Genomic DNA, 92,506 nt, shown 5'->3' on the forward strand with positions numbered 1-92,506 from the left:
GCTGACGACCCAGTTCCGACGTGATCGAGCCAAAAAGCTCGGGATCACGATCAGCAAGGGACTGGGTGAAAAATCCGGTGTCACGAAGATTGGCGTTCATGGGCGCTCCACATGGCTGGGTAAAAAACTTGCGGATTTCCTATCGGAAACGCCACATTTGCAAAAGGCTTAAAGCGACGATTTGGCCCGCTGCGGCGTCAAGACTGGCCTATCGGGGAAAGGTATGTTTGTTTCGGAACCAAATGTGCAGCACCGGAAACCGGAAAACATGAAAAAAAGAATCGCCTTTCTTGCCAGTGAGGTCAAAGTGGCGCAAACGGCCCGGGATATTCTGGTGTCCAAACACGGTAATGCGGCGCCCCGCGACGCAGATGTTGTGGTTGCTCTTGGGGGGGATGGCTTCATGTTGCATACCCTGCACAACATGCAGCACCTTGATACACCGGTATACGGGATGAACCGTGGCACGATCGGGTTCCTGATGAACGAGTATCACGAAGACGACCTGATGGCCCGCCTGGAAGATGCCGAGGAAGAGGTCATCAATCCGCTGGCGATGCGGGCGATGGATCAGTCCGGAAAGCTGCACGAGGCGTTGGCGATCAACGAAGTATCGCTGTTGCGCGCTGGGCCACAGGCGGCTCGTTTGAAGATCAGTGTTGATGGCCGCGAGCGCATGGATGAACTTGTCTGCGATGGAGCGCTACTGTCCACTGCGGCAGGGTCGACGGCGTATAATTACTCGGCACACGGGCCTATTCTGCCGATTGGCTCGGACGTTCTCGCGTTGACCCCAATCGCCGCATTCCGCCCCCGCCGGTGGCGTGGTGCATTGCTGCCGAAAATCGCGAAGGTACGGTTCGATGTGCTGGATGCGGACAAGCGACCCGTAATCGTTGCCGCTGATTCCGTAGCTTTCCCAGACATTGACTGGGTCGAGATCCGATCCGATCCCACGATCTCACACCGCATTCTTTTTGACCCCGGGCACGGTTTGGAAGAACGACTGATTTCCGAACAATTCACATAAATTTTCGTTTCTGCGAGCTTTTTTGAGCCTGTGTGAAGCAGTTCACAGGGGATTTGCTCACAATTGGATAGTGTGGACTTGCCCGGAGAACACGCCAAGGTGGGAGTGAGTGGCCACCTGAACGGCGTATTCGAATGATTGCGCAGATTTTGCGCTGGCGAGGGTGGGTGGTGCTACGCTCGTCATCAGAAATCCGGGCTTATTTTAGCAGTCGGGCCCCGGGTACAATGTCCCGGGGTCTATTTTTTGCAGCCACCCTGCAACTCTGTCTTTTCCCAAAGCGGCAGGCACATTTGCCCCACGCGTGCCTCGATGGCCGCGGCCGCATCCACCGCCAGATCTTCGCGCCAGCGCTGAGCGGCAATCTGAACACTGATCGGCTGAGGACCCTTCGGCAATTCAGCCAGCCGGGCCGGGACACATGCCGCAGGCAGGCCCAGAAAGTTCATCGCATAAGAATATACGGCGCACCCCAAAACCTCGTGCACACCCTCAGCGCCTTCGGTGTCCCGGTCGGGTTTGAAGAACGGTTGTGGCAGGAAAGGCGACAGCACCAAAGGGTAATCCTGCAAAAACAGGGACCATTCGCGCGCATAGTGGCTTCGTTTGGCCAGCATCCGAACCATCTCGGTTTCGACAATTGGCGGGAATTCCTGAAAATACACCGCAAAGATATTCTGAATCGTTTTCGAACCAGCGGCTTCGATATCTGATTTCATAAGCGTCAGCACTTCGCCCATCAGCGTACGATAACCGATTCGACCGCATTCAAAAACGTCAGGCGGGTCAATCTCTTGCACCACATATCCCGCATCAACCAGCGCCTCTCGTGCCGTGTCGAGTGCTTTCTCGACCTCGGGGTGCAAGGCATAGCCGAATGTGTTTTTCGTAAAGGCCACCTTGACGGGCGCGTCGGGGGCAGGGCCACGCCAGGGCATCGGCACGTGAAACGGATCACGCGCGTCGGCGGCGATCAGGCTGGGCATGGACAGATGCAGGTCAGCGGCCGACCGGGTTATCAGGCCCTGAACAGACATCGACTGCGCCAGCAAACCGCGTTCGGCTTTCTGGCTTGGGTTCCATGCCGGGACGCGCCCCAGCCCGGGCTTCACCGTCACGGCTCCGTTGGCCGCCGCGGGAAAGCGCAGGCTGCCGCCGATATCGTTGCCGTGGGCCAGCGCGCCGATTCCGGCCATGACCGCAGCGCCAGCCCCGCCGGAAGAGCCGCCGGGTGAGATATGCCGCCCCCAGGGGTTGTGCGTACGGCCATACAGCGGATTGTCCGTGTCGGCGCGGAAAGAGAACTCGGGCGTGTTGGTCCGTCCGACAACAACAGCCCCTGCCTTTTGCAGATTGCTCACAACCGGGGCGTCATCCGGTGCAATTACATCTTTCAGTGCGACGACACCGTTGGTTGTGGCGTGGCCTTTTTGGTCAACATTCACCTTGATCGTGACCGGCACGCCATGCAGCGGACCCGTGGGTTTACCGCCAGCCCGCGCATTGTCCAGCGCTCTGGCGCGTTCCAACGCCTGCTCGCGAAGGTCTTCCACCACCGCATTCAAATCCGGGTTGACCTCATCCATTCGCTCGATCGAGGCCTGAACCGCCTCGGTCGCACTCAGGTCGCCGCGTCTTGTCAGGGTGGTCAGGTCTGTGGCGCTGAGACGCCAGATATCGGTTTGTGTCATGGGTCCTCACTGTCTTAACGTGACAGTAGGGAGGCTGCTTCCGGTTGCAAGAGAAGACACGATAAAGGGCGGCTTGCGCCGCCCTCGGGTTACTTGGCGTAACCGATTGTCTGCAAGGCCTCTCTGATCTCGTCAAGAATGGCTGGATCATCGATCGTTGCAGGCATTTTATAGTCCTGACCGTCTGCAATCGACACCATCGTACCCCGCAGGATTTTACCCGAACGTGTCTTGGGCAACCTGTCGACGACGACGGCCAGTTTGAAGGCCGCCACCGGGCCGATCTTTTCCCGCACCATCTTGACGACTTCCTGAACCACGTCGCCATGATCCCGATCAGCGCCGGCATTCAGGCACAGGAACCCAACGGGCATCTGACCCTTTAGCTGATCCGAAACACCAATCACCGCGCATTCGGCTACGTCCGGGTGAGCGGCAAGCACTTCTTCCATCGCCCCGGTCGACAGGCGGTGGCCCGCGACGTTGATGACATCATCGGTGCGGGCCATGATATAAAGATATCCGTCCTCGTCGATCATTCCGGCGTCGCCGGTTTCATAATACCCGGGGAAGTGCTCCAGGTAGGATTTCCTGAACCGCTCCTCGGCGTTCCACAGGGTTGGCAGGGTGCCCGGAGGCAGCGGCAGCTTGACCGCGATGGCCCCCAGTTCGCCGGCTTTCATCGGGTGGCCACCTTCGTCGAGAATTTGCACGTCATAGCCGGGCATCGGTTTCGCGGGCGAACCCAGCTTGATCGGAAGCTCTTCGATGCCCAGCGGGTTTCCGGCAATGGCCCAACCGGTTTCGGTCTGCCACCAATGGTCGATCACTGGAACCTTCAGCGCATCCTGTGCCCAGATGATAGTGTCGGGGTCAGCGCGTTCGCCCGCCAGATACAGCGCCCGCAGATGAGACAGATCGTATTTGGCGATCAATTCGCCCTTTGGATCTTCACGTTTGACGGCACGGATCGCCGTAGGGGCGGTGAAGAAGCTTTTCACCTTATGTTCAGAGATCACGCGCCAGAAGGTTCCCGCATCAGGGGTGCCGACCGGTTTGCCTTCGAACACGATCGTCGTGTTCCCGTGGATCAGGGGTGCGTAGCAGATGTAGGAATGTCCAACGACCCAACCCACATCGGATGCCGCCCAGAATACGTCACCGGGATCAACGTTATAGATGTTCTTCATGGTCCAGTTCAGCGCCACCAGATGCCCGGCAGTGGGGCGCACGACGCCCTTGGGTGCCCCTGTGGTGCCCGAAGTGTACAGGATGTACGCCGGATCGTCTCCGTCGACGGGAACACATTCCGCCGGTTCGACACCGTACTGGAACCCGTGCCAGTTGTAGTCGCGCCCTTCGATCAGCTGAGCAACTTCTTGTTCGCGCTGAAAGATGACGCAGAAATCCGGCTTGTGTTCAGCAAGTTCGATGGCGCCGTCCAGAAGCGGCTTGTAGTGCACGACCCGGCCAGGTTCCATACCGCAGGACGCCGCAATGACGGCTTTGGGTTTGGCGTCGTCGATACGGACCGCCAGTTCATTGCTGGCAAATCCGCCGAACACAACGGAATGTACAGCGCCCAGACGAGCGCAGGCCAGCATCGCCTCAAGCGCCTCGGGGATCATCGGCATGTAGATGATGACGCGATCACCTTTCTCGATGCCTTTCGCCCGCAGCGCGCCGGCAAGATTGGCCACGCGGTTGCGCAGCTCGACATATGAAATCTCGCGCTTGGTATGGGTGATCGGGCTGTCATAGATGATGGCGGTCTGCTCGCCGCGCCCGTTTTCCACGTGGCGGTCCACGGCGTTCCAGCAGGTATTGACCCGTGCGTCGCTGAACCATTCGTACAAGGGCGCGTTGTCGTCGAACAGAGCTTTGCTGGGTTCTTTGACCCAATCGATCCCCTTGGCTGCGTCCATCCAGAACGCCTCGGGGTCTTTCTTCCAACTGTCATAAACGTCCTGATACGCCATCTCGTCCTCCTCACAACGACTTGGTCTTTGTGTTAGGACCCAGAAAACTATCGGGCAAGCGCGTCAAATGACGACGCGTCAGTTTATCGCAAAATATTTGCAGTAATTCGCGCAACGACTTGCAAATTTTTGCAAACTTCTTTCTCAACATTGGATTTTCTGCGCCGAAGAGGCCATTTTGCAAACTTGCAAACTCGACCATGCAAAAGATCACGTCCGAGGCGACTCGGCACAATGCCAATTCGCCATTCTTCCGCGTGCCCCAGGGTTCCCACGGAGATGCCACGACATATAGCCGTCAAAGTGTGAGAATTGTGTTAACCGCACCCCCGCGGGGGATGCGGTTCAGGATGTTAGGCGACCGGCTTACCCGTAATGCGCCACCGGCGTCCCCGCGATGGCAGCCATGTTCAACAATCCGCGTGCGGTAATGGATGGGGTGACGATATGCGCCTTGTTGCCCATTCCCATCAGAATGGGGCCGACTTCGATCCCGTCCGCTTTCATTTTCAGGATATTGCGCACGCCGCTGGCCGCATCCGCATGGGCAAAGATCAGCACATTTGCCGCGCCCTGCAGGCGTGAACCCGGAAAAATCCGCGCCCGAAGATCCGCATCAAGGGCCGCATCCAGGTTCATTTCGCCTTCATAGACAAAGTCGCGCGGTTTCTGGTCCAGGATGTCCAATGCGGCGCGCAGGCGTTTTCCCGATCCTTCCGCCTGATTGCCGAATTGCGACTGCGAGCAGAACGCGATCTTGGGTTCGATCCCGAATCGGCGAACATGCCGCGCGGCGCCAATGGTCGATTCGGCCAACTCCTCCGGTGTCGGCAATTGCCGGACATGCGTATCGGCGATGAACAGGGGGCCGTCTTCCAATATCATCAGCGACAACGCGCCGTGCGGGCGCAGGTCGCCGTCGGCCAGCACCTGTTCAACATAGTTCAGATGCCAGCGATATTCGCCGAACGTGCCGCAGATCATACTGTCAGCCTCGCCCCGATGCACCATGATCGCGCCAATGGCGGTTGTATTTGTGCGCATGATCGCTTTGGCCAGATCCGGGGTCACACCTCGGCGCTGCATGATCTGATGATACGAGCTCCAGTAATCGTAATAACGCGGATCGTTTTCCGGGTTCACGATCTGGCAGTCCGTGCCCGGGCGAATGGTCAGGCCCAGTTTTTCGCATCGGGATTCGATGACTTCGGGGCGTCCGATCAGGATCGGTGTTTCCGTTGTTTCCTCAAGAATGGCCTGTGCAGCCCGCAGCACCCTTTCATCTTCGCCTTCGGCAAATACGATGCGACGGGATGCGACGGCCGCGGCCTCGAATACGGGGCGCATCAAAAGCGCCGACTTGAAAACAGACTGGTTGAGTTTTTCCTTGTAGACCTCAAGATCCTTGATGGGGCGCTTTGCGACGCCGCTTTCCATGGCTGCCTTGGCAACGGAAGATGAGACGACGCCCACCAAACGCGGATCAAAAGGTTTCGGAATCAGATAATCCGGCCCAAAGGTCAGTTGCTCGCCCTTGTAGGCGGCAGCCGCCTCGGCGCTTGTCGTTGCGCGGGCCATTTCCGCAATGCCGTCAACGCAGGCGATCTGCATCGCGTCATTGATCTCGGTCGCACCCACATCCAGAGCGCCCCGGAAGATGAACGGAAAGCACAATACGTTGTTGACCTGATTGGGAAAATCGCTGCGCCCCGTGGCGATGATCGCGTCCGGTGCAACCTCACGCGCGGCCTGAGGCAGAATTTCTGGCGTCGGGTTGGCCAGTGCGAAGATGATCGGACGATCGGCCATTTTCTGAACCATTTCAGGCTTCAGGACATTCGGGCCGCTAAGGCCCAGAAACAGATCCGCATCGCCGATTACATCATCCAGAGTCCGCAAGTCCGTTTTCTGCGCGAACTGCGACTTGTGCGGGTTCATATCCTCGGCACGCCCCTCGTAGACGAGCCCGTGAATATCGCACAGCCAGATGTTTTCCTGTTTCACACCCAGTTTCACCAGCATGTTCAGGCAGGCAATCCCCGCGGCCCCGCCGCCGGTTGATACGACCTTGATGTCTGCAAATGTCTTGCCGGCTACATGCAGAGCATTCTTCGCAGCGGCCCCCACGACAATGGCGGTTCCGTGCTGGTCATCGTGGAAAACGGGAATGTTCATGCGCTCGCGGCACAGCTTTTCGACTATGAAACAATCCGGCGCCTTGATGTCTTCCAGGTTGATGGCCCCGAATGTCGGCTCCAGCGCGCAGACGATATCCGCCAGCTTTTCCGGATCGGGCTGATCGACTTCGATATCAAAACAGTCAATGCCTGCGAACTTTTTGAACAGAACGGCTTTGCCTTCCATCACCGGTTTCGAGGCCAGCGCCCCGATATTGCCTAAACCAAGAACCGCAGTGCCGTTGGACACCACGGCGACAAGGTTGCCGCGCGCCGTATACTTTTCCGCGTTTGCGGCGTCGGCTTTGATTTCAAGGCTGGCCTCGGCAACGCCGGGCGAATAGGCGCGCGCCAGATCGCGACCATTGGCCATCGGTTTTGTGGCCTTGATCTCGAGTTTTCCAGGTTTCGGATGGGCGTGATAGTCAAGCGCGGCCTGTCGCAGGCTGGGGGTGTCAGACATTGGAGATTCAGTTCCCTCTGAGAATTTGATTTAACATTAAACTATTCGTCCGAGCTTGGCTACGTTGCGTAACAATGCCGACGTGTCGCAGTTGCGAGCCGGACATGGGTTGAATTTTGACACATTTTTTTTACATCTAGGTAACTTTGCGAAACGCACAAACACTCAGGCAAGACGAAGCAGCAATGACATACAAGACAGATGATCAGGCCCACGGCCTGTCCAACGGTCCTGGGGCCGGCACTGGACTTGGGCGGCTGACCATATGGTTTGCGGCGGTGGCGGGAGTTATGCTTCTCGGTGCGATTGTCATCTGGCCGGAACAGGCAGCGTTCTTCAACCAGGAAGGCGGATTGTTCGAAACGGTTTCCGCGGTTTGTTTGTTTGTTGCGGGGCTGGTGGCGTTGTGGCGATACCCGGGTGTCACCCGGCTGTATATCGGGCTGACATTCCTATTGTTGGCCGAGCGTGAGCTGGAAGCAGGCGTTTACCCTGAAGGCAGTTTGCCGTTCCTGATCCTTGACGGTCTGGATGTCGTGCTGGACGTCAATGTGGTCAGGGTCTTGCTGGCCTGCGTTATCCTGGGCGGCGTCATCTGGCATGGGGCCCCGACGGGATGGCGTGCTGTCAAACGGCGCGCTCCCTTTATGATCTCGTTCATGGCGGCCGGCTGTCTTGCCGTCATCGCTCAGCTTCTTGAGGAATATACCGGGCTGCACAGCGACGCTTTGTCGACAGTTATGAAAACGCGACTTTTCGTCATGGAAGAAACGCTCGAGATGTTCTTTTCGATTGGCATTTTGGCCTCCGTTCTGATCGGATGGCCAAAATCGAAATCTGACGAGACATCTCATGACAAAGACAGCCGAGCCTTCGCAGACCCAAGCTGAATTTCGTTTGCCAACCCAGGAAATTCGAAACGACATCCCCTTTTATACCAAGGTGTTGGGGATGCAGATGGACATGATCTATCCCGCAGACGATCCGCGCGTCGCAGTGTTTTCAGGGCACGGTCTGCGGTTGCGGATCGAAAAAGACGCGCCCGAAGGTCCGGGAACATTGCGCATCCTGACAGATGACCCGGAACGCTTTGCAGATGGCCAACGCGTTCTTGTCGCGCCGAATGGGACCCGGATCGAAATCGAAGAGCGAAATCCGCCGCTGGTGATGCCTGAAACAGTTCATTCCTTCGTGGTGCGCAGGCTCAAGGATCAGGCGCCCTGGATCATCGGTCGAGCGGGGATGCACTATCGCGATCTGGTGCCGGATCGTCTGGGCGGATCGATCATCGCCAGCCATATCCGCATCCCGGACGGGGGCCCGGTGCCCGATATGGTGCATTTTCACAAAGTCGGGTTCCAGCTGATATTCTGCATTCATGGCTGGGTGGATGTCGTCTATGAGGATCAGGGAGAGAGAATGCGCCTGACCGCAGGGGATTGCTTTATCCAGCCGCCGGAAATCCGTCATCGCGTGCTTGAGGCGTCGGACAATGTTCAGGTCATCGAGATAGGTGTGCCAGCGGAACATGTCACGGAAATCGACCATGACATGCAGCTTCCCACGCCGCATTTTCGCCCGGACCGCGAATGGCAGGGACAACGCTTTGTCTACAACCGGGCCAAGGACGCCGAATGGGTACCGTTCCGCCTTCCGGGTTACATCTGCCGCGACACGACAATTGCCGAGAACACCAAAGGGGTCGCAGGCGTTCAGGTCGTTCGCAAAGGGCAGGGCGATACCGAATGGGCCAGCCACGATACGGACATTCACTTTACCTTCGTGATGGACGGAGCGGTCACACTGGAAGGCGAAGGACGCGAGCCCTACCGGCTGGAGCAAGGAGACGCCTTTGTCATCCCGCCCGGGATGCGCACGCGCTTGTCCTCGCCCTCGGACAACATCGAGTTGCTGGAAGTCACCTTGCCCGGTACGTTCACGACAACACTGGGCTGACTGAAAAACATTGGCTGGGGGCTTCAATTCCTCTGCCTTTTTACTTAACGGTCCAAATTTCTGACCAGATGATCAAAAAAACGGGGAATCGCCATGTCGCTCAAAGACGCTGCCTTGTCAGTTCGCGAAAACGCCTATGCGCCTTATTCGAATTTCAAGGTTGGCGCAGCGCTTCGATCCTCCTCGGGTCAGGTCTATTCCGGGTGCAACGTTGAGAATGTGGCATATCCCGAAGGCACTTGTGCCGAGGCCGGTGCAATCGCCTCGATGGTTGCTGCGGGCGAGCAGGAACTGACAGAGGTCTACGTGGTTGCCTCCAGCCCTCAGCCTGTGCCGCCTTGCGGTGGGTGCCGCCAGAAACTGGCCGAGTTTGGCAAGCGCGATGTGAAAGTTACACTGGCAACCGTGGACGGTGCCGAATTCGAGACAACCATCGGGGATCTGTTGCCGGGCGCATTCGACGCGTCACACATGGAGGATGTCTGAACGCATGGATGCCCGCTCGATCATAGCAAAACTGCGCAGGCAGGAGGTGCCCGGTCGCGAGGAGCTGATCTGGTTTGCGCAGGGGCTTGCGGACGGAAGCGTCAGCGACGCGCAGGCCGGGGCTTTTGCCATGGCCGTCTGCATGGGCGGTTTGGGCCCTCGGGGACGTGCGGATTTGACGATCGCGATGCGCGACAGTGGAGACGTACTGACCTGGGATGTGGACGGATCGGTGGTCGACAAGCACTCGACCGGTGGTGTCGGGGACAGTGTCAGCCTGGTTCTTGCCCCGGCGCTTGCGGAATGTGGGGCGTATGTCCCAATGATCTCGGGCCGGGGCCTGGGGCACACCGGTGGAACGCTTGACAAGCTTGAGGCTATCCCGGGGGTCAGCACTCAGATCGGGCAGGGCCGTCTTTCGCAGATTTTGCGCGAAACCGGCGCCGCCATCGTCGGAGCGACGGGCCAGATCGCGCCCGCAGACAAGCGCCTTTATGCGGTGCGGGATGTGACCGCGACGGTCGAGAGCCTGGATCTGATCACAGCGTCGATCCTGTCCAAAAAGCTGGCCGCCAGCCCGGACGCGCTGGTTCTTGACGTCAAGGTCGGCAGCGGCGCTTTCATGAAAACGATGGAAGATGCCCGCAAATTGGCCACCGCATTGACCGAGACCGCCAACGCAGCAGGGTGTCGCACGTCGGCGGTGATCACTGACATGAATCAACCCTTGGCCCCGGCGTTGGGGAATGCTTTGGAGATCGCTGAGGTGATGAAAGTGCTGACCACGTCGGATATGTCACCTTTGGCAGACATTTCTGCCGAGTTGGGGGGCGTCTTGCTGACCGATGCAGGAATGTGCGGTTCGGTCGAGGAGGGGCGTGATAAAATCTTTGAAATCATCCGAGACGGACGCGCCGCAGAGCGATTTGGTCGCATGATGGCAGCTGTTGGTGGCCCCGTTCAGTTCGTCGAGACCTGGGCTCGGTTCCTGCCTGAGGCGAATGTCATCCAAGAGGTTCCGGCCCCGCAGGACGGCTTCATCTCGGCCGTCGATGGCGAAGCTCTGGGTCTTGCCGTGGTTGCGCTGGGCGGTGGCCGTCAGGTCGAAAGTGATGAGATCGACCCCGCCGTCGGGATATCCAGTATTCTTCGGCTTGGCGATCGCGTGTCCAAAGGCGCGCCGATTGCCGTGATCCATGCTGCGCGGGAAGATGCCGCGCGCCGAGCCGCAGAAACCGTGCTGAGCGCGATTGAGATCAGCGATACGGCTCCGACGCTTCCAGATCTGATCCACGAAAGGGTTCGCGTATGAGCCGTGCTTTTCTCGTCGTCATGGATTCCGTCGGAATAGGCGGTGCGCCTGATGCCGATCGTTTTTTCAATGGTGACGTCCCGGATAGTGGGGCAAACACGCTGGCTCATATCGCGCAGGCCTGTGCCGAAGGGCGGGCCGAAGACGGTCGCTCGGGTCCTTTGAACCTGCCGAACCTCGACGCGCTGGGGTTGGGTGCGGCTGCGCGGCTGGCGTCTGGGGACGCAACCCCCGGATTGGACGCCGAACCCAATGGGTTGTGGGGCTGCGCGCGCGAGCATTCGCCCGGCAAAGACACGCCCTCGGGCCATTGGGAGCTGGCAGGTCTGCCGGTGCCCTGGGATTGGCACTATTTCCCGGATACGGTTCCAGCTTTTCCAGCGGACCTGAGCCGCGCAGCGGCCCAAGCCGCCGGGACCGAAGGCATCCTTGGCGATTGCCATGCCTCGGGCACGGCGATCATCGCTGAACTGGGTGCCGAGCATATGCGAACCGGCTGGCCGATCTGTTACACCTCAGCCGACAGTGTGTTTCAGATCGCAGCCCATGAAGAGAGTTTCGGGCTGGACCGTTTGCTGGGTATGTGCCGCGCGCTTGCCCCGCGCTTGCACGAGATGAAAGTGGGTCGTGTCATTGCGCGCCCCTTTGTCGGCACGCCAGAGGCGGGATTCAGACGGACAACCAACCGCAAGGATTTCGCCATTCAGCCGCCCGCTCCGGTTCTGACCAATTGGGCGCAGGATGCCGGGCGGAAAGTGCACGCAGTGGGCAAGATCGGCGACATCTTTTCCATGCAGGGTATCGACACGCTGCGCAAAGGGTCGGACGCTGAACTCATGCAGCACCTTTCAGATCTGGTGGATGACGCCGAAGAGGGCAGCCTGACTTTCGCCAATTTTGTTGAATTCGACAGTCTTTATGGCCACCGCCGCGATATCAGTGGTTATGCCCGAGCATTGGAATGGTTCGACCACGAGATCGGCGAGATTCTGCCCCGGCTCCGCCCCGGCGACCTGTTGGTGTTGACCGCCGATCATGGCAATGATCCCAGCTGGACCGGGACAGATCACACACGTGAACAAGTACCGGTTCTGATTTCCGGGTCAGGCACGGGGCAGATCGGCCAGGTGGACTTTGCCGACATTGCCGCCAGCATCGCCCATCACCTGAACATTCCGGCGCAAGGACCGGGAAGGAATTTTCTATGAGCGTCGCCGATCTGCCGAAAATAGAACTGCACCTGCATCACGAAGGCGCCGCGCCACCGGCGTTCATTCGTCAGCTTGCGCATGAAAAACGGGTGGACCTGAGCGGTATCTTCAAGCCGGACGGATCTTATGATTTCCGCGATTTCGCGCATTTCCTGAATGTGTATGAAGCGGCTTGCGAAGTCCTGAAAACGCCTGAAGACTTCCGGCGGCTGACATTGGCCATTCTCGAAGAAAGCGCCGAAAATGGTGTCGTCTACTCTGAGACTTTTCTGAGCCCCGATTTTTGTGGCGGCGGCGACCTGCACGCCTGGCGGGACTATCTGAACGCCATTCAGGACGCGGCGGACGAGGCCGAGCGCAAGTTTGACATTACTTTGCGCGGTGTCATTACCTGTGTGCGCCATTTCGGTCCCGATCAAGCCAAGCGCAGCGCCAATTGCGCGGCAGAGACTGCGGGCGACTGGATCACCGGTTTTGGCATGGGGGGAAATGAATCCGTTGGCACTCAGGGCGATTTCAAATGGGCGTTTGACTGCGCGCGCGAGGCCGGGTTGCGGCTGACGACACATGCCGGAGAGTTCGGCGGCCCTGAAAGCGTGCGCGATGCAGTGCGCGATCTGGGGGTCGAGCGCATCGGGCACGGTGTTCGCGCCCTCGAGGATCCAGACCTTGTTCGCGAACTGGTCGACCGGGACATCACTCTTGAGGTCTGTCCTGGATCGAATGTGGTTCTGGGGCTTTTCCCCGATTTTGCGGCCCACCCGATTGCGAACCTGCGCGATGCAGGCGTGAAGGTCACGGTATCCACAGACGATCCCCCGTTTTTTCACACGACCATGCGACGGGAATATGAGATGTTGAACGCAGCCTTCGGCTGGGAGGCCGAAGATTTTGCGGCCCTGAATCTGACCGCCCTGGAAGCGGCCTTTTGTGATGATGATACCCGTGCGCGGGTCAAGAAAAGACTGGAGAACACATGAGCGAACATCTGACCGTCGTCGATCACCCGCTGGTGCAACACAAACTGACGCTCATGCGGGACAAGGGGACCTCGACCGCCGTGTTCCGGCAGTTGCTGCGCGAAATTACGCTGCTGCTGGCCTATGAGGTCACGCGCGAAATACCGTTGACCACGCGCCATATCGAAACACCGATGGAAGAAATGGACGCCCCCATTCTGGCGGGCAAGAAAATGGCGCTGGTGTCGATCCTGCGCGCTGGAAACGGGATGCTGGATGGGGTGCTGGAGCTGGTTCCTTCCGCGCGCGTCGGTTTTGTCGGTCTGTATCGCGACGAAGAAACGCTGAAGCCCGTGCAGTATTACTTCAAAGCACCCGAGAGCCTTAAGGACCGTTTGGTTATCGCGGTGGATCCAATGCTGGCCACCGGCAACAGTTCGGCTGCGGCGATTGACCTGCTGAAAGAGGCGGGGGCGACGGATATCCGCTTTCTCTGTCTGTTGGCCGCGCCGGAAGGTGTGGCGCGCATGAAAGAGGCGCACCCGGATGTGCACATCGTCACCGCCGCACTGGACCACGAACTGAACTCGAAAGGCTATATCATGCCGGGGCTGGGCGATGCGGGCGACCGGATGTTTGGAACCAAGTAATCCGGATTATTCGCCGCATATGTTTTGCAGCCGGACCCAGTCGCGGTCCGGCAACACCTGTTCCAGGGTACGGCCAGCCATGGGATCAGCCTCGATCAGACCCAGTACTGATTCACCGGTAATGTCCTGAGCATAGGCGTAAGGGGTAGAGGGCAGGGCGCTTTGTGAGAACATCGCCAGCAAGTCGTCGTCCGGAAGGGATGGTCGGGGCTGCGAGAGGACCTGTTCGGTATAGGTGTCAATGATCTCAGGTGTCAGTTCCCCGGTCGTCAACAACCGAAAGGCCGAGGATGCCCCGGTTCTGTCCAGCAGATCATCCAGCGGGTCCTTGAGCGCCGTCCGCGCGCGCTCTGCGATAACATAACCTGCTGCGACCGCAGGGTCTTCGTGGTCTTCTACCAGGGCACGATTCAATAGAACGGTGCCACCCGGCAGGCTGAGGCTGTCCTGAACGCCCGCGGGCAGAATAACGATCTGCCGGACGCCCGTACGACTGGCCAACCGATCCAGTGAAGCCTGCGCATCCACAGACGTGCAGGCCGGGCCCGAGACGCGCTCGATCCGCCGCAGGATCGTGTCTCCGATCTCCTGTCGTTTGATTTCGGGCACGACCGAGACAACATGGTTTTGCAACGCACCGGGCAGCCAAAACAACAATACCGCCAGAACCGCGGCCACAACGCCTCCGACGCTCATCCAGCGCAAACGACCGGGATGAGGACGAGAGCGTTCGATGGCACGTTGCAGCCGGTCGATCGCTTCAAGCATCGTGGTTTCGGATTCTCCCAGTTCCAGTGTCTCATCCGGATCGCCATCGGGGCAAAAAACAGCCGGAAAGACACCGGGGTTCTGCCGTTCAAGCGCTGCCAAAGACCAATGAGTCAAAGCCCTGTCATTGAAATCGGAAATGGTCAGGGTCGCCTTGCCAATCGAAACCACAACTTCGCGCCGCTGTTCATCGGGCGAAGGGCGCCACAGACCGGTGGCTTCGATCCGCTGGTACTGTTTCAGGGCCGTCATCTGGTTGGGGTCTGCTCGAAATTGTTTTGCCACAGCTTAGCATGGTGAAATCGCCGGGCGCAAACCTGTTGCGCAGGTATTCCGATTTGTGCTGGATACCCGTCAGGAAAAATTTGATCGCAACAAAGGCGCGGACATGCAGCAAGACACGACCACCTCTCCGGTGCTGGCTTCGGTCCTTATGGTGGCTGCAATGGCGATCATCGGCGTGATCGACAATGTTGTGATCCTGCTGGCCGAGACGGTCGGGCTGTGGCAATTCCATTTCATGCGTGCATTGCTGATGCTGCCGCTGATTGTCGGCCTTTCCCTTATGGGGCTGGGCGGGCTGAGGCCGCAACGGTGGGGAGCGGTCACCTTACGCAGTCTTCTGATTACGACGGCCATGTTTTTCTATTTTGCGTCGCTGTCGATGATGCCGATTGCGCAAGCCCTGGCAGGGTTGTTCACCTCGCCGATTTTCGTGCTGTTGATTTCGTCCATAGCGCTCGGGCAAAAGATCGGGCCGTGGCGCATTCTGGCCGTTCTGGTCGGTTTTTCGGGCACTCTTCTGGTTTTGCAGCCAAACCCGGTTGCATTTGACATGCGTTCGGTTTTCCCGGTTGCCGCTGGTTTTTTCTATGCCTTGAGTTCGATCATGACGCGGACATATTGCGCGCGTGAAAGCACGGTAGCGATGCTGGCAGCCATGGTCATTACCCTTGGGCTGTCAGGGGCCGTGGGTGCCGCCTTGTTCACAGTTGCACCCGTTGCCACGCTGGACGGGCCGGACGGCTTTGTTACACGGGGTTGGGTCTGGGAAGTGGGGCCCGCGCTGCAATGGATTGTTGTTCAGGCCGTCGGGTCAACGATTGCCGTCTTCATGCTCATCAAGGCCTATCAGGTAGGCGAGACCTCTTACGTGGCCGTGTTCGAGTATTCGGTGATGATCTTCGGGCCGCTCTTTGCATTCGTCGCACTGGGTCAGGCCCTTGATTTGATGCAAGTGTCCGGGATTGTCCTGATCGCGGCGGCAGGGGTTTTGCTGGGCTGGCGGGCCAGGCGGTCATCCACCCAGCAGGAACTTGCCTGAAACGTACAACAGCGCACTGCCAACGGATTTTGCGGCTGCAACCTCAACAAGCGGGTTCATTTCAACGGATCAGGTGTAGATGGATTCGTAAGTTCCATGCATGCTGACCGTTTCGAAAATCGCACAAAAGCCTGTTTAAGCCTTGTGAGTGTTTACCAAATCGCCCTGAGAACGCGCTGAGACGGCCTAAATTGGGCATAAATATGTCCGAAATAAGACAGCCCCGATTTTTGATGTTAGCTGTTTGGCATAGTGAGTTTGTGCCAAAGGGGGTTAGGCACGTGTCTGAAGTTACGAGTATTTCTGTATATCTTGATCAGTCGTCCGAAACTGATCCATCCAGTTTGAACCACGCCGTGAATGCGCGCCGTGGCGGATTTTTGAACGGCACGAAGGTTGCGACAACCAGCGGGTGGAAACCGGTTGAACGCATTGCCGTCGGCGATCTGGTCCGAACTCTGGATCACGGGTTCAAAGAGGTGCGCCGCATCTCGACCAGCGTCGTGGTCATTCCTGCCGAAGAGCGCCGTTCCGAGTATTTGCCGGTTTTCGTACCTGCACGCGCCGCATACAACGGGCGCCCCGTCTGGCTGATGCCCGAGCAGGGCATCGCTCTGAACCTGTCGCAGATTGATGCCAGTGTCAGCGGGTGTTCCGTTGTCTCCGCACGATTGCTGAATGGCGTGGGTCGGTTTATGTCGCAGGCACCGGGATCGTCGTTTGAGGTCCGTTCCCTGTTTTTCGACGAAGATCAGGTAATTTTTGTCGAGGGCGGCCTGCAAGCGTACTGCCCTTCCGGCCTGTTCAACATGCGCGGCACAGCCAGCGGGGCTGGTTACGATGTCGCCGACGAAGACACCGGCACAGAGCTGGTCAACCAGATTGCAAGCAGGGGCGATATGTCGGCCCTTGCCAATCCATTGGGTGCCCTGCCTGCACCCATTCCGCAGGAACCGATATTTCCGATCCGTCCGCCCTCTGGGGTCAGGCGGCCGGGTCGACCGGGGCGTCCAAACGCACCGGTGCTGTTTTTGCGGCCCGAATGGCAGATCTAACCAAACACTGACAAAAACGATGCAGGCGCGTGAACTCACGCGCCTGCATCACTGTTTCAGGCAGCTTTTGCTTCGGGGTTGAAGCGCCCGTAGAAGGTTTGCCCCTTCTCGGCCATCTCACGCAGCAGCGGCGGGCAGGCAAAGCGTTCGCCATATTTCTCGGCCAGCTGATCGCATCGTTCGGCTGCGTAGGGCGTGCCGATGATGTCGAGCCAGCTGAGCGGACCACCGGACCAAGGCGCAAAGCCCCAGCCCAGAATGGCGCCTACGTCGCCTTCACGGATGTCTTCCAGCACACCTTCTTCCAGCGCCCGAACCGCTTCCAGAACCTGCGCGAACATCAGGCGCTCCTGTACTTCGATCAGGTCGGGCTGGTCTTTGGCAAGTGGATACTTCTCTTGAAGACCCTTCCAGTATTCGACGCGTTTGCCCTTTTCGTCATAGACGAAGAAGCCGGCGTTTGCCTTGCGCCCCAAACGGCCCTGTTCTTCCATCCAGAAGATCAGATCGTCCGAGGGGCTTTCCGGATAGGCATCGCCCATGGCTGCCTTGGTCGCACGGGCGATCTTGGCACCCAGATCAATCGAGGTTTCGTCGGTCAGCTGGATCGGACCAACCGGAAAGCCCAACTGACGCGCCGCGTTGTCGATCAGCACGGGGCTTACGCCTTCGGTGATCATCCGTGCACCTTCGTTGATGTACGGAATGATGCAGCGGTTGGCGTAGAAGAAGCGCGCATCGTTGACCACGATCGGCGTCTTGCGGATCTGGCGCACATAGTCGAGCGCCTTGGCAACGGCGCGATCACCGGTTTCCTTGCCCTTGATGATCTCGACCAGCAACATCTTCTCGACCGGCGAGAAGAAGTGGATGCCGATGAATTGGTCCGGACGCACGCTTGCCTTGGCCAGATCCGAGATCGGCAGGGTCGAGGTGTTCGAGGCAAAGATGCAGTGCTCGGGGATGATCGCCTCGACCTTTTTGGTCATCTCGGCCTTTACGCCCATGTCTTCAAACACGGCTTCGATGATCAGGTCACACCCTTTCAGATGGTCCAGATCCGGTGTCGCCGTGATGCGCGCCAGCATGGCCTCTTTCTTTTCGGCCGTGACCTTGCCGCGCTTGATACCCTTGTCCAGATAGGTTTCGGTATAAGCTTTGCCTTTGTCGGCCGCCTCCTGATCACGGTCGATCAGAACGACCTCCATGCCAGCTTGGGCAGAAACCAGTGCGATACCGGCCCCCATCATGCCAGCGCCCAGAACGCCGATTTTCTTGACGCGTTGATCGGGCACACCTTTCGGACGGACCGCGCCTTTTTCAAGCGCTTCCTTGTTGAGGAACAGTGTCCGGATCATCGCCGACGAGGACGGGTTCATCAGAACGTTGGTGAACCAGCGGGCTTCAATTTTCAAAGCGGTGTCAAAATCAACCAACGCGCCCTCATAGATCGCGCTCAGAAGGGCTTTGGCCGCAGGAAACGCACCTCGCGTTTTTCCGTGAACCATGGCGCTCGCGCCCACGAAGGTCATGAAACCGGCAGGGTGGTAGGGCGCACCACCGGGCATCTTGTAGCCCTTCGCGTCCCAGGGTTTCACCAGATCAGCGTCCTTGGCATTCAGAACCCATTCCTTGGCCGCGGCAACCGGATCGTCGGCAACCGCGTCGATCAACTGCGCGCCCTTGGCCTTGGCCGGGTCCATCATCTTGCCTTCAAGCAGTACGGGGGCCGCCGCCATTGCACCAACCATGCGGCTGTAACGGATGGTGCCGCCGCCGCCGGGGAAGATGCCCAACAGGATTTCGGGCAGACCGATCTTGGACTTTGGATTGCTGGTCATAACACGGTGATGACACGCCAGTGCGATCTCGGTCCCGATCCCGGCGCAGGTTCCGTTGATCGCGCAGGCGATGGGTTTGCCGCCTTTCTTGGTCTTGGGGTCCATGCCCGCCAATTCCAGCTTGCGCAGGATGTGATGCCCGCCCATGACGAAATCAAACAACGCCTGTGCGGGTTCGTCACCCGCTTCCTGACGGATAGTCGCCAGTGTGTTCAGGTCCATGCCACCGGCAAAAGAGCCTTCCTTGCCCGAGGTGATGACAATACCTTTGATCTCGTCGTCGCTCAGGGCCTGATCAATCAGTTGGCTGACTTCCTGAAAAGCTTCGCGGGTCAGCACGTTCATGGATTTCCCCTGGGCGTCCCAGGTAACGAAAGCGACGCCGTCCGCGTCTTTGGTCAGAGTGAAATCAGTCATTGTCATCTCCAATCTGGTCAGCCGTCAGCGGGCTGCCGTCTTTCCGGGTGAAAGAGAATCCGTTCTCATCATCCTTCACCATCATGTCTATGTCGCTGTAATAGCCGGTCTCGGTCGGGGTCCGTGTGCCCACCACCAAAAAGGTCGCGGGCGCATCGGTTTTGTTCACAAGGTGGTGGCCGTTGGCCTCACCAGCGGGCCAAGCGGCGCAGTCACCGGGCAGCATCTCATGCTCACCATCGTCATCGATCAGCACGCATTTGCCGCTGAGCATGATGGCAAATTCGTCCTGCTCCATATGGTAGTGGCGCAGCGACGAAAGGCCCCGGGGCTCCAGCCGCACGATGTTGACCCCGTACTGGGTCAGCCCGCCCGCATCCCCGACGCGCTGCACGAAACGACCAGCGGTCGCCTCGGCCAGCTTGCCCGGATAGGACGAGCCCCCCTTGAACGGGATCTGAGAGAGATCCAGCTTGGGCATCAGACCCGCTCGATAATCGTTGCCGCACCCATGCCGGACGCAATGCAGAGCGTGGCCAGACCGATTTCCTTGTCCTGGCGCTCCAGTTCGTCCAGCAAGGTGCCGATGATGATCGCACCGGTTGCGCCCAACGGGTGTCCCATCGCGATCGAGCCGCCGTTGACATTGACCAGGGCCGGATCGACGTCAAACGCCTGCTGGAACCGCAGCACGACCGAGGCAAAGGCTTCGTTGACTTCGAACAGGTCCAGATCGCTGATCTTCATGCCGTTGTCGGCCAGGATCTTCTCGGTCACCGGAACCGGGCCGGTCAGCATGATGGTCGGGTCGGTGCCGATCTTGGCGGTCGCCTTGATGCGGGCGCGCGGTTTCAGGCCGTATTTTTCGCCAAATTCCTTGTTGCCGATCAGGACGGCCGCAGCCCCATCCACGATGCCCGAGCTGTTGCCGGCATGGTGGATGTGATTGATCCGCTCTAGATGCGGGTATTTCAACATTGCTACCTTGTCGAAGCCGGGCATCTGTTCGCCCATCATCTGGAAGGACGGGTTCAGCGCGCCAAGGCTTTGCATGTCGGTGCCGGGGCGCATGTATTCGTCACGGTCCAGAATGGGCAGGCCGTTCTGGTCCTTGACGGTGATGACCGACTTTTCGAACCGGTTGTCGGCCCAGGCTTCCGCCGCGCGCTTTTGCGATTCAACCGCAAGAGCGTCTGCGTCATCGCGGCTGAACCCGTATTCCGTTGCAATGATATCGGCCGAGATGCCCTGCGGCACAAAGTAGGTCTCCATTGCCAGAGAGGGGTCAACGGCAATCGCCGCGCCGTCGCTGCCCATGGGAACACGGCCCATCATCTCAACGCCACCTGCGATGTAAGCGTCGCCTGCGCCGCCCTTGACCTGGTTTGCGGCCAGGTTCACGGCTTCCATTCCGCTCGCGCAGAAACGGTTGATCGCCAGGCCGGGGATTGACTGGTCCAGGTCCGAGGCCAGAACAGCCGAGCGCGCCAGACAGCCGCCTTGCTCCATCACCTGCGTGACGTTGCCCCAGATCACGTCTTCGACGGCGTGGCCTTCCAGGTTGTTGCGTTCTTTCATCGCGTTCAGGGTCAGGGCGGACAGGCGCACCGAGGTTACCTCGTGCAGGCTGCCATCCTTGCGGCCCTTGCCGCGCGGTGTGCGCAGAGCGTCATAAATATAAGCTTCGGTCATGGGTCTTCTCCTCAAGCTCGATCCGACGGGTTGCCGGGCATCAGGTCATAGGGGTGTTTCCAGCCGGGCTGCTCGGACAGGCGAGTCAGCCAGGCGTCGATATTGGGCCAGTCGGCACGGTCAAAGCCGAATGGTTCGGGGTAGTAAAGGTAGCCGCAGCAGCTGAGATCAGCGTTGGTTACGCCGTCGCCGACGATCCAGTCGCGGCCTTCCAGATGCGTGTTCAGCACCTGATAGGCAGCCTTCAGGCGGCCCTGGTTAAAGGCGATCACATCCGGGTTGCGATGCTGTTCGGGCAGAAAATTGATCAGGAACCGGGTCAGGCCCGCCATCGAGCTGAGCTTGTGATTGTCCCAAAGCACCCAGCGCAGGATGTCATAGTTCTCTTCCCGGTTTTTGCCGCCGAACTTGCCGGATTTTTCAGTCACATAGGCCTGAATGGCACCAGATTGGGAGGTTTGGAAGTCACCATCGACCATGAAGGGTGCTTCGCCCATCACGTTGAGTTCTGAACGGAACTCGGGGCTGCGGGTGACACCTTTGAAGAAGTCGACAAAGACAGGCTCCCAATCGAGACCGGACATTTCCAGCGCCAGAGCGGCCTTGTAGGAATTGCCGCTTTCTCCGAAACAGTGCAGTTTTATGCTCATGCAATCGCCCCTCCCGTGGCGCACGTGGCTAAGCCGGAATTGAGTATTTTTGAAAAGATGAAGGTCAGTCGGTAACCTTTGATCAACCATCTTCCTATTCAATGGTCGCGCGGTACAGGCTGGAGAGCCGATGACCGCAAAAGGTGAAGTCGTCCCTGTCCTGATGGCGAGTGCGCCCGGTGGCAGGGACGCGTCGCAGCTTCATCTTTTCATAAATACTCCCGCCGGAGGCACCCGGCATCCAAGTTAGCGGTTTCGTAATAAATCGCCGCTGGCATTCACTTTTTCCGGGCTTCCAGTTCGGAATTGAAGATTCGCAGGCGATGGGTCAGGTTGTCCTCGTTGATTACGCTGTTGAAGTTTTCGAACAGAAACGACAGCGCCTCTCCCTCGTCCAGACCGGCTTCGCGCGCGAACGCTTTGAGCTTGCGGTACCCGTCCTCGGTCATTGCCACGGGAAAGCGGCGAGTCAGGCGGAAACGTTTTGGCATGTTGTTCCTCCGGTAAGCTGGGTCCAGTCAATGTTGCCCGGACCCAGATTGAGATCAGAAGCTTGCCGCGTCCAGCGCCATGACCGTGTCCGCACCGGTTTGAATGCGCGACAGGTGCAACGCCGTGGCGGGGAGGCGCCGGGCCATGTAGAAGCGGCCGGTGTTGATCTTGGTCTCGTAGAACTCTTTGTCCGACGTGCCATTGTCCAGCGCTTCTTGCGCGGCCTTGGCCATACGCGCCCACATCAGGCCCAGGCAGACATGGCCAAACATGTGCATGAAATCGTAGGAACCGGACAGCGCGTTGTTCGGATTCTTCATGCCTTCCTGCATGAAATACATGCCGGCAGCCTGCAGATCCTTGGACGCGGCTTTCAGCGGTTCGATGAAGGCTTTGTCATACGCCTCGTTCTGGCCCGCGTTTTCCTTGCAGAAGGTTTTGACCATGTCGAAGAAGGCCATGACATGCTTGCCGCCATCCTGCGCCAGTTTGCGGCCAACAAGGTCCAACGCCTGTACGCCGTTGGCGCCTTCATAGATCATGGCGATCCGGGCATCGCGGGTATATTGCGACATGCCCCATTCCTCGATGTAGCCATGGCCGCCATAGACCTGCTGCGCCTGAACGGTCATGTCGTAACCTTCATCCGTCAGGAAGCCCTTGATGACCGGGGTCAACAGTGAGATCAGGCCGTCTGCGTCCTTGTCGCCCGACCTGTGCGCCTTGTCGATCATCGTGGCACCCCACAGAATGAATGCGCGCGCACCTTCGGTGAAGCTTTTCTGGTCCATCAGGTTTCGTCGGATGTCAGGGTGAACAATCAGCGGATCGGCCGGGCCGTCCGGGTTCTTTGTGCCAGTAACATCACGGCCTTGCAGGCGATCCTTGGCGTATTCGACAGCATTTTGATACGCAGCTTCGGCCTGAGACAGGCCTTGCATGCCCACACCCAGACGCGCTTCGTTCATCATGGTGAACATGGCGCGCATGCCTTTGTGCTCTTGGCCCAGCAGCCAGCCGGTGGCCTCGTCATAATTCATGACGCAGGTCGAGTTGCCGTGGATGCCCATTTTCTCTTCGATCTTGCCGACCGATACGCCGTTGCGTTCGCCCAAAGAGCCGTCTTCGTTGACGATGAACTTGGGAACGATGAACAGCGAGACACCCTTGATACCCTCGGGGCCGCCGGGGATTTTCGCCAACACCAGATGGATGATGTTGTCGGCCATGTCGTGATCGCCAGCCGAGATAAAGATCTTCTGGCCCGAGATTTTATAGCTTCCGTCACCCTGCGGTTCCGCTTTGGTGCGCATCAGGCCCAGATCGGTGCCGCAATGCGGTTCCGTCAGGTTCATGGTGCCGGTCCATTCACAGCTGACCATTTTGGGCAGGTACTTGTTCTTCTGTTCGTCCGTTCCATGCGCCAGAATCGCCGATGCAGCACCGTGCGTCAGGCCCTGGTACATTGTGAAAGCCTGGTTGGAACCCGAGAACATCTCGCCCACGGCGGTGCCCAGCACATAGGGCATGTTCTGACCGCCATACTCTTCCGGCATGTCGAGGCCAGTCCAGCCACCTTCCTTCATCTGCTCGAAGGCGTCCTTGAACCCGGTCGGGGTGTACACAATGCCGTTTTCCAACCGGCATCCTTCGGTGTCGCCGACAACGTTCAGCGGATGCAGAACATTGGTGGCAACCTTGCCGGCTTCTTCCAGAACCGCGCCGGTAAACTCGGCTTCCAGTTCGTTGTAGCCGGGTATGTCCGACTGCGAGACATTCAGTACGTCGTGCAGGATGAACTGCATGTCTTTGGTTGGCGCGTTGTAAACGGGCATGTGAAGCTCCCTTAATTCATATGTCCGGATGACAGGTCGAGGTTACTCGGCTGCCTTCTTTTCCTGTTTCATCGAGGCGATGACTTTCTCGCCCCAGCGCAACTGCTCTTTCAGATCGTCGATGGCCTGCGTCAGCTCTTCGCGGCGCGATTCCATGTCCTCCAGACGCTCGCACGCGATTTCATAGGTGCGGGTCATCTGCGTGACCTGCTGGTCGCCGACATGGTACAAATCCAGCAGTTGCCGAATTTCTTCCAAGCTGAAACCAAATCGTTTGCCGCGCAGGATCAGTTTGAGCCGCGCCCGATCACGCTTGGTGAACAGACGTTTCTGGCCTTCACGGATCGGGAACAGAAGTTCCTTGGCCTCATAGAACCGCAAGGTGCGTGGTGTGACATCATAGGTCTCGCACATCTCGCGGATGGTCATCACATCTTCGGTCATTCGTCATACTCTCGTCACTGGCGTCATGAGATATGAGTTGCGCAGTTGATACGCGCTTTACAACACGAGAGTGACGTTTACGTAATCCAGACGCTGCGTCATTTCGAAGTTGACGTAACATCCGGTCACGTAAGCATGGTCTGACGCAATTTTCTTTCCGTTACGTCATGCGGTTTTTCCCGCCAAAGCAGTCGCAATTGCGGAAACACTGCGCATCTGTTTGCGCGGATTCAGGGTGATAAATTTGGTTTTTCGGACTCGGAAGGCGCGGCTATCCCAACGACTTGGCCGTCTGGTCGCGCAGACGCTTGAGTTCGTCCATGGCTTCATCCAGTTGCTGGCGCTGCTGCTGAAGCTCGTTCATCTGGCGATCCGCCATCTCGACGAACGTAGCCATTTGCGCCTCATTGCCCTGATCTTCGTAGATCAAAAGCCATTGGCGAATCTCTTCCAGGGGGAATCCGAACTTGCGGCCGCGCATGATCAGTTTCATCCGCGCGCATTCACGCGGGCCGTAAAACCGGGACCGACCTTCACGGTCCGGTTGCAAAAGTTCGATGTATTCGTAATAGCGCAGAGTGCGCGGGGTCACGTCGAACTCGGCGCACATCTCTTTGAATGACAAACGGTTGTTGGACATTCCCGATCTCCTTGTCAGCAACCTAGGCGGTCCCGATCCCGAGCGCAACAGGTGGGCTTGCCCTTTGCGGAAACAGCGGCTCATAAAGGACGGGCAGAGAACAGGACGCAAACCTATGGTCGACAAGACAGTTTTAGCCCGCCAGTTTATCGAGGCGATCCCCCACGCGCGGGCATTGAACCTCAAGCTCACGCAGATCGGCGAGGGCGAGGCAGAGATCACGTTGCCCTACAATGAGGATCTGATCGGTGATCCGCGCACAGGGGTGATTCACGGTGGGGCGATTTCCACAATTCTGGACACTTGCTGCGGTGCTGCTGTGATGAGCCACCCCTCGGCCCCCGGCGGGACAGCCACGATCGACCTGCGAATTGACTACATGCGCGCGGCGACACCGGGTCAGACGGTTACGGCGCACGCCGTCTGCTATCACATCACGCGGAACGTGGCTTTTGTACGAGCGACGGCTATGGACGACGACAAGGACCTGCCGGTGTCCACGGCCTCGGGGTCTTTTACGGTTGAGGGGAAATAACATGGCAAGACCTCGTCCCGAACCAATGCAGGTGGTCAAGCAGCGACGCGATGCAGCGTTGCGTGCGCTGGTTGACGGTGTGCCTTACATCCGCTTTCTCAATATCAGCTTCGACCGGCGCGGGGATGAACTGACCGGTGTTCTGAACTTCGATGACAAGTTGATTGGCAACCCGTTCCTGCCTGCGATTCACGGCGGTGTAACCGCGGCATTCCTCGAAGTGACCGCTGTCATTACCCTTAGTTGGGAGCATTTGTTCCCGCGTATCGAAAGTGGCGAGATCGACGGAGAGGCCATTGTGACCGACCCGAATATCCGCTTTCCCAAAACCATCGACTTTACCGTCGACTACCTGCGTTCGGGCCTTCCACGGGACGCATATGCGCGTGCCTTTATCAGCAGATCTGGGCGGCGGTATGCCTCGGTCCGGGTCGAAGCCTGGCAGGACAATCATGCGAAACTGTTTGCGCAGGCTTCCGGACATTTCCTGATGCCGCAACCCCCCAGAGACAAGAGCTGACCGTGCAGGACGCCTCGGCGCCCATTACGCACAGGCGGGTGTTGAAGATCGCGGTGCCGATTGTCCTGTCGAATGCCACCGTGCCCATTCTGGGTGCGGTGGATACGGGCGTGGTCGGGCAGATGGGCGAGGCGGCCCCAATCGGGGCGGTCGGCATCGGCGCTGTGATCCTGTCCACAGTCTATTGGATTTTCGGTTTCCTGCGGATGGGAACCACCGGGATGGCGGCGCAGGCACGCGGGGCAGGCGATATCGTTGAAACCCGGGCGCTGCTGATGCGCGGCCTGATCCTGGGAGGCGCGGCAGGGCTGTTCTTTATCCTTGCGCAAGTGGCCGTGTTTGCGGGTGCGTTCGCGCTTTCCCCGGCAAGCCCCGAAGTCGAAGCCCTGACCCGGTCCTACCTGGAGATTCGCATCTGGGGGGCACCCGCCACCATCGCGTTATATGCCGTTACCGGCTGGCTGATTGCCGTCGAGCGTACGCGCGGCGTGTTCGCCCTTCAGGTCTGGATGAACGGGTTGAATATCGTTCTCGACCTGTGGTTCGTTCTTGGGCTTGGCTGGGGGGTCGAGGGAGTTGCCATTGCCACCCTGATTGCAGAATGGACAGGATTGGCATTGGGGTTATGGCTTTGCCGGGATGGGTTCGCAGACGGAATCTGGCGCGATTGGGCGCGGGTGTTCGATGCTGCCCGGCTGCGGCGCATGTTGCAGGTCAACGGTGATATCATGCTGCGTTCGGTTCTGTTGACCGGATCGTTCACGACATTCCTTTTTGTTGGCTCGGATCTGGGTGACGTGAATCTGGCCGCCAATCAGGTCTTGCTTCAATTTCTTGAAATCACCGCCTTTGCGCTTGATGGGTTTGCCTTTTCCGCCGAAGCGCTGGTCGGAGGCGCAGTCGGGGCCAGAGACAGGTATCAGGTGCGTCGCGCCTCGGTCATGGCCTCGCAATGGGGTGTTGGGGGGGCGCTGTTGCTGGGAACGGTTTTCTTCTTGGCCGGCCCGGCGCTGATCGACCTGATGTCAACTTCACCGCAAGTGCGTGAGGCCGGACGCGAATACCTGTTCTGGGCTGCAATCGCCCCGGTGATCGGAGTGGCAAGCTGGATGTTCGACGGTATCTACATCGGTGCCACCTGGACCCGCGCCATGCGCAACGCGATGATTCAGTCAGTGGCGATCTATGTGGTTGCACTTTTCATACTGGTGCCGAGTTTCGGCAATCACGGCCTGTGGGCCGCGTTGATGGTTCTCAATATTGCACGCGGCGTGACAATGGGCTGGCGCTATCCCAAGCTTGAGGCACAGGTCGCCTAGAGCAGCGTCAACAGGTTTTCCGGCGGACGTCCGATGGCGGCTTTGTTTCCGGCAATTGCCAAAGGCCGCTCGATCAGGATCGGGTTTTCGGCCATGGCACGGATCAGGTCTTCGTCGGGCGAGGTTTTGGCCAGCCCCAGTTCCTTGAACCGTTTTTCGCCCGTCCGCATCATTTCGATGGGCGACAGCCCAAGGGCGGATTGCGCAGCGCGCAACTCGTCTAATGACGGCGCGTCTTCCAGGTATTTTCGCACAGAGATCTGCGCACCGTTTTCTTCCAAAAGCGCCAGACCGGCGCGGGATTTGGAACAGCGGGGGTTGTGCCAGTATTCGATCACAGCCAATCCTCTCGTTTGCTGCCGACAGCTTGCGATACGGTGTCAAAACCGTCACGCGCCAGCAAGTCATCCAGCCCTTCGGCGATGTCGGCAGCCAGGGAAATGCCGCCATACACCATCGCGGTATAGAACTGCACAGCCGATGCCCCGGCACAGATCTTGGCATAGGCCTGCTCGGCATTGCTGATGCCGCCCACGCCTATCAGGGGGATATCCCCGTCCGTCAGTTTGCTCAGCCGCGCCAGTACACGGGTGGACTTTTCAAACAATGGGGCGCCCGACAAACCACCGGTTTCGTCTTTGTGTGCGCTGCGTAAACCGTCGCGGGACAGGGTGGTGTTGGTGGCGATCACAGCGTCCACCCGGGTTTCGCGGGCGACCTCGGCGATGTCCTGCAACTCCGCCTCGGTGAGATCCGGTGCGATTTTCAGGAAGATCGGCAACGGGCGCGGCAGCGCATCGCGCGTCTCGATCACACCGCTCAAAAGCGCGGTGAGTGCGGCTTTGCCCTGCAAATCCCGCAACTTTTCCGTGTTCGGGGATGACACGTTGACGGTCGCAAAATCCAGATACTCGGCACAATGGGCCAGCACTTTGACAAAGTCGCCGGCGCGGTCTTCGCTGTCCTTGTTCGCCCCCAGATTCAGGCCGATGACCGCGTCTTTGGGGCGGTGTGCCAGCCGTTTGGCCATCACCTCCATGCCTTCGTTGTTGAAGCCAAAGCGGTTGATGGCTGCCCTGTCCTCGGTCAGGCGAAACAGGCGGGGTTTGGGGTTTCCCGGTTGCGGGCGCGGCGTGACCGCCCCGACTTCGACAAAACCGAACCCGGCGCGGGACAGCGGGGTCAGAACCTCGCCGTTTTTGTCGAACCCGGCAGCCAGCCCGACCGGGTTCGGCAGGTTCAGCCCGGCAACGACGGTTTTCAGGCGCGGCGTCGTTACCGGCCCCGGTGCGGGTGCAAGCCCGGACTTCAACGCCTTGATCGACATCCCGTGGGCGGTCTCGGGGTCCATGCGGTGCAGGGCGGCAAGGCCCAGTTTCTCCAACAGTTTCATCCGAATGTCGCCCCGGCTTCACCTGAACCGCATCGGATCAGGCGCGACGTTTCCACCGCCGCCTGACGGTGGATCACCGCCGCCCGATAGACCGGGTCAGTGACCATTTCCAGAAATGCATGTGCCGTCGGATAGCGGGCAATGAAAACGACATCCCATGCCTCGTCCGCCGGTCCAATCAGGGTTGCTTCAAACACCCCACGCCAGAGGATGCGCGCCCCGATACGTTCAATGATCGGAGCGGTTTCTGCCCCGTAGTTCTGATAGGCTTGCGCTCCGGTCAGCCCTGCATTTGCCAGCTCATGCGCGGTTGGGTACTGCGCCTTGGCCCGAAACTTCACCAGATTGAGCATTTCGATCGGCATGTCCCGATCCAATGCCTTGAAGGCCTCGAACTGGTCGCGGTCCGGGTCGATGTAAGATGTCATGTCATGTCCTTTGGGAACTGGTGCGCGGTGCCGTCAAAGGGCAGAGGGCGTGACCAGACGACATCGCTCATCCGGATCTGGCGATAAAGGTGCGGGAACAGGGCACCCCCGCGCGAGACCTCCCATTTCAAGTCGTCGCCCATCGCGTCTGCGTCACAGGCCAGCAAAACCAGACCATCGACACCGGCAAAATGTTTGGCTGCGGTTTCAGCGGCTTGTTCAGCGGTGGAAAAGTGGACAAACCCGTCAGCGACATCAATCGGTGCGCCGTCCGAGGCACCCTGGTTCTGCAAGGCGGCCCACTCTTCGGCTCGGAAAATCTTGTAAATCAGCATACGGACCTGATGCCCCGCGCCGAAGATGGAATCAAGTCGGATTTCTTCTTTGACTCTCTGCCGTCATGCGCGCACGATCACCACAAATAACAACTGGGAGTACCATGATGCAGACCCGAATTTTGACTTCAGTCGCGGTTCTGGGCCTGACCGCCGGAGTTGCGGCAGCCGACTACAAGTTGACAATTTTGCACACCAACGATTTTCATTCTCGTTTCGAGCCGATCAACAAATACGACAGCGGATGCGACGCGGAAGACAATGCCGAAGGAAAGTGCTTTGGTGGATCGGCGCGCCTGGTCACTGCCGTGAAAGACGCACGTGATCGTGCCGACAATTCGATTCTGGTGGATGGCGGCGATCAGTTTCAGGGGTCTCTTTTCTACACGTATTACAAGGGCAAGGTCGCTGCCGAGTTCATGAACAAGCTGGGCTATGACGCCATGACCGTGGGCAACCACGAGTTTGACGACGGCCCGGAAGTGCTGCGTGGCTTTATCGACTCGGTCGATTTCCCGGTCCTGATGTCCAATGCCGATATTCGCGACGAAGAGCTTCTGACCGACCACATCAAGAAATCCACCGTGATCGAGGTGGGTGGCGAACAGATTGGCCTGATCGGGCTGACGCCGATCGATACGCATGAACTTGCGTCGCCCGGTCCCAACGTGACCTTTTCAGACCCGGTACCGGCGGTGCAGGCCGAGGTCGACAAGCTGACGGGCGAAGGCGTCAACAAGATCATCGTGCTCAGCCATTCGGGCTATGGCGTTGATCAGCGTGTCGCGGCAGAGACAAGCGGGGTCGACGTGATCGTTGGCGGGCATTCGAACACCTATCTTTCGAATGCATCGGACAAGGCCGTGGGCCCGTATCCCACGGTGGTCAACGGTGTGCAGATCGTTCAAGCCTATGCCTACGGCAAGTTTCTGGGCGAACTGAACGTCACGTTTGATGACGACGGCAATGTGGTCGAAGCCGTTGGTGAACCTTTGATCATGGACAACACCGTGACCGAGGATCAGGCCGCATTGGATCGGATCGCCGAACTTGCTCAGCCTCTGGATGAAATCCGAAACAAGGTTGTCGCCAGCGCGGCCGAGGCCATCGAGGGGGACCGCTCTGTATGTCGTGTACAGGAATGCCAGATGGGTAATCTTGTTGCTGATGCGATGCTGGCGCGGGTTGCCGATCAGGGTGTACAGATTGCCATCGCGAACTCGGGTGGTTTGCGGGCGTCTATCGACCCCGGAGACGTGACCATGGGTGAAGTGCTGACCGTGCTGCCGTTCCAGAACACGCTGTCCACTTTTGAGATCAACGGGCAGACCGTTATTGACGCGCTGGAAAATGGCGTCAGTCAGGTGGAAGACGTGAAGGGGCGTTTTCCTCAGGTCGCTGGCCTGCGATTTACCTGGGATCCCAGTGTAGCGCCGAACGAAGGGCGTATCATTGATGTGATGGTCGCCGAGGGCGATGGGTTTGTTCCGATCGACCCGAACAAAACCTACCTGGTCGTAACCAACAATTACGTCCGCAATGGTGGCGATGGGTATTCGATGTTCGAGGGCGATGACAAGAACGCCTATGATTTCGGTCCGGATCTTGCGGATGTAACCGCGGAATACCTGGCGGCAAATGCTCCGTATCAGCCTTATGTTGATGGGCGCATCAAGCAGAAGTGACTCTGTTTTCGAAAAGGACAAAAGCCGCGTCATCATGATGCGGCTTTTTTGCTTCCACGGATCAACTGAAATCGTATTCCGGCCAGAGTTCCGAGCCCAGGCCGTCAAGCATCGGTTTGATCTGATCCGCGACCTCGCGCCAGCCCCTGATTGACTTGGACGAACCCCTGGCGGTTGGCAAGCTTGCACGCGTTTTTGCAGGCACTTCCGGGTTGTCGGAGTTTGAGGCCAATTTGCGGGTGGTGAACCGGGCAATTGACCTCCAGTTTCCCCCTCACGCCTACTCTCGTCCATGACCCGCACAAGGTCCCGGTGGTCTGGGAATTGTATTTCCTTTTCGGGTATCAGCCAAGGCACGCGTTACCTGATCCGTGTGTATCAGCGCGTTCGCCGATTTCTCGGCAAACTGCGGATCATCGGGCTTTGTCCACGAGGCTTCAGTGAAATGTGAGCAGGGCTTTCCTTACAGCTTCACCCCGGTCAAAACGAAGCCGGAAAAGGCTTGATAGTCCGAGTTCTTCGGGAACTTTTTGAGCCCCCGTGGGGTCTTTTCAGTACCTGTGGACGCTTGTCAGCCTCCCAAAAGGCCGCCGCTTTGCTCTTGTGGGATCGCGTTTTCTGGTTTTCCATGCAATCCAGTAAGGTCCTGTGTCAGAACCAGGATTGGAACGGTGGTCCATTACCATGTGCGGACGGTTTGCAATAACTCTTCCCAATGACGCGATGGCGCAGCTGTTTTCCGCGCGCCCGGCTAATGCGTTGCCAACCGTCCCGAATTTCAACGTGTGTCCGACAAATCAGGTGCATGTGGTGCGGGGTGGTGAATCAGGCCGTCATCTGGATGCGCTGCGCTGGGGGTTTTTGCCACATTGGTACAAGACGGAAACTGCCGGCCCGTTGCTGATCAACGCACGTGCCGAGACTTTGGCGGAAAAGCCCGCCTTTCGCGATGCCTGCCGATCACGCCGCTGTCTGATTGTCGCAACAGGGTTTTACGAATGGACCAAGACGGACGAGGGAACGCGCTTGCCCTGGTACATCCATCGCAGGGATGGCGCCCCGATTGCTTTTGCAGGGATCTGGCAGGACTGGGGGGTGGATGAAAACCGTCAGGGCACCTGTGCCATCGTGACAACGGCGGCCAACGAAAACCTTGGCACCATCCATCATCGGATGCCGCTGATCCTTGAACCCGAGCACTGGTCATTGTGGCTGGGTGAAGCGGGAAAGGGGGCTGCTCGTCTGATGCAGCCGGGGGCAGAGGATGTGCTGACGTTTCATCGCGTTGATCCGGTCGTGAACTCGAACCGGGCCAGCGGGCCTGATCTGATCGAGCCTTTGCACGTGTGAGGGCGTGCGGCCTTTCCTTTGCAAACGCGGCAAGCTAGACCTTCGGCATGGCTCTGAACTTTCCTGATCTGACACAGCTTTATGCTCATGGTTTTGACACAGTCATCGATGTGCGCAGCCCGGCAGAGTTCGCTGAAGATCATCTGCCTGGCGCGATCAACCTGCCGGTTCTTAACAACGAGGAACGCGCCCGTGTCGGGACCATGTATGTACAGGAGAGCCCGTTTCTGGCGCGTAAACTCGGGGCCGCTCTGGTGTTCCGCAATGCGGCCAACCACATCGAGCAACATCTAAGCCACCATGAAGGCAGCTGGCGCCCTCTGGTCTATTGCTGGCGCGGCGGACAGCGTTCCGGGTCGTTCACATGGATGCTGCAACAGATCGGCTGGCGGGCGGATGTGATCGAGGGCGGCTATCGCACCTACCGCAGGCTGGTGAATGCGTATTTGTACGATGATCCGTTGCCACATCGGTTGGTGGCGCTGGATGGCTATACCGGAACGGCCAAGACAGAATTGCTGGCACTTTTGCAGTCACGCGGGGTGCAGGTTCTGGACCTCGAAGCACTGGCCAATCACCGAGGGTCCCTGCTGGGGGAAAGACCGGGCGGGCAGCCCAGCCAGAAAGCTTTTGAATCGGCTCTGGCTGGGGCGCTTTGTGCGATGGATACGGCGCGCCCGGTTGTCATCGAAGCGGAATCCTCCAAGATCGGCAGCCTGATACTGCCACCCAGCCTGTGGAACGCTTTGTGCGCAGCCCCGAGGGTGAACATTTCGGCTCCGCTCGAGGCGCGTACCGCCTATCTCGTTCAGGCCTATGACGACATCCTGTCTGACAGCGACCGTTTGAAGGACCGGTTGTCGCCGCTGCGCTTTCATCGCGGGCACGAAGTTGTGGATGGTTGGATGCAGCTGATCAATGCAGGTCAAAAACAGGTGCTGACCCGGGCCCTGATGGAGCAGCATTACGACCCGGCATACGCAAAGTCGCGGCGGTCTCGTTCCGTCGAGGTGCTGGCCGATATTGAGATCGCCGTTCTGAACGACACCGGCCTGAGCGAGGCTGCGACCCGGATCGAAACCCTGCTGGATCAGCTTTGAAGACGCAGCCCCGGTGCTTCGGTGAGTTCGCCGATTGCCCTGGCTGGATAGCCAGCGTTCTTGAGGTCTTGCAGGACGGTATCGGCATCCTTTGCCGCGACCGCGGCCAGCAGGCCGCCTGCTGTCTGCGGGTCGAACATCAAGGCGGCTTTGCCCTCGGCGGGCAGGGCAGGTGCTATTGCCCGGTTGTCTGCAAAAAGGGTTGACCGAACACCCCGGTCCGTCAGCTCCTGCGCACCATCCATCACGTCCACGGCACCCAGGTCCAACATGGCCCCGCATCCGGAAGCGTCACAGATGCCTTGCAGATGTCCGGCCAGACCAAACCCGGTCACGTCGGTCATCGCATGGGCCCCGGCCAATATGCGGGCCGCCTTGCCCTGCGGCTGCACCATCTGCTGGTAGGCTGCGGCGACCCAGGCACCATTGGCCTGGCCGGCCATCTCGGCCGCCATAAGAACACCGCTTCCTATGGGTTTGGTCAGGATCAGACGATCCCCCGGTTGCCCGCCCGCCAGTGTGATCGGGGCGGATTCGCACAACCCGGTCAGTGTGAAGCCGATCGTCATCTCGTCACCCATGGAGCTGTGTCCGCCCACAATCTCGGCACCGGCGTCCCGCATGACGGCTCCTGCGATCGACATGATTTCCGACATGGTTCGGCTTTGCAGGGCAGAAGACATGCGCGGCAAGATGATGGTTGCCGTGGCTGCCTGAGGCGTGGCCCCCATGGCCCAAATATCGCCTAAGGCGTGAACAGCCGCGATACGCGTCATAAGCGCAGGATCCTTGGTGAAAGCCCGCAGGTGATCGGAAGTCATGACCTGCTGAACTCCGCCTGGCTGAAGCAGAGCCGCGTCATCGCCGGGCAGGGGGGTGATGTCCGGGCGAATGGGCGCGGGCTGCGATTTCAGCGCAACCTGCAATGCACCACGCCCGACTTTGGCACCGCATCCGCCACACATCGGTTTTTCACCCAGCGCCTCGACAAGTCCGGCGGCACGTGCGCGCGGCAGCGCAGGGGGCCTCATCTGCGGCAGGTCCCGGAACTTGTTCATGAAGGTCTGGTCGATGTGGTTCTTCCATTGCCACATCATCGCTCCGCTGTAGGACAACCCAAACCGCTCACCCAGCGCTGATTTGCCGCCCAGCGAAATCAGCTTCAGGTAATCTTTCTGCGGGACAAATTTGCGCATCCGCCCAGCCCCCAGCGCCGCGCGCAGATTGTCGAACAGAACCGGCGCTTCGCGCACTGCATAAACTCCGGCCTTGGGTCTGGGATTGTCCGTCAGATGGGCGCAATCACCGGCGGCAAAAACCACGGGATCGCTGGATTGCAGGTAGCTGTTCACCCGGATGAAGCCATCCTCAAGGTCCAGCCCGGTCTTCTCGATCCAGTCATACGGGCGGGCTCCGGCCGCACCTGTCACGAAATTGGCGGGAATTGTGCGCCCGTCCTGCAATGCGACGTGATCCGAAGCGATCCGGCTGATTGCCGCGTTTTCGATCACCTCTACACCAAGATTCTGCATGGCTTGCCGGATCGTCGCTGCCGCCTTGGGTTTGGTGGCCGTCAGGGCGAAGGCATTGTCGATCAGTGTAACCTGTGCTGTCCGACCTTTGGCCCTGAGCGCGTGAGCCATCGCCATGACCAGTTCAACCCCGGCGACTCCACCGCCGATTACGACGACCGAGGCAGGGCCGCTGCCTTCCAGATAAGCGGCCCACTTTGCCGCGAATGGCCCCAGTGGTTTGGCCGGCACCGCATGTTCCGCAAAGCCGGGCATTGCGGGCATGTCCGACGTGATGCCAACATTGACCGATGCCACGTCGAAACCAACCGGAGGATGCCCGGGAACATGGATTTCCTGACGATCGGTATCGAGTCCGTCGGCCGAGCCCAGAATGACCCGCGCGCCTGCAAAACGCGCCAGTTTGACAAGATCGATGTCCAGTTCCCACCGGTCATAATGCCCTGCGATGTAACCTGGCAACATTCCGGAATAAGGGGCCGTCGGGCCGGGGTTGATCACGGTCACCCGTGCCCCGGGCAAAGGGTTCATCCCCCATTTGCGCAGCAGCAGCGCGTGGGTGTGACCTCCGCCAACAAGAACCAGATCGCGGGTCAGGGGCAGTGGGGGAATATGCATAGGTTTCAATTCGCGCTATGGTCCGGGACGTCCTCGACCTGCTCGACGGCGTGGGTGGCCCAAAGCTCATCCTCGCCAGCATCCGGCAGGTCTTCTGGTTTTTCATGACGGTGTATGTGCCATTTTGCAATGAACAGGGCCGTGATCGGAGCGGTCAGGAACAGGAATAGCGTGATGAGCAGTTCGTGCAGGGACAGCTTTCCTTCCAGAAAAACAGAATGTGCGATCGAGGCCAAAAGCACGCCACCCACCCCCAAGGTCGTTGCCTTGGTCGGCGCGTGCAGGCGGGACATTGGGTCTTTCAACTTGATCATCCCAAAAGACCCGACAAAGCCGAAGATACCCGAGACAATCAGGAAAAAGGCGATCAGCAGTTCCACGATGAATGTCATCCCGCCCTCACTCGATAATATTGCCGCGCAACATGAAGCGCGCGTAGGCCACGGTGGAGACAAAACCAAGCATGGCTATGATCATGGCGGCCTCGAAGAAGATCTCGGTGCCCTGATCCAGCCCATATAGGATCATCAGGGCGATGGTGTTGATCACCATCGTGTCCAAGGCCAGAACCCGAGTGCCAACCCCGTCAGCGGTGATGATCCGCCACAGACACATCATGATCGCCGCACCGAAACAGGCAAATGCAAAATAAATCGCGTAGTCGATCATTCGAAAATCTCCTTCAGGCGACGTTCATAGCGCTGCTTGATCTGGTCTCGCACCTCGTCAGGGTTCGGTGCGTCGAGGCAATGTACCAGCAGGTTGTGCCCCTGCGCCGAAAGATCGCAACTGACGGTGCCGGGAGTCATCGTGATGGTCCCGGCCAGAAAGGTGATTGCTTCGGGGGTGCGCAGCTCAAGCGGGACACAGACCCAGTTGGGCTGGCGGTCATCATTGCGCTTGAACAGGATGATCCAGGCCACTGTTACGTTTGCAACCACGATATCCCAAAGCACCACCAGCATGTATTCCACAACCATTGGCCAGTTGCGCACTTTGGGACGATCCGGCCAGTATGGCTGTGTGATGAAGGGAATGATGATCCCGAGGATCAGGCCAAAGACCAGAGAGTTCAGCGAAGGCTTGTTCGCCAGCAGAATCCAGACCAGCGTCAGCAAAATCGTCAGGTGGGGGTGCGGGAAAATCCGGCGCAGCAGTTTCATCACTCTTCCCTTCCCAATACGGCAGAGATGTAATTTTCAGGCGTAAACAACTGCTCTGCGGTTTTGCTCGTGTACTCCAGAGCCGGACCTGCGAACAGGGTCAGCAGGATCAGACCTGCCACGGCCCCGAACACAGCCGTAAAGGCAAGGCCGGGTTGCGGTTCGGGGGCGGCGGGGGCAGGCGCCTCATCGCCTTCGGCGGTTTCATCGGCTGTGACAACCTCAGCGTCGTAGCTTTTCCAGAAAATCAGCGTCCCGGCGCGGGCGAGCCCGACGATGGTGACGAATGATCCAATCAGGATAACCGCCCAGACCGTGGTGGCATCGGATGCATCGCGCGAAGCGTCCAGAACCAAAAGCTTGCCTACAAAGCCGGACAGCGGCGGCATTCCAGCCATCGCGATGGCGCCGACAAAGAACAATGCAGCTATCAACCCGCTTTGCGGCATCGGTGGCTTGGGGGCTATGGCACCTCCCTGCCGTTCCATGATCAGGTCAGCAATGAGAAACAGCAACGCGGTCGCAAGTGTCGAATGGAACACGTAATAAAGGGCGGCTGCCGTCGCGCCGGGCGTGAATTGAGAAATCGCGATCAGCAAAGTACCCATGGACGCAATGGCGCAGAAGGCAACCATGCGGGCAATATGCTGCGATCCCAGAATGCCGACGGCGCCGACCGCAAGCGTCAGCAGCGCCGCAGGTTGCAGCCACTCGCCAACCAGACCCTGCGTGACTTCGACGTCGGGGCCGAAGGCCAGCGTGTACATTCGCAGGATCGAATAGGCCCCGACCTTGGTCATGATTGCAAACAGGGCCGCAACAGGCAGCGGAGCGTTGGCATAGCTGGCGGGCAGCCAGAAATGCAGCGGCAGAACGGCAGCCTTGATGCAGAAGACCAGCAGCAACAGCACTGCGCCAACCCGCAGCAATGCGGTATCTTCGGCCGGAATTTCTGCAACGCGCACGGCGATGTCCGCCATGTTCAGCGTGCCGGTCACGCCATAGATCGTACCGAGGGCAAACAGAAACAGGGTCGACCCCAACAGGTTATACGCCACATACTGCACACCCGCTTTCAACCGCACCGCGCCACCGCCATGTGTCATCAGGCCGTAAGAGGCGATCAGCAGAACCTCGAAGAACACGAAAAGGTTGAAGGCGTCGCCGGTCAGGAAGGCCCCGCAGACGCCCATGAGTTGGAAATGGAACAGCGCGTGGAAATGCTTGCCCCGGTCATCCCAGCCCGACGCAATGGCATACAGCACGATCGGCAGGGCCAGCAGGGCGGTCAGCAGAACCATCATTGCGGACATGCGGTCCAGCACCATGACAATGCCAAAGGGGGCGGGCCAGTCGCCAAGCTCGTACACCTGAATGTCCCCGCCGGAGGCCTGAGCCGTGATCGTCAGCGCAATCCCAAGCAAAGCCACGACACCCGCGACCGAGAAGATACGTTGCAGGTCCAGGTGGTATCGCAGGACCATGATGATAAACGGGGCCAGAATCGCGGGCAGGACGATCGGCGCAACGATCCAGTGGTTCATGCGTCATCTCCCGGCGCTTCAACACTGTCCTGGGCGGTCATGTCGATATGGTCGTCTTTGGCGGACAGGTATGCGCTGAGTGAGATCATCACGATCACGGCGGTCATCCCGAACGAGATCACGATAGCCGTCAGGACCAGCGCCTGTGGCAGAGGGTCGGTATAGGGCACGTCCTTGTACTTGTTCAGAACCGCTGGCGCGTTCAGCGCCAGTCGTCCGGTCGCGAACAGGAAGACGTTCACCGCGTATGTGATCAGAGACAGGCCGAGAATGACCGGAAACGTCCGGCGGCGCAGGATCAGGAAGATCCCGGCGGCAGTCATGATGCCAACGGCGGAGGCTACGAGCGCTTCCATCAGGACTGCTCCTTCTCTTGTTTTTCTTCCAGAAGATCATCCCGCAGTGGGTTGATATCCATCGGGAATTCCTGAGCCATTCCCGGCTGCCACGCAAAGCGGGACAAGCTGTCCAATGCAAGCATGACCGCACCCAGAACCGCCAGGAATACGCCTGTATCAAACAGCATGGCGGTGGCCCATTCGAACTCCTCCAGCGGAGGCCAGTCGATGTAGCCGAAATCGCTGGTCAGGAAAGGACGATCGTTGAACCATGCACCCAGTCCGGTTGCTGCGGCGATCAGAACGCCCCAGCCGATGGTGCCGTGGTAATAGAACCTCTGCCGCTCGATGGCCCAGGTATAACCGCTGGCCATGTACTGCATCAGGTAAGCGATGGCGACGATAAGTCCGGCGATAAAGCCACCGCCGGGCTGGTTGTGCCCGCGGAAGAAGATGTAAGCCCCGACCATAAGTGCGATCGGCATCATCACGCGGGTAACCACAACCATCATCAAGGGATGAGAGTCGCCGGATTGAGGCCAGTGCGGTTTGCGGTTCAGCAGATAGCTGCGGACGTTGGTGCTGAGCACGGATTCCGTCAGCGCAAAGATGATCAGTGCGGCGATGCCCAGAACGATGATCTCGCCAAAGGTGTCAAAACCCCGGAAGTCGACAAGGATCACATTGACCACATTGGTGCCGCCGCCGCCTTTGTAGGAATTGGCCAGATGGAACTCTGAAATCGTCGGGAAAGCGAAATCGCGCATCATCATCGCGTAGATCAGCGCACCGGTACCAAGGCCCGCGACCACGGAAATCGCCGCGTCCCGCCAGCGCCGCGCCGCCGAACTGTCCCAGGGCGTTTCGGTCGGCAGAAAGTTCAGCGACAGCAACAAAAGGATCATTGTCACCACCTCGACCGAGATTTGCGTCAAAGCAAGGTCAGGGGCCGAGAGATAGTTGAAGGCAATCGAAACGATCAGGCCGACGACACCGATCAATACCAGCGACAGAAGACGATTCCGGTGGAACCACATGATGCCCAGCGTCGCACCCACAAGGCAGATCCAGCCAATGATCGGAATGATCTGAGCCGGCAGCGGAACGCGGGTTTCAATACCAATTGTCCCGGTCGAATACGCGTAATAACCCAGGCCAACGGTAAAGGCGACAAAGATGATGGCATAGCGGCTGAGGACCCCGTTGTGCAATTCATCCGTGATCCAGCGGCTCAACCTGGTCAGTGCTTCTATGATTGCTTCGAAGATCTGCTTGGCTTCGGGGCGGGGCAGGGCGTTCCAGATCTGCTCACCCCGTTTGTGCAGCGCCAGCAGGAACAGACCGCCCAGAGTCGCCACGACCGACATGTAAAGGGCCGGTGTGAAGCCATGCCAGAGTTTCAGCGAGTAATACGGAAGCTTCTCGCCGCCAATCACTGCGCTTGACACCACTGCAACCAGAGGTCCGACAATGGCAGCGGAATAGAGGCCGATCAGGATGACAAGTACGACCAGGAATGCAGGCGCGATCCACAACCCAACGGGCGGGTCATGCGGATGGGCCGGATAGTCTTCCCTCTGTGGACCAAGGAAAACGTGACTCACAAAGCGGAAGGAATAGGCGGCCGAGAACAACGCAGCCAACAGCGCCAGCCCCGGCACCAGGTAATGAGAGTGCAGCCATGTGGTATGCACGGTCTCCTCAAGCATCATCTCTTTGGACAGGAAGCCGTTCAAGGGCGGCAGCCCGGCCATCGAAAGGGCGGCAATCGTGCCAATGGTGAAGGTGATCGGCATCAGGTGGCGCAAGCCGCCCAGCCTTTTGATGTCGCGCGTGCCGGTCTCGTGATCCACGATCCCGGCGGTCATGAACAAGGCGGCTTTGAACGTCGCGTGGTTGATGATGTGGAACACGGCAGCGACGGCTGCAATCTTTGTGCCAAAGCCCAGCAGCATGGTGATCAGGCCCAGATGCGAAACGGTCGAAAACGCCAGCAATGCCTTCAGATCGTCCTTGAACAACGCGATAGACGCGCCGATCAGCATGGTAACCAGACCCGTGGTGGCCACGATATAGAACCACGCATCCGTACCGGCCAGAACCGGCCACATCCGTGCCATCAAAAACAAGCCGGCTTTCACCATGGTGGCAGAGTGCAGATAGGCCGAAACCGGTGTCGGCGCGGCCATGGCGTGCGGCAGCCAGAAATGAAACGGGAACTGCGCCGACTTGGTGAAACAGCCCAGCAGGATCAGGATCAGCGCCGGCATGTAGTAGGGTGAAGCCTGGATCAGTTCTTTGTTCTGCAAAATGACGCTGAGGTCGTAGGACCCCACGATATTGCCGAGGATCAGCATCCCTGCAATCATCGCCAAGCCGCCAGAGCCAGTGACAGCCAAGGCCATGCGCGCGCCCTGACGACCTTCGGGCAGTTGCTTCCAATAGCCGATCAGCAGGAATGAGCTGAGCGATGTAAGTTCCCAGAAAATAAGCAGAAGCAGGATATTGTCGGACAGGACAATCCCGACCATCGCGCCCTGAAACAGCAAAAGATAGGTAAAGAACTGCCCCATCGGGTCTTCGCGCGACAGATAGAACCTTGCATAAAGGATGATCAGCAACCCTATGCCCAGGATCAGCAACGCGAACAAAAAGCCCAATCCGTCCAGCATGAAATTTGCGTTCAGACCCAGCCCCGGTATCCAATCGAACCGGGCGGTCACCACCTCTCCGCGCATCACTGACGGGATATGAATCAACAAGCCCATCAGGGCCAGGAATGTGGTCAACCCGGCAGCGGAGGCGGCTGCGTTCCGGCCTGCCCGGATCAGCAGGGCGGGAAAAACAGCGCCAAGGAAGGGAAGGGCCGCGATAAGGAATAGGGACAAGTGCGATACTCCGATCTGGGCGGTCAGTGTGAAGCCAATTTTGTAAGGATATTTTCCCGACTGTCCAGATATTGTAACTTTTTTACAGAGTCCTAATGGCCCGGTCAGGAATTCTGCCACGTTGCGAAAAAATGACGCGATCTTGATGCGGGCCGGGGTTTTTCAACGCCCCCGTTTCAGACCATCTGTGATAGAACAAATCTCAGCGAACAGGAGGCTGAATCTTGGCCGAGAAAGTGAACCGAGCCCGAAGATGGATGTTGATCGGCGTTTGTGCTGCGATCGCAGGCGGGTTTGCGATCAGGGAATACCGTTTGATCCCCGAAGATCATGGCGGCGGCCGGATCAGCGTAGCCGTTGCTCATGAACAGGCATCAGACGGGCGCATTCTGCTGGTCGATATCCGCACGCCGCGCGAATGGCGGGCATCCGGAATTGGCGAGGGTGCTGTGCCGCTGGACATGCGGCGAGAAGATTTCGTCAATGCACTGACGGAATTGACCGGCGGCAATCAGGCAGCGCCAGTGGCGCTGATCTGCGCGCGCGGTGTGCGTTCAGCACGCCTGAGCAACCGCCTGATCGAGGCTGGATTCACCAATGTGATCGACGTGCCAGAGGGTATGCTGGGTTCGGCCGCAGGGCCGGGATGGGTTCGGGCCGGATTGCCGGTGCGTAAATATGATGAGGATGCAGGATGATCCGGCAGTTCAGCCTGGCTTTGGCCTTGTCAGTGACCGGGCAGAGCGCTTTCGCGGGGTGTGCCGGCCAAGAGGATACCTGTGAGACTCCCATGGGAGCCTACCACATCGAACTGCCCGATGCGGACAATGCGCCCATGGTGGTGTTCCTGCACGGGTATGGCGGCAGCGGGTCGGGTACGATGCGCAATCGCGGGATGGTCGAACCGCTGTTGAAACGCGGGTATGCGGTGATGGCCCCTGAGGGGCTGGAACGGCCCGACCGGGGCGGAACCAAAAGCTGGAATTTCTATCCAGGCTTTGGGGATCGGGACGAAACCGCCTTTCTGACCGAAGTGGTGCAAGACGCGGCAAAGCGGTTTGGTATCGACGCCGACCGTGTCTTGCTGGGCGGGTTTTCCGCTGGCGCTTTCATGGTCAACTATCTGGCTTGCGAGGCCCCCGATGCGTTCTCGGCCTATGTTCCGGTGTCCGGTGGTTTCTGGCGCCCGCACCCTGATGCCTGCAAAGGTCCGATCCGCATGTTCCATACGCATGGCTGGACCGACAATGTGGTGCCGCTGGAAGGGCGCCTGCTGGGCGGAGGGCGCTTTCAGCAGGGGGATATCTACGCGGGCCTCGAAATCTGGCGTGATGCCAACGGTTGTGTCGATCACAAACCGGCCGGGTTCAGCACGACGGGTGAATTCATGCGCCGCCGCTGGACCAATTGTGCGGAAGGCAGCGCGCTGGAATTTGCTTTGTTTCCCGGAGGGCACACCGTTCCCGCGGGCTGGGCCGACATGATGGTCGATTGGTATGAAGGGCTTCCCGGCAGCTGATCACTCGGCCGGGGTCATGTTGCCTTTGCCTTCGACCAGTCGCTTCAGTTCATCGCGATAGCGGCGCGCTGACCGGGTAATGGCGGGTTCGCTGAAATCCTCTCGCATTCCGACCATCTTGCGGGCGGCACCTGCCGAGACACCGCTGAGCGCCGACAACGGGATAGCCAGTGCCAGGCTGATGGCGATCGGGGCCAGCCAGATCGACACCAGACCGGACAGGATACCGACGCTCAGCGCCACTCCGCTTACGGTTTCAAGCGCATGGCACAGGATCAGCGTTCGCAGACCATAGGTGCCACCGTCGCGGGCCTGTGGCGACCAGCCGCGCTGAATGCCAAAAGCCGTACGGAAAACAGCGATCATCTGTTGCACCATCAGGATCGGAGCGTAAAGGATCGACAACAGAACCTCGGCCAGGAAAGAGCCGAGGAATTTGCGCCCGCCACCGAAATCCGCATAGCGTACACCGCTAAGCGGCAGGGCCAGAACGCCCAGAACCTTGGGGGCCAAAAGCATCGCGTACATGACCAGAATGATCAGCACGTGACGGGTTTCCGACATCTCGGGCCATTGCGGGAACAGAGGATTGTCGGGGCTGAAATAATGCAGGACAGAGGCATCCTGACCCTGACCGATCAGCGCCCACATCAACAATAGTGCAAACCACAACGGGGACATCAGATAGCCGACTGCGCCATGGAACATGTGGAACCGCGACACGGCACGGAATCCGGAAGAACCCAGCAGTTTCAGGTGTTGCAGGTTGCCCTGGCACCAGCGGCGGTCCCGCATGGCGTGATCGATGAGGGTGGGCGGTGTTTCTTCATATGACCCGCGTATACGCGGCAGGAAGCGCACGGCCCATCCGGCGCGGCGCAGCAGGCCGGCCTCGACGAAATCGTGGCTCATGATCAGCTTGTCCTGACCGCTGAACGAACGCAGCTTGGGCAGTCCGGCGCTGCTGGCAAAAGCCCTGGTGCGGATGATGGCGTTGTGGCCCCAATAGTTGCCTTCCTGCCCGCACCAGCGGGCCAGACCTTCGGCAAAGGCGATGCCGTAGACGCCATTTGCGAATTGCTGCATCCGGGCAAAGACCGACTGCGCGCCGATCAGCTGCGGATAGCTTTGAATCAAGCCCGCACCCGGATCACATGCAAGTGCATCAGTCAGGCGATGGATCGCGCGCCCGGTCATCAGGCTGTCGGCATCCAGCACCAGCATGGCATCCCAATCCGCGCCCCAGCGGCTGACCCAGTCGGCAATGTTGCCCACTTTGCGATCGGTATTCTGTTCGCGGCGGCGATAGTACAGCTCAAGCCCAGGTGCCAGCGTGGTGCGCAGCGCCTCGACGCTGGCCTGTTCCTGCGCCGCAATCTCCGGGTCGCGCGTGTCCGACAGAATGAACATGGCATAATGATGTTTCCCGCCGCGTGCCTGAAGATCCTCCAGCATGGTGCGGGCATTGCCCAGTACGTTCCAGGGGACCTCGTTGTAGACCGGGGTCAGCAGGGCCACCCGCAGGGGTTGCGCTGCGGTCAGGCGCTCGGGACGTTCTTGTTTTGCCAGCGACACCATGCCCAGCAAAACGGTGCAGACGGTGAAGGAAATCCAGAAGAAGTTGAACGAAATCAAAGTCAAAAGGATGCCTTCAATCACGTTGATGCCTTCCGCACCGAACCAATCGCTCATGACCCATAGCAAGGCCAGAGTGGCGGCCATTGCAGGCGAAAAGGCCAGTGCGCGCCAGAATCCGGCAGATGATTTGTGCTGACCGGAAGGTGCATCCGCATCCCGGAACCGTGCGCTGAAGTTCTGCGCAGGCATCGCCAGGGGCGCCTCGGGCGGCATGATATGCAGGTCGCTGCTCATGTGGTCCAACGGTATAGCCAGACCTCGGAGGCAGGCTGTTTGTCTTTCAGCAACTGCGCCCGCAATTCCACATGGTTACGCTCGCCGGGCTGGAATGAGAACGCCAGACGCAGGCCACCGGTATCCGGGTTGCGTTGCAAGACGCCTTCCGAGGTTTCCGCATGGGGGGAATCCACGAAAATCGTGATCGCGTCTATATCCGCGAACAAATCGCTTTCTTCAAAGTCGATGACGGCCAACCGGCCTTCGCCAAAGGTGTTCTCGCCCATCGCGGTGTTGATCACGCGTGGCATCGGTGTGCGCTGGGGTTCTTCCCCCCAGATCAGGCGATAGGACAGGTCGACCTGACTGCCTGCCGCATAGGGTTCAGCGGGCCGCCAATATGCAACGATGTTGTCATAGATTTCCTGATCTGCCGGGATCTCGACCAGCGTGACCGAGCCTTTGCCCCAATCTTCACGGGGCTCGACCCACAGGCCCGGGCGTTTGTGATAATTGGCTTCAAGATCGGCATAGTCCGAAAACTCTCGTTTGCGCTGCATCAGACCAAACCCGCGCGGGTTTGTGTCGACGAAGGATGAAACCTGCAATCGGGTCGGGTTGGCCAACGGACGCCACAGCACTTCGCCTGCGCCATTGCGGATCAGCAGGCCGTCGCTGTCGTGCACAGCAGGGCGGAAATCGTCGAACCGGCTGTGGTTGGTCTGGTCGAACAGGAACATCGAAGTTCCCGGAGCGATGCCCACATGGGACAGGTCTTCGCGCGGGAACAGCGTTGCCTCGATATCCATGATGCAATCCGCGCCCGCCGTGACGTTGAAACGATAGGCGCCGGTCACGCTGGGGCTGTCCAGCAATGCATGCACGACCATGTTGCGTTGGCCCGGTTCGGGACGCTCCAGCCAGAACCGAATGAATTCGGGGAATTCCTCGCCATCCGGATCGCCGGTTTTCAGCGCCAGACCCCGCGCGGACAGTCCGTAAACCTCGTGCAGACCGATGGCGCGGAAATAGCTGGCCCCCTGCCAGACGCAGAATTCATCTGTCTTGCCGGGGCGGTGCATTTCAGTGCGCAGGCGCAGGCCCGAGAAGCCCAGCGTGTCATCGATCGGCAGTTGCGGCACGTCTTCGGACTTGTCGAACATTTCCAGATCGAAGGCGACCGGCTTGGTCATGCCGTTCTCGACCGTCTCCACCTTTACGGTGCGGGGGAAATACAGGCCGGGGGTGAAGAAATCGACATTGAATGGCGTCTCGGTTTCATACCACAGCGCCCGATCAAGCCGGAACCGGATGGAGCGGTATTGCTGATAGGTCAGGTCCTGCCATTCCTGCGGTACCATCTCGCGTTCCACATAGGGGCGGCTGGTCAGATCGCGGGCCATTTTGATCACATAGTCGCGGTCAAAAGGCGTTTCACCGCCCGTCGCATACGCGGTCGGGGCAAAGGCCAAAGCAGTCGTCGAGACGAGGAATGCGCGGCGGGTGAATTTCATTTCTTCGACTTCCAGGGTTGTGACTTGAACCAAGCTGCCAGATAGGCAACGCCGATGATCATCGCAAACCCAATCATGTTGGCAACAAAGACAGTGGCGACATCCCGCCCAGCCTGATCCAGCGCGACGCCGATCAGCCGGGCCGCGGCCATGGAAAACACAAAGACGGCAAGGGATTGCTGGCCGACCTTGGTGACAACGGCCAGCAGGAATTGCCAGATACGTGCGCCCACACCATGGCCTGTCGCGATCAGACGGTGGCCGTGCTCGCCCGCTGCGACCCATCCCAGATAGGCCAGCGACAGAAAGTGGACATATCGCAGAAAGCCGAACTCGGTCTTGCCGCGCAGCTCTTCGGTCAGGGGCCAGCCCTTGCGGATCATTGCGCCAAGCTCGGGCGCAGCCGTATTGATCCAGGTGAAGACCTTCCAAGACCCGAACGGGGCTGACAATACGACAAAGGCAATCGCCACCCAGATTAAAGATTTCGACACGGGCGGGGCCGGAATCCAACCGCGCATGAAGGCAAAGCCGGTGAAGAACAGCAATTGCCAGCCAAAAGGGTTGAAGAACCACTGGCGCGCGGACCAGGGTTCGGCGGGAAGGGCCAGCGCGCCGGTTTGTGCGATGAACCAGATGGCCAAGCAAACTGCCGCCATCAGCCAGAAACTGACGCGATGGAGCGCCATGTAAAGCGGCATCAGCGCCAGTACGACCAGATACATCGGCAGGATATCGAAGTAGTTCGGAACATAGGTCAGAGTGAAAATCCCGACCATTTGCGGCGCTGGATCATTGAAGAAATGCTGAAGGTTCAGCGACGAGACATAGGTTTTCTCGAACGCGCCAGTCTGATCCAGCGCGGCCATCGTCATGGCAACAAAGAAGAACAGGGCAATATGCGCCCAATAGACCTGCCAGATGCGGTAGGCCACTCGGGCGGTGCCCATCCACCAGCCTTTGCGCAGAAATGCACCTCCAAAGGCGATGGCCGAGGCCATGCCCGAACAGAACACAAAGATCTCGGTTGCATCGGAATAGCCAAACCGCGCGGGAATCCATTTGGCCCAGGGATCGTTTGGAATATGGGCGATCAGGATGATGAACATCGCAATGCCGCGATAGAAATCCAGACGCGGATCGCGCGTGCTGGCAGGGGCAGCGGCCGGGGCCGCAGCGGGTACATAATCAGAAGCGGGCGATATGGTCGCCATACGTTTTCTGTCCTTCTTGGTCTTTTTGTTATTCTGCGGGAACGCTTTGTGCGTCACCGCTGTCGCGGGCCGCGTCGATCAGGGCGCGGCGCGCGATGGCATAATTGTCTTCGCCCCCGGCGCGCTTGGCCCGGCGATCATCCAGAATACGCTCGACTGCATCGAGGCGCCCGGCCCGAAGACCGGAATCGATGGTAATGCGTTCAAATACATCACGTTGCGCATGGCTGCCACCGGCCAGTTGCATGGAATCGCGTGCCGTCAAAAGATGATCAAAGGCCGTGGCGTAATGACCGTCACCAAAGGCCTCGAGGCCCATGGCAGCGGCAACACCGGGGTCTGCCATGCGGCGGGTCATGTCGTCATTGGCGCGCGCTGCATCCTTGTTCATGCGGCTCAGCATCTTGGCCGTGGCGTCGGCGCGGTTATCGCCGGTCAGCGCCAGCATATAATGTAGATCCGCAAAGATCAGGCAGCCGTCTTCTGTTCGTGCGGCACTCAGATCAGCCAGTTCTTCCCAGCGGTTCCCAACATCTATGCCTTCGAGCTCAAGCCGAGACAGAAGTGAAGTTGCGTTCGAGATGTCCCGGTAATCGTCGGTTTTGTCCTTGCGAATATGGGCGTCATACAGTTCCATCACCTGATCGACCTGGCCCAGATCCAGATGCATCAGCGCCTTGTGCCACCAGACGTGGTAACGGAAATTGTTGCAGTGGGACCAGGCCGCCTCGCGCCCGGCCAGCCAGTCAAGGCCCAGCTGCGCATTACCCGTCATCTCGTGGACATGGGCCACCGCGTGCAGGCCCCAGGCATCATCGGACACCATCCACAGCGCCTGACGGCCCGCGATTTCGGCCTTTTCGTAAGCGCCTGTTTCTTCCAGTGCGAAGGAATGACAGCCCAGCAGATAGCCGCGCCCCAGATGATCGGGTTCATAAGCGGGCAACACCCGCTCGATCGAGCGGCGCATCCCTTTGGCGTCGCCCAGGACAAAGCGGGTTGCGTGGCTTAGTTTCATCGCCAGCGTGTCCTGCGGGTGATCGCGCAGAATCGTTTCGAATTTCTGAACCGCCTGCGTCTGTTGCCCCGCCAGATAGAGGGCAAGCGACTCCACATAAAGATGCTCACGCGTGGTGATGGGCTGGCGTTCCATCGCCGCGTGGGCAGCAGCCAGCGCTTCGACGGCAACGGCCATCATCTCGCGCCGCCCAAGCAGCGCCATGAACAGACCTTTGACCGCATGACCCAGCGCGAAGTCGGGCTCGAGTTCAAGCACTTTGCCCAAATGCTGAGGCGTGACAGCGGCATGAGCCATGAACCCAAGCAGAACACCATTCCACGCTTCGACGGCCGCCGGCTGGGTCAGGGTGTTCATCTGTCCGAAAACGTCTTGTTTCATGCTTGGGTCCAATCTGATTGCGATATTTGACACTGTTCGATGTAACAGAGTGTGCAAGAGCGGCGTAACAGTATCGACGCTGCTCTCGAATTGGTGAAATGACGTGTGCGAAAAAGACGAAAAAAACCGCCGATTCAAGGGCATGTTTCAGCGACTTGCCGCCTAATTGTGCAAGTATTTCAATCCTCGAACGGGTTTTTTGCGCTCAGAACGGCCGCGGTATCGGCTCCACAGACCGGTGGAGCGTTTCGATATGTTACAGGTGTGCGAGACAGGTTCAGAGGATTCCCGATCAGGTTGACCTGACCCGGCTGGGCCTGCATGGCAATCTGCATTCGTCTTGCGGCCACTTGTTCCGTGTTGAACACCTGATCCAGCGTCTGAACCGGGCCGACGGGCACTTTGACAGCTTCGAGGCCGGAAATGACGGTCTGGGTGTCCAGCGCCTTCACTGCGGGGCGAAGGATGGAATTCAGTGCATCACGATGCTCAAGACGGGCCGGGTTGGTCGCGAATCTCGGATCGACTGCCAGTTCAGGAGCATTGATGAAGTCGCAGAGCTTTCTGAACTGGCCGTCATTTCCAACCGCGAGAATCACGTGCCCATCAGCGGTTTCGTAGACGTCATAAGGGACGATGTTGGGGTGCCCGTTACCGCGTCTTTGCGGAACATCGCCTGACGTCAGATAGTTGACGCCTTCATTGATCAGCCAGGCAATCTGAGAATCCACCAGCGCCAGATCGATCTGCTGGCCTTCGCCGGTCAGGTCGCGGTGGCGCAGCGCGGCCAGGATACCAACAGTCGCATACATCCCGCACATCACGTCGGCGATGCCAACACCCACTTTCATGGGGGCGCCCTCGGGGTCTCCGGTCAGCGACATGATCCCGCCATAGCCTTGCGCCATCAGGTCATAGCCGGGCTTGCTGGCATTCGGCCCGGTTTGACCGTAGCCCGAGATTGAACAGTACACGAGGCTTGGAAACTCTTGCGACAGGGTGGCGTAGTCCAGCCCATACTTGGCCAAGCCGCCCGGTTTGAAGTTCTCGATCAGAATGTCCGCGTGTGACGCCAACCGTCTGATTTCCGCCTGACCCTCGGCCGAGGAGATATCCAGCGCGACGGATTTCTTGTTGCGGTTGGCCGACATGAAATAGGCGCTCAGGTCCGAGCGGTTGCCCTCGGCATCGCTCACGTAGGGCGGGCCCCATTGCCGCGTGTCATCGCCCCCGGTTGCCGGGTTTTCGATCTTGATGACGCTTGCACCCAGATCGCCCAGCAGTTGCGTGCAGGTGGGGCCTGCCAGAATCCGGCTAAGGTCCAGAACCTTGACACCCTTCAACGGGCCTTCAGATGCGGCCATCATAGCCTCCACGCTCAACTTCAGCAGCAATCACCGTAAGTGTCTCAGCCTTTACAGCAGCTTCCAGTGCGGTGCGCAACTCTGTCCTGTTGCGAACCGTATGGCCATTGCCGCCAAAGGCCCGGCCCATGGCGGCAAAGTCATGATGGCCGAAATCGACGCCCGTGTTGCCCATCTGCCGCTGGCGTTGTTTCAATTCGATCAGGGCAAGGCTGGCATCCACGAAGACCAGAAAAATCGGGTTGCCGCCCATTTCAGCAGCAGTCGACAACTCGCCCGCAACCATAAGGAACCCGGCATCGCCCGAGAAGCTGATCACCGGGCGGTCCGGTTCGGCCAGTTTCAGGCCAATGGCCATCGGAACAGCGCAGCCCATGGTGCAGAGCGCCGAGGATTGGATCAACCCGCGTTCTTCGTTGCACGCCCACATCTGGCTCAGCAGAATGCGATGCGCGCCACTGTCGGCCGTGGCCAATGTTTCAGGCGGCAGGACGGCACGGGTTTCGGCAATGACGGCAGCGGGGCCCCAGCTTTCATCGGCGGGGAAGGCCTTTGCCAGCGCGGCTTTGACCTGCGCGGGTTCGTTGCCCGGCCATGTTTCATGGGCCGGGTTGCCTTTGGCTATTGCCTCCAATGTCTCGCCCGTGTCGGCGACAAGGTTCAATCCAGCCTGATGCATGTAGTGGTCGTTGACCACGGCAGAGATATCGATGACGCGCTTTTCTTCCGGATCCCAGATCTCACGCCAGCCGGGGCGCATTTCGATCGGGTCATATCCCAGACACAATACCAGATCCGATTGTTCGATCAGAGGCACAAGATGCTTGTCAGCCAGCGGCGACAGCCCCGCGCCACCCAGACACAGTGGGTGATCCTCGGGCACGACGCCTTTGGCCTTGTAGGTCGTCACGAAAGGAATACCAAAGTGTTCCAGGAACGCCTGTACCACACTGCGCGAGTCGTCATAAAGGACATCCAGGCCGATGATGGCAATGGGGCGTTCGGCCTCGGCCACCCAGCGGCGGGCCTTTTCCAGGCATTCGCCACCGGGGCTGACCGGCGCAACCTTGGCCAGCCGGCGGCATTTCACGCCGGTAACAGGCGTGTCGGCAACCGAGATCGGGACATCGATATGAACCGGGCCCGGTCGTGGCTGCATGGCCAATGACACCGCCTTGTCGGCTATGATATCTGCGCCTTTGGCTGTCAGTGTAAAAGTGCCTTTGGTGATCGAGCGATAAACCCGGCTGTGATCCATGACCTGATGGGTATAGGTCAACGCTTCGTCGGCATCGACGCATCCGGTCAGAACGACCATCGGCACACGATCCTGCAAAGCGTTCGCCACCACATTGATCCCGTTCATTGCACCCGGACCCAGGGTGGCCACCAGAATCGCAGGTGCTCCGTCGCGATGATGAACGGCCTCGGCCATGAACCCGGCAGAGTTTTCGTGCTTGGTCAGATGAAAGGTGATCCCAGCCTTTTCCAGTGCGTCGACCAGGGTCAGGACCTCGCCCCCCGGCATCCCAAAGGCGTGACGACAGCCCGCTTCATAAAGACGTTGGGCCAGAAGATCCGCAGCGCGGGGCGAGGGGTCCTGCATCAGTCATGCTCCGAGAAAACTGTTTCGAAGCAGATTGCGGAGGACGCCTCTGGACGCAAGGCGGTTCACGGCAGTGTGACTATTTGACTGCGCGTTCAGCGATCGATTGAAACGTCGTGTCAAGCTCGGCGGCAATATTCAGCAGGTCTTGCCCACCTTCCGGGGCGTAAGGCGCAAAGACAAAGCTGGGGGTCTTGTAAGACAGGGTCGCCGTCCCGTCCTGGTTCTCGGTTACGTAAAACCGGATCGGAGCCTCGATCATCGCGTGGACCGAGGTCTCCAGAACCCGCACGGCGTAGTCATTGTTGAAGGCCCCGATCACGCGATTTCCGGGAATCGAAATCCCACGTGCTGCCGCCGCTTTGGTCGGGCCCGCCTGTGTCACGACGATCAACCCGTTTTCCTTGATCGCGGCTTTGGTTGCGTCAACCAGTTCTGCATACGGTTTCTGGGTTGGGTATACGGCCCAGCCCTCGGGCGCATTCTGAGCCCACAGAGGGAAAGCGATCAGGCAGAGCAGGGGAATGAGAGCTTTCATCAACGCGTCTCCGGTATCTTGCTTTGACCTGTGTGCCAGACCTGAGGGTTCTGCGCAGTCACGAATCCGTGTTCACCGCGCGCTGCTGCCCCCCGCGTTTCTTCAGCAAGTAGATATCCATGATCCAGCCATGGTCAGCTCGGGCGCGGGCGCGTGTGTCAAGGATCCGCTGCGCGACCTGGTCCAAAGGGCCGCTGATCAGCAGTTCTTCTTTCATGCCCACATAGGCCCCCCACCAGATGTCATACTCTGCCATCCTGAGGGACTGGAACGAGCATTCCCCGTCCAGCATGACGGCGACTTTCGAAGCGGCTTCAGGCCAGCCGTCATCCTGGATACGGCGTCCGGTGGTCACGACATAGGGTGCGCCCAGCTCATTGATCGGGATCGCATGAGCCGCGGTCAAAGCCTGCAAGGCCGTGATGCCCGGGATCACCTTTGTGTTGGGCTTGGGGTCCAGCCGCGCCGCGATTCGCAGCGAACTGTCATACAGGGACGGATCGCCCCAAATCAGCAGCGCAATGTGCTGCGCCTCCGGGTGGGCCGCGATCGCCTCCTGCCAGCGCAGTGCAATGGCGTCATGCCATTCGTCTACGCCGCGCAGATAGCCGTCATCCGCCCGGCGCTTGGGAATGTCAAAATAGGCTATCCTTGGCGGTGTCTCGGTTACCCGATCGATGATGTCCTCTCGCAGCCCGGCCAGATCGGCCTTGTTCTCACCCTTGCGGGGGATCAGGATCAGATCGGCTGACCGGATCGCCTGCGCACCCTGAAAGGTCACGTGATCCGGGTTGCCGGTGCCGATGCCAATCAGGCTCAGGTCAATCATCTTCGCACTCCGCCAGCGGCCCGTAAAGGATCAGGGCCGGAGCTGTGCCGATCTCGGATTTCAGCTGTTCGGCCAGGGCACCGATGGTGGCGCGCGTCAGCTTCTGATCCGGGGTCGAAACCGATTCAGCCATCAGGGCGGGCGTATCCAAAGGCAGGCCGTGTGAATGCAGCGCTTCTGCCAGAAGCGGGAAAGTTCGTTTGCCCATGAATACGACGGTGGTGGCCTGAGAATCGGCCAGTGCGGTCAGGTTCAGATCGTCCGGCAACGCGCCGCTGACGTCATGTCCCGTTACGAACTGCACCCGCCGTGCGGTCAGACGACGCGTCAGAGGAATGCCAGCGGCAGCTGCGGCGGCCACCGCAGACGGGATGCCGGGAATGATCTCGAATTCAATGCCTGCATCACGAAGGGCAACAAGCTCTTCTTCCAGGCGCCCGAACATGCCGCCATCGCCGGACTTCAGCCGCACGACATGCTGGCCGGTCTGGGCGTAGTCCACAAGCAACCGGCTGACATGGTCCTGCTTGGGGGACGGTCGACCGGCCCGTTTGCCCACGCCCACAAGATCCGCGTCTTCGCGCGCGTGGCTCAATATCGGCCCGCTGCTGAGGTCATCGAACAAAACCGCATCGGCCTTTTGCAGGCGATCCACGGCCTTCAGTGTCAGCAATTCGGGATCGCCAGGGCCGGATCCGACGAAAGAGACAAATCCGCTCATTCAGATGCCTCCGCAATCAGGTGAAAGAACGTACCGGTGACATTGCCCCGAACAGAGCCGGTCTGAGGTCCTTCTGCGCCTTCGGCATCGAACACACGGGCCAGCGGCGCGTCAGGCTGATCCACGATCGAAGAATAGTGGAACTCGTGCCCGCGCAGCGCCGTATTCTGTGCAAATCCCGGCATCGGGGCCAAGAGTTCCGCTTTGCGATAGCCCAGGTTGAATTTGCGTTTTTGGTACGACGTCACCAGCCCCAGCAGGCCAGCCATTTCATGCCGCACGCCATCCTTGTCGATCAGCGCATGACCCAGCGCCATATACCCACCGCATTCGCCATGCACAGGCCTTGTTTCCGCGTGCTTGCGCAGACCAGCGAGGAACGTTTGGGCAGCAGCCAACGTCCCGGCATGCAGTTCCGGATAACCGCCGGGCAGCCAGACCAGATCGGCATCCGCCGCCGGCGCTTCATCGGCCAGTGGCGAGAAGGGCAGGATCTCGGCCCCAGCTGCGCGCCAGCCTTCCAGCAAATGTGGATAGGTAAAGGAAAATGCCGCGTCCCGTGCCAGTGCAATCCGCTGGGCAGGAGGGCGCGGCAGCGCGTCTGACGATGGCCCAATGGGGCCTGAGGAAGCCGCCCGTTTGATCGCTTCCAAATCCACATGTTCGCGTAGAAATGCGGCATATCCCACAATGGCGCTTTCCAGATCCGGGTGTTCGACGGCCTGGATCAACCCCAGATGCCGCTCGGGGAGGGTCAGATCGCCTCGGCGCGGCAGCACACCCAGAACCGGCAGGCCGGCGCGTTCCATCCCCAACCGGGTCAGGCGCTCGTGCCGGGGGCTGGCACAGCGGTTCAGAATGACGCCGGCAAAGGGCAGATCGGGGTTGTACATCCTGAACCCCAGTGCGGTGGCCGCCGCAGATTGCGCCTGACCGCCGACATCCAGCACCAACACAACCGGCCAACCCATCCGTGCAGCGGTCTCGGCGCTCGACCCATGACCCAACTCACCCGGCTTGGCCACGCCATCGAACAGACCCATCGAACCTTCTGCCACCACGATGTCGGCACCTTCGGCCTGAGCTGAAATTGCGTTCAACAGCGGGTCACCCATCGCCCAACTGTCAAGATTAAACGAAGCCCGCCCAGCCGCGGCTCGGTGGAAGGCGGGGTCAATATAGTCCGGTCCGCTCTTGAACGGTTGAACGGTCAGGCCATCCTCGGCCAGCGCGCGCAACAGGCCCAGCATGACCGTTGTCTTGCCCGTGCCCGAGGACGGAGCGGAGATCAGAAGGCCAGGAGGGTTAATCATCACCATGGCTCCAGCTCGACCAAGGGCTCTCGGCGCTTTGCGGGCGATAGCGGCGGTCGTAATCTTTCGAATACAGGCAGCTTTCGTCGAAACCTTCGCCCGCCAGGGCCGGACCGACCATGATCAACGCAGTCCGCGAGATGCTGTCATCCAGCGCCTCTTTGAGCGTTCCCAGCGTCGCGCGGATGATTCGTTCGTCCGGCCAACTGGCGCGGTACACCACGGCCACGGGGCAATCGGCGCCATAGGCCGGGGTCAGATCGGCAATGACCTTGTCCAGATTGCCGATCGACAGGTGAATGGCAAGTGTCGCCCCTGTGCGTGCGAAATTTTCCAACGTCTCGCCTTCGGGCATGGAAGATGCACGGCCCGGGGTCCGGGTCAGAACCACGGATTGCGCCAGCCCGGGCAGAGTAAGTTCGGTTCCCAAAGCCGCCGCAGCCGCCGCAAAGGACGGAACGCCCGGAGTTACGCTGACCGGGATGCCCATTTCCTTGAGGCGGCGGATCTGTTCCCCCATCGCCGACCAGACCGACAGGTCGCCGGAATGCAGACGGGCCACGTCCTGGCCGGCCTGATGTGCGGCCTCGATCTCTGCCATGATCTGATCCAGGTCCATTGGCGCGGTATTCACGATCTTTGCGCCTTCGGGGCAGTGACCGAGGATTTCTTCCGGAACCAGGGAACCCGCATAAAGGCAAACGGGGCAGGATGCGATGATGTCGCGCCCGCGCAGTGTCAACAGGTCGGCGGCGCCCGGTCCGGCGCCGATGAAATGAACGGTCATGTCTGTCCTCCGATGGCAATGGCGCAGGTCGCCAGCCGGTCGTCTGAAATCTGTCTGGGTGAAAGCAGCCGCGCGCCCGGGCCAAAAAGCTTTCCGGCGGCGGCCAATGCGGATGCTTCGGCCACGCTCCCGGTGCCATAGGTGGCGCGACTGCGGGTCGAGCAGGTTAGCGTGCGTTGACCGGCCAGGTCGGCGGCGGCAACGAAGTGGAGTGGAAGGGACAGTTCTTCAGCAAAAACCGTCAGGGCGGAATGACCTTCCTTGTCGGCAACGGTTGCCAGGGCGGTCACCTCCTGGCTCGCCGCCGCAACATTATACGCGGCGCGCAAGCTGTCAACCGTGGCGGCGGACGAGAATCCCAAACCGGCAACGATCATAGCGTCACGCTCCACTGCACCACCGGATAGGCGGATTTCCAGCCGCGGCGCGGTCCAAGCGGCGCCGACTGCGCGAGTTCGATCCGCAGAAGCTCTCCGCCCAGTTTCTCATGCCACTGGGCCAACGTGGCCTCGCTTTCCAAAGTCACGGCATTGGCAACCAGGCGGGTTCCGGAAGGCAGGTGCTGGTGCAGCCAGTGCAGCAGGTCTGGATCAAGCCCCCCTCCGATGAACACCACGTCGGGGAATTCCAGCCCGTCCAATGCAGCGGGCGCGGTGCCATGGATGACATTCAACCGATCCTGACCCAATGCATCGGCATTCCGACGAATGCGCTCAACCCTGTCAGCACGGGGTTCTATGCTGGTTGCGGTCAGGGTCGGATCACACATCAGCCATTCGATGCTGATCGAGCCGGTGCCCCCTCCGATATCCCACAGATGCTCGCCCCGTTGCGGAGCAAGCGCCGAGAGTGTCAGCGCGCGGATCGGGCGTTTGGTGATCTGCCCGTCCGTCTCGAAGATGTGGTCCGGTTTGCCAGACGCCTTGGAAAGGGCAGGTCCTGCACCGGAAACCTCCAGACCGACGCAGACCGGATGGTCGAACGTACCCAGCAGCGCCTCGGTCAAGGTGACTGTTCGGGTGGTTTCGCGCGGACCACCTAGGGCCTGCATCACATGCAGGGCCGAGTCGGCAAAGCCCGTCTCGGTCAGATACCGTGCCAGTTCCGCCACCGCCTTTCCGTCACGCAGCAACAGGATCGCGTGCGCTCCCGGGGCCAGATGCGGTCGCAAACGGGTCAGTGGAGCGGCGTGCAGGCCGAAGGTCAGTGTGCTTTCCAAAGGCCAGCCGAGCCGGGCAGCGGCCAGCGAGAAGGTGGATTGGCCGGGCAGGGCGGTCCATTCACCGGCATCGAAATTGCGCGCAATGACAGAGCCTGCGCCAAACCAGAACGGATCGCCCGAGGCAAGAACAACGGTCTGCCGGCCACGCAATCCTTTCAGGATCGGCAGCCCATCCGAGAACGGCGCAGGCCATTCGACACGTTCCGCTCCTGTTTCAGGCAGCAACGACAGGTGACGGGGCGGCCCCATGATCACTTCGGCCCGGTCCAGCACTTGACGGCCGGATGGCGACAGGCCATCAAACCCACCTTCGCCCAATCCAAGAACGGTCAGCCACGGAGATTCAGACATGACAAACCTCCTGATCCTTGGCGGCACGACCGAGGCCAATGCGCTGGCCAAAGCTGTTTCGGAACAAGGGATTGCGGCTGTGTATTCCTACGCTGGACGGGTCGAAAACCCGCGTCCGCAGCCCTTGCCGGTAAGGGTTGGCGGTTTCGGCGGTCCGGAAGGTCTGGCCGCCTATATCCATGAGAACGCCATCACCCATGTCGTGGACGCGACCCATCCATTTGCGGCCCGGATGAGCCGGAACGCGATTGAAGCATGCACCGCGATGCGGACGCCGTTGTCCGCGTTGACCCGCGCGGCGTGGACACCGCAGCCCGGCGACAACTGGTATCGCGTCCAGGACATTGCAGCGGCTGTCGACGCGTTGTCCGGCGAAGCCCGGCACGTTTTCCTCGCCGTTGGCCGTATGCACCTTGAAGACTTTGCCGCCCAGCCCCAGCACCGCTACCTGCTGCGTCTGGTGGATGACCCCGACACTGTGCCCTTGCCGAACGCAGAGGTTGTCGTTGCCCGAGGGCCGTTTACCGAAGCTGACGACCGGGCGCTGATGCAGCGCCACGGCACGCAGTTGGTCGTATCCAAGAACGCAGGCGGCACGGGCGCGCGCGCCAAGCTGGACGCGGCGCGGGCGCTGGGCCTGCCCGTGCTGATGATCGACCGCCCGGTTCTGCCGAAGCGGACCGAGTTTTCGCAGGTCGCACAGGTTCTGGACTGGCTGCTTCATCCCTGATCCTCATCAGGGGTGAAGCGAGGGGTGTAAACGATGGGTGCGCCATCGCGCTCGATGACGCGCGTTCGGGATGACCCCACGATCACCACGGTCTGCATATCCGCCATGTCGGGCGTGGCTTCGGCCAGTGTCGAAATACGCATCTCTTCATCGGCCCGCGATACGGCGCGGGCGAACAGGATCAGACGTTGGGGCTCACACTCTTCACGCAGGATTTCCAGCGTCTTTACAAAGCCTTCCGGGCGGGACTTCGAGCGCGGATTGTAAAAGGCCATCGAGAAATCCGCCTGTGCAGCAAGACGCAGGCGTTTTTCGATCAATGACCAAGGTTTGAGATTGTCGCTGAGGTTGATGGCGCAGAAATCATGCCCCATCGGGGCGCCCGCGCGCGCGGATGCAGCCAACATCGCCGTGATCCCCGGCAGCACATCGATCTGAAGATCGCGCCATTCCACGGGGCCGTATTCCAGCGCTTCGAAGACGGCTGCCGCCATGGCAAACACGCCTGGATCACCCGAGGACACAACGACCACGCGTTTGCCTTCTGCGGCCATTTGCAACGCGTGTTGCGAACGGTCGATTTCGACCCGGTTGTCACTGGCATGCAGCGTAAGGCCCGGGCGCTCGGCAATACGCGCCACATATGGGATATAGCCCACAACATCGGTGGCTTCGGCTAGCGCGGCCGTTACTTCCGGCGTTACAAGCGCCTCGTCACCCGGCCCAAGACCGGCAATTTTGACCCAGCCGCTCATGGTCGCCGCCCCTGACCGTGCACGACGATGATCGAGAAATACGGGGTAATCTTCTCGCAGGCTTCAGACAGCTTGGTCACCGTCTGGTTTGGCATCTGCGCATATTCCACGATCCATGCCCGGTCATACAGGCCAGCGGTCTTCAGGGCGCGTTTCACCTTGTCGATGTTGCGCCCGATTTTCATCACGACCAGTGCATCGGTTTGAGCCATGCGTTCAGCCAGCGTGTCTTCGGGCAGAGTGCCAACCAGCACGGTCAGAACGTCATCACCCCAGGTGATCGGGTCCCCTGTCGCTGTCCAGGCTCCGGACATGCCGGTAATGGCGGGTACAACTTCGACCGGTGCGTCTTCGCGCAGGCGACTGTAAAGATGCATGAACGAGCCATAGAAGAACGGATCACCCTCGCACAGAACAACCACGTCCTCACCCTGTTCGGACAGGGCCCTGAGATGCTTGGTGCAGTCTTCGTAGAACGCCGCCAGCAATTCGTTGTAGCGCGGATCTGTGACCGGGATCTCGGTGGTCACGGGATATTCCATAGGGAACTCGATCGCACCTTCGGGGATCATCCCGTTGACGATCTTGCGGGCCTGGCCGCTGCGACCGGGTTTGCGGAAGAACGCCACATGCTTTGCATTGCGCAGCAGGCGATCAGCCCGGACGCTCATCAAATCCGGGTCGCCGGGCCCCAGGCCCACACCGTATATGGTGCCCATCTTCATTCCGCCCGGCTTGCGATGGCGTTGACGGCCGCCACCGTGATGGCGCTGCCGCCCAGACGACCTTTGACGATGCAGGACGGCACCGGTTGCGCCTGCCACAGCGCATCCTTGGATTCCACCGCACCGACAAAGCCAACCGGGCAGCCGATGATCGCGGCAGGGCGCGGGCAATCCGGGTCTTCCAGCATGTTCAGCAAATGGAACAGTGCGGTGGGCGCATTGCCGATGGCGACCAGCGCGCCCTCCAGATGCGGCCGCCACAGCTCCAGCGCAGCGGCGGAACGGGTGTTGCTCATCTCGGCGGCCAGCGGGCGTACGCGTTCATCGTGCAGGGTACAGATCACTTCGTTGTCGGCGGGCAGGCGGAAGCGGGTGACGCCTTCGCTGACCATGCGCGCATCACACAGGATCGGTGCACCGTTTTCCAATGCAGTACGGGCCGTTTGCACGAAGCCGGGCGAGAAATGCACGAACTCTTCCAGCCCGACCATACCCGCGGCGTGGATCATGCGAACGGCAACCTGCTCTTCATCGGCATCAAACCGGGCCAGATCAGCCTCGGACCGGATGGTGGCAAAGCTCTCCTTGTAGATCGCTGCGCCATCGGTTTCGTATGTATAGGGCATCAGGTGAAGTCCATGGTCATGAGTGTTTGGGGGTCAAGCCCGCGCTGGCAGGGCTCATCCCCCGCGCGGCCCTGTTTGACAAGATCAAATCGTCCGTTATCGCCTACCAATGTGATGTCCGCAGTACCCATGCGAGCGCATCCCTTGCTACAGCCTGAAACATGGAGGCGTCCGGAAACCCGCGAAGCCAACGCCCGGGCGATGTCGCGCGTCTCTGCCTGCGCCTGCGGGCAGAACGGCGCGCCGGGGCAGGCGTCGGTGGTCATCAACGGATCGGTTCCATCTTCGACAAACGCCGGGGCAGGTATCGCCGCCCCGCCTTCCAGCAGGATCAGCCGCCACGGGGTGACGCGCAGGGCGCAAGCACCGCTGTCCTCGAACAGATCATACAGCTTGCGCGCCGGCAGCGACCCAAAAGCCGCGCCGTACAGAGCACCCAGTTCGCAGGGGCCGGGTTGAAGCCTTGCGCCAACTGATCCGGGCGCACAGCCTTGCCATTCCTGTGGAAGGGAGTCGATGACGCGCGCCATGCGGCGCCTCTCGGGCGTGTAGGTTTCAGCAAACCACATTGCCAGCGCGATCGCGTGGTCAATGGCGTCGGTCTCGGTCACGCTCCGCCCGGTTTCGCACCCGTCAGCGCGCAGGATCAGGCCGTCTGCACCTGTTTCCAGACGAATATCCGCCGAATCCGACGCCAGCAGACGTTCGGGGCCCGTGTCGATGGCAAAGCCGAATTTTGCAGGCAGGGCCGGCAGCTCCGCAAGCCGGTCGATCAGGTCACGGGTCAGTCGAGCGGTCAAATCGCCCGCCTGATAGAGCGGTGTAACCAGAATATTCCGGCGTATCTCGATACCGGGTTCCGCATCCAGCAGGTTCAGCGCGGCAAGCTCTTTGAGCAGGGGCTGGTGGTCTTCCTCTTCCACGCCCCGCAATTGCAGGTTGGCGCGATTGGTCAAATCGATCGAGCCGTTGCCAAAACGGTCCGCCAGATCGCACAGTCCCAGAGCCTGATCGGCGTCCAGACGCGCCAGCCGGGGCCTGACCCTGACGACCAGACCGTCACCGGACATCATTGGTCGATGGGCGCCCGGGCACCAGCCCTGAACAATCGGAGCACTCATCTCAATACCTCCAGATCAGCCCGGATGGAATTCCGGCGCGTGTTCCAAAGCCCGGCCTCAAGCAGCGCGCGGAACCGGTCCTGCATGGCTTGATGAGCTTTGGGATTGGCCTCTTGCAGGAACGCGTCCACCTCTTCGTTGCCCAGCGTGGCATCATGGTAGAGGTCAAAAAGATGCGGTGCGACCGTGCCGGACAGATGCGCGAATGAGGCCATATGATCCAGCGTTGCCGCGATTTCAGCCGCCCCCCGGAAACCATGGCGTTGCATCCCGGCGATCCAGTCGGGATTTGCGGCCCGGGCGTGGACGACACGGCTGATTTCTTCGCGCAAAGTACGGGCACGCGGATTTTCGGGGTTGGTGTTGTCCAGATGGTAAAGCTGCGCGGTTCCGCCGGCGATCTTCTTGGCGGCGGCAAAACCCGCCTCGTGTGTGGCATAATCGTTGGCCAGAAGAAGATCGGTTTCGGTCAGGTCCTGCAAGTGGACAAAACTGTCTGCATTTGCAACGCGTTGGGTGATGCCGTCCTTGTCCTGCGCGATGTGTTCGCCTTCCAATGCAAAGGAACTGGCCTCAAGCCACGCCTCGCCGGCCTGTGCACGGGCCTCGTCGGTATACACCTCGGAAAGCTCGGTCATGTTGACGCCATAGCTTCCGGGCGCAGGTCCATAGACACGCGCTGCCGGCTCCTGCCCGGCATAGGGGTTCCAGTCCGTCGCTTCATCGCGCGCGGCCAATGCGCGAACCGCTTGGCCAAACAAAGCGGACAGCGTCGGGAATACATCCCGGAACAGGCCCGAGACCCGCAAGGTCACGTCCAGGCGCGGGCGGCTCAGGTCAGTGATCGGCAGAACCTCGATGCCGGAAACCCGCTCGGACCCTTTGTCCCATACGGGTTTGACGCCCAGCAGGTGCAAGGCCATGGCAAATTCCTCGCCGGCCGTGCGCATGGTGGCTGACCCCCACAGATCGACGATCAGCCCTTTTGGGTAATCGCCTTCTTCCTGAAGATGGCGTCGCACCAGTTCCTCGGCCAGTTTCACGCCTTGGGCATAGGCCGCACGGGTCGGGACCGACCGCGGATCGGTGGTGTAAAGGTTCCGCCCGGTGGGCAGAACATCTGACCGACCACGATAGGGTGAACCCGAAGGCCCGGCATCGATCCGTTTGCCTTCGAGCGCTTTGATCAGCGCGTCGCGTTCGGCATGGGCTGACGGGGCCGGATCGAAATTGCCCGTCACCTCGGGCACGCGCCCGAAGATGTGCAGCCCGTCGCCAAACTGGCTTTCCTTGATGTCACAGACAAAGCGGTCGATGCGGGTGATCGCTTCGGCGGTGCAGGTTGCCTGATCAAGGCCGAGATCGCTTTCCAAGCCAATGGCCTGCGCTTCACCACGGATATCTTCCTGCAAGCGGTCACGGCGTTTGGGGTCAAGCCCGTCGGCGTTGGAAAACTCGTCCAGCAGCGATTCAAGCCGCACCATCCGATCCGGCGTGCCGCTGTCCTTCATCGGCGGTGGGATGTGGCCCAGCGTGACGGCTCCGATCCGGCGCTTGGCTTGCGCGGCCTCGCCCGGGTCGTTCACTATAAACGGGTATATCACCGGCAGATCGCCGATCAGCGCCTCGGGCCAGCAAGCGGCAGACAAGGCGACCGATTTTCCGGGCAACCATTCCAGCGTTCCATGTGCGCCGATATGGATCAGCGCATCCGCACCCAACCCTTTGCGCAGCCACAAATAGAAGGCGACATACCCGTGGCGCGGGGTGCGCGAGAGGTCATGATAGTCGTCATCCCGCAACTCGGGCGTGCCGCGTTCGGGTTGCTGCGCGACCAGCGCCTTGCCGCGTCGCATTGCGGTGAAATGGAAGGCCCCATCGGCACAGGCCGGATCATCTTGGGGCGCGCCCCATACGGTGTGCAGATCGGTGCGCAGGGTCTCGGGCAATTCCGCAAGCGCATTCAGATAATCCCCGAGCGACCACGAAATCCGGGCGTCCAGAAGAGTGTCGGCAATCGGTTCGCCAGTCGCGATGTCATAGCCTTCTTCATCAAGATCCGACAGCATCGCCTCGGCCGAAGCCAGCGCGTCAAGGCCAACCGCATGCGCCATCTGCCAGTCTTTGCCGGGATAGGTGGACAGGATCAGCGCGGGAATCTGATCTGCCTTGGGTTTGTCATTCAGTGCAAGCCAGCCCGATACACGGTCGATGATCGCTTCGATCCGGTCCGGTTCGGGCCGATGTGCAAAGCGCGCGTATTCCAGATGCGGATCACGTTTGCCTGGTTCCTTGAAAGACGCGATTCCCGCCGAAATCCGCCCATCGACCTCGGGCAGTACCACATGCATGGCCAGATCGGCGGGGGACAGCCCGCGTTCCGCCTCGGCCCAGGCTTTGCGGCGCGAGGTGGCGAGAGCGACCTGAAACACCGGCACTCCTGCCGCGTCCAGAGGCGATGTTCCCGACGCGCCTTTGCCCGAAAATGAAGTGGCATTGACAATGGCGGATGGGTTCAGCGCAACAACCTGGTCCCGCAACCAGTCGGCGGCTACAGGCGCCTTGAGCGACGGGGCAAACAGGCCCACCGCCTCGAACCCACGAGCGCGCAGGCTGCGGATCAGGGCCGCGATCGGGGCGGTGTCCGCCGAGGTCAGGTAAGCGCGGTAGAAGGTGACGAGGATGCGTTTGGCGTTACCTTCGAACGCGGTTTCCACCGGGATTACGCCGCGATCCGGACACCACGCGCCACATTCGGGCAAGGTCTTGGCGCCCATCACCGGCCCGGCATAAAGCCCCGCCGCCAAAGCCATCTGCGCCAGCGCCGCCTGTGCCGCGACCTCGCCGCCGGTATCGCACAGATGCGCCAGCCGCCGCAGGGTGGAAACGGGCAGGGTGGAATAGTCGTCCAGCCGCGTGTCCTCGCGCCCGTCGGCGGGTAGCACCGCCAGCGCGATGCCTTTGGCCTGCGCCAGCGCCAGCACCTGCTGCAACCCGTAGGACCAGTAGGGCACCCCGCCGATCAGACGGATCAGAATGCCCTTGGCGCCCTCTAACGTCTGTTCGACATAGGTATCGACCGACAGGGGGTGTTTCAGCGCCGTCAGGTTGGCCAGCCGCAACGAGGGCATCCGCCCCTCGGGCCCGCCACCACGATGCCAGCCCGCCGCGAACGCACCCAGGTCGCTGTCCGAAAAGGACAGCACCACCAGATCCGCCGGGCTCTGGCCCAGATCGGTCGGGGTCTCGGTTTCCTCGAGCCCGTGGCTTTCGCGGAAGACGACGTGCATGGGTCTTACTCGGCAGCCTCACGCACACCCACGAGGATTTCGCGGATTTCCGCCTCTTTGATATCGTCATGCTCGGCGATGACGACCAGACGCGAACGGCGTTCTTCGCCGGGTTCCCACGGACGGTCATATTGGTGCCGTACCCGTGCACCGACCGCCTGAACCAGCAGGCGCATGGGTTTGCCCTGAACGGCAGCATACCCTTTGACCCGCAGGATGTTCAGCTCATTCGCCAGACGCTCGATATTGGCCACCAGTTGGGTCGGATCGGCTTGCTCGGGCAACTCGACGATGATGCTTTCGAAATCGTCATGCTCGTGATCATGGTGGCCGTCGTGATGCGAGGGCCGGGCGTCCATGTCATCCTCGGCGGCGGCTTCCAGACCCAACACGACGCGAACGTCCACGGCACCTTCGGCCACTTCGACCACGGGCAGCGGGCGCGGCGCCTCGGCGGCGATGATCTCGCGCGCCTTCGCCACGCCTTCGGGGCCGGCGAGGTCGGGCTTGGTCAGCAGGATGATGTCGGCGCACGAGATCTGATCCTCGAACACTTCGGACAGGGGCGTTTCGTGGTCGATCGAGTCATCGGCCATGCGCTGGGCATCCACCGCTTCGACATTGGGTGCGAAACGACCGGCGGCCACGGCCTCGGCATCGGCCAGAGCAATAACGCCGTCCACGGTGATCTTGGAACGGATATCGGGCCAGTCGAACGCCTTGAGCAACGGTTTGGGAAGCGCCAGTCCCGAGGTTTCGATCAGGATGTGATCCGGTCGCGGCTCCAGCGCCATCAGGGCCTCGATGGTGGGAATGAAATCATCTGCCACGGTGCAGCAGATGCAGCCATTGGCCAGTTCCATGATGTTTTCCGCCGGGCAATCCGGGATGGCGCAGGATTTCAGGATGTCGCCATCGACGCCCACATCGCCGAACTCGTTGACCACGACAGCAAGGCGCTTGCCCTGCGGGTTCTGCATCAGGTGACGCACCAAAGTGGTTTTGCCCGAGCCGAGAAAGCCGGTGATCACTGTGACGGGGAGTTTTTCGAGGTTCGACATGTCAGGCTCCAATCGGGGGAATGCGCGAGGCACAGTTCTTGCGAAAATGTTCGGGGCGTTCGCGCCATTTCACCAAGCCATCTTCAGTGGCCAGATACTTGGTCGCACCGTCGACAATGACGTCGACATGATCTGTTTCGCTCAGGTTTTCGTACACGAAGGTCCAACGGCCCGGCCCGCCGCGCAATACGATCGAACAGCCTTGATCGCAGTTTGACAGGCATTCAACGGCTTTCAGGGTGACACCGTCGGGCAGGTCCGCCTGTTCCAGGGCCTTGTGCAACAAAGCGCCCGGGCGTTGCGCGTCATCTTCGACAGGCAGGCCGCGACGGCAGGTGGTACAGACCAGCAGCTCGACTGGTGTGGTCTCGGTCATGTCTCTCATCCCCCCAAATCCTCTTCGCGGGGGACGGGGTTTCATGCGGGCCACGATTGGTCACGGACCCGACACCGGAACACCCCGCCCGGTTTCAACTTCGGTTGTTGGCAGGTCTCCCGGCTTGCGGATGCCAGAGGCGGGCCTCTGTCGGATGTCCCGCCTTCCCGGCCTTTGGGCCAGTGGCATTGGGCATCCTCTCCGTTCACGGTCGCGGGGGCGGCTGCGTTTGGCGGCATGACCGTTGACGCATTCCCTTTTCATCGGCTGTCACCGACACCAACGAAAGGGACATGCGGCACCGCTGGCCTGCTTGTCAAGCGAGTCGCGCGCAACAATGATGCAAAGGAGTAGAAAGCGACCTGTGGGCGTCGATGGGCGGCATGTCGTGCGGGGTTCAGCCTGAGATGGGCCCAGAGACCAACGGTATCTCTGCTAGGGTCGTACACTGTGGTGAGCGGGTGGCTCAAGGGAACCTGTCCCGATGATGGGAAAAGACCACCGAATACCCCGGATCCTCTCGCGCTAATAAATGACGTTGATCATGAGCAGCGAGACGACCAGAAACAGCACAGTCATGATCCCTCCGGACCGCACGAAATCCATCACCTTGTATCCTGCCGGCCCCATGATCAAGGCATTTACCTGATGGGTTGGGATGATGAAGCTGTTCGATGTTGAAATGGCGACGGTCAGGGCAAAGACGGCCGGATTCCCGCCAGCCGCTATCGCAATCGATACCGCCAGAGGCACCAGCAGAACCGTGGCCCCCACATTTGACATGACCAAAGAAAAGGCCGTCGCCAGAATGGCGATGCCGGTTTGCAGCGACCAGATCGGCCAGCCGTCCAGAATTATCATGATCTGCTGGGCGATCCACGCAGCGGTGCCTGTGTTCTGTACGGCTTGTCCCAACGGTATAAGGCAGGCGAGCAGGAATACGGTGTTCCAGCCGACCGCGCGGTATGCCTCATCCACGCTGAGCACACGGGTCAACATCATGCCCACCGCGCCGGTAAGAAGACAGAGTGAAAGCCGGACATCCGTGAACAGGATCAACGACAGCGAAATGGCGAAAAATGCCAGGGCCCAGCCGACTTTTTGCGGCCTCAGCTCGTCCTGTGGAAAGTCCGTTGTCACAACGACGAAATCCGGATCTCGTTTGATCCGCATCAGGTTGTCCCATCTGGTATGCGCCACGAGCATGTCACCGGCCTGGAACTTTTCGAGCCCGATCTGAGTGGATTCGTGATCCTCGGTCTCGACATGGCTCAGCGTCTCTTCGCCGCGGTGAATGGCCAGCAGCGACATCCCGTAGGTCTTGCGGAACAAAAGCTCGCGGGGGCATTTGCCGATCAGCTTGCTGTCGGGCGTGATGACCACCTCGGCCACGCCTGCATTGGTTGGGGCGAACTCTTCGACGAAAACGTCCAAGTCGGGAAGAACGGTCAGCCCGTATTTCTCGGCGAATTTCTCGACCTCCCAACGGCGGCCGACGATGGCCAGCCGACACGGCGCTGCAATTTCCGCTGTCAAAACCTGAACCATCGAGGTTTTGCCGCGATAGAAGGTGGAAATGATGTACAGGTGGTTTTCGTGGTTGATGTCGGCCAGAATCTCGCCGACCAGGGGGCTGTCCTCGGGCACCACGACTTCGAACACATCGGCTTTGAGGCCATAGACCCTTTGCAGGTATTCCTGTGTCCCTTGTCCGGTACCCGTATTGTCAGGCTCTTCAGCCTCGGGCAAAACCCAGCGTCCCAACAGCAGAAAGTAACCAATTCCGGTCAGGATCAGAACCGCACCGATCGGCGTGACCGAAAACAGGCCGAAGGGCTCCATTTTCTGAGAGGTCGGCAGACTGTCATTAGCCGTCAGGATCAGATCGTTCAGCAGGATAAGAGGAGACGACCCGACCATCGTCATTGTGCCGCCCAGAATGGCGCAGAATCCCATCGGCATCAGCAGGCGCGACAGCGGTATACCTGACCGTGAAGATATTCGGCTGACAACGGGAAGAAACAGAGCAGCGGCGCCGACATTCTGCATGAACGAGGAAATGACGCCAACGGTTCCGGAGATGATTGGAACGACCCTGCCTTCCGATTTGCCGCCGTATTTGAGGATGACGGCAGCCACCTTGTTCATGATCCCCGTCTTGTCCAGACCAGCCCCGACGATCATGACCGCTATGATCGAGATTACGGCATTGGATGCGAAGCCGTCGAACAGAAGGGTGACATCCGCCAGATTTCCCAGCCCGGGCGCGTAGCTGAGCAAACCTATGAGAACCAGAACCAATATGGCGGAAAGGTCGATCCTGATGATCTCGGAAACGAACAAGAAAACGGTGAAAGCCAGAAGGGTGCAAACGACCCCCATCTCGAAGGTAAAGGCAATGTGTTCCACAATACGTCCAGAACTTTTTCTTTGTTAGATTCCTAGTTCATCCTTCCCCGCTTGTCATGAAGTTTCGTTTTTCGCTCATCTGGGGACATTATATTTCTCAAGGAATGGCGGCTTGAGTAATGGTAAGGACCTTGTTTGACGAACCGGTCAGATGGAGGCGTTTGCCAATTTGCATGAGGCAGCCCCCGAACCTGGCATGAGAGGTGCAGTCCTCACATGGTCGAAGCAGAGCAAACGGAAGGGGTTGAAACACGACCCGGACAACAGACGATCCGGAAATGTGAAAGCCCGCAGCACACGACTTGCCCAAGGGTCTTTTGCGGTTGCCCGAACAAGATTAGAGCTGCGAGCAAAAGCGGCTGTCAGCCCGCGCAGCAGGACAGCTTGCCAACGTCTTTCTCAAATGTCTGCGCGGCCAGTTTCAGGCCCTCGACCGTCGTGAGGTATGGAAAGATCATGTCACCCAAGTCGTCGTAGGTCATACCCATTTTCAGAGCCATCGCAGCGGTCTGGATTGTGTCTGATCCTTCGGGCGCGATGATATGGGCACCAAGCAGTTTCTTGCTTTGTTTGTCCGCCACCAGCTTGATCAGGCCGCGCGTATCGCGGGCCGCAAGCGCGCGTGGGACGTGCTCCAGGCCCAATACGGATGTGATGACGTCATGGCCCTGAGCAGCAGCCTGCGCTTCAGTTGCACCGACGCTGGCGACTTGAGGATCAGAAAAGACCACAGAAGGCATGACGCTATTGTCATAGCTCAGCGAGTTTCCGTTCATGGCATTCTTTGCCGCCAGCTTTGCGCCATAGGCAGCCATATAGACGAACTGGTCATTGCCGGTTACGTCACCAGCGGCATATACACCCTCGCGGGAACTGTTCATCGCGGGATCGACGATTACTCCGCCTCTTTCGTCCGTCGCAATCCCTGCGACATCAAGCGCGAGGGATCCGGTGTTCGGGACACGCCCTGTCGCCAGCATCAGTTTTTCTGCATCCACTGTCACCGGCTGGCCGTTTCGGGTGGCGTGCAACCGAACTAGGCCATCCATGGCTTCCAACCGGTCGTAGGACAGGCCATCAAGCACCGTGATGCCTTCCGCTGTGAAGGCGTCGGTGAGTGCCGCACTAATCTCGGGTTCGGCTTCGGGCAACAGCCCCCTGCGTGATACAATCGTGACGTCCGCACCGGCGCGTGCAAAGACCTGTGCAATCTCGACACCGATGTAACCCCCACCCATAACCATGAGGGACGCGGGCCGTTTATCGAGCTGCAAGGCGGACGTGCTGTCCAGCCATTCGATCTCGGCCAGGCCGGGAATGTCGGGCACGTGCTGAGTTGATCCGGTTGCAATGATGACTTTCGCGGTTTTCAGGTTGCGGTCGCCAACCTGAATGGAACCGTCTTCCTGAAACACTGCCTGACCTTCAATGTAAGTCACAGCCTCATAGTTTGGCAGCACATCGACGTATTTTGCAGCCCGAAGATCATCTACCAGGGCTTGTTTCTGAGCAATCAGCGCCTTCCAGTCAGAGATTTTGGCGGATGCTTCCACCCCGTCAAAGCGGCGGGCCGCTTTCGCAACGTGCAGCGTTTCGACCGCGCGGATCATGGCCTTGGACGGGACACAACCGACGTTCACACATGTGCCGCCAATCGTGTCATATCCGACCAGCGCGACACGCGCGCCTTCTTCCGCAGCCGTGATGGCGGCAGAAAAACCGGCAGACCCTGCGCCGATGACGACAAGGTCAAACCGGTCAGAGCCGGATTTTTCGGGTTTGCAACAGTCAGACATGGAACGGCCTTTCAGGAAGTCGTGTTTCGCGCGCGACGGATCAGCGCGTAGATTGTAATCAGAATGAATATCGCGAGGGCAGGCATGAGAACGTAGTCAAGATATCCAACGACAGCGGACAGACCGACGATGCCGAGAAGACCAACCAGCAAGGGTGTAAAGCAGCAAAGTGCGGCGATGACAGCGCCGATGATACCCGTTTTGAGAAGTTTGTTGTTCACGAGGTTTCCTTGGCATTTCGATCTTCGGCGTCATGATCCCGGCGGCTTCGAAGGATTGTTCGAACCGAAAGAAGGACCACGCGGTTCCAACGGCGATCAGCAGGGTAGTGAGAACATCAAGGCCGGTCGCCGTTCCGATTGCTCCGCTCAGCAGGGACATCACCACGGCGGCATGTCCGCCACAGCAAATCACGATCACCGGGGCTGCAACGATGAAGGCAAGAATGCCGCCTGCGGATCTGTCCTTCATGGGCTGCGATCAGGAATCGGACGGAGCGGTGACAAGCTGGGCTTCATACCCGGCCGCGGCTGATGCAAATTCAATGTCCTCAACACTCGCAACGGCGTCATCAAAGACGACTTCCGCCGTCAACGTGTCAGAATTCGCCGTCACCTGTGTGACGCCTTCGACGCTGCCCATTGCCGATTCAACGATAAAGGGGCAACTGGGGCAATGCATACCAGGCACCGAAAATGTCACGGTTTGCTCTGCTGCAAGTACAGGAGCCGCGGTCAACAGGCCGACGAGGGTCAAGACAGGCGTGTAGAGTTTCATTTTGGTTCCTTTCACAGACCAAGAAGAATGGGGGCGACGATCGGCGCGATCCAATTCCAGAACAACGCAATCATGATGAGAACTGTCGATACCCAAAGCGCGGATTTCACCAGCCGATTGGGAAGAGGGCGCGCGCAGGCTTCGCCTTCTGCACAGGCCCTGGGTTTGAGATAAACCATCCAGAAGCCGTAGCCGAGGAAGCCAAGTGTGACTGCAATGAAGATCGGCTTGTAGGGCTCGAGCGCGGTCAAATTGCCGATCCAGGCACCGGAGATACCAAGGCTGAACAGGATCAGGGGAACGACGCAGCAGGTTGACGCCGCAAGGGCGCCAAGAACACCGCCAGCCGCAATCATGCGCGCCTTTTTCGTTTCGGGGCCGACCTGTTTGAGATCGACATCAAGTGCATCAGTCATTCGAGAACCCGCTTTTCAAGTTTCGAGATGCAAGATAGGATCTGTAGCAGCTACAGAAGCAAGAGGGTTTTTCGATGGCCGAGTTCACGAACGCGCGAGGCTATCCAATAGGCGCGATGTCGAAGCACACAGGCGTCAATATTGAAACGATCAGGTATTACGAACGCATTGGGATCATGCCGAAACCCGACAGAACGGCGGGGGGCAACCGCCAATACAACCACGACCAACTCAAGCGCTTGTCTTTCATTAAGCGTTCACGGGAAATCGGATTCAGCATCGAAGAAATCCGCGCGCTGCTGGAAATGGTGGATCGACGCGACTTTACCTGTGGCGAGGTTCACTCCATGACGGTCAATCACCTCGCGTCGGTCAAAGAGAAGATACAGGCCCTGCATCGGTTGGAGGACGCGCTGGAAGCGATGGCGGCAGAATGCAGCCGAGGTGATGTTCCCGACTGTCCGATCCTGGATACGCTTTTTGACGTTTCCGAAACAGGATGAGTTCACCGGAACGGGCGTTGAGCGACCGATTGGTCGGTCCTGCGCTTTGATTGAAAATGGCTGGTTCAAAGACCATCCGCTTACCGTCGAACTGGTCGCAAATTGCGGTGCGATTGCTGCTTGTTCCAAGCCTATGATGCGCTTGTTGCGGACCAGAGAGTGAAGCGAATGAAGAAACCTCGCCCTGACACTGCGGCAAGGTAGGCTTTCCCTGCATTGCTTTGGGATGCGCACAGCGCTGACCGATCTTGGGCAAGGTTCGAATCTCAGCCGGCGGTAAACATAACGCATGAGCCGGGCGGGGCGGGCACGGTTGCCTGTCTGCCGTTTCCGCATTGTGTGCCGTGCCGGGGCCGGCGCGAAGCTGGATGCCCCAAGCAATTCACACCGCAACAGGTGTCCCGGCGACCACGATGACAAGCCCCAGGACAGCCAATCCCAAAAAGCAGATCGCCTTGGTGTTTTGTTCGCGCTTCCAACAACCCAAAGCCGCGATGGCCGCCTGTATGGCATAGTACAAGGCGAAGGCGCGCGACGCGATTGTGATGATCTCGAACACGTTCGCTGTCCATGTCAGGGCCACACCGACGCCTGCAAGCAAAATATATCCTGCTCGTGCGGTGATCCGGTTTCTGGTCAGCTCTGACAGAAGACCACCTGACCCGGCGGTATCGGCTACCGCCGCACTGAACTGCGCGGCAATTGCGGCCCCAACAAGCAGGGCCGGAAGGATCGGTGCGACGATCTGCATCAGGTCGATTATTGCGGTCTCGCTGAACGGTATCGTCCCGGCGGCGAACACATAACTCAGCATCCCGATATAGATCATGTAGATTGCGGTTGCGATCCACTGGGCCCGTTTCATGGACGCGACGCGGGTTGCTGCGTCGTACTCCTTGCCCAGGTATCGGGATGTTTCAAACCCCTGAACCGTTACGATCAGACCGAAAAGCAACGCCAGGCCTGACCAACCAGTCGTCAGAGGCGTGTTGATCAGAAGTTCGCCTGCTGCTGCGGTCCGTCCGAAATGGACGCCAAGCCCGACCAGAAGCCCGGCGATGATCGCCAGTTTCAAAGTGACGGTGAACTTTTCCATCCCCTCAAGGGCTGCAAAGCCGCGTGTCCATCCAACATAGGCAATGAGGATCAATGTTGCGGTCGTGACCAGCCGCGCTGCGTTGGGCTCGTCATAAGGCGTCAAGCTTACCGAGAACGCGCCCAGCAGGTTGAGATAATAAGCGACCGAGATTGTATATGCACCTGCCAGAACCCACGAAGCGGACGCATCAAGGATATTCTCGGCCCGGGAACGATCCGGGGTCTGCTCTAGACGCAGTATGTTGCGGCGAATGGCGGCGCCAAAGGCGTATGCGACCACACACAGAAGGGCCATCGCCACCGGCGCAAGGTAACCAAAAGACGTGTCGAGTATGGGGCCGATGACCAGAAACCCGCTTCCGATGATTGACGCGAGCGGCGTGACGATCGCACGCCACCCGATCGATTTGCTGACCCTGGGGTGAACGAGTGCCGCAGTGACAAGTAAAACGACGGAGACGACAGCCAGATCAATCACGGTTTGGACGCCCCGGTTGCCGGTGTCGTACCGGTCCACTCGGGCGCGTCCGAGGCGGGAAAGGACGCGAGACTTGCCTCTGGCACGGGGTCCATGGGGCCGTTGAGTGTGCCACCAGAAGCGTCGAACGTGCCGGGTGCGTCCACGCCACGAAAGAGCCTGTGCGCGCTTTTTGGGTGGCGCCCGGTGTCGATGCTCCACGAGCCGGGCGCATCGGACCCCTTGCTGGCCGGAACCTCTTCCCACCAGAACCGCCGAGGCCCGAGGCTGCGTCTGGTGGCCGGATCATCACGCAGGTCATAGCGCCAATCGTTGTTCTCGGCATGGGCAATTGCGCTTTCACGGTCTGGGAAGGTCAACCGGATCTGCCGGAACGGATCCCTGCCGAGTGTCGATTCCGTCAGTGAGTCCAATGCTTTTGCGCGAAACGGTTCGAACTCGAGAATCCAGTCGTGTTTGCGTGGCGCCGATTGTGTCGCCGATTTCGCAGGCCGGTAGATCCGGACTCTCGGCACCTCTTTCCAGCGCAGATCGGTGCCCGGTATCCTGGGGTCAAATGGCGGTCGGTTGTGCCAATGCTGTCCTGTCATCACAATCATTCCCTTTTCGTCCATCAGGCCGAAACTGCGGCGCCGGGCGCGTCATCCGATGTATCAAGGATTCCCGGTTTCAACGCCAGAAGGATCATGGCGGCACCAAAGATCGCTGCGTGGGTTCCAGGCAACCAGCCCAGGGCCAGAACGCTGCCGACAGGTGTTGAGAACAAGATCCATATGAGGGCGCACCCGAACAGGACCGTCAGGGACAATACGCCTTGGGCAGGCATCAGCCGTGCAAGGACGGCAAGAACCCAAGCGATAGTCTCTCGCCATGGAAAGGCCGTCCGGTTCTTCGAAAGCGAACAGTTTTGACGTGCTTCAGTCAGAGCGGCGTCAGTCATTGCCGTGCCTCCTTTTGAAGTGCCATCAAACAGCTTGCGGGTTGGAGCTTGTCGTGCAAGTCCCGCGATATCGGGACGCAATCAGGTGCTGAGCATCTGCGCTCGGTTCCCTTAAACTGTTCCCGCGAAGTGCCGCGTCCAGGGCCGTGTCGCTTTGCAGCTTATTCGCATCCGGCCGATCCGCCAGGCGCGCCTTGAGGTAGCGCCGGGCATCCACAAGAATGTCGGTGAGTTCAACCGGTGAGATTCCCAGGATTTCAACCACGACGTATTCCGGCAACTCGTCGATGTGCACCAGGGCCAGCGCATGACGCCAGAGTGACGGCAGTTCGGCGACCGCAGCGTGCAAGGCAAGTGCCGTTTCACGCTCGGCGTAGTGATCCTCGGTTGATCCCGTTCCGGGATACGGGATCAGGGTTTCAAGCGTCGGCGCGTCGTCGGGTTGAAAGAACTCGTAGAATTCCTGGTCTGCTTCCGTCGGGTCTGTTGAGGATGACGGAGGATTGTCATCCAGAGCGACGGCGTCCGCCAACTTGGTATTCCTGATTTGACGCGATTGAGCATCCAGCGTCCGAATGCTCAGTTGAAGCAGCCAGTCCTTTATGCCCATATTCGGCGGGCGTTTTTCAAACGCTTCCACCCCGTTGAGCAGAATGGCATCGACCGCATCCTGCAAGGACAACGCACCTGCCGGAAGGTCCCCGTTTGCTTCGCGATAGGCCAGCTCGCGCGACGCGTAGTTCCAAACAAGGTCAAGATGGTGCTCGATCATTTCAAAGAAGAGGTCGCGGTGCTCGCGACGTTGCGTGTCCTCTTCGATCGCCTTGTGTTTGGCCAGGATGTCCCGGCGCACCTGTCTGCGCCATTTATGGAAGTGGCGCAAATGGGCCAGATGCCTGCGAACCTGTCGTATCAAGGCGTCACGCGCCTCTGCCAGCAGGGCGGCAAAGTCGGTTGTCTCTTTCCTGAAAACCAGGGTTGCGGACGGCAGATGCAGGCGCAGGCTTACGGCATAGCGGTGGCCTTTCGCGGCCTTGCGGATATGACCTTCGAGGCGTTGAAGGCCTGGTTCCATTCGCGGCAAAACGCGTGCAACCGCATCACGGATTTTGCCGATTTCATCCTCGGCACAGTTGCGGTCCGCTTCTTGCAGGTTGTCGTATCTGATTTTGATCTTCATCGCACACTCCATCAATCACGGGTAATTCCAGTGGCTTTGCCAGGTGTGCGGACTGAGGGCGAATCCGCACCCAATCCGGTTTTTCTTCCAAACTGACGTCACAGCGTCGTCGTCGGCGTTCAATACGACCTCACCGTCGCTGTTCGCCTTCGGCTCGGCGTCAACCGCTTCGCCTTTCGGGCTTTTGCGCGGTCGTGTCAGGCGCCCTCTCGGGCGTCCTCAGGCTTTCGTGCTTTGGGCGGTCTTCTGTGCGTCCGCCGACCAAGTCACTTCGACCCGGTCACCGCCCGCGACAAACCCGGCCGGCAGTTCGCGGGCCAGCGCTGTTTCAAGTTCGGCCCGGTTGAGACGTCGCAGCGTACATGCGCCAAATTCAGGCCGAAAGTGGCAGCGCAGATCCAATTTCGGATCAAGTCTGCAAGGTCGTGAAACAGAGTGCTGACCAGATCATCCGTCTTGTGCATCATCGGTAAGCATACCTTCTGCCAGTGTAGGAATTGATAGCATATGGCTTGCGCCCGAGATGTGTGAATGAAGAAGGGTTCTGTCAATACCGGGCTTTGATTTTCACGCGTCTCAGATTGACGCTGTGACCGCAGTTGTTCTTCATGATTCCAACGCGTTGGCGCAGGATGAATTTCGCGCCATCAAGCCTTTGGCCTGGTCTGGCGGCTCGACTGACTCGAACATGGTTCTGCACCGCTGCGGTATTTCCAGTCCCTCTCTGATCAGTACAACTCCCCCAATCAAGGTAGCATGCGTCCGAGGCCCCTTGACGGTGGGCAAGCCAAGCTTTCGTTCGTGCGGCCGTTTCCGATGCGGCCCGAAGCGCCGGACGGTCCGGTTTTTGCCCGAGAGATTTTTGCCTGAAAATTTTTTCCTGGCGGGCTCTTGAAGTTGAAAAAAACCTTTACTTTCTATGACTCGAAACGCCCAGTTTGGGGTTTCACGGATACGCAGAAAAGGTTCGGCTGAGACAGCGGACCGCCGCTCGTTCGCCTGTACGGGAACGATTGGGCAACGCGATTGACACCGACCGCCGCTTGGCGCGGCGTCCCTTTTCTCATGGCCGTCCTCCGTGGGCGTTTCGATCCGACGTGACCTTCGTCACGTCATCGATTGGAAGCGAAGGAGGCGAGACATGTACTACCCATCCTATATCCGTCGTAACGATCCGTTTGCGCTCATGCGCTCCATGATGCGCGATGTTGATCGCTTCATACCGAACCGGACGGCACAATCTGTTTTTCCGGCCGTGAACGTCTGGCAGGGTGATGACGCCATCGCGATCACTGCGGAACTGCCCGGTGTTGACGCTGCGGACATCGACATCTCGGTCAAAAACAACGTCCTTACATTGTCGGGGGAACGCAAGGTGCCAACCTTGCCCGAAGGTGCGAAGTGGCATCGCAGCGAGCGTGGCTACGGCAAGTTCACACGCTCCATCAAGCTGCCGTTCGCGGCCACCGAAGACAAGGTCGAGGCCAGGATGGCCGACGGCGTTCTGCATGTCGTGATCGGGCGACCCGAAGAGGACAAGCCGAAGAAAATCGAGATCAAGGCCGTATAAGAGGAGGATGAGACAATGACCAATGAAGTCACTCAAACCGCCGAAAAAACCCCGACCGAAGCGCCGGAAACCACCAGCGGTGCTCGTATCTACCGGCCTCTGGCGGACATCATGGAGACGCCCGATGGCGTGACGCTGATGCTCGAGATGCCGGGGGTGGCCGCCAAAAACGTGGACGTCACGCTGGAAAAACGCGTGCTCACGATCCGCGGCAAGGTACAACCGACCGCGCCCGAAACGCTGCAACTGGCCTATGCGGAATATGGCGAAGGCGATTTCGAACGCAGCTTTACCCTGTCAGACGATTTCGACCCCGACAAGATCGACGCATCGGTTGTCAACGGTGTGCTGACACTGACGCTGCCGCGTGCAGCCGAGGCCCAGCCCAAGAAGATCGCAGTGAAAGGCGTTTGATCAACAAAAGGAGAAGACCTATGCAAATCAAGGACCTGATCCCATGGGCGCGCAAGGACCATGCGCCCGAGCCAAAATCGGAAGAGCACAACCCGATTGCCGCCCTTCAACACGAGATGAACCGGGTTTTCGAGGGCTTCCAGAACCGCTTTGGCGATTTCGACTGGCCCTGGGGCCACGGCGAAGCCAAATCCGACGTGGTCGAAACCAATGACACAATCGAAGTCTCGATCGAACTGCCCGGCATGGACATGAAGGACATCGAGGTCTCGGTCACAGAGGACATGCTGACGGTGAAGGGCGAGAAACGGATCGAACGGCAAGAGGAGAAGAAGGGCTATTGCCTCTCCGAGCGCAGCTATGGCGCGATCTACCGCACGATCCCGCTGCCACCGGCGGTGGATGGCGAAAAGGCCGATGCCAGCTTCAAGAATGGTGTGCTGACCATCAAGTTGCCGCAAACGCCCGAAGCCAAGGCCAAGGTCAAACAGATCGAGGTCAAAAAGGCCTGACTTCAAGAACAGCCCGGCGGCACTCGGGCCGCCGGGCATCACCAAACCCCATGCAGAAGAAAGGAGACAAAAATGACCAGAAAATCTATTCTCGCCAGTACAGCTCTGGCAGCGGTTATGGCCATGAGCTCCGTCTCTTGGGCACAGGACACCGCAGATCCCGAAGCAGCTTTTGATCTTGAAGGACGCACGCAGGTCGAAGACAGCGTCACCGATGAGACTGACGCCCAACTCTCTGACAAGCGGACGGCTCTTATCGAAGAAGCCATCAGCGCACTGGATGAAACGCACCGGGCGATCACGGCAATTGAAGAAGGCGACACCGAAGCCGCCTTGGCTGCTCTTGCGGCGGCAACCGGCAAGCTTGAAACGGTGGTCGCTCGTGAACCCGGTCTGGCCTTGGCGCCGGTGGATGTCAATTACATCACCTACGATGTCCTCGGGTCGCTTCAATCCATCAAGGATACCGGAAACCGGATCGAGGATCTTGTCGACGATGGTGAGTTCCAGAAGGCGCGCAGGCTGCTGAGCAACTTCGCATCGGAAGTGGTGATTCAAACGACAAGCCTGCCTCTGGCCACCTATCCTGATGCTATTCTCGAGGCCACGGCGCTGCTTGACGATGGCAAAACCGAAGAGGCGTTGACCGTGCTGAACACGGCCTTGGGTACGCAGGTCATCGAGGAAACGGCCGTTCCTCTGCCACCGCTGCGTGCAGAGGCCATGATTGAGGCCGCAGAAGACATCCTGCAAGGCGAAGCTGAGAAAGACGGCGATGACGCCCACGCCGACCTGACGCCCAGCGACTATGTGCGGGCCGCGCGGCAGGAACTCGAGATAGCCGAGGCGCTGGGCTATGGGCGCGAACGCGACTTCGAAGATATCCATGACGACCTCGACGCGCTCGAGGAACAGATCGAGGCGCAAAAGGATACCGGCGGTATTCTGGACGCCATCTCTGGCCGTTTCGACCAGTTGCGCGAACGCATCTTCAATTGACATGCAAATAGTGAGGTGCCCCGCCGGGTGCTACTCGGCGGGACCGAATCCGGAGACTTGAACCATGTTGAAATCTCTTAAAGCTTTCGTGCTCGTACTGGCGGCTGGCTTGTCGGCACCCGCGATGGCTCAGCTGGCTTCCGTGGGGGCGGATGCGCGCGGCATTCCAACCATCGCCCCCGTGATTGACGCCGTGGACGATGCGGTCGTCAACATCGCCGTGACGTCTGAACGGCCTGCGCAGATGACGCCGCTGTTGCGCGACCCGTTCTTTCAACCCTTCCTGCCTCCGTTGGAGCAAATGCCGCCACAAAGGCAGATGAGCGCAGGATCGGGCGTGATCGTGGACGCTGAAGAAGGGTATATCCTGACCAACAATCATGTAATTGAGAACGCCGAGGATATCCGGGTCACGCTGCGTGACAACCGAAGCCTTGAAGCTGAACTGATAGGGCGCGACCCGGCAACGGATATCGCGGTCCTGCGGATCGACGCCGACGATTTGAAAGACGTGCCCCTTGGCAATTCCGAAGACCTTCTGGTTGGCGATTTTGTCGTGGCGATCGGCAACCCGTTCGGTCTGGGTCAAACCGTGACAAGCGGGATCGTGTCAGCGCTTGGCCGGTCTGGAATCAACCCAGAAGGCTATGAGGACTTCATCCAGACAGACGCCTCGATCAACCCAGGCAATTCCGGTGGTGCGCTGATCACGCTGGACGGCAAACTGGTCGGCATCAATACGGCGATCATTGCGCCTAACGGTGGCGGCAATGTCGGGATCGGGTTTGCCGTGCCGGTCAACATGGCTCTCGGTATCATGGACCAACTGATCGAGTTCGGCGAGGTTCAACGGGGTCGGCTTGGTGTCACGATCCAGGATTTGACACCCGATCTTGCCGAGGCGCTTGCCATTGATGAGTTGACCGGTGCAATCGTGATTTCCGTTGAACCTGACACACCGGCGGATCAGGCGGGTCTTACCGCGGGGGATGTGATCGTGGCCGTCGACGACGAAACAGTCGAGGGTTCATCGGATCTGCGTCAAAAGATCGGTTTGCGCCGTCCGGGCGACGAGGTCGAAATCGTCTATCTGCGCGATGGTGATCGCAAAACCACGCAAGTCAGCCTTGCTGATGGTGGCGGATGGCGGGTTGCCGCTCGCGATCAGGGGGCACACGACGCCTTGGCGGGTGTCCGTCTGTCCGCGCTTGACCGTGCTCACCCCGCGTGGGGCGAGGTCGATGGCGTCGTCGTGGACGAGGTCGCCGCCACAAGTCGTGCGGCGCGTGCCGGTCTTGAAGCCGGTGACGTGATCACCGCGGTGAACCGGCAGCCGGTCGATACGATCCGCGAGATCGATCGGGCGCTCGAAGACGCACCCGGCGCCGTCGCCCTGACGATCTGGCGCGACGGACGAACGATGCTGATCGTGCTGAGGTCGTGATCAGCGGCCTGACAAAAGCAAGGGGCCCGAACGCTTTCAAAAGCGTTCGGGCCTTCCTTTTGGGTTGGCTCCAACCGTTCGCGCCACCCCCGATGATGCCGCCCGGCTGCTTTGCTCAAGCCGCGCAAAGGGCCCGTCTGGCCGTCCCTGATCGCAATCTGACCACAAAAAAGGTCTGTACCCAAATGGCTGGGGCCAATGGTTCAGGCCGCCAATTCTGATCATTTCGAGATGAAGATGCCAAGGAAGTACGGCGGGATGTTGCCTGAACGCAAGCTGGCGGCATATGCCCAGAATGCTCGCAGTCGGATGGAGCAGAACCAGATCGAAACACGAAAAACCCAAATTTTGGTTGGATACTGGACCACGAAGAAAGAAAAAGTACCACAAGTCAGTGGAGGTATTGGAGGCGAGTACCGGAATCGAACCGGTGTACACGGATTTGCAATCCAGTGTATTTCGTCACAAAAACAAGCGCTTAGGGGCGAAAAAGTATCAGGACATTTGTCGAACAATAAACGAACCTGATACCCGTGTTTTGGCAGGCTCAAAGCCATGAGTGGCATGGCTTTGATCTGGGCCGCGAACGTCAAGGGCCTGAAGCCAGCCGCCAAGATCGTACTGATTCAACTGGCGGACTTCCACAACAAGGAAACCGGCCAATGCAATCCAAGCGCACAGCGTTTGGCGGACGAATGCGAGATGGGCCGCGCAACGCTGTTTCGGCATATGGCCACCTTGGAGGAGTGTGGCCTTGTCACGCGGCATGCCCGTGGGGATGGCGACGGCGGGCGCGGTGCCAACCAGTATGAGCTGCACCTCGACATTACCCTTGGTCCGAGCGCGCGTCCCAAGGGTGGGGGCAGCGCTCCTGATGGGGTTGTGTCTCAAAATGAGACGGGGAGAAACGTCTCAGAAATGGGAGGGAAAAGTCCCGGAGGTGAGACGGGGGTAGTCTCAAATCGGGACAGGAACCTTACCATTGAACCTAAGAAAGAACCTCCTTCGCGCGAGCGCGAGCGCGAGGCGGTGGAGGCTGAGAAGATTTTAGCAGCTTACCCGCTCGACCGATTGCGCGGCAAAGCGAACTGTCTAGCCCAGATCGGACAGGCAATGAAGGAAGGGATCGCACCAGAGGATTTGTTGCGAGCGGTCCAAGCCTACGCGACCGACAGTGCAGGGTTTACCCGTTCCAAGGTCTGCTTTTCTGACAACTGGTTCCGGTCGCGGCGCTGGCAGGCTTATGTCGAGAAGCTGGCAGAAGACCGCGAAAAGGCGGCGGCGCTGGCGGCTGACCACCATGCGCGGCTGGCCTGCTGGATCAGTGATCGCAGCCCCATGTGCAAACACATCACGGCCAAGCAGATCGACGGACTGCTGGCGTCGAAGCTGGTGACGCAGGCCCAAATCCAAGCCGCAGGCCTCAGATCATGACCGCAACCGATCCCACCGAAGAGCAAACAGCAAGGCGACCCATGTCATACGGCTACGCCGATGACACGGGACCTTGCGAGGGGCGGCACGCCTCCCCTTCGAACCCCACCGGCGCGGGCAAAGCCCGCACCAAAGAGCCGCTGACCGAGACCTTCGTCTTTCGGTGCACAGCGGCAGAGAAGGCCCAGTTGCGCGCCAAGGCCGAGGCTGCTGGCCTGCCCGCTGCGACCCTCTTGCGGGAGGCGCTTGGCCTGACCGAGGCGCGCCGTCGCAAGCCTATCCCGCGCGTTGATCCCGCTTTGGTGCTGGCGGTCGGGCGCATCGGCGGCAACCTCAATCAGATCGCCCGCTGGCTAAACCGTGCGATGCTGGCTGGCCGCGTTGACCTCGACGCACTGACCGTTGCCCGCCGCCTGCTGACCATCGAACGCCAGCTTGCCCAGATCATCGAGGCGTCGCGCCGATGCTGATCAAGTTCTTCCGCAACGGCAAAGGCGCGGGTGCTGGTCCGGTCGGCTACCTCATCGCGGACAAGGTGCTGGCCTATGACGACAACCGCGACCTGATCCGCGATGCAGACGGCCAACCGATGACCGTCACGCGCGAACCCTTGCCCGAGGTCCTGCGCGGCAACCCCGACCGCACCGAAGCCCTGATCGACGCCAGCCGCCACCAATGGACCTACCGCGCGGGTGTGATCAGCTTTGCCGCCACCGACGCCCCGACCGAGGAACAGCAGGCCGAGGTCATGGACAATTTCGAGCGTTTGGCCTTCGCGGGGCTGGACCCGACGCATTATGACGTGCTCTGGGTCCGACATACCCACGAAGACCGTGTCGAACTTCACTTCTGCACGCCGCGCCTGGAGCTGACCTCGGGGCGGAGCCTGAACATCGCGCCGCCGGGTTATCAGAACGCCTTCGACAGTCTGAGCGACGTGATGAACCAACGCCACGGATGGGCCGACCCGATGGAATTGGAGCGCACCCAAGAGGTCCGTGATACCATCGAGACCCCAACCCGCGCCCAAGGCCGTGACGAGCTGCACGCGTGGCTGCAAGACCAGATCAGCGTCGGCCTAATCACAGACCGCGCCAGCATGCTCGACGCGCTCGTCGATGCGGGCTTCGACATCCCGCGCGCAGGCAAAGCCTACCTTACTGCTCAAGACCCCGACACCAGCGAGCGCTGGCGTTTGAAAGGAGAGATTTTCCATGAAGACTGGCAAGCCGACACGGCTGAGCGAGAAGTTGAACGCCGAGCTGGACACGATCCGGCAGGACTACGCCGCCTCGATGGCATCCCAGCTGGAGAGCTTCAGGACCGATTTGAACAGCATTGCGACCAACGCGCAGCGTACAATCGAGACCGATACCCGCAGCTTTCTGCGACAGAACAAGAGCTGGCTGACGATCTCACCCTGGCTGATCACGGGGACATTCTTGGTGGGGATCGTCTCGATGATGGCCGCGAGCTTACTTTGGACGCTGATGCTGGCCAGCTCGGAACTGACGGACATGGGCCTAACGCGGATCGACAGGGAGGACGGGACCTGGTTGGTGCTGGACCCGACCAAGACGCGGTTGAGGACCTGCACGCTGGGCGGCAGATCAGTGACCTGCATCAAAATCGAGGAGAATTAGATGACGACACCCCTGACAGCCTTGGAACGCGACTTGCTCGCCTGCGTCGAGCGGTTGGTGACGGCCTGCGAGGTCTCAGCAAAGGAATTGAGCGGGTTAGAGGAACGCTCGACGACCAGGATGCAGAGCCAGATGGATGGATTGGCCGCCTGCGTGTCAGTGCTCATTCAATCGCAAACGGCGTCCGTGGCTGCGTTGCACGGCTTGTTGAGCGAGGGCTCGAACTACGGGAAGCTGCGCACGCAACTCGAGACCAGCTTGAAATTAGTGAAAGCCGCCGAAGAGAGCTTGAGACAGAGCTAGGGGAGCGAGAGGTCGAGATGGAACGAGGGATGACGCATTGAGGGGGCAAATTCGATTGACATATGGTAACGTATATGTCACCAATGGTCGCAATGAATAAGCTTGTTGTCTATGTTACCGAGGCGGGAAAAACACCGTTCGACGATTGGTTCAATGGTCTGGATACGGCGGCAGCATTGAAGGTGCGCACGGCGCTTGCACGGATCGAGACCGGAAACCTTGGCGACGTGAAGCCAGTCGGCCAAGGCGTGTCAGAGCGGCGCATCACCTTCGGCCCCGGCTACCGTGTCTATTTTGGCAAGGACGGCGATACGCTTGTGATCCTGCTTTGTGGTGGGACCAAGAAGCGCCAGTCAAAGGACATAGAGCAGGCCAAAGCGTATTGGGAAGACTATAAGGCCCGCAAAGAGAAAGGCGACTGACATGCCCCTGACGAAAGACTTCAAAGACACGATCAAAGCCCGCGCCGAGCGCGACCCTGAGTTTCGTGCAGGGCTGTTCCGCGAAGCCGTTGAGGCGATGCTCAGCGACGATCTGGAGACCGGCAAGGTGCTGCTGCGCGACTATGTCAACGCCACAGTTGGCTTCGAGGCCTTGGCGCAAGATATGGACAAGGACCCCAAAAGCCTGATGCGTATGCTCAGCGCCAAGGGCAACCCGCGCGCAGACAATCTGCTGGCGATGGTGTCGCGCTTGAAGCAGCGCGAAGGCATTTCTTTCTCGCTGACCCACGACAATGGAGCCCACGCGTAGCAATTCAATTGAACAGCTTTGAAGAAAACGTGCCCGATTTCGTCTGAATAGCTCTCCCTTGGCTTGATTTGAGAGTGCATTGGAAAATTCCGACTGTTAGGTTGCCAAAAACAACAAGGACTTCTCGATTTGAGCAGTGAGATCGCCAGCCAAGGCAGCCTATTTACTTCCGATTTTTTGACCGAGTCCATTCAGGAAGTTTCGGAGTGGAGCGCACTCAACGATGCTGATCTTGAAAAGTTTGGCGAGAGCGTTCGCGGCCATTTTGACAGCTTCCCAATTACCCAAACACCCAACGAAAGCCAGACCGAAGATGACCTAATCTGGCCAATTCTTGAAGCGCTTGGCTGGACGGAATCGCTACGTCAACAAAACCTTTCACCGAAGGGACGCGAAGACGTGCCCGATGGTTTGCTCTTCGAGGCCGCGGAGACGAAGGCCAAGGCGAACGGCTTCCCCGAAGAATGGAAGCGCTATGAGTTCGGCCGCGCCGTGGTCGAATCCAAAAGATGGGCACGCCCCCTCGATCGCCGCTCCGGCCGACGAGGTGAAGAAACCGCCCCATCAACTCAGATGCTCCGCTACCTGCGCCGCATCGACGACATTACCAATGGCGCGCTGCGTTGGGGCATTCTGACCAACGGCTCGAAATGGCGGCTTTATTTCTCGGGCGCGCGATCCGTCTCCGAACAGTTCTTCGAGCTCGACATCGCGGCGATCCTTGATCTGCCTGGGCACAATGAAGGGCTTTTCGCGCTCAATGAGGCCGATCGCCGTCACTGGCTGAAGGTCTTTTTGCTGATCTTCCGGCGTGAAGCCTTCGTGCCTGCGGGCGCTGATCCGCACACCTTCCACGAGAAAGCCCTCGAAGAAGGCAAATTCTACGAAGAGCGCGTTGCTGAAGACCTTTCCAACAAGGTTTTCGGGGAGGTGTTTCCCGACCTGGTGCGCGCCATAGTCAAGGCCGCGCCCGAGGCTGATCTTCAGGAGGTGCGCCAAGCCGCACTGATCCTGCTCTATCGGCTCTTGTTCATTCTCTATGCCGAAGACCGCGACCTCTTGCCGGTCAAGGACACGCGCTATGACGACTACGGGCTGCGCAACAAAGTGCGCCTCGATGTCAAAGAACGCAAAGACAAAAACGATGTCTTCTCGGAAACCGCCGCGCGTTATTGGGGCGCGATGGCCGATCTGTTCATGGCGATCGACCAGGGGGACGCTTCGATCGGCTTGCCGCCCTACAATGGCGGTCTTTTCGACCAGGAGCGCCATGCGATCCTGACCAATATCCGCATCCCCGATGCGGTCATGGCCCGTGTGATCGACGCGCTTTCTTTCGAGGTGACGCCAGACGGGCGCAAATACATAAACTACCGTAACCTTTCGGTGCAGCAGCTTGGCTCGATCTATGAGCGTCTTCTCGAATACGAGGTGACGCGCGACGGAGAAGACATCACCGTTCAGCCCAACATCTTCGCGCGCAAGGGATCGGGCAGCTATTACACGCCCGATGACCTGGTGCAGCTCATCCTCACAGAGACGCTTGAACCTCTAGTCGAAGAGCGCAAACGCGCCTTCAGGGACAAGATCGCAGAGCTAGGGCAGGGGGACTTGCCCGATCATCGCAAGATCGGCCAGCTCAAGCGCCTCGATCCTGCGACCGCGCTTCTTGACCTGAAAATCTGCGACCCTGCCATGGGGTCCGGCCATTTCCTTGTGAGCCTCGTTGACTTCATGGCCGACCAGGTGATTGCCGCCATGGCCGAGGCCGAGCTCGATGCGCCCGAGGAATGGGGAGATTACATTTCCCCGCTTGGCGAAAGGATCGACACGATCCGCAACACCATCCTCGCCAACGCCGATGAACGCGACTGGACGATCGACGAGGAACAGCTCGACGACCGGCACATCATCCGCCGCATGGTGCTCAAGCGCTGCATCTATGGCGTGGACAAGAACCCGATGGCCGTGGAGCTCGCAAAGGTGGCTCTGTGGCTGCACACCTTCACTGTGGGCGCGCCGTTGTCCTTCCTCGATCACCATCTTCGCTGTGGTGACAGCCTGTTCGGTTCCTGGGTGAAGAAGGGCATCGACAAGGCCGCGACCTACGGCACTCCGCTCTTGCTGCATGAGCCGATGAAGCGTGCCCTGCGAGCGGCATCCAAGATGCAGATCGTCGAGGGGTTGACCGACGCCGAGATTGCCGAGGCGCACCGATCGGCAGACGTGTTTGCGGAAGTAGAGGACATGACCGCGCCGCTTGATGCGCTTCTGAAGCTGATCCACGCGATCGACTGGCTCGACATCAAGGACAAGGCGGGCAAGGACGCAATTAAGATCTTCTTCGATGGTCAATTTGGCGATCCGCTTGACATCGCCATGGGCAAGAAGGAGCCCAAGACCAAGCGCGAAGAGGGACAGCGCTTTGCCGAGATACTTGGCCAGGCGCGCATGCTGATCGCAGAGGAAAATTTCCTCAACTGGCAAGTGACCTTCCCAGGCATTTGGTCCGATTGGGAAGAAGATGAGCTGACCGGCGGGTTTCATGCCGTGATCGGCAACCCGCCCTGGGACCGCATGAAGCTTCAACAGGTCGAGTGGTTTGCCGAGCGCCGCCCCGAGATTGCCATGGTAGCACGAGCGGCCGATCGAAAGAAGATGATCGACGCCCTAGAAAAAGCAGATGATCCCTTGGCTCAGGACTATGCTAAGGCGTCCGAGCGGGCCGAGGCTGGAACGCGCATGGCGCGCAAGGGTGGGGACTACCCCTTGCTTTCCGGCGGGGACGTGAACCTTTATTCGCTCTTCGTCGAGCGCGCGATGACTGTGGTCAAGCAGGACGGGCTGATTGGGCTGCTTGTCCCGTCCGGCATTGCGTCGGACAAAACCGCCGCCAAGTTTTTCAAAGGCGTGGCGACGGAAGGTCGGCTGAAGGCACTGTATGACTTCGAGAACCGCCGAACGCGCTACGACCTGAAACCATTCTTCGAGGACGTGGACAGCCGCTTCAAGTTTTGCGCTTTCGTGGCCAGCCCGTTGCCAACGGAAAAGGCCGCGCGTTGTGCGTTCTTTCTACAGGCAGTGAGCGAGCTTGCTGATCCTGAAGTCTGTTTTTCCCTTAGCGCTGAAGACTTCGCGCGGGTGAACCCGAACACCGGCACCGCGCCGATTTTTCGCTACAAGCGCGATGCCGATCTGACTAAGACCATTTATGCCAATGCTCCGATCCTAGTGGATCGTTCTGGCGGACAGGATGAGAAATCGTGGCCGCTGAAGTATTCAACCATGTTTCACATGACAAATGCCTCAGGGTCTTTCCGGACACGGGCTGAGCTCGAAGATCAAGAAGGAGCCTATCCCCTTGGGGGCAATCTTTATGGGAGCGCTTCAGGCAACTGGCTGCCGCTCTATGAAGGAAAGATGGTTCAAGCATTTGATCACCGCGCCGCGAGTGTCTTGGTCAATCCCGAGAACCAACATCGTCCAGCCCAACCATTTCCGGCAACTGTTGAGCAACATGAAGACCCGGCATGGGTTCCTGATCCCCAATTCTGGGTCCCGTCCGCAGAATGTGGTTGGGAACAGAGCGACGGGTGGGTTCTTGGTTTCAAGGAGATCACAGCGCCCACAAATGTTAGGACCATGATTGCCGCCTTGTTTCCCCTTGTAGGTTTCGGGAACAAAGTTCCCTTGCTCTTACCGTTGGGTGAGGATCGCCGAGAGTGGTTGTTGTGCGCCAATTTCAATGCGGTGCCATTCGACTACGCTGCACGCCAGAAGGTCCAGGGGCAAACGCTGAATCTGTTCATCGTAGAGCAATTGCCGGTCATTCCAGCAGAGCGATATGAAAACACGCAGTTTGGTTCGAAAACTGCGTTGGAGGTTATCCGAGCGGCCGTTCTTGAACTCACCTACACCGCCCACGACATGGCTCCCTTCGCGCAGCACATGGGCTATGTGGATGAGGCCGGGGCCGTGAAGCCCCCCTTTTCCTGGGACGAAGAGCGCCGCCTTGTCCTGCGCGCCAAGCTCGATGCCGTTTTCTTCCATCTCTACGGCATCACCGACCGCGACGACATTCGCTACATCTACTCGACCTTCCCGATCATCGAACGGGAAGAGAGGGCCACTCACGGCGGAAAGTACCGCTCTTGCGAGCTCTGCCTCGCTTACATGAATGCACTCGCCGCCGGAAACCCGGACGCGGAGATCAAGGTGTGAACACAGATGACAATTGGCAGCGTCATACCAAGACAACAGACCTATGACGGACAGTTTCGGTTTTTTGAGAGAATAAATGAGCTTCTGGAGTTCGAAGGCCTGCGGTCTCTGCGGATTGCCTCTGCGTATGCCAGATGGGATGGGCTCGGGCTTGTCTCGGAGAGGCTGGAAGAATTTTTACAAGCTGGTGGGAACGTTGAGCTCATTTTCGGTTTTGACAATGGAGTGACGTCACCAGATAGCTTTTTGTACGGGCTATATTTAGCGGATATTTTCGACTCAAGTGTTTTTGTGGGGGCCGTTACAGACCCGTATGACAATGCAACCTTTCATCCAAAGATGTTTCAGTTTTGGCTGGAAGATCGCGTTATTATTGTTGTTGGGTCAGCAAACCTCACAGGAGCAGGCATCAGCCGAAACATAGAAACTGGTGCTGAATTCGAGCTTGAACTGGATTCACAGGCAGCGAAAGACTGGGCGCTAGCGTGGTCCGAAATCAAGAACATGTCCGCAGAGGTGGATATTGATTTTGTGCGACGCGCCAAAGTCGATAGTCGTTTGTCTTCGGAGGCAGACAAAGAAGTTAGCAAGAAGAACGAGACAGGAAATTTTCTCGACGTAGGCGCACAACTGGCCACAAAGCCTCTTTTTTCAAAGTTCTTAGAAATCAAGAGAACAAAGAAGAGAGAGGCTGCGCTTAGAAAACTGGACCCCGCCAGTGAGCGCCCTGGGCGGCTCTATCTTCAAATATTGGAGAATGAAACAGGTGGAGGGAATGGTCGGCCTGGATATCAGATTCAATTACCTGTCGCCACGCTCTCCGCGTTCTTTGGTGTAGGCCCTTCTCAGTCTCAGGATGTCTTGTTCCGGTTCCCCACTGACGACGTGAATGTGCGGCTTACGCATTTCGAGAATAATACACATCGCGTAAGGCTTCGGCCGTTGATGGATGCGGAGCGGCCTACCATTGTTCGGTTCGAGAGGGCCGGGCTAAATGAATATAATTGCGTCATAGTTCCACGTAGCGCCTACTCCGAAACGCTACGGTCAAAGTGCACACAGCAGACGCGAGCAGGCGCTCGGAGGTGGGGAATCGAGTAGTGCCGCGTGCAAAAATCAAAACCCATGCACGCTTTACTCTATCCAACGAGATCAATCGCTTCGTGCGGGCGAAATTTGAGTGCAGAAATGATTGGCTGAATTCGATCGTCTCTGCAGGTGTTTCGAAAGGATTGCAGCTCGCTAGTTGTCAAAAATGTTGAGCTCTTGCCGTCGATGCTTCATCAAAATCCGCAGGAATTTTTGCGCGACTAAGATAGCCATTGGACCGAGGACGACCAGCGCGAGGTAGAGGGACCGCGCGATGTCCCAGTCGGGCTGACCTGATGTCGCAATCATTCCAGTGCCGCCGACCAACAGCGAAATCGCGCCCACTACGCCGATCTGGCGTGCAAAGGTGAACACCTCATGGTCGCAAGGGTCCAAGTCTGCCCTTGAGGACTTCTGCGACTGGTATGTGTCGGTCATGGCGGTCTCCTGATTAGAGGGTTTCAAAGTAGTGGCTGGCGATCTGCGCGGGTGTTTCGCCGGTCTGAGCAGACTGGGCAGCCACAAAACCGATGATCTTGCCGAGCTTGGAGATGGGCAGGTTCATTCCTCGCCCGTCAGCCTCGGATAAAACGGCGATGGCGCAGGCCTCTGCCAGTTCGGGATCGTTGCTTTTGTGGACCTTGCCGCGCCCGGTCAGCAGCCATTCAAGAGTGACGCCGAATGCCTCGCTTATCTTTACCGCCGCCAAGGCCGGAAGTTCGCGCTTTTCTTGCTCGTAATACTTGTAAGTACGATCTGACACATCGATGGCCGCAGCCATGACCGGCTGGGTCAGATCGTTTTTCTTGCGAATTTCTCGTAGGCGAAGGCCTATTCCAGACAAGTTTGTTGACAAGGTGCACCTTGGGTAACTAAAAGTGTATAAAGCTGCACTTATGTTGAGTTGTGAGCATTTCTGTTCACTCTTGCAGCGTTTTCAACTGAAATCCAACGGAAAGGTGAGCCGTGACCAAACCTCTCGAAACACCAAAGGAGCTGGCAGAACGTGTGGGTCTGCCCGTGACCAACATCCGATATCTGATCCGCGAGGATATGCTGGATCATATCTACACCGCGCCGGGGCAGCGTAATCCCAAGATTCCGAGCGGTGCGTGGGAGAAGTATGTCTCTCAGTTCACTGTCAAAGCCCAAAAGCCGGCGCGATGCAAAGCAGGCCAAGAAATGGGCTCCGGCAAATGACACGGCAAACACCCATCATGGCCAGTGAGACGACCGCCGCCCGCTTGCTCGATTTGCGCCCGAACGAGTTCAAGGCTTTGGTCGATGAAGGTCACCTGCCGCCCGGGCATGAAATTGCGCCGGGCGTTGTTCGTTGGGATACTGAAACGCTCAAGCGAATTTCGGGTGGCGATGTGACAGGGCTATGGGACCAAATTCAGTGGTAGGCAGACGCAAGAAATACCTTTGGCAGCATCCGTCTGGCCGTTGGTATGTGCGCAAGAGCGTCAACGGTAAGATGTTCTATCTGGGGCGGATCACGGCTGAAGAGGGTACGGCTGAATTCGACCAGCAGTATTGGGAGATCGTCAGCGGGAAGAAAGCGGTCTCCAAGACATCATGGGGCGCTTTGATTGACGCTCTGCGTGAGACTGACAAATGGAGAGATTTTTCTCCCCGCTATCGGCGTGACCTTGAACAGGTCTTTGAATATTTGACCGAAAAGATAGGGCGCAAGGACGTTGCACGGCTAACCCAAGCGGATGGGGTGGATAGCTCCTGCTCCCCCGGCGTCGCAATGCGCCATAGTGCAGTTGTCTATCACTGCTAGGAA

The 92,506-nt window shown here is 59.3% G+C and carries 90 protein-coding genes and 1 riboswitch; of the genes, 36 read left to right on the plus strand and 54 right to left on the minus strand.

The window, feature by feature from the left end; translation table 11 throughout:
• Positions 1–268: 268 nt before the first annotated feature.
• Positions 269–1,030, plus strand: coding sequence for an NAD kinase (locus tag AC2FF8_RS18105; RefSeq protein WP_254440103.1), 762 nt, complete (start codon positions 269–271; stop codon positions 1,028–1,030).
• 239 nt (positions 1,031–1,269) lie between these two features.
• Here the strand turns inward: AC2FF8_RS18105 and AC2FF8_RS18110 are convergent, their stop codons facing one another.
• The 3 genes from AC2FF8_RS18110 to AC2FF8_RS18120 all read right to left on the minus strand — a co-directional run bounded on the left by AC2FF8_RS18110 (position 1,270) and on the right by AC2FF8_RS18120 (position 7,340).
• A complete protein-coding gene (locus AC2FF8_RS18110) occupies positions 1,270–2,721 on the minus strand; it encodes an amidase family protein (protein ID WP_496880385.1) in 1,452 nt (483 codons plus the stop codon).
• 89 nt (positions 2,722–2,810) lie between these two features.
• Positions 2,811–4,700, minus strand: a complete 1,890-nt coding sequence (prpE, locus tag AC2FF8_RS18115) for a propionate-CoA ligase PrpE (protein WP_257600290.1) — start codon at positions 4,698–4,700, stop codon at positions 2,811–2,813.
• A 366-nt stretch (positions 4,701–5,066) separates the two neighbouring features.
• Entirely contained in the window at positions 5,067–7,340 is a 2,274-nt protein-coding gene (locus tag AC2FF8_RS18120; protein WP_257600291.1) for an NADP-dependent malic enzyme, read from the minus strand.
• A 185-nt stretch (positions 7,341–7,525) separates the two neighbouring features.
• Between AC2FF8_RS18120 and AC2FF8_RS18125 the strand changes: the two genes are divergently transcribed.
• From AC2FF8_RS18125 to upp, 7 genes are all read left to right on the plus strand, one after another.
• Positions 7,526–8,230: a hypothetical protein gene (locus AC2FF8_RS18125; protein WP_496880386.1), complete on the plus strand. Its 705-nt coding sequence runs from the start codon at positions 7,526–7,528 to the stop codon at positions 8,228–8,230.
• Entirely contained in the window at positions 8,193–9,296 is a 1,104-nt protein-coding gene (locus AC2FF8_RS18130; RefSeq protein ID WP_170347244.1) for a cupin domain-containing protein, read from the plus strand. The genes AC2FF8_RS18125 and AC2FF8_RS18130 overlap by 38 nt, the downstream gene beginning before the upstream one ends.
• 93 nt (positions 9,297–9,389) lie before the next feature.
• On the plus strand, positions 9,390–9,782 hold the full coding sequence (locus tag AC2FF8_RS18135; RefSeq protein ID WP_496880387.1) for a cytidine deaminase: 393 nt from the start codon (positions 9,390–9,392) through the stop codon (positions 9,780–9,782).
• 4 nt (positions 9,783–9,786) lie between these two features.
• A complete protein-coding gene (locus tag AC2FF8_RS18140; RefSeq protein WP_496880443.1) occupies positions 9,787–11,094 on the plus strand; it encodes a thymidine phosphorylase in 1,308 nt (435 codons plus the stop codon).
• On the plus strand, positions 11,091–12,302 hold the full coding sequence (locus AC2FF8_RS18145) for a phosphopentomutase (protein WP_257600295.1): 1,212 nt from the start codon (positions 11,091–11,093) through the stop codon (positions 12,300–12,302). The genes AC2FF8_RS18140 and AC2FF8_RS18145 overlap by 4 nt, the downstream gene beginning before the upstream one ends.
• Positions 12,299–13,285, plus strand: a complete 987-nt coding sequence (locus tag AC2FF8_RS18150) for an adenosine deaminase (protein WP_496880388.1) — start codon at positions 12,299–12,301, stop codon at positions 13,283–13,285. The genes AC2FF8_RS18145 and AC2FF8_RS18150 overlap by 4 nt, the downstream gene beginning before the upstream one ends.
• Positions 13,282–13,914: a uracil phosphoribosyltransferase gene (gene upp, locus AC2FF8_RS18155; protein WP_496880389.1), complete on the plus strand. Its 633-nt coding sequence runs from the start codon at positions 13,282–13,284 to the stop codon at positions 13,912–13,914. Before AC2FF8_RS18150 ends, upp begins: the two co-directional genes overlap by 4 nt.
• Before the next feature lie 6 nt (positions 13,915–13,920).
• On the opposite strand, the gene AC2FF8_RS18160 is transcribed toward upp, so the two are convergent.
• Positions 13,921–14,934 carry a hypothetical protein gene (locus AC2FF8_RS18160; RefSeq protein WP_170347239.1) on the minus strand — a complete coding sequence of 338 codons (1,014 nt, stop codon included), beginning with the start codon at positions 14,932–14,934 and terminating at the stop codon, positions 13,921–13,923.
• A gap of 136 nt (positions 14,935–15,070) precedes the next feature.
• Between AC2FF8_RS18160 and AC2FF8_RS18165 the strand changes: the two genes are divergently transcribed.
• Positions 15,071–16,006, plus strand: coding sequence for a DMT family transporter (locus AC2FF8_RS18165; protein ID WP_496880390.1), 936 nt, complete (start codon positions 15,071–15,073; stop codon positions 16,004–16,006).
• A 281-nt stretch (positions 16,007–16,287) separates the two neighbouring features.
• The gene (locus AC2FF8_RS18170; RefSeq protein WP_496880391.1) at positions 16,288–17,061 is read left to right on the plus strand and encodes a Hint domain-containing protein; all 774 of its coding nucleotides are present in this window, start codon (positions 16,288–16,290) and stop codon (positions 17,059–17,061) included.
• Positions 17,062–17,117: 56 nt separating this feature from the next.
• Here the strand turns inward: AC2FF8_RS18170 and AC2FF8_RS18175 are convergent, their stop codons facing one another.
• The 8 genes from AC2FF8_RS18175 to AC2FF8_RS18210 all read right to left on the minus strand — a co-directional run bounded on the left by AC2FF8_RS18175 (position 17,118) and on the right by AC2FF8_RS18210 (position 25,072).
• Positions 17,118–19,319 (minus strand): 3-hydroxyacyl-CoA dehydrogenase NAD-binding domain-containing protein, encoded by a 2,202-nt coding sequence (locus AC2FF8_RS18175; protein WP_496880392.1) that lies wholly within the window; start codon positions 19,317–19,319, stop codon positions 17,118–17,120.
• A complete protein-coding gene (locus AC2FF8_RS18180; RefSeq protein WP_170347235.1) occupies positions 19,312–19,800 on the minus strand; it encodes a cupin domain-containing protein in 489 nt (162 codons plus the stop codon). Before AC2FF8_RS18180 ends, AC2FF8_RS18175 begins: the two co-directional genes overlap by 8 nt.
• The gene (locus AC2FF8_RS18185) at positions 19,800–21,011 is read right to left on the minus strand and encodes an acetyl-CoA C-acetyltransferase (RefSeq protein ID WP_171363086.1); all 1,212 of its coding nucleotides are present in this window, start codon (positions 21,009–21,011) and stop codon (positions 19,800–19,802) included. Before AC2FF8_RS18185 ends, AC2FF8_RS18180 begins: the two co-directional genes overlap by 1 nt.
• Before the next feature lie 11 nt (positions 21,012–21,022).
• The gene (locus tag AC2FF8_RS18190; RefSeq protein ID WP_496880393.1) at positions 21,023–21,661 is read right to left on the minus strand and encodes a glutathione S-transferase family protein; all 639 of its coding nucleotides are present in this window, start codon (positions 21,659–21,661) and stop codon (positions 21,023–21,025) included.
• A 278-nt stretch (positions 21,662–21,939) separates the two neighbouring features.
• A complete protein-coding gene (locus AC2FF8_RS18195) occupies positions 21,940–22,152 on the minus strand; it encodes a hypothetical protein (protein WP_257600301.1) in 213 nt (70 codons plus the stop codon).
• Positions 22,153–22,206: 54 nt separating this feature from the next.
• Positions 22,207–23,988 (minus strand): acyl-CoA dehydrogenase C-terminal domain-containing protein, encoded by a 1,782-nt coding sequence (locus AC2FF8_RS18200; protein ID WP_425077935.1) that lies wholly within the window; start codon positions 23,986–23,988, stop codon positions 22,207–22,209.
• 42 nt (positions 23,989–24,030) lie between these two features.
• Positions 24,031–24,432, minus strand: a complete 402-nt coding sequence (locus tag AC2FF8_RS18205) for a MerR family transcriptional regulator (protein ID WP_117869542.1) — start codon at positions 24,430–24,432, stop codon at positions 24,031–24,033.
• 271 nt (positions 24,433–24,703) lie between these two features.
• On the minus strand, positions 24,704–25,072 hold the full coding sequence (locus AC2FF8_RS18210; protein WP_152457425.1) for a MerR family transcriptional regulator: 369 nt from the start codon (positions 25,070–25,072) through the stop codon (positions 24,704–24,706).
• A gap of 115 nt (positions 25,073–25,187) precedes the next feature.
• On the opposite strand from AC2FF8_RS18210, the gene AC2FF8_RS18215 reads away from it, so the two are divergent.
• From AC2FF8_RS18215 to AC2FF8_RS18225, 3 genes are read left to right on the plus strand one after another with little or no spacing between them, the layout of a single operon-like run.
• Positions 25,188–25,607 carry a PaaI family thioesterase gene (locus AC2FF8_RS18215; protein ID WP_496880394.1) on the plus strand — a complete coding sequence of 140 codons (420 nt, stop codon included), beginning with the start codon at positions 25,188–25,190 and terminating at the stop codon, positions 25,605–25,607.
• A 1-nt stretch (position 25,608) separates the two neighbouring features.
• Positions 25,609–26,127 carry a PaaI family thioesterase gene (locus AC2FF8_RS18220; RefSeq protein ID WP_496873705.1) on the plus strand — a complete coding sequence of 173 codons (519 nt, stop codon included), beginning with the start codon at positions 25,609–25,611 and terminating at the stop codon, positions 26,125–26,127.
• Positions 26,128–26,129: 2 nt separating this feature from the next.
• Positions 26,130–27,446 carry an MATE family efflux transporter gene (locus AC2FF8_RS18225; protein ID WP_480487035.1) on the plus strand — a complete coding sequence of 439 codons (1,317 nt, stop codon included), beginning with the start codon at positions 26,130–26,132 and terminating at the stop codon, positions 27,444–27,446.
• On the opposite strand, the gene arsC is transcribed toward AC2FF8_RS18225, so the two are convergent.
• From arsC to AC2FF8_RS18245, 4 genes are read right to left on the minus strand one after another with little or no spacing between them, the layout of a single operon-like run.
• The gene (arsC, locus tag AC2FF8_RS18230) at positions 27,443–27,784 is read right to left on the minus strand and encodes an arsenate reductase (glutaredoxin) (RefSeq protein WP_496880395.1); all 342 of its coding nucleotides are present in this window, start codon (positions 27,782–27,784) and stop codon (positions 27,443–27,445) included. The genes AC2FF8_RS18225 and arsC overlap by 4 nt on opposite strands.
• Positions 27,781–28,839, minus strand: a complete 1,059-nt coding sequence (locus tag AC2FF8_RS18235) for a quinone-dependent dihydroorotate dehydrogenase (protein WP_496880396.1) — start codon at positions 28,837–28,839, stop codon at positions 27,781–27,783. Before AC2FF8_RS18235 ends, arsC begins: the two co-directional genes overlap by 4 nt.
• Complete coding sequence (locus AC2FF8_RS18240) at positions 28,836–29,267, minus strand: DUF1330 domain-containing protein (RefSeq protein WP_480684724.1); 432 nt, start codon at positions 29,265–29,267, stop codon at positions 28,836–28,838. Before AC2FF8_RS18240 ends, AC2FF8_RS18235 begins: the two co-directional genes overlap by 4 nt.
• Positions 29,264–29,602 carry a DUF952 domain-containing protein gene (locus tag AC2FF8_RS18245; RefSeq protein ID WP_170347224.1) on the minus strand — a complete coding sequence of 113 codons (339 nt, stop codon included), beginning with the start codon at positions 29,600–29,602 and terminating at the stop codon, positions 29,264–29,266. The genes AC2FF8_RS18240 and AC2FF8_RS18245 overlap by 4 nt, the downstream gene beginning before the upstream one ends.
• Positions 29,603–29,709: 107 nt before the next feature.
• Here AC2FF8_RS18245 and AC2FF8_RS18250 point away from each other — a divergent pair, with 107 nt between their 5' ends.
• The 3 genes from AC2FF8_RS18250 to mnmH all read left to right on the plus strand — a co-directional run bounded on the left by AC2FF8_RS18250 (position 29,710) and on the right by mnmH (position 33,737).
• Positions 29,710–31,287, plus strand: coding sequence for a bifunctional metallophosphatase/5'-nucleotidase (locus tag AC2FF8_RS18250; protein WP_170347223.1), 1,578 nt, complete (start codon positions 29,710–29,712; stop codon positions 31,285–31,287).
• 684 nt (positions 31,288–31,971) lie between these two features.
• Positions 31,972–32,637: an SOS response-associated peptidase gene (locus AC2FF8_RS18255; protein WP_170347222.1), complete on the plus strand. Its 666-nt coding sequence runs from the start codon at positions 31,972–31,974 to the stop codon at positions 32,635–32,637.
• A 47-nt stretch (positions 32,638–32,684) separates the two neighbouring features.
• A complete protein-coding gene (mnmH, locus tag AC2FF8_RS18260) occupies positions 32,685–33,737 on the plus strand; it encodes a tRNA 2-selenouridine(34) synthase MnmH (RefSeq protein WP_496880397.1) in 1,053 nt (350 codons plus the stop codon).
• On the opposite strand, the gene selD is transcribed toward mnmH, so the two are convergent.
• Genes selD through AC2FF8_RS18295 form a run of 7 tightly spaced genes read right to left on the minus strand, consistent with a single transcriptional unit; the run spans position 33,728 to position 41,820 of the window.
• Positions 33,728–35,887: a selenide, water dikinase SelD gene (gene selD / locus AC2FF8_RS18265; RefSeq protein WP_496880398.1), complete on the minus strand. Its 2,160-nt coding sequence runs from the start codon at positions 35,885–35,887 to the stop codon at positions 33,728–33,730. The two genes, mnmH and selD, sit on opposite strands and share 10 nt — an antisense overlap.
• A 5-nt stretch (positions 35,888–35,892) precedes the next feature.
• Positions 35,893–36,279 carry a Na+/H+ antiporter subunit G gene (locus AC2FF8_RS18270; RefSeq protein ID WP_170347219.1) on the minus strand — a complete coding sequence of 129 codons (387 nt, stop codon included), beginning with the start codon at positions 36,277–36,279 and terminating at the stop codon, positions 35,893–35,895.
• 7 nt (positions 36,280–36,286) lie between these two features.
• Positions 36,287–36,556, minus strand: coding sequence for a K+/H+ antiporter subunit F (locus AC2FF8_RS18275; protein ID WP_152457439.1), 270 nt, complete (start codon positions 36,554–36,556; stop codon positions 36,287–36,289).
• Positions 36,553–37,050 carry a Na+/H+ antiporter subunit E gene (locus tag AC2FF8_RS18280; protein ID WP_496880399.1) on the minus strand — a complete coding sequence of 166 codons (498 nt, stop codon included), beginning with the start codon at positions 37,048–37,050 and terminating at the stop codon, positions 36,553–36,555. Before AC2FF8_RS18280 ends, AC2FF8_RS18275 begins: the two co-directional genes overlap by 4 nt.
• On the minus strand, positions 37,050–38,594 hold the full coding sequence (locus tag AC2FF8_RS18285; RefSeq protein ID WP_496873698.1) for a monovalent cation/H+ antiporter subunit D: 1,545 nt from the start codon (positions 38,592–38,594) through the stop codon (positions 37,050–37,052). Before AC2FF8_RS18285 ends, AC2FF8_RS18280 begins: the two co-directional genes overlap by 1 nt.
• Positions 38,591–38,950, minus strand: coding sequence for a Na+/H+ antiporter subunit C (locus AC2FF8_RS18290; RefSeq protein ID WP_496880400.1), 360 nt, complete (start codon positions 38,948–38,950; stop codon positions 38,591–38,593). Before AC2FF8_RS18290 ends, AC2FF8_RS18285 begins: the two co-directional genes overlap by 4 nt.
• Positions 38,950–41,820, minus strand: coding sequence for a monovalent cation/H+ antiporter subunit A (locus AC2FF8_RS18295; RefSeq protein WP_496880401.1), 2,871 nt, complete (start codon positions 41,818–41,820; stop codon positions 38,950–38,952). The genes AC2FF8_RS18290 and AC2FF8_RS18295 overlap by 1 nt, the downstream gene beginning before the upstream one ends.
• 257 nt (positions 41,821–42,077) lie before the next feature.
• Between AC2FF8_RS18295 and AC2FF8_RS18300 the strand changes: the two genes are divergently transcribed.
• A complete protein-coding gene (locus AC2FF8_RS18300) occupies positions 42,078–42,518 on the plus strand; it encodes a rhodanese-like domain-containing protein (protein WP_170347252.1) in 441 nt (146 codons plus the stop codon).
• Positions 42,515–43,339, plus strand: a complete 825-nt coding sequence (locus AC2FF8_RS18305; RefSeq protein ID WP_496880402.1) for a CE1 family esterase — start codon at positions 42,515–42,517, stop codon at positions 43,337–43,339. Before AC2FF8_RS18300 ends, AC2FF8_RS18305 begins: the two co-directional genes overlap by 4 nt.
• Here AC2FF8_RS18305 and mdoH read toward each other — a convergent pair whose 3' ends face one another.
• From mdoH to cbiE, 13 genes are all read right to left on the minus strand, one after another.
• Entirely contained in the window at positions 43,340–45,211 is a 1,872-nt protein-coding gene (mdoH, locus tag AC2FF8_RS18310) for a glucans biosynthesis glucosyltransferase MdoH (RefSeq protein WP_496880403.1), read from the minus strand.
• The gene (locus AC2FF8_RS18315) at positions 45,208–46,707 is read right to left on the minus strand and encodes an OpgD/OpgG family glucan biosynthesis protein (protein WP_496880404.1); all 1,500 of its coding nucleotides are present in this window, start codon (positions 46,705–46,707) and stop codon (positions 45,208–45,210) included. Before AC2FF8_RS18315 ends, mdoH begins: the two co-directional genes overlap by 4 nt.
• Positions 46,704–47,921 (minus strand): OpgC family protein, encoded by a 1,218-nt coding sequence (locus AC2FF8_RS18320; protein WP_496880405.1) that lies wholly within the window; start codon positions 47,919–47,921, stop codon positions 46,704–46,706. The genes AC2FF8_RS18315 and AC2FF8_RS18320 overlap by 4 nt, the downstream gene beginning before the upstream one ends.
• Before the next feature lie 28 nt (positions 47,922–47,949).
• Positions 47,950–49,320 carry a tetratricopeptide repeat protein gene (locus AC2FF8_RS18325; protein WP_496880406.1) on the minus strand — a complete coding sequence of 457 codons (1,371 nt, stop codon included), beginning with the start codon at positions 49,318–49,320 and terminating at the stop codon, positions 47,950–47,952.
• A gap of 179 nt (positions 49,321–49,499) precedes the next feature.
• The gene (locus AC2FF8_RS18330) at positions 49,500–50,684 is read right to left on the minus strand and encodes a CaiB/BaiF CoA transferase family protein (protein ID WP_496880407.1); all 1,185 of its coding nucleotides are present in this window, start codon (positions 50,682–50,684) and stop codon (positions 49,500–49,502) included.
• On the minus strand, positions 50,671–52,290 hold the full coding sequence (locus AC2FF8_RS18335) for a thiamine pyrophosphate-binding protein (protein ID WP_496880408.1): 1,620 nt from the start codon (positions 52,288–52,290) through the stop codon (positions 50,671–50,673). The genes AC2FF8_RS18330 and AC2FF8_RS18335 overlap by 14 nt, the downstream gene beginning before the upstream one ends.
• A 79-nt stretch (positions 52,291–52,369) precedes the next feature.
• Entirely contained in the window at positions 52,370–52,828 is a 459-nt protein-coding gene (locus tag AC2FF8_RS18340; protein WP_496880409.1) for a DUF302 domain-containing protein, read from the minus strand.
• Between the two features lie 58 nt (positions 52,829–52,886).
• A complete protein-coding gene (gene cobF / locus AC2FF8_RS18345; RefSeq protein WP_496880410.1) occupies positions 52,887–53,657 on the minus strand; it encodes a precorrin-6A synthase (deacetylating) in 771 nt (256 codons plus the stop codon).
• Positions 53,650–54,378, minus strand: a complete 729-nt coding sequence (gene cobA, locus AC2FF8_RS18350; RefSeq protein WP_170347206.1) for a uroporphyrinogen-III C-methyltransferase — start codon at positions 54,376–54,378, stop codon at positions 53,650–53,652. The genes cobF and cobA overlap by 8 nt, the downstream gene beginning before the upstream one ends.
• Complete coding sequence (locus AC2FF8_RS18355) at positions 54,375–55,697, minus strand: cobyrinic acid a,c-diamide synthase CobB (RefSeq protein WP_496880411.1); 1,323 nt, start codon at positions 55,695–55,697, stop codon at positions 54,375–54,377. Before AC2FF8_RS18355 ends, cobA begins: the two co-directional genes overlap by 4 nt.
• On the minus strand, positions 55,684–56,478 hold the full coding sequence (gene cobM, locus AC2FF8_RS18360; RefSeq protein WP_496880412.1) for a precorrin-4 C(11)-methyltransferase: 795 nt from the start codon (positions 56,476–56,478) through the stop codon (positions 55,684–55,686). Before cobM ends, AC2FF8_RS18355 begins: the two co-directional genes overlap by 14 nt.
• Positions 56,475–56,855 carry a cobalamin biosynthesis protein gene (locus AC2FF8_RS18365; protein ID WP_496880413.1) on the minus strand — a complete coding sequence of 127 codons (381 nt, stop codon included), beginning with the start codon at positions 56,853–56,855 and terminating at the stop codon, positions 56,475–56,477. The genes cobM and AC2FF8_RS18365 overlap by 4 nt, the downstream gene beginning before the upstream one ends.
• Entirely contained in the window at positions 56,852–58,051 is a 1,200-nt protein-coding gene (cbiE, locus tag AC2FF8_RS18370) for a precorrin-6y C5,15-methyltransferase (decarboxylating) subunit CbiE (protein ID WP_496880414.1), read from the minus strand. Before cbiE ends, AC2FF8_RS18365 begins: the two co-directional genes overlap by 4 nt.
• Between cbiE and AC2FF8_RS18375 the strand changes: the two genes are divergently transcribed.
• A complete protein-coding gene (locus tag AC2FF8_RS18375) occupies positions 58,050–58,781 on the plus strand; it encodes a cobalt-precorrin-6A reductase (protein ID WP_496880415.1) in 732 nt (243 codons plus the stop codon). The two genes, cbiE and AC2FF8_RS18375, sit on opposite strands and share 2 nt — an antisense overlap.
• Here AC2FF8_RS18375 and cobJ read toward each other — a convergent pair.
• The 12 genes from cobJ to AC2FF8_RS18435 form a co-directional block, all read right to left on the minus strand.
• Entirely contained in the window at positions 58,772–59,536 is a 765-nt protein-coding gene (cobJ, locus tag AC2FF8_RS18380) for a precorrin-3B C(17)-methyltransferase (protein WP_496880416.1), read from the minus strand. The genes AC2FF8_RS18375 and cobJ overlap by 10 nt on opposite strands.
• Positions 59,533–60,261: a precorrin-2 C(20)-methyltransferase gene (locus AC2FF8_RS18385; protein WP_170347200.1), complete on the minus strand. Its 729-nt coding sequence runs from the start codon at positions 60,259–60,261 to the stop codon at positions 59,533–59,535. The genes cobJ and AC2FF8_RS18385 overlap by 4 nt, the downstream gene beginning before the upstream one ends.
• Positions 60,258–60,887, minus strand: coding sequence for a precorrin-8X methylmutase (locus AC2FF8_RS18390; protein ID WP_171170394.1), 630 nt, complete (start codon positions 60,885–60,887; stop codon positions 60,258–60,260). The genes AC2FF8_RS18385 and AC2FF8_RS18390 overlap by 4 nt, the downstream gene beginning before the upstream one ends.
• Positions 60,887–62,008, minus strand: a complete 1,122-nt coding sequence (locus AC2FF8_RS18395; protein ID WP_496880417.1) for a ferredoxin-like domain-containing protein — start codon at positions 62,006–62,008, stop codon at positions 60,887–60,889. Before AC2FF8_RS18395 ends, AC2FF8_RS18390 begins: the two co-directional genes overlap by 1 nt.
• Positions 62,005–65,298 carry a cobaltochelatase subunit CobN gene (cobN, locus tag AC2FF8_RS18400; RefSeq protein ID WP_496880418.1) on the minus strand — a complete coding sequence of 1,098 codons (3,294 nt, stop codon included), beginning with the start codon at positions 65,296–65,298 and terminating at the stop codon, positions 62,005–62,007. The genes AC2FF8_RS18395 and cobN overlap by 4 nt, the downstream gene beginning before the upstream one ends.
• Before the next feature lie 5 nt (positions 65,299–65,303).
• Positions 65,304–66,359, minus strand: coding sequence for a cobalamin biosynthesis protein CobW (gene cobW / locus AC2FF8_RS18405; protein WP_496873680.1), 1,056 nt, complete (start codon positions 66,357–66,359; stop codon positions 65,304–65,306).
• 1 nt (position 66,360) lies between these two features.
• Positions 66,361–66,735 carry a DUF1636 family protein gene (locus AC2FF8_RS18410; protein ID WP_170347195.1) on the minus strand — a complete coding sequence of 125 codons (375 nt, stop codon included), beginning with the start codon at positions 66,733–66,735 and terminating at the stop codon, positions 66,361–66,363.
• Between the two features lie 92 nt (positions 66,736–66,827).
• Positions 66,828–67,034, minus strand: a riboswitch (cobalamin riboswitch).
• A 226-nt stretch (positions 67,035–67,260) separates the two neighbouring features.
• Entirely contained in the window at positions 67,261–69,117 is a 1,857-nt protein-coding gene (locus AC2FF8_RS18415) for an SLC13 family permease (RefSeq protein ID WP_496873716.1), read from the minus strand.
• A gap of 389 nt (positions 69,118–69,506) precedes the next feature.
• Positions 69,507–70,940, minus strand: coding sequence for a mercury(II) reductase (gene merA / locus AC2FF8_RS18420; protein WP_496880419.1), 1,434 nt, complete (start codon positions 70,938–70,940; stop codon positions 69,507–69,509).
• A gap of 11 nt (positions 70,941–70,951) precedes the next feature.
• Positions 70,952–71,161, minus strand: coding sequence for a mercury resistance system transport protein MerF (gene merF, locus AC2FF8_RS18425; protein ID WP_496880420.1), 210 nt, complete (start codon positions 71,159–71,161; stop codon positions 70,952–70,954).
• A gap of 259 nt (positions 71,162–71,420) precedes the next feature.
• Entirely contained in the window at positions 71,421–71,717 is a 297-nt protein-coding gene (locus tag AC2FF8_RS18430) for a heavy-metal-associated domain-containing protein (RefSeq protein ID WP_496873678.1), read from the minus strand.
• 11 nt (positions 71,718–71,728) lie between these two features.
• Positions 71,729–72,133 carry a mercuric transporter MerT family protein gene (locus AC2FF8_RS18435; RefSeq protein ID WP_496880421.1) on the minus strand — a complete coding sequence of 135 codons (405 nt, stop codon included), beginning with the start codon at positions 72,131–72,133 and terminating at the stop codon, positions 71,729–71,731.
• Between the two features lie 74 nt (positions 72,134–72,207).
• On the opposite strand from AC2FF8_RS18435, the gene AC2FF8_RS18440 reads away from it, so the two are divergent.
• Positions 72,208–72,636 (plus strand): MerR family transcriptional regulator, encoded by a 429-nt coding sequence (locus AC2FF8_RS18440; RefSeq protein WP_496880422.1) that lies wholly within the window; start codon positions 72,208–72,210, stop codon positions 72,634–72,636.
• A 382-nt stretch (positions 72,637–73,018) separates the two neighbouring features.
• Here the strand turns inward: AC2FF8_RS18440 and AC2FF8_RS18445 are convergent, their stop codons facing one another.
• Genes AC2FF8_RS18445 through AC2FF8_RS18460 form a run of 4 tightly spaced genes read right to left on the minus strand, consistent with a single transcriptional unit; the run spans position 73,019 to position 76,332 of the window.
• Positions 73,019–74,251 (minus strand): Aq_097 family APC-type transporter, encoded by a 1,233-nt coding sequence (locus tag AC2FF8_RS18445; protein WP_496880423.1) that lies wholly within the window; start codon positions 74,249–74,251, stop codon positions 73,019–73,021.
• Entirely contained in the window at positions 74,209–74,802 is a 594-nt protein-coding gene (locus AC2FF8_RS18450; protein WP_496880424.1) for an NADH dehydrogenase ubiquinone Fe-S protein 4, read from the minus strand. The genes AC2FF8_RS18445 and AC2FF8_RS18450 overlap by 43 nt, the downstream gene beginning before the upstream one ends.
• Before the next feature lie 23 nt (positions 74,803–74,825).
• Positions 74,826–75,152, minus strand: a complete 327-nt coding sequence (locus tag AC2FF8_RS18455) for a hypothetical protein (RefSeq protein WP_496880425.1) — start codon at positions 75,150–75,152, stop codon at positions 74,826–74,828.
• A gap of 25 nt (positions 75,153–75,177) precedes the next feature.
• Positions 75,178–76,332, minus strand: coding sequence for a hypothetical protein (locus tag AC2FF8_RS18460; RefSeq protein ID WP_496880426.1), 1,155 nt, complete (start codon positions 76,330–76,332; stop codon positions 75,178–75,180).
• A gap of 1,141 nt (positions 76,333–77,473) precedes the next feature.
• Here AC2FF8_RS18460 and AC2FF8_RS18465 point away from each other — a divergent pair.
• The 13 genes from AC2FF8_RS18465 to AC2FF8_RS18525 all read left to right on the plus strand — a co-directional run bounded on the left by AC2FF8_RS18465 (position 77,474) and on the right by AC2FF8_RS18525 (position 90,726).
• Positions 77,474–77,902, plus strand: a complete 429-nt coding sequence (locus tag AC2FF8_RS18465; RefSeq protein ID WP_496880427.1) for an Hsp20/alpha crystallin family protein — start codon at positions 77,474–77,476, stop codon at positions 77,900–77,902.
• Positions 77,903–77,917: 15 nt separating this feature from the next.
• Entirely contained in the window at positions 77,918–78,316 is a 399-nt protein-coding gene (locus AC2FF8_RS18470) for an Hsp20/alpha crystallin family protein (RefSeq protein WP_496873670.1), read from the plus strand.
• 20 nt (positions 78,317–78,336) lie between these two features.
• Positions 78,337–78,828 carry an Hsp20/alpha crystallin family protein gene (locus tag AC2FF8_RS18475; RefSeq protein WP_496880428.1) on the plus strand — a complete coding sequence of 164 codons (492 nt, stop codon included), beginning with the start codon at positions 78,337–78,339 and terminating at the stop codon, positions 78,826–78,828.
• Positions 78,829–78,900: 72 nt separating this feature from the next.
• Positions 78,901–79,827 carry a YfdX family protein gene (locus AC2FF8_RS18480; RefSeq protein WP_496873668.1) on the plus strand — a complete coding sequence of 309 codons (927 nt, stop codon included), beginning with the start codon at positions 78,901–78,903 and terminating at the stop codon, positions 79,825–79,827.
• A gap of 64 nt (positions 79,828–79,891) precedes the next feature.
• On the plus strand, positions 79,892–81,271 hold the full coding sequence (locus tag AC2FF8_RS18485) for a Do family serine endopeptidase (RefSeq protein WP_496880429.1): 1,380 nt from the start codon (positions 79,892–79,894) through the stop codon (positions 81,269–81,271).
• Positions 81,272–81,469: 198 nt separating this feature from the next.
• A complete protein-coding gene (locus AC2FF8_RS18490) occupies positions 81,470–81,799 on the plus strand; it encodes a hypothetical protein (RefSeq protein WP_496880430.1) in 330 nt (109 codons plus the stop codon).
• A 27-nt stretch (positions 81,800–81,826) separates the two neighbouring features.
• Positions 81,827–82,705: a helix-turn-helix domain-containing protein gene (locus tag AC2FF8_RS18495; RefSeq protein ID WP_496880431.1), complete on the plus strand. Its 879-nt coding sequence runs from the start codon at positions 81,827–81,829 to the stop codon at positions 82,703–82,705.
• Positions 82,702–83,175, plus strand: a complete 474-nt coding sequence (locus AC2FF8_RS18500) for a plasmid mobilization protein (protein WP_496880432.1) — start codon at positions 82,702–82,704, stop codon at positions 83,173–83,175. Before AC2FF8_RS18495 ends, AC2FF8_RS18500 begins: the two co-directional genes overlap by 4 nt.
• On the plus strand, positions 83,169–84,692 hold the full coding sequence (locus tag AC2FF8_RS18505) for a relaxase family protein (RefSeq protein WP_496880433.1): 1,524 nt from the start codon (positions 83,169–83,171) through the stop codon (positions 84,690–84,692). The genes AC2FF8_RS18500 and AC2FF8_RS18505 overlap by 7 nt, the downstream gene beginning before the upstream one ends.
• Before the next feature lie 51 nt (positions 84,693–84,743).
• Positions 84,744–85,073 carry a type II toxin-antitoxin system RelE/ParE family toxin gene (locus tag AC2FF8_RS18510; protein ID WP_496880434.1) on the plus strand — a complete coding sequence of 110 codons (330 nt, stop codon included), beginning with the start codon at positions 84,744–84,746 and terminating at the stop codon, positions 85,071–85,073.
• A 1-nt stretch (position 85,074) separates the two neighbouring features.
• The gene (locus tag AC2FF8_RS18515) at positions 85,075–85,404 is read left to right on the plus strand and encodes a helix-turn-helix domain-containing transcriptional regulator (protein WP_496880435.1); all 330 of its coding nucleotides are present in this window, start codon (positions 85,075–85,077) and stop codon (positions 85,402–85,404) included.
• 129 nt (positions 85,405–85,533) lie between these two features.
• On the plus strand, positions 85,534–89,625 hold the full coding sequence (locus AC2FF8_RS18520) for an Eco57I restriction-modification methylase domain-containing protein (RefSeq protein WP_496880436.1): 4,092 nt from the start codon (positions 85,534–85,536) through the stop codon (positions 89,623–89,625).
• Positions 89,626–89,631: 6 nt separating this feature from the next.
• The gene (locus tag AC2FF8_RS18525; RefSeq protein ID WP_496880437.1) at positions 89,632–90,726 is read left to right on the plus strand and encodes a phospholipase D family protein; all 1,095 of its coding nucleotides are present in this window, start codon (positions 89,632–89,634) and stop codon (positions 90,724–90,726) included.
• Between the two features lie 141 nt (positions 90,727–90,867).
• Here the strand turns inward: AC2FF8_RS18525 and AC2FF8_RS18530 are convergent, their stop codons facing one another.
• Entirely contained in the window at positions 90,868–91,152 is a 285-nt protein-coding gene (locus AC2FF8_RS18530) for a hypothetical protein (protein WP_496880438.1), read from the minus strand.
• A gap of 13 nt (positions 91,153–91,165) precedes the next feature.
• Positions 91,166–91,570 carry a helix-turn-helix domain-containing protein gene (locus AC2FF8_RS18535; RefSeq protein WP_496880439.1) on the minus strand — a complete coding sequence of 135 codons (405 nt, stop codon included), beginning with the start codon at positions 91,568–91,570 and terminating at the stop codon, positions 91,166–91,168.
• 110 nt (positions 91,571–91,680) lie between these two features.
• Here AC2FF8_RS18535 and AC2FF8_RS18540 point away from each other — a divergent pair, with 110 nt between their 5' ends.
• Genes AC2FF8_RS18540 through AC2FF8_RS18550 form a run of 3 tightly spaced genes read left to right on the plus strand, consistent with a single transcriptional unit; the run spans position 91,681 to position 92,503 of the window.
• Positions 91,681–91,914 (plus strand): hypothetical protein, encoded by a 234-nt coding sequence (locus tag AC2FF8_RS18540; RefSeq protein WP_496880440.1) that lies wholly within the window; start codon positions 91,681–91,683, stop codon positions 91,912–91,914.
• Positions 91,911–92,120 (plus strand): hypothetical protein, encoded by a 210-nt coding sequence (locus AC2FF8_RS18545; protein WP_496880441.1) that lies wholly within the window; start codon positions 91,911–91,913, stop codon positions 92,118–92,120. Before AC2FF8_RS18540 ends, AC2FF8_RS18545 begins: the two co-directional genes overlap by 4 nt.
• Positions 92,114–92,503: a hypothetical protein gene (locus AC2FF8_RS18550; RefSeq protein WP_496880442.1), complete on the plus strand. Its 390-nt coding sequence runs from the start codon at positions 92,114–92,116 to the stop codon at positions 92,501–92,503. The genes AC2FF8_RS18545 and AC2FF8_RS18550 overlap by 7 nt, the downstream gene beginning before the upstream one ends.
• Positions 92,504–92,506: the final 3 nt, after the last annotated feature.

The organism is Ruegeria sp. YTSA144 (assembly GCF_059610125.1).

Excerpts from the sequence above, each read along its gene's own strand:
- cobF (WP_496880410.1), bottom strand. The coding sequence starts at position 53,657 with ATGATTGACCTGAGCCTGATTGGCATCGGCACCGGCAACCCGGATCAC.
- AC2FF8_RS18135 (WP_496880387.1), top strand. The coding sequence starts at position 9,390 with ATGTCGCTCAAAGACGCTGCCTTGTCAGTTCGCGAAAACGCCTATGCG.
- AC2FF8_RS18185 (WP_171363086.1), bottom strand. The coding sequence starts at position 21,011 with ATGACCGAAGCTTATATTTATGACGCTCTGCGCACACCGCGCGGCAAG.
- AC2FF8_RS18515 (WP_496880435.1), top strand. The coding sequence starts at position 85,075 with ATGCCCCTGACGAAAGACTTCAAAGACACGATCAAAGCCCGCGCCGAG.
- AC2FF8_RS18335 (WP_496880408.1), bottom strand. The coding sequence starts at position 52,290 with ATGCAGGACCCCTCGCCCCGCGCTGCGGATCTTCTGGCCCAACGTCTT.
- AC2FF8_RS18415 (WP_496873716.1), bottom strand. The coding sequence starts at position 69,117 with ATGGGGGTCGTTTGCACCCTTCTGGCTTTCACCGTTTTCTTGTTCGTT.
- AC2FF8_RS18530 (WP_496880438.1), bottom strand. The coding sequence starts at position 91,152 with ATGACCGACACATACCAGTCGCAGAAGTCCTCAAGGGCAGACTTGGAC.
- AC2FF8_RS18180 (WP_170347235.1), bottom strand. The coding sequence starts at position 19,800 with ATGCCCAAGCTGGATCTCTCTCAGATCCCGTTCAAGGGGGGCTCGTCC.
- AC2FF8_RS18330 (WP_496880407.1), bottom strand. The coding sequence starts at position 50,684 with ATGGCCGCATCTGAAGGCCCGTTGAAGGGTGTCAAGGTTCTGGACCTT.
- AC2FF8_RS18430 (WP_496873678.1), bottom strand. The coding sequence starts at position 71,717 with ATGAAACTCTACACGCCTGTCTTGACCCTCGTCGGCCTGTTGACCGCG.
- cbiE (WP_496880414.1), bottom strand. The coding sequence starts at position 58,051 with ATGTCTGAATCTCCGTGGCTGACCGTTCTTGGATTGGGCGAAGGTGGG.
- AC2FF8_RS18525 (WP_496880437.1), top strand. The coding sequence starts at position 89,632 with ATGACAATTGGCAGCGTCATACCAAGACAACAGACCTATGACGGACAG.
- AC2FF8_RS18215 (WP_496880394.1), top strand. The coding sequence starts at position 25,188 with ATGGTCGACAAGACAGTTTTAGCCCGCCAGTTTATCGAGGCGATCCCC.
- AC2FF8_RS18435 (WP_496880421.1), bottom strand. The coding sequence starts at position 72,133 with ATGACTGATGCACTTGATGTCGATCTCAAACAGGTCGGCCCCGAAACG.
- AC2FF8_RS18205 (WP_117869542.1), bottom strand. The coding sequence starts at position 24,432 with ATGACCGAAGATGTGATGACCATCCGCGAGATGTGCGAGACCTATGAT.
- mnmH (WP_496880397.1), top strand. The coding sequence starts at position 32,685 with ATGGCTCTGAACTTTCCTGATCTGACACAGCTTTATGCTCATGGTTTT.
- AC2FF8_RS18460 (WP_496880426.1), bottom strand. The coding sequence starts at position 76,332 with ATGAAGATCAAAATCAGATACGACAACCTGCAAGAAGCGGACCGCAAC.
- AC2FF8_RS18495 (WP_496880431.1), top strand. The coding sequence starts at position 81,827 with ATGAGTGGCATGGCTTTGATCTGGGCCGCGAACGTCAAGGGCCTGAAG.
- merA (WP_496880419.1), bottom strand. The coding sequence starts at position 70,940 with ATGTCTGACTGTTGCAAACCCGAAAAATCCGGCTCTGACCGGTTTGAC.
- AC2FF8_RS18285 (WP_496873698.1), bottom strand. The coding sequence starts at position 38,594 with ATGAACCACTGGATCGTTGCGCCGATCGTCCTGCCCGCGATTCTGGCC.
- AC2FF8_RS18240 (WP_480684724.1), bottom strand. The coding sequence starts at position 29,267 with ATGACATCTTACATCGACCCGGACCGCGACCAGTTCGAGGCCTTCAAG.
- AC2FF8_RS18165 (WP_496880390.1), top strand. The coding sequence starts at position 15,071 with ATGCAGCAAGACACGACCACCTCTCCGGTGCTGGCTTCGGTCCTTATG.
- AC2FF8_RS18390 (WP_171170394.1), bottom strand. The coding sequence starts at position 60,887 with ATGCCCTATACATACGAAACCGATGGCGCAGCGATCTACAAGGAGAGC.
- AC2FF8_RS18250 (WP_170347223.1), top strand. The coding sequence starts at position 29,710 with ATGCAGACCCGAATTTTGACTTCAGTCGCGGTTCTGGGCCTGACCGCC.
- prpE (WP_257600290.1), bottom strand. The coding sequence starts at position 4,700 with ATGGCGTATCAGGACGTTTATGACAGTTGGAAGAAAGACCCCGAGGCG.
- AC2FF8_RS18465 (WP_496880427.1), top strand. The coding sequence starts at position 77,474 with ATGTACTACCCATCCTATATCCGTCGTAACGATCCGTTTGCGCTCATG.
- AC2FF8_RS18220 (WP_496873705.1), top strand. The coding sequence starts at position 25,609 with ATGGCAAGACCTCGTCCCGAACCAATGCAGGTGGTCAAGCAGCGACGC.
- upp (WP_496880389.1), top strand. The coding sequence starts at position 13,282 with ATGAGCGAACATCTGACCGTCGTCGATCACCCGCTGGTGCAACACAAA.
- AC2FF8_RS18175 (WP_496880392.1), bottom strand. The coding sequence starts at position 19,319 with ATGACTGATTTCACTCTGACCAAAGACGCGGACGGCGTCGCTTTCGTT.
- AC2FF8_RS18480 (WP_496873668.1), top strand. The coding sequence starts at position 78,901 with ATGACCAGAAAATCTATTCTCGCCAGTACAGCTCTGGCAGCGGTTATG.
- AC2FF8_RS18500 (WP_496880432.1), top strand. The coding sequence starts at position 82,702 with ATGACCGCAACCGATCCCACCGAAGAGCAAACAGCAAGGCGACCCATG.
- AC2FF8_RS18195 (WP_257600301.1), bottom strand. The coding sequence starts at position 22,152 with ATGCCAAAACGTTTCCGCCTGACTCGCCGCTTTCCCGTGGCAATGACC.
- AC2FF8_RS18320 (WP_496880405.1), bottom strand. The coding sequence starts at position 47,921 with ATGGCGACCATATCGCCCGCTTCTGATTATGTACCCGCTGCGGCCCCG.
- AC2FF8_RS18545 (WP_496880441.1), top strand. The coding sequence starts at position 91,911 with ATGACACGGCAAACACCCATCATGGCCAGTGAGACGACCGCCGCCCGC.
- AC2FF8_RS18510 (WP_496880434.1), top strand. The coding sequence starts at position 84,744 with ATGAATAAGCTTGTTGTCTATGTTACCGAGGCGGGAAAAACACCGTTC.
- AC2FF8_RS18470 (WP_496873670.1), top strand. The coding sequence starts at position 77,918 with ATGACCAATGAAGTCACTCAAACCGCCGAAAAAACCCCGACCGAAGCG.
- AC2FF8_RS18105 (WP_254440103.1), top strand. The coding sequence starts at position 269 with ATGAAAAAAAGAATCGCCTTTCTTGCCAGTGAGGTCAAAGTGGCGCAA.
- AC2FF8_RS18410 (WP_170347195.1), bottom strand. The coding sequence starts at position 66,735 with ATGACCGAGACCACACCAGTCGAGCTGCTGGTCTGTACCACCTGCCGT.
- AC2FF8_RS18450 (WP_496880424.1), bottom strand. The coding sequence starts at position 74,802 with ATGACAGGACAGCATTGGCACAACCGACCGCCATTTGACCCCAGGATA.
- AC2FF8_RS18485 (WP_496880429.1), top strand. The coding sequence starts at position 79,892 with ATGTTGAAATCTCTTAAAGCTTTCGTGCTCGTACTGGCGGCTGGCTTG.
- AC2FF8_RS18235 (WP_496880396.1), bottom strand. The coding sequence starts at position 28,839 with ATGAAACTGTTGGAGAAACTGGGCCTTGCCGCCCTGCACCGCATGGAC.
- AC2FF8_RS18315 (WP_496880404.1), bottom strand. The coding sequence starts at position 46,707 with ATGAAATTCACCCGCCGCGCATTCCTCGTCTCGACGACTGCTTTGGCC.
- AC2FF8_RS18245 (WP_170347224.1), bottom strand. The coding sequence starts at position 29,602 with ATGCTGATTTACAAGATTTTCCGAGCCGAAGAGTGGGCCGCCTTGCAG.
- AC2FF8_RS18440 (WP_496880422.1), top strand. The coding sequence starts at position 72,208 with ATGGCCGAGTTCACGAACGCGCGAGGCTATCCAATAGGCGCGATGTCG.
- AC2FF8_RS18190 (WP_496880393.1), bottom strand. The coding sequence starts at position 21,661 with ATGAGCATAAAACTGCACTGTTTCGGAGAAAGCGGCAATTCCTACAAG.
- AC2FF8_RS18125 (WP_496880386.1), top strand. The coding sequence starts at position 7,526 with ATGACATACAAGACAGATGATCAGGCCCACGGCCTGTCCAACGGTCCT.
- AC2FF8_RS18140 (WP_496880443.1), top strand. The coding sequence starts at position 9,787 with ATGGATGCCCGCTCGATCATAGCAAAACTGCGCAGGCAGGAGGTGCCC.
- AC2FF8_RS18290 (WP_496880400.1), bottom strand. The coding sequence starts at position 38,950 with ATGGAAGCGCTCGTAGCCTCCGCCGTTGGCATCATGACTGCCGCCGGG.
- AC2FF8_RS18255 (WP_170347222.1), top strand. The coding sequence starts at position 31,972 with ATGTGCGGACGGTTTGCAATAACTCTTCCCAATGACGCGATGGCGCAG.
- cobJ (WP_496880416.1), bottom strand. The coding sequence starts at position 59,536 with ATGAGCGGCTGGGTCAAAATTGCCGGTCTTGGGCCGGGTGACGAGGCG.
- AC2FF8_RS18340 (WP_496880409.1), bottom strand. The coding sequence starts at position 52,828 with ATGAAAGCTCTCATTCCCCTGCTCTGCCTGATCGCTTTCCCTCTGTGG.
- AC2FF8_RS18475 (WP_496880428.1), top strand. The coding sequence starts at position 78,337 with ATGCAAATCAAGGACCTGATCCCATGGGCGCGCAAGGACCATGCGCCC.
- cobM (WP_496880412.1), bottom strand. The coding sequence starts at position 56,478 with ATGACCGTTCATTTCATCGGCGCCGGACCGGGCGCCGCCGACCTGTTG.
- AC2FF8_RS18160 (WP_170347239.1), bottom strand. The coding sequence starts at position 14,934 with ATGACGGCCCTGAAACAGTACCAGCGGATCGAAGCCACCGGTCTGTGG.
- AC2FF8_RS18385 (WP_170347200.1), bottom strand. The coding sequence starts at position 60,261 with ATGAAGATGGGCACCATATACGGTGTGGGCCTGGGGCCCGGCGACCCG.
- AC2FF8_RS18150 (WP_496880388.1), top strand. The coding sequence starts at position 12,299 with ATGAGCGTCGCCGATCTGCCGAAAATAGAACTGCACCTGCATCACGAA.
- AC2FF8_RS18280 (WP_496880399.1), bottom strand. The coding sequence starts at position 37,050 with ATGAAACTGCTGCGCCGGATTTTCCCGCACCCCCACCTGACGATTTTG.
- AC2FF8_RS18455 (WP_496880425.1), bottom strand. The coding sequence starts at position 75,152 with ATGACTGACGCCGCTCTGACTGAAGCACGTCAAAACTGTTCGCTTTCG.
- AC2FF8_RS18275 (WP_152457439.1), bottom strand. The coding sequence starts at position 36,556 with ATGATCGACTACGCGATTTATTTTGCATTTGCCTGTTTCGGTGCGGCG.
- AC2FF8_RS18270 (WP_170347219.1), bottom strand. The coding sequence starts at position 36,279 with ATGACATTCATCGTGGAACTGCTGATCGCCTTTTTCCTGATTGTCTCG.
- AC2FF8_RS18490 (WP_496880430.1), top strand. The coding sequence starts at position 81,470 with ATGGTTCAGGCCGCCAATTCTGATCATTTCGAGATGAAGATGCCAAGG.
- mdoH (WP_496880403.1), bottom strand. The coding sequence starts at position 45,211 with ATGAGCAGCGACCTGCATATCATGCCGCCCGAGGCGCCCCTGGCGATG.
- cobA (WP_170347206.1), bottom strand. The coding sequence starts at position 54,378 with ATGAGCGGATTTGTCTCTTTCGTCGGATCCGGCCCTGGCGATCCCGAA.
- AC2FF8_RS18325 (WP_496880406.1), bottom strand. The coding sequence starts at position 49,320 with ATGAAACAAGACGTTTTCGGACAGATGAACACCCTGACCCAGCCGGCG.
- AC2FF8_RS18355 (WP_496880411.1), bottom strand. The coding sequence starts at position 55,697 with ATGGTGATGATTAACCCTCCTGGCCTTCTGATCTCCGCTCCGTCCTCG.
- AC2FF8_RS18375 (WP_496880415.1), top strand. The coding sequence starts at position 58,050 with ATGACAAACCTCCTGATCCTTGGCGGCACGACCGAGGCCAATGCGCTG.
- AC2FF8_RS18145 (WP_257600295.1), top strand. The coding sequence starts at position 11,091 with ATGAGCCGTGCTTTTCTCGTCGTCATGGATTCCGTCGGAATAGGCGGT.
- selD (WP_496880398.1), bottom strand. The coding sequence starts at position 35,887 with ATGCATATTCCCCCACTGCCCCTGACCCGCGATCTGGTTCTTGTTGGC.
- AC2FF8_RS18300 (WP_170347252.1), top strand. The coding sequence starts at position 42,078 with ATGTTGATCGGCGTTTGTGCTGCGATCGCAGGCGGGTTTGCGATCAGG.
- AC2FF8_RS18130 (WP_170347244.1), top strand. The coding sequence starts at position 8,193 with ATGACAAAGACAGCCGAGCCTTCGCAGACCCAAGCTGAATTTCGTTTG.
- cobW (WP_496873680.1), bottom strand. The coding sequence starts at position 66,359 with ATGTCGAACCTCGAAAAACTCCCCGTCACAGTGATCACCGGCTTTCTC.
- AC2FF8_RS18305 (WP_496880402.1), top strand. The coding sequence starts at position 42,515 with ATGATCCGGCAGTTCAGCCTGGCTTTGGCCTTGTCAGTGACCGGGCAG.
- AC2FF8_RS18110 (WP_496880385.1), bottom strand. The coding sequence starts at position 2,721 with ATGACACAAACCGATATCTGGCGTCTCAGCGCCACAGACCTGACCACC.
- AC2FF8_RS18395 (WP_496880417.1), bottom strand. The coding sequence starts at position 62,008 with ATGAGTGCTCCGATTGTTCAGGGCTGGTGCCCGGGCGCCCATCGACCA.
- cobN (WP_496880418.1), bottom strand. The coding sequence starts at position 65,298 with ATGCACGTCGTCTTCCGCGAAAGCCACGGGCTCGAGGAAACCGAGACC.
- AC2FF8_RS18505 (WP_496880433.1), top strand. The coding sequence starts at position 83,169 with ATGCTGATCAAGTTCTTCCGCAACGGCAAAGGCGCGGGTGCTGGTCCG.
- AC2FF8_RS18365 (WP_496880413.1), bottom strand. The coding sequence starts at position 56,855 with ATGATCGTTGCCGGTTTGGGATTCTCGTCCGCCGCCACGGTTGACAGC.
- AC2FF8_RS18200 (WP_425077935.1), bottom strand. The coding sequence starts at position 23,988 with ATGCCCGTTTACAACGCGCCAACCAAAGACATGCAGTTCATCCTGCAC.
- AC2FF8_RS18120 (WP_257600291.1), bottom strand. The coding sequence starts at position 7,340 with ATGTCTGACACCCCCAGCCTGCGACAGGCCGCGCTTGACTATCACGCC.
- AC2FF8_RS18210 (WP_152457425.1), bottom strand. The coding sequence starts at position 25,072 with ATGTCCAACAACCGTTTGTCATTCAAAGAGATGTGCGCCGAGTTCGAC.